Consider the following 94261-nt stretch of genomic DNA (forward strand, 5'->3'; position numbering starts at 1 on the left):
CAACGACGCCACTCTGCAATCGGAGGCCATCCCCCAATCAGCAGACTGTCACCAACCTCTTAGCCCGGTACAGCTAGCCGCCGGTGTGAGGCGCATTGCGGCCGCGGTTAGAACGTCGCTTTCAGCGACGGCAGCACCAGCGCCGCCACACCGCGCGCGGTGGCCTTGAGCATGTCGAAGAAGTCGAAGTAGTCCCGCCACAACGTGATTCGCCCGTTCTGGACCTCGAACACGCCGCACACCCAGAACTGCAACCGCAACGGGCCGAAGATCAGCGCGTCGGTGCGTTCGGTGAGCACCGCGCCGCCGTCGGCCGCGATGCGGTGGATCTTCACCTCGAAAGCGGCGCGGCCCTCCATCTGGCGAAACAGCTTGATGGCCCTGGCGCGGCCGTGGATGGTGGGCAGGCCCACGTTTTCGTAGACGAGATTGTCGGCCAGCGCGGCGTCCGCGGCGTCGTAATCCGCCTCTTGCAGCGCGTTCAGGAATCCTTCGACCGTACGGGTGTTCGCAACGGTTGTCCCAGTCAACTCGGTCATCTTGCCAGCGTAGGCGCGTGGCCGCGGCGCGCTGTGGCAGGGTAAGCACGATGCGTGTCGCCGTGGTCGCCGGGCCCGATCCCGGGCATTCGTTCCCGGCGATTGCCCTGTGCCAACGCTTTGCCGAAGCCGGCGACCAGCCCACGCTTTTCACCGGCGAAGAATGGCTCGACACCGCGCGCGGCGTCGGCATCGAGGCCGCCGCGCTGGACGGGCTGGTGGCCACCGACGACGACGTCGACGCCGGCGCCAGAATTCACCGGCGGGCGGCACGGATGGCCGTGCTCAACCTGCCCGCGCTGCGCGACCTGGCGCCCGACCTGGTGGTGTCCGACGTGATCACGGCCGGCGGCGGCATGGCCGCCGAACTGTTGGGCATCCCGTGGATCGAACTCAACCCGCATCCGCTGTACCTGCCGTCGAAAGGATTGCCGCCGATAGGCAGTGGGCTGGCGCCGGGCACCGGCATCCGGGGCCGGCTGCGCGATGCCACGATGCGCGCGCTGACGGCGCGATCCTGGCGAGCCGGGCTGCAACAGCGCGCGAATTCCCGCGTCGAGATCGGACTGCCGGCGCGCGATCCCGGGCCGTTGCGACGGCTGGTCGCGACGCTGCCGGCGCTGGAAGTTCCGCGCCCGGACTGGCCGGCCGAGGCAATCGTGGTCGGGCCGTTGCACTTCGAACCGACCGACCGGATCCTCGAGGTCCCGGCCGGCTCCGGGCCGGTGGTGGTCGTTGCGCCGTCGACCGCGTTGATCGGGACCGAAGGTCTCGCCGAAGTCGCGCTGGGGTGCCTGACGCCGGGGCAGACATTGCCGGCGGGATCGCGCCTGCTGGTGTCGCGCTTGGACGGGCCGGAACTGACGGTGCCGCCGTGGGCGGCGGTCGGGCTGGGACGTCAGGACGAGCTGTTGGCGCACGCCGATGTGGTGATCTGCGGCGGCGGCCACGGCATGGTGGCCAAGACGCTGCTGGCCGGCGTGCCGCTGGTGGTGGTGCCCGGCGGTGGCGACCAGTGGGAGATCGCCAACCGGGTGCTGCGCCAGGGCAGCGCGCGGCTGATCCGCCCGTTGACCGCCGACGCGCTGGCTGCCGCGGTCAACGAGGTGCTGTCGTCGCCCCGTTACCGGGCGGCGGCGCACAAGGCGGCCGCCGGCATCGCCGAGGTCGCCGATCCGGTCCGGGTGTGCCGTGACGCGCTCGCGGTGGCCGGATGATCCGCTGCGCGCCGCCCCGGCCGCCGTACGATGCTTCGGCGGGAGGCACCCGATGAGAATCGTCACGACAATCGCCGCCGGCGCCCTGCTGGCGGGCTCGCTGGCCGGCGCGGCCGTCGCGCACGCCGACAGTCCCGAGGAACAGCAGGCGTGCCAGTTGATGGACGATCCGGCCGCCGCTGCGCAGGGACTCGCACCGGCCGAATACGCCTTCATGCAATTGCGCGCCACCATGTCGGCCCAGCGCGCGCGCGACGTCATGTCCATTGCGGCTCAGGAGGACTGCCCCAACCACATCATCGACCTGCCGGCCAGCTGGAGGTAGGCGGCTTTCGCGCTCAGGTGTCCGATCCATGCGGGCTGGGTATGTTGACTGGCGTGCGGCTAACGGAGTTTCACGAGCGGGTGGTGCTGCGCTTCGGCACCACCTACGGGTCGTCGGTCCTGGTGGATCACGTGCTGACCGGCTTCGGCGGACGCACGGCCGCCCAAGCCATCGAGGCGGGGATCGAACCCCGCGACATCTGGCGGGCGTTGTGCGTCGACTTCGACGTGCCGCAGGAACAGTGGTGATCGCGGCGCGTTATTCGTATGCCGGATACGCGTTCTGCCGCAGCACGGTGGCGAGGTGCACGGCGTTGCGGACCGCATTGCGGGTGGCGGACGCGACGGCTTCCGGGACGTCGTCGAGGTCGGTGTAGTCCGTGCCCTGCATGGCCTCGCCATTCCAATAGCTGCAGCCCTGCGCGGCGATGGAGAATCCAATGTCGTTGAGCGCCTGAAACAGATCGGCGACGATCTTGTGTGCGCCGTCCTCGTTGCCGACGACCGCGGCCAGGGCCACTTTGCCCACCATCGCCGGCCGTCCCGCGTCGTCGGTGTCGGAGAGCTCGGCGTCCAGGCGTTCCAGGACGCGCTGCGCCACGCTGGACATGTGACCGACCCAGGTAGGCGTCGACACGATGACGATGTCCGCGGGCTTGATCTTGTCCAACAGCGCCGGCCACTCGTCACCGGCCCCCATGTCCGCTTCGACGCCGGGCAGCAGCGCCAAGTCCACGCAGCGCACCTTCTCGCCCTCGACGCCGGCACCACGCAGCTGATCGAGCAACTGGTCGGCGAGCAGGTCGCTGCTGGACGGCGCCGGGCTCTTCTTCAACGAGCAGACCAATGCGATGGCGCGCAGGGATGGCGTTGCGGCTGAGGACATGGTGGCCAGATACCCGCCGACGGGGCAACGTCAAACGACCCCGAAAGGCCCTACCGCTGCGTCCGGTGCAGCACGCAGTCGCCGCACAGCGAACTCCCGGGCAATCGATAGAAAAGGCAGCAGCTGCGGCGTCTGAAGCCCAGCTGCGGGCCTGTGATGACACCGGATCCGGCCAGCACGCCGGTGTCCAACAGCGACTGGGTCGTCTCGACGATCGCGCAGCGCAGGTCGGGCCGCGCCGACAGCAGGGCCCGTGCGGCTCCCACCAGCGCGGAGGCGATGTTGCCCGCGAGCAGGGCGGGCGCCAAGTTGACCGGCAGGCCGGCGGCGAGCGGTCGCAGGTGCTCGCCCACCACCGTGCGATACAGCGTGTCCGGTGCGGGCGAGGTGATGGGTTTCCCGACGGGTTTGGGCAGTCGTAGCTGTGCACCGCCGTCGGCGCGGTGCAGGTCGTCGAGGTCGGGGATGACGCCGTGGCCGATCGCGCACGCGAGCACGGGTGACCACAGCCGGGTGGCGTGGGAGAGGTGAACCAGTGACGCGCCGATCCGCAGGTCGGTCGTGTGGTAGCGGGCGACGGTGGCGTCGATCAGGTCGGCGCAGCCGTCGGCGTAGGACTGCCCGACCGGATGCCAGCCCGCCGCGTCCCCACCCACGGTCAGAGCGAAAAACCCTCCGTAGGAAGCTGTTTGGGCCAGCGCGGCGGAGATGTCCATCGCTTCGTGACCGCCTCTCGGGAGATCCGCCCCGGTTGTCGTGAGGACGCGTCGGCCCGTTCGGTAGCCGATGCTGCCACACGCGATGGGGGAACCGGCGTGTCGAACTTGAATCGAACACCTGTTCGGCTAGTGTGGGGAATGTTCGGCCAGTCAACTTGTCGGTGGCCTTCCCTAGTGTCACCGACAACCGACCGATACCGGTCAGACGAACACCGACTATAGGAGAGGCACCATGGCGCAAGCCCCCGACCGCGAGAAGGCTCTCGAACTGGCGATGGCCCAGATCGAAAAGAGCTACGGCAAAGGCTCGGTGATGCGTCTCGGCGACGAGACGCGTCAGCCGATCTCGATCATCCCGACCGGATCCATCGCACTGGACGTGGCCCTGGGCATCGGCGGGCTGCCCCGCGGCCGGGTCGTGGAGATCTACGGCCCGGAATCCTCGGGTAAGACCACCGTCGCCCTGCACGCGGTGGCCAACGCCCAGGCCGCCGGCGGCGTCGCCGCCTTCATCGACGCCGAGCACGCCCTGGACCCCGACTACGCCAAGAAGCTCGGCGTGGACACCGATTCCCTGCTGGTCAGCCAGCCCGACACGGGGGAGCAGGCCCTCGAGATCGCCGACATGCTGATCCGCTCCGGCGCCCTGGACATCCTGGTCATCGACTCGGTGGCCGCGCTGGTGCCGCGCGCCGAGCTCGAAGGCGAGATGGGTGACAGCCACGTCGGACTGCAGGCCCGGCTGATGAGCCAGGCGCTGCGGAAAATGACTGGCGCGCTGAACAATTCGGGCACCACTGCGATCTTCATCAACCAGCTGCGCGAGAAGATCGGCGTGATGTTCGGCAGTCCCGAAACCACTACGGGTGGAAAGGCTTTGAAGTTCTACGCGTCGGTGCGCATGGACGTACGCCGGATCGAGACGCTCAAGGACGGCACCAACGCGGTCGGTAACCGCACCCGGGTCAAGATTGTCAAGAACAAGGTGGCGCCACCCTTCAAGCAGGCCGAGTTCGACATCCTCTACGGCCATGGGATCAGCCGGGAAGGCTCGCTGATCGATATGGGCGTGGAGCAGGGCTTCATCCGCAAGTCCGGTTCCTGGTTCACCTATGAGGGTGAGCAGCTCGGCCAGGGCAAGGAGAACGCCCGAGTGTTCTTGATGGAGAACGACGAAGTCGCCAACGAGGTCGAGAAGAAGATCAAGGAAAAGCTCGGCATTGGCGCAGTCGTTACCGATGACGAAGTCCTGCCCGCCCCCGTCGACTTCTGAGCCCTCCCGCGAGGAGCAGGCGCGGACCCTGTGCCTGCGCCTGCTCACCGCGAGAGCGCGCACCCGGGCCGAGCTACACGGCCGGCTGGCCAAACGGGGCTATCCCGACGACGTCAGCGAGCGGGTGCTCGACCGGTTAGCCTCCGTCGGTTTGATCGACGACACCGACTTCGCCCAGCAGTGGGTGCAGTCCCGCCGGGCCCACGCCGGGAAAAGCAAGCGGGCCTTGGCCGCCGAGCTGCGCACCAAGGGTGTCGACAACGACGTGATCACCTCGGCGCTGGCCGGGATCGACGCCGGCGCTGAGCGGGACCGGGCGGAGCAGTTGGTCCGGTCCAAGCTGCGTCGCGAGACGCTGACCGACGACGATGCGCGGGTGACCCGCCGGCTGGTGGGAATGCTGGCACGCCGTGGTTACAGCCAGAACATGGCGTGCGAGGTCGTTTTCGCCGAGCTGGCCGCCGAGCGGGAGCGCCGCCGGGTCTAGCCCGGTGACGTGCGGTTTCTCGCGTGCCGACCGGCCGCCGTACCATGGCCCCGTGACTTCGATGGTGGCGCAGGACGCCGGGGCCGCTGATGCGGCCGCCGGCACCGCGTCCGCGCGCACCTATCAAGTCCGCACCTACGGCTGCCAGATGAACGTCCACGACTCGGAGCGGTTGGCGGGCCTGCTGGAAGCGGCCGGATACCAGCGGGCGGCCCAGGGCACCGACGCCGACGTGGTGGTGTTCAACACCTGCGCCGTCCGGGAGAACGCCGACAACAAGCTGTACGGCAACCTCAGCCATCTGGCTCCGCGCAAGCGCGGTAATCCCGAGATGCAGATCGCCGTCGGCGGCTGCCTGGCCCAAAAAGACCGGGACGCGTTGCTGCGCAAGGCGCCCTGGGTCGACGTCATCTTCGGCACCCATAACATCGGATCGCTACCCACGTTGCTGGAGCGGGCGCGGCACAACAAGGTCGCCCAGGTGGAAATCGCCGAGGCGTTGCAGGAGTTCCCGTCGTCGCTGCCCAGCGCGCGCGAATCCGCCTATGCCGCTTGGGTTTCCATTTCGGTCGGGTGCAACAACAGCTGCACGTTCTGCATCGTTCCGTCGCTGCGGGGCAAAGAGGTCGACCGCAGTCCCGACGACGTCCTCGCCGAGGTCAGGTCACTGGTGGCCGACGGCGTGCTCGAGGTCACGCTGCTGGGCCAGAACGTCAACGCCTACGGGGTGTCCTTCGCCGACCCGGGCCTGCCCCGCGACCGCGGCGCCTTCGCCGGCCTGCTGCGGGCCTGCGGCGACATCGACGGGCTGGAACGGGTGCGGTTCACCTCGCCGCATCCGGCCGAATTCACCGACGACGTCATCGAGGCTATGGCGCAGACGCCGAATGTCTGCCCGGCCCTGCACATGCCGCTGCAGTCCGGATCCGACCGGGTGCTGCGCGCGATGCGGCGGTCGTACCGCGCCGAGCGCTACCTCGGCATCATCGACCGCGTCCGGGGCGCCATGCCGCACGCCGCCATCACCACCGATCTGATCGTCGGCTTCCCCGGTGAGACCGAAGAGGACTTCGCCGCCACGCTGGACGTGGTGCGACAGGCCCGGTTCTCGGCCGCGTTCACCTTCCAGTACTCCAAGCGACCCGGCACCCCGGCCGCCGACCTCGACGGGCAGCTACCGAAAGCCGTTGTGCAGGAACGTTATGACCGCCTCGTCGCATTGCAGGAGGCGATCTCGCTGCAGGGCAATCAGGCCCTGATAGGCCAGACCGTCGAATTGCTGGTCGCCACCGGCGAAGGCCGCAAGGACAGCCGTACCGCGCGGATGACCGGACGGGCCCGCGACGGCCGGCTGGTGCACTTTGCCGTTCACGACGCCGTCGACACCCTCGCCGCCACCCCGGTGCGGCCCGGCGACATCATCACCACGGTGGTCACCGGGGCGGCACCGCACCACCTCATCGCCGACGCGGGCGTTCTCACCCATCGTCGGACCCGCGCGGGTGATGCGCAGGCCGCCGGGCGGCGCCCGCGCGGTACCGGTCTTGGCATGCCCGCCGTCGGGCCGCCCGTCGGCCCGGCCGAACCCCTTGGATGTGCACGGTGAAAAAAGAGACGAACAACGACGACATCCAGCTCGGCGCCCTGCGGACCGAGATCGAGGCCGCCGAACGCCGGGTGGCACGCGGAATCGACCCCGGCCCCCGGGCGTTCTTGGTGTCGATCCTGGTGTTCGTGCTGCTGGCGTCGTTCATCCTTCCGCACACCGGCGACGTGCGCGGCTGGGACGTGCTGTTCGGCAGCCACGACGCCGGCGCGGCCGCGGTCGCCCTGCCGTCGCGGGTGTTCGCCTGGCTGGCGCTGGTGTTCGGTGTGGGATTCTCGATGCTGGCGTTGGTGACGCGGCGCTGGGCACTGGCCTGGGTTGCGTTGGCGGGTACGGCCATTGCGGGCGCCGCGGGCATGCTGGCGATCTGGTCGCGTCAGACCGTCTCCGCGGGGCACCCGGGGCCGGGCTGGGGCCTGATCGTCGCCTGGCTCACCGTGCTCGTGCTCATCTACCACTGGGCCCGCGTGGTCTGGTCGCGCACCATCGTGCAACTCGCCGCCGAGCAGCAGCGGCGCCGCGTCGCGGCGGCGCAACAGTCGATCACGCTCCTGGACGGTGTGGACAACCCGGCCACGCCCGCCGCCGCGGAGACCCGCGACGAACCCGGTGCCACTAAAGAGCCCTGACGGACGTCAGGGCTTGCGGGTCAGGGCCTCGACGGCCGCCTGCGCCCACTGCCGCCACTGCTCGGCGTTGGCCTTAGCCTCTTCGGCTTCCTTGGTGCGGCCCGCCGCAGCGGCCTTCTGAGCCTGCTGTTCGTATTGCTCGGCGCGGGCCTGGAACTGCTCGGCCCGAGCCTGCGCCTGCGGGTCAGACCAGCCCACGTCGCCGGCGTCGCGCACCTTCTTCTCGACCGCGCGCAGCCGCCGCTCCAACTCGGCGGACCGCTCGCGCGGGACTTTGCCGATGGCGTCCCACTTCTCGGTGATCGAGCGCAAAGCCGCACGGGCGGCGTCGTGGTTGCTGGTGTCCAGCTTCTCCGCCTCGGCCAGCAGCGCCTCTTTGGCCGTCGCATTGGCGCGGAACTCCGCGTCCTTTTCCGCCGTCACGGCGTTGCGCGCGCTGAAGAACACGTCCTGGGCGGCCTTGAAACGCCGCCACAGGGCGTCGTCGACCTCCCGGGTCGCCCGCCCGGCGGCCTTCCACTCGGTGAGCAGCTTGCGGAATTCGGCACTGGTCGCGGCCCAGTCGGTCGAGCCGGACAGCGCTTCGGCCCGCTCGCACAGCTGTTCCTTGGCCTGGCGGATGCCTACGCGTTCCCGGTCCAACTCGGCGAAGTGGGATCCCCGCCGCCGGTTGAAGGTCTCCCGGGCCGCGGAATAGCGCTTCCACAACGCGTCGTCGACCTTGCGGTCCACACCACTGATCGTTTTCCACTCGTCGAGGATCGCGCGGAACCGGTCGCCCGCGGCCTTCCATTGCGTCGAGTTGGCGGCCAACTCCTCGGCCTCGGTGGCCAGCGCCTCCTTGCGGGCGGTCTGGGCGGCCCGATGCTCCTCGCGCCGGGAGCGTTCCGCGGCGACAGTCGCCTCGGCATGCTCGGCGATGCTGGCCAACCGGCCCGCCAGCGCGTCGATATCGCCCAGCACGGCTGCCGTCGGCAGCGTTTCGGCCAGTTCGGCCGCGTGCGCCTTGATCTTGCGGGCGTCGCCGCTCCCGGAGGCCAGGCGCTCCTCCATCAGGGTGACCTCGGTGGCCAGGTCATCGAAGCGCCGGCCGAAGTGGGCGAACGCCGCTTCGCGGTCGCCGGCCTGCCAGGAGCCGATGATGCGCTCGCCGGCGGCGCTGATCAGCCATACCGTGCCGTCGTCGTCCACCCGCCCGAACTGGTGTGGATTGCTGGGCGGCGGCATCACCAGCGGGTGAGCGGTGGTGGGCCGCGGGGTCGGCCGGGGACCGGGACGCGGTCCCGGACGCGGCGCGGGCCGAGCTGAATCGTCGCGAGGCTCGTCAGACGTCATGCGCTCGTCACTACCCTTTCGCAACCCTTCCGCGCGGTCCATGTCCCGCGCGCCTGCCGCGCGTAGCGGCACCGTCTTCTGCGTCTGCCGGATGCCCAAGAGCGGGTTCCGCCAACAGCTGCTTAACGATATTCAAGCAGCTTGCTCTGCCACGCGCCGCCACCTTGCCATTCCCAACCGGCGGGCGGTCGCGCGCCACCGCCGCCGCGTCCAGGCGGGCGAGTACCGTCCTGCTATTGCCTCACCGGGTCGTCGGGATTCGCCGAATCCTGGTGAGCGTGGTCTTCGGCCAATCGCGGGTTTGCACGCCGGTGGGAGGGCACCATCGCCAAGGTGGATATCGCGGCGTTGCTGTTCGCGTTGCCGGTCTATGCCTGGCTGACCAAACACCGGCTGAGCCGCCGAGACTGGGCCTGGGGCGCTGCTGCGCGCCCCGGAACTGTATTGCTGGTTGCTGGTCGCGGTGCTGGGGACGATCCTCCAGCAGTCGGCGTTTCGCGCCAGCGCGCTGACCGCGTCATTGCCGACCATGACGGTGGCCGAGCCGCTGGTCGCTTCGGTGCTGGGAGTAACCGTGCTCGGTGAGGCCCTCGCCGGCCGTGTTCGCCCTGGTGGCCGCGGTGGTCGTGGTCATCGTCGCGACCACCGCCCTGGCCCGGGACGAAGCCGCATCCATGAACGCGGCAGACGACGCGACGGTCGGTCACAGCGATATTGTGACGCTGATCGCATCGAGTGCGGCGGGTGAGGCCTGAAAACCGCTGGCAGCGAACGGGCTTAGCCATCGCTCACGGCCACCTGTGTAGTTCTCTTAGAGTTATCCCACGCGTTGCATAGATTGCTGAAGTAATAGTTGAGCGGTTACCTGCGGCGCAGTGGACAACGTGTGGAACGTCATGAATTTGTAGTTGAACTGAACGCAAATTGTGCGTGTATTTGCCCGCGCCTCGGGGAACGCTGGGTCGGACGGTCGTGAGGCGGAGGGGTCGATAATGTCGAAAGTTGATGTCGCGGCGTTACTCGCTTTGTGCGCGGCACTGGCTTCTGCGGTCGGCGATGTGATCCGTCAGCGCTCCGCGCACGAGATCACCGACAAGCAGGTCGGCCACCTGGAACTGTTCCGCATGTCGCTCCGGGACACCAAGTGGTGGCTGGGCGGCCTGGCCGCGATCACCAACTACAGCCTGCAGGCCGCCGCGCTGGCCTGGGGCTCGGTGGTGCTGGTGACCGCGCTGCAGGTGACCGCGCTGCTGTTCGCGCTGCCCATCTACGCGCGGCTCGCCCGCCACCGGATCAAGCCCCGCGAGTGGATGTGGGCCCTCATCTTGGCCGCCGCGCTGGCGGTCGTCGTCATCGTCGGCGACCCGGCTGCCGGTAAGCAGCGTGCGCCGCTGCAAACTTGGATCATCGTGGCCCTGGTCATGGTGCCGCTGCTGGTGGCCTGTGTGGTGGCGGCGCGACTGTGGGCGGGCAGCCCGTTCGCGGCCATGCTGCTGGCGGTGGTGGCGGGCTCCTCGCTGGCGCTGTTCGCGGTGCTGACCAAGGGCGTCGTCGAGATGTCCGAGCACGGCCCGATGCGGGTGCTCACTTCGCCGGAATTCGTGCCCTGGCTCCTGGTGGCCCTGACGGGGATGATCTTCCAGCAGTCGGCGTTCCGCGCCGGCTCGCTGACCGCGTCGCTGCCGACGATGACGGTGGCCAAGCCGGTGGTCGCCGGCCTCCTCGGGGTCTTGGTGCTGGACGAGACGCTGAACGCCAACGGCCCCAAGGCGTTCGTGCTGATCGGCGCGGTGGCGGTGGTCATCGTCGCGACCATCGCACTGGCCCGCGGCGAGGCCGCCAGCATGAATCAGTCCGAACATGGGTCGGGTGATGTCCCGCGGGAAGAACCGCGGCGCGCCGTCACCGAAGATCACGACTTCGGTCCCTTCGGTGACCGTCTGGCGGTGGCCGACACCTCTGGCTGGTGACGCCCGCGCGCGGATGGCGCCGGGCAAATCGAACTAGTGGCCGGCCGCCGGCGCGGTCACGTTAGTTTGGTGGCGTGCTGAGCGCGATCGCGATCGTCCCGTCGGCGCCTCTCCTTGTTCCCGAACTCGCCGGAGCGGCCGCCGCCGAGGTCGCCGACCTGGCCGCGGCAACCGTTGCGGCGGCGGCACTGTTGCCCGAGCGTTGGGTGGTGATCGGGACGGGGCCCGACGACGACGTGCTGGGCCCCGATGTGGTGGGCACCTTCGCGGGTTTCGGCGTGGACGTCCGCGTCCGGCTCGCGCCGCGAACCGGCAGCGAGGACGCGACACCGGTCGCACTCCCGGTTTGCGCATTGCTGGCCGCCTGGGTGCGCGGCCAGGCGCAGCCGCAAGCCAGCGCACAGGTCCGGATCTACCGCGCCGACCACGACGCCGACACCGCCGTGAGCTTCGGCAAACAACTGCGCGCCGAGATCGATCGGCTGCCCGAGCCGGTCGGGGTGCTGGTCGTGGCCGACGGCGCGAACACGCTGACACCGGCCGCCCCCGGCGGATACGACCCGGACAACGCCGGCGCTCAAGAGGCCCTGGATGACGCGCTGGCCAGCGGCGACGTTGCCGCGCTGCGCCGCCTGCCGCACCAGATCCTGGGGCGCGTCGCCTTTGAGGTGTTGGCCGGCCTGGCCGAGCCCGGAACCCGGTCGGCCAAGGAGCTGTACCGCGGAGCGCCCTACGGGGTGGGATACTTCGCCGGCGCCTGGCAGCTGTGACGGCCGCCGTGCGCCCCCTGGCGATCGTCGGCCCCACGGGCACCGGCAAGTCGCAGTTGGCCCTCGACTTTGCAGAACGGGTCGAGCGGCTCGGCGTCCGCGCCGAGATCGTCAACGCCGACGCGATGCAGCTCTATCGCGGCATGGACATCGGCACCGCCAAGCTGCCCGTGGAGGCCCGCCGCGGCATCCCGCATCACCAGCTCGATGTCCTCGACGTCACGGAAACCGCGACCGTGGCCCGCTATCAGGGCGCCGCCGCTGCCGACGTCGAGGCGATCGCGGCCCGTGGTGCGCTGCCGATCATCGTGGGCGGCTCGATGCTCTACATCCAGTCGCTGCTCGACGAGTGGTCGTTTCCCGCCACCGATCCCGCGGTGCGTGCCCGCTGGGAGCGACGCCTGGCCGAGGTCGGCGTGGCCGAACTGCACGCCGAGCTGGCCCGTCGCGATCCCGCCGCGGCCGCTTCGATCCTGCCCACCGATGCGCGGCGCACGGTGCGGGCCTTGGAGGTGGTCGAGCTGACCGGCCGGCCGTTCGCCGCCTCCGCGCCGCAGATCGGCGCGCCGAGGTGGGACACCGCCATCGTCGGGCTGGACTGCGACACAACGATTCTTGACGGGCGGCTGGCCCGGCGCACCGACGCGATGTTCGACCAGGGGCTGATCGGCGAGGTGATCGCGCTGCTGGATAAGGGCTTGCGCGAGGGGGTCACCGCGTCGCGCGCGCTGGGGTACGCGCAGGTGCTCGCGGCGCTCGATGCCGGCGGCGGGGCGGAACGACTGCGGGAGGCGCGCGAGCAGACCTTTGTGGGCACCCGGCGCTACGTGCGGCGCCAGCGGTCCTGGTTTCGCCGGGATCACCGGGTGCAGTGGCTCGATGTCGGTGCAGCGACCTCCGCGCAGCGCGCCCTCGTCATCGACGCCGCCGTGCGGGCCTGGCGCCACGTATCCTGAGCTGGTGATCCGCCCTGACGACGACGATGCCGGTGCAGCCGGGACCGGGGAGTGGCACACATGATCTTCGCGAAGGGCCACGGCACCCAGAACGACTTCGTGGTGCTGCCGGACCCGCGGGCCCAGCTGAGCCTGACCGCTGCGCGGGTGGCCGCGCTCTGCGACCGGCGCCGCGGGCTGGGCGCCGACGGGGTGCTGCGCGTCACCACCGCCGGTGCGGTGCTGTCGGCCGGCGTGATCGACCGGGTTCCCGACGGTGTGGTCGCCGACGACTGGTACATGGACTACCGCAACGCCGACGGATCCGTGGCCCAGATGTGCGGCAACGGCGTGCGCGTCTTCGCGCACTACTTGCGCGCCAGTGGCATGGAAACCCGCGACGATTTCGTGGTCGGGTCGCTGGCCGGTCCCCGGCCCGTCACCGTGCACAGTGTCGATGCGACCACCGCCGATATCAGCGTCGACATGGGCAAGGCCAACACGCTGGGCAGCGGGGGTTCCGCCTTTGAAGCGACGGTCGGGGGCAGGCGGTTGTCCGGCCTGGCGGTCGACGTCGGCAACCCTCACCTGGCCTGTGTCGATCCACACCTGACCGCCGAGGCGTTGGCGGCGCTGGACGTGGCCGCTCCGGTGAGCTTCGATGCCGCCCAATTCCCGGACGGGGTCAATGTCGAGATCCTCACCGCACCTGCCGATGGGGCGGTGCACATGCGGGTCCACGAGCGGGGAGTCGGTGAAACACGCTCGTGCGGTACCGGAACGGTCGCGGCCGCGGTCGCCGCGCTGGCCAGTGCCGGTGCGGCCACCGGAACCTTGACCGTTCGGGTGCCCGGCGGCGAGGTCGTCGTCACCATCACCGACGCCACCAGCTTCCTGCGAGGACCGTCCGTACTGGTAGCCCAAGGAGAACTCAGCGAGGAATGGTGGCGCGAACAGCAGCGTTAAATCAGGTGCACGTCACCGTTTTCGCGTGCATCATCTTGTATTGCCTATGACAGAATCTGAATTTCGCGATCACGCTCCGAGATTTCCGGAGCCCAGCACGGGCGAACTCGCCCTCGAAGATCGGTCGGCGCTGCGCCGCGTCGCCGGCCTGTCGACCGAACTCACCGACGTCTCCGAGGTCGAATACCGCCAGCTTCGGCTCGAGCGGGTCGTCCTGGTCGGCGTGTGGACCGACGGCACGGCCGCTGACAGTGAGGCCAGCATGGCCGAGCTCGCCGCACTGGCCGAGACGGCCGGCTCCGAGGTGCTCGAAGGGCTGATCCAGCGCCGCGACAAGCCCGACCCGTCGACCTACATCGGCTCGGGTAAAGCTGCCGAACTGCGGGACGTGGTGCTGGCGACCGGAGCCGACACCGTCATCTGCGACGGCGAGCTGTCCCCGGCGCAGCTGACCGCGCTGGAAAAGGCCGTGAAGGTCAAGGTCATCGACCGCACCGCGCTGATCCTCGACATCTTCGCCCAGCACGCCACCAGCCGGGAGGGCAAGGCGCAGGTCGCGCTGGCCCAGATGGAATACATGCTGCCGCGGCTGCGCGGCTGGGGTGAATCGATGTCGCGGCAGGCCGGTGGCCGTGCCGGCGGCAGCGGGGGAGGCGTGGGCCTGCGCGGTCCCGGTGAAACCAAGATCGAGACCGACCGGCGGCGCATCCGCGAACGGATGGCCAAGCTGCGCCGCGAGATCAAGGACATGAAGCAGGTCCGCGACACCCAGCGCAGCCGGCGGGTGCACAGCGACCTGCCCTCGATCGCGATCGTCGGCTACACCAACGCCGGCAAGTCGAGCCTGCTCAACGCGCTGACCGGGGCGGGGGTGTTGGTACAGGACGCGTTGTTCGCCACCCTGGAACCCACCACCCGACGCGCCGAGTTCGACGACGGCCGGCCGTTTGTGCTCACCGACACCGTCGGGTTCGTCCGGCATCTGCCCACCCAACTGGTCGAGGCGTTCCGCTCCACGCTGGAAGAGGTCGTCGACGCCGACCTGTTGGTGCACGTCGTCGACGGCTCCGACGTCAACCCCGTGGCACAGATCAACGCGGTCCGCCAGGTGGTCTCCGAGGTCGTCGCCGACTACGGCGCCGACCACGATGGCGACGCGCCACAGGAGCTGGTGGTGGTCAACAAGGTCGACGCCGCAAGCGATTTAGCGCTGGCCAAGCTTCGTCATGTCCTGCCCGACGCCATGTTCGTGTCCGCGCGCACCGGCGACGGTATCGCCGCGCTGCGGCGCCGGATCGCCGAGCTCGCCGTTCCCGCCGACACCGCCGTGGACGTGGTGATCCCGTACCACCGCGGCGACCTGGTGGCCCGGCTGCACGCCGACGGGCGCGTCCAGCAGGAAGAGCACAGCGCGGAGGGCACCCGGATCAGGGCCCGGGTCCCGGTGGCCTTGGCCGGGCGGCTGCGCGAGTTCTCGGCTCACTGAGTCCGCTTTGCCCCGCTAACCGGACGATCCGTGCGGCGCAGACCCGGCGTCAGGCGACCCCGCCAGTGGCCTACCAACCGTCCGGTTGGTATATGTTGGGCTGCAGAAATCCCAGTCGCCGGAGGTCTTCCCATGAGCAGCGCCGTCAAATACCAGCGCACTCTTTTCGAGTCAGAGCACGACCTGTTCCGTGAGTCCTACCGGGGCTTCCTCGAGCGCCACGTCGCGCCGTACCACGACGAGTGGGAGAAGGCGAAGATCGTCGACCGCGGCGTATGGCTCGAGGCCGGCAAGCAAGGCTTCCTCGGAATGGCGGTGCCGGAGGAATACGGCGGCGGCGGCAACCCCGATTTCCGGTACAACACGATCATCACCGAGGAGACCACCGCGGGCCGCTACAGCGGCATCGGTTTCGGCCTGCACAACGACATCGTGGCCCCCTACCTGTTGGCCCTGGCCACCGAGGAGCAGAAGCAGCGCTGGTTGCCGAAATTCTGCACCGGAGAGCTGATTACGGCGATCGCGATGACCGAGCCGGGAACCGGCAGCGACCTGCAGGGCATCAAGACCCGTGCGGTCAAGCAGGGCGACCACTACGTGCTCAACGGGTCAAAGACGTTCATCACCAACGGAATCAATTCCGACCTGGTGATTGTGGTCGCCCAGACCGACCCGGAAAAGGGCGCGCAGGGCTTTTCGCTCCTCGCCGTCGAGCGCGGCATGGAAGGCTTCGAGCGCGGCCGGCATTTGGACAAGATCGGGCTGGACGCCCAGGACACGGCCGAGCTGTCGTTCACCGACGTCAAGGTGCCGGCCGAAAACCTGCTGGGCCAAGAGGGCATGGGATTCATCTACCTGATGCAGAACCTGCCGCAGGAACGGATCTCGATCGCCATCATGGCGGCCGCGGCCATGGAGCAGGTGCTCGATCAGACCCTGCAATACACCAAGGAGCGCAAGGCATTTGGCAAGCCGATCGGCAGCTTCCAGAACACCCGTTTCGTGCTCGCCGAGCTGGCGACGGAGGCAACCGTGGTCCGCATGATGGTCGACGAGTTCGTCCGCCTGCACCTGGACCACAAGCTGACGGCCGAACAGGCCGCGATGGCCAAGTGGTACTGCACCGAAAAGCAGGTGCACCTGATCGACCGCTGCCTGCAACTACACGGCGGCTACGGCTACATGCGTGAATATCCCGTTGCCCGTGCTTATCTGGATGCGCGGGTGCAAACCATCTACGGCGGCACGACCGAGATCATGAAGGAAATCATCGGCCGCAGCCTCGGCGTATAGCGTTTCGTTTGCTGGATAGCGGTCCGCGTCCGCGAACACCGGCGGGCGATAACGGCGCAGAAAGGTTCGAACAAACGCACGGCGCGACGAACATGCGTCACCTCCGCGTGCACGGCCCTATTGCTGGTGAGCACCGAACTGACCAATGCGCGTGATTGTTCCGTTGCCTCGGGGTAAAGCCCGAATGCGCCCATAGCTCACGTACCGTCGGCGCATGTGTTTCGGCTGTGCCGACCGCGCCATCACGCGTAGTCAGGCCCGCGATCGTGCCGCCGGCGACGGCTCGTGTGCCTTGCGCAACCGCGACCGGCGCAATTGCGCTGTGCGAGTCGGCAGTCCGGCGGCGTTACTCGTTCCCACGTTCCCGCCGCCTTTCTGTGCGATATCCGCAACACCGCGCGAACGGCGGCGCGGTCGGTCGCGATTGGGCCATGGGCAGGCATCATTTCGACATCGGTGTGGTATCCGTTTTTGTAGAATTCGTGATTTGACTTCGCATTTCTTGTTGGCTGGAGCAAAGTTGTGCGAGCCCGGCGATGAGCCTGGTCGTGCGCGGGTCCATTTCCCGCGCAGGTACGGCCCGCTCGCCGGTTATGCAGGTAAGGGCATAGCCGCAGATAGAGCCATATCCGCCGGCTGGGAGGCTTGGTGAAGGTGCAGAGAGGTCACATGCGCAAGCTGATCGGAAGCACGCTGGTCAGCTTGACGACCACAGCACTGGCCGCGGTATTGCTGGCGCCCACTGCGGTGGCGAGTCCGATCGGCGACGCCGAAGCCGCGATCATGGCCGCATGGGACAAGGCCGGCGGTGACACCTCACCACTGGGCGCCCGCAAGGGCGATGTGTACCCCGTCGGGGACGGCTTTGCCCTGGATTTCGACGGCGGCAAGATGTTCTTCACCCCGGCCACCGGGGCGAAATTCGCCTACGGGCCCGTGCTGGACAAGTACGAGTCGCTCGGTGGGCCGGCCGGCAGCGATCTGGGGTTCCCGGCCATCAACGAAGTGCCGGGCCTGGCCGGTCCGGACAGCCGGGTAATCACCTTCTCGGCCAGCGACAAGCCGGTAATTTTCTGGACGCCCGAGCACGGCCCGTACGTGGTGCGCGGCGCCCTCAACGCCGCCTGGGACAAGCTGGGCAGTTCGGGCGGGGTTCTCGGTGTGCCGGTGGGCGACGAGACCTACAGCGGCGAGGTGTCCTCGCAGAAATTCAGCGGCGGCCAGGTCTCGTGGAACCGGCAGACGAAGCAGTTCACCACCGAACCCCCGGCGCTGGCCGACCAGTTGAAGGGATTACAGGTCGCGATCGATCCCACCGCGGCGATCAACACGGCCTGGCGCGCGGCCGGCGGACCCACTGGACCCTTGGGCGCCAAGCAGGGCGGGCAATATCCCGTCGGCGGTGACGGAATCGCCCAGAACTTCGCGGGCGGCAAGGTCTTCTTCACCCCGGCCACCGGCGCGAACGCCGTCGAGAGCGACATTCTGGCGAAGTACGAGGCGCTGGGCGGACCGATCGGCAGCGATCTGGGATTCCCCACCACCAACGAAACCGACGGCGGCATAGGGTCTTCCAGCCGGATATGCACCTTCTCCGCCGCCGACAAGCCGGTCATCTTCTGGACGTCCGACCACGGCGCGTTCGTCGTGCGCGGGGCGATGAAGGCCGCGTGGGACAAGCTGCGCGCTCCCGCCGGCAAACTCGGAGCGCCGGTCGGCGACCAGGCGGTGAACGGTGACGTGATTTCGCAGCCGTTCACCGGCGGCAAGGTCTCGTGGAACCGGGCGAAGAACACGTTCAGCACGGAACCGTCCAATCTGGCGCCGTTGCTGTCCGGCCTGCAGGTGTCGGGTCAGAACCAGCCGAGCAATTCGGCCATGCCGTCGCATGCCAAGAAGTTCACCTGGCACTGGTGGTGGCTGATGGCCGCCATTCCGGTGCTGGTGCTGCTCGTGCTGTTGGTGTGGGTGCTGTTCGTCTGGCGCCGGCGCCGGCCCGGGCACGAGGACGCCGCGGGTTATGCGCCCGATCAAGGCGGGGACTTCGGCTACGACGCCGATGGGAGCTGGGGACCGGATGATCCGGACCTCGACGCCGAGTCGTTCGGTCTCGCCGCTCCGGAACAGGCACCGGACGCCGGGCGCGTCAGCTGGCAACGTCAGGTTCCGGCCGAGCGCGAATACGGGTTCGAGGAGGAAGATCCCGACGCCATCGACACCGACTCCATCCCGGTCGTCTCCGAGGAGATGCTGGCCGAGGCGGACTATCCCGATGCCGGAGCCGACTACACCGACTACACCGACGCCGTTCCCGAGGTTGCCGAGTCCGAGACGGCGGACGACGCCGCCTACGTCGACGCCGAGGACCCCGATGCCGGTTATTCCGAGCAGGGATATGCGGACGACGAATATCCCGACGTCGCCGTTCCCGGCACCGCGCCGGACAGCGACGACGCGACCGGCGCCCTGGAAACCGCCGAGCCGGAGGACGAATACCTTGACCTGGCAACCCCGGAGCCGGATGTCGAGTCTGAAGCGGACACCACGGCGGAAGCCGACGCCGTGGTCGCCGGTGCGGTTGCGGCCGGGTCGCCGGCGCGAAGCGGTCGGCACGCCGCCGCGGACGCCGAGGACGGCTCGGAAAACGGTCTGGCGGGCCCGGAGGGACGGCCCACGATCCACCTGCCGCTCGACGACCCATACCAGGCGCCCGACGGATACCCGATCAAGGCCAGCGCTCGGTACGGCCTGTATTACACGCCGGGCAGCGACCTGTATCAGGACACGCTGGCCGAAATCTGGTTGTCGAGCGAAGAAGTCGCTCAGGCCAACGGGTTCACCAGGGCCGACTGACTGGGCGTGCTTTCGCGTCAGACCTTGCGGATGACCGTGACGACCTTGCCCAGCACGCTCGCGTCGTTACCGGGGATGGGATCGAACGCCGGGTTGTGCGGCATCAGCCACACCTGACCGCCGGCGCGTTTGAACGTCTTGACGGTGGCTTCGCCGTCGATCATGGCCGCGACGATGTCGCCGTTGTCGGCGACGTTCTGCTGACGCACCACCACCCAGTCGCCGTCGCAGATCGCGGCCTCGACCATCGAGTCACCGACCACCTTGAGCAGGAAAAGCGTGCCCTCGCCGACCAATTCGCGTGGCAGGGGGAAGACATCTTCGACGGCCTCTTCGGCCAGGATGGGTCCGCCGGCCGCGATGCGCCCGAGCACCGGAACGAACGTGGGTTCCGGCAGCGCATCCGAGCCGGCCACCTCTGTGGCGGGCACCGCCACGTCGTCGTCGGAACCACGGACATCGACCGCTCGCGGGCGGTTCGGGTCGCGGCGCAGGTATCCCTTGCGCTCCAGGGTGCGCAGCTGGTGCGCCACCGATGACGTCGACGTCAGCCCGACGGCGTCGCCGATCTCCCGGATGCTCGGCGGGTAGCCGCGGCTGGTGACCGAGGCGCGGATGACGTTCAAAATGGTGCGCTGCCGTTCGGTCAGCGCGGAATTCACGGAGTGCAGCCGACCGCCGGGACCGGCCGATGAACTGTCGTTGCTGTCGCCCATGGAACTGAATGTAGCCGCACCGCGAACAAGAATCAAACATGTGTTCGACTGGCGTGTCGTCCCGTTCGGATCGGCCGCGAAAAAGGCGCGGAGTCGGGTGAATCACAAATGTGTAACTCTTACAGATATCGGGTATTTGTGCCTCGTGACAGTGGTAGAGGCCGACGAACTTGTCGGTGGTGTGATCTAGCGTTTGCTCGTGCGACACGCTTCGCTCAAATGTTCGGGTTTCGAACACACAGGCGATTAGAGTCGAACACACGAGCGAGAGCTAGTTGACCGGAGGAACGAAGATGACAGTCATCCACACGCCTGCGCCGCGTAACAGCAGTCTTCGGCGCCCGATCAACGGACCCGTCCAGGGCCCTCGGTATGGACGCGACGTCCTGACGCGGTCCCGCAGACCGGCGCCCCCGCGACCGGCGGGCGCGGCGACGCGCTACTACGGCACCGGAGTGGCAAGGTCTGTCGCCCCGCACCGCAGGCGCTGCACCACCTGGGCGTCGACCCTCGGCTTGGCTCTGGCGGCCGGGGCGATCACGCTGTGGCTGGGTCTCGTCGCGAACGTCGGCCAGGCGCTCAACGGTGACTCCACGAATTCCGCGGCTCACGTTCCCGACCGGCTGGCCGTCGTCCGCGTCGATGCTGGGGAGTCCCTTCAGGACTTCGCCCACCGGGTGGCGCCCGACGCGCCGACCACCCAGGTCGCCGACCGCATCCGCGAACTCAACGATCTGCACTCACCCACCCTGATGGCGGGCCAAACGCTCATCGCTCCGATCGAATGACAACCGTTGTGCGAACGCGACTCCGTTAGCCGCGCAGGTCAGCGCGCGGGTACGCTCAAAGTCCTGCGGTAGTTGTCGGCACGGCGAAGGAGCGGTCATGCACTGTCCGTTCTGCCGTCATCCCGATTCACGGGTGATCGACTCGCGCGAAACCGATGAAGGGCAGGCCATCCGGCGACGCCGATCCTGTCCCGAGTGCGGACGACGCTTCACCACCGTGGAGACCGCGGTCATGGCGGTGGTCAAGCGCAGTGGCGTCACCGAGCCGTTCAGCAGGGAGAAGGTCATCAGCGGCGTCCGCCGGGCCTGTCAGGGGCGGCAGGTCGATGACGATGCGCTGAATCTGCTGGCCCAGCAGGTCGAAGACACCGTGCGCGCCGCAGGCTCACCCGAGATCCCCAGTCACGAGGTCGGTCTGGCCATTCTGGGGCCGTTGCGCGACCTCGACGAGGTGGCCTACCTGCGGTTCGCCTCCGTGTATCGCTCTTTTGAGTCCGCCGACGATTTCGAGCGCGAGATCCAGACGCTGCGTGAGCACCGGGGAGTGGCAACGCCGGGCTGACGGAACTTCGCGCATGATGTCCGCCTAGGCTCGGTTTCATGCCCACTGACTTGCATCCCGACCTTGCGGCCCTGGCCCCGCTCCTTGGGACCTGGTCCGGCCAGGGCGCGGGAAAGTACCCGACGATCCCGCCCTTCGACTATCTCGAAGAAGTCGTGTTCTCCCACGTCGGTAAACCGTTTCTGGCCTACGGGCAGAAAACCAGGGCGGCGGCCGACGGCAAGCCGTTGCACGCCGAAACCGGATACCTTCGGGTACCGCAGCCGGGTGACGTCGAACTGGTTCTGGCGCACCCCAGCGGCATCACCGAAATCGAGGTCGGCACCTATTCGGTCACCGGTGGCCTCATCGAAATGCAGATGTCCACCAAGTCCGTCGGGTTGACTCCCAGCGCCAAAGAGGTGACGGCGCTTGGCCGTTCCTTCCGCATCGACGGCGACGAGCTTTCCTACACCGTGCAGATGGGTGCGGTCGGGCAACCCCTGCAGGACCACCTCGCCGCGGTGCTGCACCGGCAGCGCTGAGCTACTCGCGATGGCTGGGGGCGTCAGTCCAGGTGTCGCACACCGTCATTGACGACCCGCCCGGCCACCCCGACCCAGCCTTCGGCGCTCCACGTCGTTTCGATGACGGAGCCCTTGCCCTGGGTGATCCGCAGGCTCTGGCTCAGGTAATCGGTGATCCGCATCGCCGCCGAACCGGTTGCCTCGTCCTCGACCACACCGAGGTTGGCGGCGAACATGCGCACCCGCAGCGACCCGGTCGCCCGGTCGGTCCAGGCCCATAGGTAGTGCGCGGTGTCGTCGGGAAAATCCGCCGGGTCGGCGGCGAGAACCTCGGCGGCCGAGGCGAGTTCGTGTAGGGCGAAGTCGGGCGCCCAGTCGGCGCGGGCATTGATGCTGGCGCGGTGCTCGTCGTAGCCCACCTGCACGATCCCGGCGGGCACCCGCAGCGTGTTGATCGGCGAACCCTTCTCGCGCAGCCACCAGGTGGCCCCGATGGTGGGATGGCCGGCGAAGGGCAGTTCGGTTCGCGGCGTGTAGATGGTGGCGTGCGCGGTGGCGGAGCCCGTGCCCGGAAGGTCAACGAAAACCGTCTCGCTGTAGCCCAATTGGGTTGCCAGTCGCTGTCGGTCCGCGAGCTCGACCCGGCCGGCCTCCACCACGCCCAGTGGATTACCGAAATTGCCGTCCGAATCGGTGAATACCCGCAACACCGTCACGTCGATCCCCATGGCCCGACTGTACGGCGCGGGACCCGGCCGCAGCGATCACGGTGATCAGGTGGCGCTGCGTTCGTCGGAACCCATGGCGTTCAGCACGGCGACGCGAGTGCGAGTGGGGCCCGAGACAGCCTGCTCGCCGCCGCCGGTGCGGAGCAAGCCTCGAAGGTTGGCCTGGTCGTATTCGGCGGGCTCGGTGGAATCGATGAAGCGCTCGACGACGTCGATGAATCGGGCCGGGTCGTCGTGAAAGGGGAAGTGACCGGAGCCCTCGAAGATTTCGAGGCGGGAGCCGGGCATCGCGGCGTGCGCCATCCGTGCGTGACGGACCGGAACCACCACATCCTTTGTGCCCCAGACAATCTGCACCGGGATGGCTTCGGTCAAATAACATCGGTCGAGCATGGTGACGATCTGTCCGCGCCAATCCACCACCGCCCGCAGCGTCCGGCTGAACGCCGCAGACGCCGTCGGTTCGGGCAGATCGTCGAGGATCCGCAGCACGTTGGGCAGATCTCGGCCCAGGCCGCTGCTGCCCAGCGCGATGCCCAGGACGCGTCCCATGAGCTGAACCGCCGGCAACACCAGCGGCAGCCGCAGCACGGCGATCGCTTCACTGCCCATCGGCAGCGAAGCGCACCGCAAGACGAAGTTGACGTCCTTGGTCACACCGCCGGCGCCGACCAGGATCAACCGTTCCACCAAATGCGGGAATTGGTAGGCGAATTGCATGGCAACGCCGCCGCCCAGCGAGTGGCCGATGATGGTGACGCGCTCGAGGTCGAGCACGCTGAGCAGGTCACGCATCCCGTTCGCATACGCCGCAATGGAGTAGTCCGCGCGCGGCTTGTCGGATCGCCCGTGGCCCAGCAGATCCGGGGCGATCACCGTGAAACGCTGGGCGAGCTTGGCCTGCACGGTGTTCCACGTGGTGGAGTTGTCGCCGATGCCGTGGATCAGCAGGATCGCCGGCCCGGAGCCGGCGATGCGGTAGGCCCGCTTGTAACCGTGGATGGTGCGGAATTCGAGTTTGGGTGCGGTGACTTCACGCACCGGGCGGAGCGTGGGATTGCGCTTCCGCTCGGTCATATCGCCAACCTTGGTGTCGGGCCGGGCTAAGGGCGGTCTGGCTAGGGGTGCTTGCTACGTGGGTCAGGCATGATCGTCGTCGTCGAACTTCTTCTCCGCCTGCTGGGCCAGGAATCGCTCGAACTCCGCGCCTAGCTCGTCGCCGCTAGGCAGATCCTCGTCGCGAGCTAGTAACGATCTGTTCTCCTGAGCGTCGATGAACGCATCGTACTGGCGCTCGAGCGCGGCCACCACTTGAGCGACCTCTGCGCTCGCCTCGACCTGCTCGTCGATCTTGGCCCGAATCACTTCGGCCGCTTCGGCCAACGCGGTCACGGGCAGCTCGAGTGACGCGGTCTTGGCGACCTGCTCGAGCAACGCCTGGGCGGCGGCCGGGTAGTCGGTCTGCGTGAGGTAGTGCGGGACGTGCACGGTGTAGCCGACGACCTCATGGCCGTGCTGGCCCATCCGGTATTCCAGCAAGTTGGACGCGCTGCCGGGAACCTGGATTTCCGAGATCCAGGGCTGGAAGTTGGCGATCAACTCCGGGTTGTTCGAGTGTGCGGTCATGGTGGTCGGCCGGGTGTGCGGAACCGCCATCGGGACGGTGCCCAGGCCGATGGTCTGGCGCACGCCGAGGCGCTCGGCCAGCAGTCGCACCGCGGTGATGAAGCGCTCCCACTTGAGATCCGGTTCCATGCCGGCCAGCAACAGGAACGGCGTGCCGATCGCGTCACGCATCGCGTACAGGCTCAGTTCGGGATCCTCGTAGTGGGTGAAGTGATCGGTTTTGAACGTCATCAGTGGCCGACGCGAGCGGTAGTCCAGCAATTCGTCGATCGCGAAGGACGCGACCAGCTCGGTGTCCAGCACCGCCTTGAGATGTGCGGCCGCCAGCTTGATGGCATGTCCGGCGTCGGAAAAGCCTTCCAGAGCATGCACCAGCACGGGGCCGCGTCCGTCGGACGTCGACAACTGCGGCGCCGGCAGCTCGAGCTCGTACATGCCAGCCTGCCCTGGCTGGTACTGATCACCTGGGTCTTGATGGTGAGCCATGGGGATCGCCTCCTCTCGGGGGTCTATCCAGGGTGCCCTACCCAGTGTCCCCCGAATCAGGCGGCACCCACATTCATCAGCGAACTCTGCGTCACGCTGGTAGCTGAAACGTGATAATTCCCACGCGTAATCCGGCAAGAACATCTCCGGGGTCACCGGCGTGTGCGCCAGCAAACCCGTGGCGCACCGCGATGTATGGAAGTCGGCTTGCCGCCCGCCGGTCAGGCATGATGAAGGCGATGCGCATTCGGATCCTGATGCTCTGCTCGGTGGTGGGGGTGGCGACGTCGCTGGCGTCGTGTCACCGTCCCGTCGAGCATGTCTCGGGTGCTCCGGTTTCCGCCCCGCGGGTCGGCGGTCCGGTGCAGCGGCTCAGCCAGCCCGAGCAGAAGGCCGTCGCGGGTCCGGTGGAGCCGGATCGGCGCATCGGGGCGATCTTTATCGACGGCGGCCCCCTGCACGTGTGCACCGGTTCGGTGGTGCACTCGACGGGCGGCAACCTCATAATGACCGCCGCGCACTGCCTGGCCGGGGCCTCGCTGATCACCTTCGTTCCCGGATTCGCCGGGGATGCCGCACCCGGACCCGCCGATGTGTGGAAGGCCGACGCGGTCTACCTCGATCCACGCTGGATGGCCAGCAAGGACCCGCATGCCGACTACGCGGTCGCGCGGGTCAGCAACGACGCCGGCGCTCCCGTCGAGTCGCGCGTCGGCCTCGCGCTGACGTTGGGTGTGACACCTCCACCGGGCAGCCGCGTCACCGTGCTGGGGTATCCCGCCGGCGTGGGCGGCTCGCCGATCGGATGTCAGGCCAGCACGTCGGTCACTGACACCGGCTTTCCCGCCTTGGCCTGCGAAGGGCTGGTGGACGGCACCAGTGGCGCACCCTGGGTCAGCGGCACCACGCTCATCGGTGTGATCGGTGGTCTCGAGCGGGGTGGATGCGCCGCGAACATGTCGTATTCGGCGCCGTTCGACGCGCAAACCGCGGAGTTACTGACCCGCGCCGAGGCGGGCGGGCCCGGCGACCCGATCCCCAACGACCTCCAAGACGCCTGTTAGTGGCGATCGCCAGCGCGGCGGAGCCGGGCGCAGCGGGTCGCCACCATCACAGTTAGTGGCGATCGCCAGCGCGGCGGAGCCGGGCGCAGCGGGTCGCCACCATCACAGTTAGTGGCGGAACGCGTTGAGCGCCCGGACTTTGTTCATCACGTCAAGCGCCGCCACCTTGTAGGCCTCGGAGAACGTGGGGTAGTTGAACACCGCGTCCACCAGGTACTCCACCGTGCCGCCGCAGCCCATCACGGCCTGCCCGATGTGCACCATCTCGGTGGCGCTGGTCCCGAAGATGTGCACGCCGAGCACCTTGAGGTCCTCGGTGGACACCAGGAGCTTGAGCATTCCGTAGGAGTCGCCGGCGATCTGGCCGCGGGCCAGCTCCCGGTACCTGGCCACCCCGACCTCGTAGGGAACCGAGCTCTTCGTCAGCTCCACCTCGGTGGCACCGACGTAGGAGACCTCGGGGATGGAGTAGATGCCGATCGGTTGCAGCTCGGTGATGCCGCCGCACGCTTCCCCGAACGCGTGGTAGGCGGCCAGCCGGCCCTGCTCCATCGAGGTCGCGGCCAAGGCGGGGAAGCCGATCACGTCGCCGACGGCATAGATGTGCGGCACCTTGGTCGCGAAATTGTGGTCGACAAAGATCCGCCCGCGGTTGTCGGCCTCCAGCTCGGCGTTGTGCAGATCGAGGTGATCGGTCTGGCCCTGTCGCCCGGCCGAATACATCACCGTCTCGGCGGGAATCTGCTTGCCGCTGGCCAGGGTGGTGACGGTGCCCGCCGACCCGACGTCGACCGCGGTCACCTCCTCACCGAACCGGAACGTCACCGCCAAGTCGCGCAGGTGGAACTTCAGCGCCTCGACGACTTCGGGGTCGCAGAAGTCGAGCATGTCATCGCGCTTCTCCACGACGGTGACCTTGGTGCCCAGTGCGGCGAACATCGAGGCGTATTCGATGCCGATGACACCGGCGCCGACCACCACCATCGAGGCGGGCAGCGACTTGAGGTCGAGAATCCCGTCGGAGTCGAGCACCCGGTGTTCGTCGAACTCGACGCCGGAGGGCCGAGCCGGCCTGGTGCCGGAGGCGATGACGACGTATTTGCCACTGATGGTTATCTTTTCGCGCCGCGACGGGTCTTCGACCTCGATGGTGTGCGGGTCGACGAAACGGCCGTGGCCGATCAGCAGGTCGATGCGGTTGCGCATCAGCTGATTGCGCACCACGTCGACTTCCTTGCCGATCACGTGCTGGGTGCGGGCCAGCAGATCGGCCGGGGTGATCTTCTCCTTCACCCGGTAGCTCGCGCCGTAGAGTTCGCGCTGGCTCATACCGGTGAGGTAGAGGACCGCCTCGCGCAACGTCTTTGACGGGATGGTGCCGGTCTGGACGCACACACCGCCCAGCATTTGGCCGCGTTCGACGACGGCGACCGACTTACCAAGCTTGGCCGAGGCGATGGCGGCCTTCTGCCCGCCGGGCCCAGACCCGATGACCACCATGTCGTACTCTTGCGGCGAACTCATGGCCTAAACAGTAGGGCAGCACAACGCACAGTGCTGGGTTCATCCACAGGTCCGCTGCCACGATCGCGCACGTGCGCACCGGTTGACGGTGGCGGCCGTCAGCGTTGTGTTCATGACGACGCATCGAGAAGACTTTGAACTTTCGCGCCCCGGCGCACTCATCGCCGCGCTGCCGGCCGTTCTCGGCTTCGTTCCCGAAAATTCATTGATATTGGTGTCTTTGGGTGACGGGGAACTCGGGTCGGTGATGCGTGTCGACCTCTCCGACGAGCTTGTCGATCGGGTGGGGCACCTGGCGGAGGTCGCCGCCGCGGCGGCGCCGGAGGCGGTGATCGCGGTGATCGTCGACGCGGACGGGGCCTACTGTCCAAGCTGTAATGAGGAATACCGGCAGCTGTCGGTGGCGCTCGCAGAAGCTTTGTCGCAGCACAACATTGAGCTATGGGCCACTCACGTGGTGGACCAGGTGGCCCTCGGTGGGCGCTGGCATTGCGCCGAGGGCTGCGGGTCGAGCGGCGTCGTCGCAGACCCCGCGGCCTCCCCACTGGCCGCCGCGGCGGTGCTGGAAGGCAGGCGGCTCTATCCACGGCGCGCCGACCTGCAGGCGGTCATCGCGCCCGACGACGCGGCGCGCAGCGCCGCGCTGGCCGGCGCGGTCAGGCAGCAGGCCGCCCGGCGCAGGGCGGCGCATCGTGCGCATCCGATTCGCTGCACCCGCGGCGACGTGGAGACGGCGATGGACGCCGCCGCCCGGGTCGCGGCCGGGGAATCGTTGTCCGACGCGGAGGTGGCGACGCTGGGTTGTGCGCTGAGCGACGCGCAGGTGCGCGACATCCTGTATGCCCTTGCGGTCGGGGAGAGCGCCGGCGAGGTCGAGACGCTGTGGGCGCAGCTGGCGCGCACGTTGCCCCCGCCGTGGCGGATCGAGGCGCTGGTCCTGCTCGCGTTCAGCGCGTACGCCCGCGGCGACGGACCGCTCGCCGGGGTGTCGCTGCAGGAGGCGCTGCGTTGTGAACCCGACCATCGCATGGCGGGCATGCTGGACACCGCTTTGCAGTCGGGTCTGCGGCCCGAGGACATCCGGGACCTGGCGCTGACCGGCTATCGGCTGGCCAAGCGGTTCGGCGTGCAACTACCGCCGCGACGACCGTTCGGCCGCAGGGCGGGATAGGTGGGCAAGAAAGCCCCGGATCAGACCTTTTCGACCTTGACCGCGTGCGCCATCTCGTGCGGCAGGGTGACGTTCTCGTGGCCCGGAATGACGATGGTCACCCCGGCGGAGCCGGTCTCGACGGTGACGCGCGCGTTGGGCACGACGCCGGCGTCCTTCAGGCGCGAGATCAGGTCGATGTCGCCCTGGACGTGTTCGGTCAACTGGCGCACCACCACGGCCACCGGCGCGCCGGCGGGCAACTCCGTCAGCCGGACCAGGGGGCCGTCCTCGGACCAGGACTCGGGGCCCACACCCAGGTCCAGAAGCCCGGGGATCGGGTTGCCGAAGGGCGAGGTGGTCGGGTTGTTGAGCACCTTCATCAACCGCCGCTCGACGTCCTCGCTCATCACGTGCTCCCAGCGGCACGCCTCGGCGTGGACCTCTTCCCAGGGCAACCCGATGACGTCGACCAGCAATCGTTCCGCGAGGCGATGCTTGCGCATCACCGAAACGGCCAGCGCCCGGCCCTTGTCGGTGAGCTCGAGGTGGCGGTCGCCGGCCACGTGGAGTAAACCGTCCCGCTCCATGCGCGACACGGTTTGGCTGACAGTCGGCCCGCTCTGATCGAGGCGCTCGGCGATTCGGGCACGCAGCGGCGTCACGCCCTCTTCTTCGAGGTCGTAGATGGTCCGCAGGTACATCTCGGTGGTGTCAACCAGGTCGTTCATTCAGCACCCTCCGTCGACGCTGAGTCTACTTGCCCAGCTGCGCGAATGGTTGTAACGCCTCCCAGGCAAGCAGTATGCCCGCCGCTGACGCGGCGGGCATACCGTCTGCTACCTAGCTTGAGTGAGGTGTTAGCTCGCGTACGACCGTAGCCTGTCGGCGCGTTCCCCGTTGCGGAGTTTGGACATTACGTCCCGCTCGATTTGGCGGACCCGCTCGCGGGACAGGCCGAACAGCTTGCCGATCTGGTCCAGGGTGCGCGGCTGGCCGTCGTCCAGGCCGAACCGCAACCGGATCACCTGGTGCTCACGTTCGTCCAGGGTGGCCAGCACGCTGCGGATGTCGGTGTGCAGCAGTTCGGAGATCACCGCGTTCTCGGCCGACATCGCTTCGGCGTCCTCGATGAAGTCGCCCAGGGGTGCCTCTTCCTCGGAGCCGACGGGCATGTCCAGGCTTACCGGGTCGCGGCTGTGCTCCAGCAGGTCGTTGATCTTTTCGACCGGGATGCCGGACTCGGCGGCCAGTTCCTCGTCGGTGGCCTCGCGTCCCAGGTTCTGGTGCATCTCGCGCTTGATCCGCGCCAGCTTGTTGACCTGCTCCACGAGATGAACCGGCAGCCGGATGGTGCGGCTCTGGTCGGCCATGCCGCGGGTGATGGCCTGACGGATCCACCACGTGGCGTAGGTCGAGAACTTGAATCCCTTTGTGTAGTCGAACTTTTCCATCGCGCGGATCAGTCCGAGGTTGCCCTCCTGGATCAGGTCCAGCAACGGCATGCCGCGACCCGTGTACCGCTTGGCCAGCGACACCACCAGACGCAGGTTCGCCTCCAGCAGGTGGCGACGCGCCGCCTGACCATCGCGCACCACGGCCTCTAGATCGCGTTTACGGTTCTCCCCGAGGCGCTTACGCGTTCCAAGCAGGTGTTCGGCATACAGCCCGGCCTCGATGCGCTTCGCCAGTTCGACTTCGCCGGCCGCATTGAGCAGGGCCGTCTTACCGATCCCGTTCAGATATACGCGCACCAGATCCGCTGCGGGGCTTTGAGCATCCAGATCGCCGTCAAATCTGCTCGTGCTGGCGTTCGCCATAGCGACCTCCCGTTCGGCTTTGTTCTGTCATGGAGTTCAACGACAGATCAGCTCTGAGAGTTCCCGGCGATTCCTCATCTCACACGTGTTGACGTGCACAAATGTGCCGCAGACCTGAGAATGTCCTGAGAAGCGGGCGGTGGCGGCACCCGCGGCGGAAACGACCGCTAGCCGTGATCGATTCCGTCCCGCGCGCCCGAAGGCCACTCCGGCTGCGGGTGTCGCGGAGGCTCGAGCGCCGGGTGTTCGGCCCGGGGGAACAGGGGAGTGTGCTGGCGGGCACTGTCGAATCGGCGCGGCTCGTCGGCACTGCGCGGCGGCCGATCGTTGGCGATCAGCACGGCCATCCAGGGCAGCGGGATTGAGGCCGCCAAGATCGCCAGGGAGATCAGTCCGTTGTGCCACGCGCCGTAGGCGACCGCGGCCAGGATGAGCGCCGGAATCCGGAATGCCATCAAGGTGAGGTACTTACGGACCCGCGCACGATGTTGCTCCTCGTAGGAGGTCGCGGCGGCGGTGATAAGCACTGGGCGGCCTTTGTTGCCGTCAAAGTCATCGAATTTGCCGTCGAACCCCGGGTCGGAGCCGTGCTTCATTTCTCCACTGTCCCACAACCGGCCGATTCCGGCTCGGACCGGTTTCAGCGCCCGCGGGCAGTGCACAATGTCAGGTATGCAGACCCAAACGATCGAACGCACCGAGACCGACGAACGCGTCGACGACGGGACCGGCAGCGACACCCCGAAGTACTTCCATTACGTCAAGAAGGACAAGATCGCCGAGAGCGCGGTGATGGGCAACCACGTCGTCGCGTTGTGCGGCGAGGTATTTCCGGTCACCAAGGCGGCCAAGCCGGGCTCACCGGTCTGCCCGGACTGCAAGCAGATCTACGACCGGATGAAGAAGGGCTGATCAGCCGGGCGGCTCCGCCGGCGCGACGTCGCGTTGTTGCGTCGCGGGATTCGCGATCGGGCTGGCGAGAGTCTCCACCGTCCGCTTCAAGGCGGGCGAACGCGTGAACAGCCATTTGCGCAGCCGGTGGGCGTGGGTCCGGGGTGCGGGGAATTCCTCCTGGACGGCGGCGTTGAGTTCGGCGCCGAGCATGATCGCGAAACCGCCGAAGAACGCGAACAACAGGAACGCGATGGGCGTGGAGAGCGCGCCGTAGGTGTAGCCGGTGCTTGTGATCCACCTCAGATAGAACCGCAGGCCGAGCGTCGCGGTGACGAACACCGTGGTCGCCAGCATTGCGCCCAGGATCAGCCGGTGCGACGGCAACGGTTCGGGCAGTGCGACCCGGTACAGGATCATCACCCCGATCGTCAGACCGACAATCAGCGCCGGGTAGTAGCCGTAGCCCAGGACGTTGGACAGGCCCAGCGGGATGTGTTCGACCACCTTGCGCGGGCCCACCGCCACCAGCGGCGCCGTCGCCACCACGAAGACCAGCATCACCACGTAGAGGAACAGCGCGAACAGGCGCTGGCGCACCGGGTGGCGCAGCGGAGTTTGGTCATGCGCCTCGACCACGGAGTCGACGAACGCCGAGATGGCCGACGACCCCGCCCACAACGAGATGATGAACCCCAGCGACACCACCTCGCCGCGGGCGTTGTTGGCGATGTCGCGGACGGTCGGCTCGATGATCTCGTTGACCACGCTGGGGGAGAACACGCTGTGTGCCGTCGAGATCAGCTGCCGCAGGATGCTCGGCAGCATGTCCGGGCCGAACAGCGGCGCCACGTAGGCCAGCGTGCCCAGTATCCCCAGCAGCAACGGCGGCAGTGATAACGCCGACCAAAAACCAGCCTGAGCCGACTCCGAGAAAATCGAGTCGTCCCAACTCTTGGAAAGAGTCCTCAGGGTGATTCGCCAAATGTGGTGGCGCGACGGTTTTGCGACCTGCTCGCTCATACCCGTCCAGCATTACCGAAGATCGCTCGCACCGCCCACATTGGCGATGGGCGAGTTCGTCCGCGGGCTAGCTTTCGCTGGTCTCCAGCACGGCGGCCAGCTCGGTGAGCTTCGCCTCGTGCTCGTTGGCGTGATGCTGGCAGAAGAGAAGCTCTAGTCCGGAAGGCAGCGTGGCTCGTACACGGGCCGCCGCACCGCAGCGATCGCAGCGGTCGGCCCGGGTCAGTTCTGGACTCGTCAGAGTTGCGTTCATGGCTTCTCCGTTCTCGTGTATTCACTTTCTCAGACGTATGACGTTTTCGCCTTGTTCCCCGATCGTTATCGGGTGTGTCGTTTCTCACGGCCTGGTCAACTTTGGTTTAAGCGGTCTTTAGGGTGTCGGATTGTGACCCTCGCTCCTGACCTCCTGGTGCACCTGTGCGGAACCCAGCAGTGGGCGCAGGCCCGCCGGCGGGGCGGCATCCACCCGGACGCCGCCGGCGGTGGCGACTTCATCCATCTGTCGACACCCGAGCAGGTGCACCTGCCGGCCAACCGGCTCTACCGGGGTCGCCGCGACCTGGTGCTGCTCCACATCGACCCGGCCCGGCTTGCCGCCCCGGTGCGATGGGAGCCGGGGGTACCCACCGATCCGGAGTCGATGTTGTTCCCGCATCTGTACGGTGTGCTGCCGGTGGCCGCTGTGGTCGGGGTCACCGCCTACCCGCCGGCCGACGACGGCTCCTTCCCGCCGATCGCCGGTGACGGTGCCGGGGAGTCGACGTAGGCGTCGGCTTCGATCTCCACCAGCAACTCGGGGGCGATCAGCGCCGAGACTTCGACCATGGTGGCCGCGGGACGTATCGCACCGAAGACCTGCTCGTGCACCGCTGCAACCTCGCGCCAGCGCGAGATGTCGGTGACGTAGATGCGGGTGCGCACCACGTCGGTGAGCGCGGCGCCCGCTTGGTGCAACGCAATCTCGATGCGGCGCAGGGCATCTCGTGTCTGCGCGGCGATATCGCCGGCGGGCCCGGAGCCGGTTGTTCCGGCCACCGCCACATGCGGACCGACCCGCACCGCGCGCGAGTAACCGACCGCCGACTCGAAGGCGGATTCGCCAGAGACCACTTTGCGGTTGGTTGACATGCGGCCACGATAGTCGCCGCGGCGGACCTGGTGCTGAGATCATCGCGAAAAAGCTTGTAAGGCAAGCGATTCAATTGCGACGGATGCGGAAAACGAGTATTGCGACGAGGCAGAGTCCGAGCACCAACTCGCACCAGAAGAAGGACAGGTAATCGGTGAGCGCACCGACGGCCGGTGCGTTGGGCATCGAGTTGCGGACTGCCGAAAACGAGAACAGAAGAACACCGAGGAATGAGATCAATGTGCCGTCGATCGGCCTATCGCTGCGAATCTGGTTCGCTGTGAGCAGCACCGACAGGATCGTCAACGCCCACATAAGCAATACGATGAATACCGCGAAGATCCATGTGGAAGGCGCGCGTCCCACGCTGATCGATAGGTCATTGCCTTCGTTCAGTTCCCGAGGCGGGTTGCCAATGCTGATGCTGTAGCCGTGCACCGACCCGCCGGCGATCAGCACCGTGGGGACGGGGGAACCGTCTGCGGCCAGGATGCGCACACTAAAAAGCGCGGTATATCTATCGAATGGGTACTGGCTGACGTCGTCGCCGGACGCGAGCGCGACGGGCAGCGTTTGCGATGTCATCAGCCCGCCCGCAGTGAACGATTGGTCAACCAAACCCGCGCCGCCGACTGCGACGACTCGCGCGTTCTTGGCCAGGAAGACCCCGTCCTGTGCGAAGCGTCCCCTCGGCTCGAATTCGAGCCCGACCACCAACTGGTCATCGGCTGGAGTGATTTTTTGGATGTCGGCATGGATGCGGATGCCGTCGCTTAGGTTTCTATCGCCATTTACACCCGACGCGTGGCCAGCCTGCTCGAACGACACGGCGGTGATGGTCAAGACGGCCAGGAACACGGTTGCTGCCAGCAGTAGCAGCGGACGTCGGCGATGCGGTACCGAAATCGGTTTGACGTCTGTGTCGACAGCCATGGCCACACCGTAAACGAGTGAACCCGAGCGGGAGTGCCGACGATTGAACGACGGCTGAACAGCTCGGAACTAGTCGAGGTAGTCGCGCAGCACCTGGGAGCGGCTGGGATGGCGCAGCTTCGACATCGTCTTGGACTCGATCTGGCGGATGCGCTCACGGGTCACGCCGTAAACCTGCCCGATCTCGTCCAGGGTGCGGGGCTGGCCGTCGGTGAGCCCGAAACGTAGCCGTACTACGCCCGCCTCGCGCTCCGACAGCGTCTCCAGCACCGACTGCAGCTGGTCTTGCAGCAGCGTGAACGACACGGCGTCCACGGCCACCACGGCCTCGCTGTCCTCGATGAAATCGCCCAGCTGGCTGTCGCCCTCGTCGCCGATCGTCTGGTCCAGCGAGATCGGCTCGCGGGCGTATTGCTGGATCTCCAGCACCTTTTCGGGCGTGATGTCCATTTCCTTGGCCAGCTCCTCAGGCGTGGGCTCGCGGCCCAGGTCCTGCAGCAGCTCGCGCTGGATACGACCCAGCTTGTTGATGACCTCGACCATGTGCACCGGGATACGGATGGTGCGTGCCTGGTCGGCCATGGCGCGGGTGATGGCCTGACGGATCCACCACGTCGCGTACGTGGAGAACTTGTAACCCTTGGTGTAGTCGAACTTCTCGACCGCGCGGATCAGACCCAGGTTTCCTTCCTGGATCAGGTCGAGGAAGGCCATGCCCCGGCCCGTGTATCGCTTGGCCAGCGACACCACCAGCCGCAGGTTGGCTTCCAGCAGATGGTTCTTCGCGCGGTCGCCGTCGCGGCAGATCCACACCATGTCGCGGCGCTGGGCGGCGGGCAGTTTGTCGCCGCGCTCGGTCAGCTCGGTCATCAGCTGCGTGGCGTACAGCCCGGCCTCGATCCGCTTGGCCAGCTCAACCTCTTCCTCGGCGTTGAGCAGCGCGACCTTACCGATCTGCTTGAGGTAGGCGCGAACCGAGTCGGCGGAGGCCGTCAGCTCCGCGTCCTTGCGGGCCTGCCGCAACGCCTCGGACTCGTCTTCGTCCCACACGAAATCGCCGGAGGCCTTGTCCTTTTCGCTGGGCTCGGCGATATCCTCGTCGTCCTCTGCCGCGGGCGCGGCGGCCTTGACGGGCTTGGCCACGACCTCTTCCTCGCCCTCGACCCCGACCACCTCGGTGTCACCCTCGGCCTCGCCGGGCTCTTCGCCGTCGGACGCTACGTCCTCCTCGAGGTCGTCGAGGCTCAGGTCGGTGTCGATGTCGAGGTCTTCGCCGGGCTCAACCTCGAGGTCGGGTTCGCTGTCCAGATCCTCGACGGCTCCGTCGGAATCCAGAACCTCGGGATCCGCCGGCCCACCCTTGGCGGCTTTGGTTCCGCGCGCCGATGGCGCCTTGGCGCCGGCGCCCTTGGCCGCTGCGCGGGCCTTCTTGGGATCGGCGGCCGTGTCGGCCTCGGACGTGGACGGTGATGCTGTCTTGGCGGCCCGCTTCGCGGGCGCCGAGCCGTTGGCAGCCTTGGCCGCCGGTCGCTTCGCGGGGGACGACGGAGACTTCGTGGCGGTGCGTTTCACCGGCCCATCCGTTGCCGGGCTTGCTTTCGTCGCTGCCACTTACACCCCTTCGTTTGGGCTCACTCTCGGTGGGTAATGGGCATGGTTAACCGAAAGTGTCTGCTATGTCGATGTCGGCGTTGGTATCAGCGTGAGTAGTTGCACGCTATCGGTTGGGCGTTCGCCGAAGACCATTGTAACGACAGTGCGGGGTCCTACGGCTCTGCCGGGCAAAATCAGTGAGTCACGTCCGAGGTGGCGGCCATGGCCGCGCCGACGATCCCGGCGGTGTTGAGCAGGGCCGCGGCCACCACCGGGGTGCGGTTTGTCAGCAGCGGCACCCATTTGTCGGCCTTGCGGCTGATGCCGCCCCCCGCGATGAACAGATCCGGCCACACCGCGTTCTCGATGCTCACCAGCACCTTGGTCACCTGCTTGGCCCACTTTTCGTAGGACCAGTCGTTCTTCTCCTTCACCGAGGACGCCGCCCGCTGCTCGGCCTCCTTGCCGCCGACCTCGAGATGGCCGAACTCGGTGTTGGGGATCAGCGTTCCGTTGTGGATCACCGCGGAGCCGATCCCGGTGCCGAAAGTCAGCAACACCACCAGCCCCGACTGGCCCTTGCCCGCGCCGTAATGCTCCTCGGCCAGCCCGGCCGCGTCGGCGTCATTGAGGACGATGACGTCCTGACCGTCCAGCTCGGCGCTGATGATGTCGCGCGCGTTGCTGCCGATCCACGCCTTGTCCACGTTGGCCGCCGTCTGTACGACGCCGTGCGTCACGACGCCGGGATAGGTCACTCCCAGCGGGCCGGTCCACCCGAAGGCGTTGACCACCTCGGCGATGGTCTTGGCGACCGCCGAGGGCGTCGCGGGCTGGGGGGTCAGCAGCTTGACCCGCTCGCCGACCAACTGCCCGGTGTCCATGTCGACGATGCCGCCCTTGATGCCACTGCCGCCGACGTCGATGCCGAATCCGCGACGCCGTGGCCCGCCGTCGCCGGCGGCGGTGCCGGGCGTATCCGTGGTCGAGGCGGTGCTGGTCATCGAATCTCCTCGGCGTGACTGAGCTGTCCGCTCACCTTAACGCCGCGACGGTGCGGCCCGCGGCGCCTGCGCGACGGTGGCGACTGTGATCCGATAGACCGGTGACCCCTTCCGATGACGAGCTCGTCCGGCTGCGCTCGGTCGCCGAAACCTTGGCCGCTGACGCCGCCGCATTCGTGAGGCGTCGGCGGGCAGAGGTTTTCGGCACCGACGCGGGCAGTGACGACAGCGGCGCGGTGCGATCGAAGAGCACCCCGACCGATCCGGTGACCGTGGTCGACACCGAAACGGAACGGCTGTTGCGCGACCGATTGGCCGAATTACGGCCTGGGGACCCAATTCTCGGCGAGGAAGGCGGCGGGCCTGCCGATCCGGCGGGCACGCCGGCCGGATCGGTCACCTGGGTGCTCGATCCCATCGACGGCACAGTGAATTTCGTCTACGGCATCCCCGCCTATGCCGTGTCCGTCGGTGCACAGGTCAACGGCGAATCGGTGGCCGGGGCGGTCGCCGACGTCGTCGGAAACCGGGTGTACTCGGCGGCCCTCGGCCTGGGTGCGCATGTCACCGACGACGAAGGGACGCATCCGTTGCAGAGCGCCGCCGTCGACGATTTGTCGATGGCGTTGCTGGGCACCGGTTTCGGCTATTCGCGGCAGCGCCGCGCGGCGCAGGCGGCGCTGCTGGCACGCATGCTGCCGGTGGTCCGCGACGTTCGTCGCATCGGCTCGGCGGCACTGGATCTGTGCATGGTCGCCTCGGGCCGGCTCGACGCCTTTTACGAGCACGGCCTGCAGGTGTGGGATCGCGCCGCGGGTGCGCTGATCGCCGCGGAGGCCGGGGCCCGGGTGGTGCTGCCCGCACCCGGCGTGGCCGGGGCGGGCCTGGCGCTGGCCGCCGCGCCCGGAATCGCCGACGAACTTTTGGCCGTCCTGGAGCGCTTCAACGGCCTGGACCCGATCCTGGATTGACCGCCCGCGTCAGCAGCTGCTGGCGTGAATCTTGGCCAGCAAGGTGGGGTCCGAGGGCTCGGTGGCGCCGGGGCGCAGGGTGGCGAGCACGGCGTCGATGTCGTCGTTGTGCGCCAACGCGTTGAAGTCGGTCCCCAGGGACAGGTCGACGGAGTCGTCGGCGCGGTTGTCGTTGAACAGTTCGGTGCACGGCGCCACCAGCCACACGGCGGCCGCGGTGGCCTGCCCGGCGGTGCCGAAACGGATTTGACCCTGACAGGTGAGTCTGGTGCCCGCGTAGAGGGGGTCGTTGGCGGCGGTCGGTTGCGCGAAGCCGAGGTCTTTCATGGCCCCGGCCACGTCGCCGGCCTGGCCGCCCCGGCCGCTGGCGTTGAGGACGCGAACTTTGGTGTCCGCGAGTTTGGCGGGTGTGACGTCCATCATGGCGCTGCGCGACACCTGCTCACCCAGCTGGGCCGGTGCCGACCCGGTCGACTGCGGCGGGGGATTGCACACCACGGCCTCGTGCACTTTGGCGGGTCGCGTCAGCGCCACCGTCCAGATCCCGCCGGTAACCACTGCGAGAAGAATCACCACGACGATCGCGGGCCGGGGGTTGCGCCGCCGAAAGGGCCGACCGTGCTTGTCAAAAGCTGTACCCTCGGTGATTTGCGTGACCACAGCTGCACTCTAAACCCACTGTTCAGAGACGAGCGCAAGGGTAAAAATGGCGGTGTGATGTAAATCACACCTTAATGGACCGCGATACGGGCACGAATCGTTTGGTGGATGCGTTCGACGCTGGTACAAAGCGATGCTTGGATAACGAGGGCATGTGAGGGGACAGGGCAATGCCTACCGACTATGACGCTCCACGGCGTACCGAGACCGACGACGTTTCGGAGGACTCGCTGGAGGAGCTCAAAGCGCGACGGAACGAGGCGGCTTCGGCCGTCGTCGATGTCGACGAATCTGAATCCGCTGAGAACTTTGAACTGCCCGGTGCCGACCTGTCTGGTGAAGAACTGTCGGTGCGCGTGGTTCCGAAGCAGGCCGACGAGTTCACCTGTTCGAGCTGCTTCCTGGTGCAACACCGCAGCCGCCTGGCCAGCGAGAAGAACGGCGTGATGATCTGTACCGACTGCGCGGCCTGATAGCTGCGCTCACCGTGTCAGGGCCGACAGCACCCGTTCGGGGTGACGGCAGCTCACCAGCCAGTACGGCGTCGGATCGTCCGGGTCGTCGAGTACCGCCAGGATCATCGGCCCCACCCATGCCCTATGTAGGACGTACGCCGCCGGGTCGAGCTGGCGGCCCAGCGCGGCGGACTTGGCCGACGGCGCTATCTGCGCGGACCGGGCGATCACGGTGACCGGCAGATGTGCCTGTCCGGCCCACAGCTGCACGTCGCCCGGCACCGATGGGTCGGCGGTGACCCGGATCTCGATGCGGCCCAGCCACACCAGCGCCGCGGCCGCCACCGCGAACAGCGTTGCGTACGGCCACCAGGACGATTGGCGGGTGACGCCCATGTTGAACTCGAACGCGATGATGCCCGCCAGCGCGAAGGCCGGTGGCCACCACCACCACGGAACCCACAATCGTTCGCGATACCGCACGTTGTGCGGCGCGACGCGCGTATCGGACACGCAGTCAAGGGTAGTCTGTGGCCCCGTGTCGACCAGTCTGGCCATCGTCCGCCTTGACCCCGATCTTCCGCTGCCCGGCCGCGCCCACGAAGGCGACGCCGGCATCGATCTCTACAGCGCGGAAGACGTCAAACTGGAACCCGGGCGACGCGCCCTGGTGCGAACGGGGGTCGCGGTCGCCATCCCGTTCGGCATGGTCGGCTTGGTGCATCCACGGTCGGGACTGGCTGCGCGAGTTGGACTTTCGATCGTCAACAGTCCGGGTACGATCGACGCGGGCTATCGCGGCGAGATCAAGGTTGCGCTGATCAACCTGGACCCGACCGAGCCGATCGTGGTGCACCGCGGCGATCGCATCGCCCAGTTGTTGGTGCAGCGAGTCGAATTGATGGAGTTGGTCGAGGTGTCGTCGTTCGACGAGGCCGGGCTGGCCGAAACCTCCCGTGGCGATGGTGGTCACGGTTCCTCCGGCGGACATGCGAGTTTGTGATGCGCCGGCGACGATGCAGAGCAAGGCGATGAGAAGGAGCGGCGCTGATGGCTGCATTCGGTAAACGCACACCCAAAGACGACGACGCCTCCGGCGCCGGCACGCCGACGGCGGGCGACGTCGCGGCCCGCGATGCCGACGAGCAGGCCCCCGAAGATCTCGAGGGCCCGTTCGACATCGAGGACTTCGACGACCCGGCGGTGGCGGAACTGGCCCGGCTCGACCTGGGCTCGGTGCTCATTCCCATGCCTGAGGCCGGTCAGTTGCAGGTCGAGCTGACCGAAACCGGTGTGCCGAGCGCGGTCTGGGTCGTCACCCCCAACGGTCGGTTCACCATCGCCGCCTATGCCGCGCCCAAGACGGGCGGCCTGTGGCGTGAAGTGGCCGGCGAACTCGCCGAGTCGCTGCGCAACGACTCGGCCCAGGTCAGCATCAAGGACGGCCCGTGGGGTCGCGAGGTGGTGGGCACCGCCACCGGCGTGGTGCGCTTCATCGGCGTCGACGGCTATCGCTGGATGATCCGCTGCGTCATCAACGGTGCGCACGAGACGATGGAAGCCCTGGAGCAGGAGGCGCGAGCTGCCTTGGCGGACACGGTGGTTCGGCGCGGCGAGACACCGCTTCCGGTGCGGACGCCGCTGACCGTGCAGCTGCCCGAGCCGATGGCCCAGCAGCTGCGCGAAGCCGCCGCCGCGCAACAGGCCGCGCAGCAGGGCGAGGCCCAGCAGGCCGAGGGGCCACAGGAACCGTCCAACGAGCCGGCCGCGCGCCGCAGCGTCGACGGGTCGGCCATGCAGCAGCTGCGCACCACCACGGGCGGCTGACCGGCTACAGGTCGGCCAGCGCGCTCAGGCAGGCCGCACCCAGGGCCGCGGGATCCGCCCCGATCTGATCCAGCGTCACCGTCCGCAGTGCCGCGCGGGGTGCGGCAGCGACCCAGTCGATCCCGGCCTGCAACGGGTGGATCGGATCGTCGACCGCGGATGCCACGCCCAGCGGCGCGGCGAGCCCGGACAGCTCGTCACAGCTCGGCGCGACGTAGGCGGCGGCTTCTTCCATGGCATCGGGCAGATGTGGCCATTGGGCGCCCCATGACCGGGTCAGCTCGTCGGCCAGCCAGGGCGGGCTCGATGCCCGCATCTGGGTCGTGGTCACCGCCAGCCCGTCGGCGCGCAGTTGTGACGCCGAATACCGCGCCGCCAGGGCCGCGGGCGCTGTCCCGGGCGCGCCCGCCCACGCCGGCAGTGCGGCCAGCACCGCGACGGTCCGGTCGGGATGGGCCAACGCCCAGGCGGCCGCCACCGCGGCGCCGATCGAGACGCCGCCCACAGCGATCGGCCCCTCGCGCGCCGCGCCGTCCAGCGCCGCCAGGTAGCCCTCGATCAGCCGGTCGGGGCGCGGCGCCGGGGTCTTCAGCAACGCGCCGGCCGCGGCTAAGGGGCGGGAAAACGCCCGGTGAACATAGTCGTCGTCGGAGCCGGTTCCGGGCAACAACACCGTCGTGACACCGCTGAGATCGACCACCACCTCTTGATAGTGCCCCGCCGTTCACGGGCCCTCCAACACGACGTTTGAGTCGGTTGGCGCTGGGGAACCAAGAGGTCTACGGTGTCCGTTGGCATATATGGAAGCGTCGAGGCTTATCAGCATTGTCAGGAGTGGCCATGGGGGCCCAAGGGTATCTGCGCCGGCTCACCCGTCGGTTGACGGAGGATCCGGAGCAACTCGACTCGGAGGAACTATCCGACGAGGTCGCAAGCACCGGAGCGCAACGCGCGATTGATTGCCAGCGTGGCCAGGAGGTCACGATGGTGGGCACGCTGCGCAGCGTCGAGTGCAACGGGAGGGCCTGCGCCGGCGGAGTACGCGCCGAATTGTTCGACGGCAGCGACACCGTCACGCTCGTATGGCTGGGACAACGCCGCATTCCGGGTATCGACTCGGGCCGCACTCTGCGAGTGCGTGGACGCCTCGGCAAGCTGGAGAACGGAACCAAGGCGATCTACAACCCGCACTACGAAATTCAGCGGTGACCGATCCCGAAGATGCGCGGGTGACCCCGCGGGAGTCGGGCTCGTCGGAACAAATGACCACTAACCGCATCAACCCGGAACGTCTGCTGGCACAGGCAGGCGGGATCAGCGGTGTCATCTACTCGTCGCTGCCGGTGGTGGTCTTCGTCATCGTGTCGAGCGTGTCGGGACTGGTCCCCGCGATCGTGGCCGCGCTGGGGGTGGCCGCACTGGTCATGGTGTGGCGGCTCGTTCGGCGCGAATCACCGCAGCCGGCGTTCTCCGGCTTTTTCGGTGTCGCGCTGTGCGCGCTGATCGCCTATGTGTTGGGCGAGTCCAAGGGTTACTTCCTGCTGGGCATCTGGATGTCGTTGGTGTGGGCGGTGGTTGTCGCGGCGTCGGTGCTGATCCGCCGGCCACTGGTCGGCTACGCGTGGGGCTGGGCCACCGGCCGCGGTGATGGCTGGCGCCGGGTACCGCGGGCCGTGTATGCGTTCGACGTCGCATCGCTGGGTTGGGTGCTGGTGTTCGCCGCGCGGTTCGTGGTTCAAGGGCTGCTGTATGACGCCGATCGGACCGGTTGGCTGGCGACGGCGCGGATCGGGATGGGCTGGCCGCTTACCGCGCTCGCCGCGTTGGCCACGTATGCGGCGATCAAGTCGGCGCAACGGGCCATGGCCGCCGCCGATGCCCCCACGGTGGAAATGGAACCCGGCGCCGTCACCGACTGATCAGTCGGCGCCCGGACTGTGGCTACCCAGTAGCAGCTTCTGCAGATCCTCTTCCGCCTCGGCGATGGCGACGAACAACAGCTCGTCGCCGCCTTCCAGTGGCTCGTCCTCCTCGGGCACGATCACTCGCGGGCCGCGCAGGATCGTCACCAGCGAGGTGTTCCGCGGCAGCTGCAGCTTGCGCACCGGCTTGCCGCCCCACGGCGTGTCGTCGGGCAGGGTGATCTCGACGAGGTTGGCCTGGCCCTTGCGGAATTCCATCAGGCGCACCAGATCGCCGACGGCGACGGCCTCTTCGATGAGTGAGGCCAGCATGCGCGGCGTCGACACCGCGACGTCGACCCCCCACGCGTCGGTGAACAGCCATTCGTTGCGGGGATCGTTGACGCGGGCCACCACCCGCGGCACCGCGAATTCCGTTTTGGCCAAGAGGCTTAGCACGACGTTGGCCTTGTCATCGCCGGTCGCGGCCACTACCACGTCGAACTCCTGCAGGTGCACCGACTCCAGCAGGCTCAGTTCGCAGGCGTCGCCCAGCCGCCAGTGCGCGGCCGGGATGGCGTCGACGTCGACGTGATCGGGGTTGCGTTCGATCAGCGTCACATCGTGGCCATTGCCGATGAGTTCCCGGGTGACCGAGCGGCCGACCGCGCCGGCGCCGGCAACAGCTACCTTCATGTGCGCCGCTCCTCGTACCCGGCCCGCACAGGCGAGCCGGCTCCTTCGTCGTCGGCGGTCTTCATGGGCGCCGTCTCCTCAAAAAACCAGTCGCTCGAATTCATCACAGGTCTTCACTGGGTGGTAGCGCGGCGATGGCCACCGCCTCGGCGGCGCGGCCGGAGATCGCGGCGACATAGACCTGGTCGCCGGCCTGGATCACCGATTTGGGCTCCGGCAGCACGCCGGCGCCGAAACGGATCAGAAACGCGACCCGGGCTCCGGTGGCCTGCTCGAGGTCGGTGACCCGATGCCCGATCCAGTCCTCGTGCAAGACGACCTCGGACACGGCGACGGTGCCGGTCGGATCACGCCACTTGGCCGTCTCCGTCTCGCGCAGCAACGCGTTGAGCAGGCGGTCGGTGGTCCAGGGCACGGTCGCGATGGTGGGAATGCCCAGACGCTCGTACACCTCGGCGCGCTTGGCGTCGTAGATGCGGGCCACCACCCGCTTGACGCCGAATGTCTCCCGCGCCAGCCGCGCGGAGATGATGTTGGAGTTGTCGCCGGACGACACCGCGGCGAACGCGTCCGCTTCCTCGATACGGGCCCTCAGCAGTACATCTCGGTCGAATCCCTGCCCCAGCACCCGCTCGCCGGCGTATTCGGGGCTGAGCCGGTTGAAGGCGGTGCTGTCACGGTCGATGACCGCGACGTCGTGACCGATGCGGGAGAGCCCGTCGGCGACCGATGAACCGACCCGGCCGCAGCCCATCACCACTACTCGCAACTTGAGGTCCTCTCGGCCGTGTCAACCGGCAACCCACGTCGGCCAGCCGTTTCGGTCGGCGAACATTCTCCTACGAACGCTACCGCCAAACCCGTCTGGGCTTACTCTTGGCTCTCGTGTCCAAACTTTCAACCGCCACCCGTCGGTTGCTTATCGGTCGGCCGTTTCGCAGCGACCGGTTGAGTCACACGCTGCTACCCAAGCGGATCGCCTTGCCGGTGTTCGCCTCCGACGCGCTGTCCTCGGTTGCGTATGCACCCGAGGAGGTCTTCCTGATGCTCTCGGTGGCCGGGGTGACGGCGTACGCGCTGACGCCGTGGATCGGGCTCGCGGTGGCCGCGGTGATGCTGGTGGTGGTGGCCAGCTACCGCCAGAACGTCCATGCCTACCCGTCCGGCGGCGGCGACTACGAGGTGGTCACCACCAATCTCGGCGACACCGCCGGCCTGGTGGTAGCCAGTGCGCTGATGGTGGATTACGTTCTGACCGTTGCGGTTTCGACGGCGTCGGCGATGGCGAACATCGGCTCGGCGATCCCGGTCGTGGCCGAGCACAAGGTGTTCTTCTGTGTGGTGTCCATCCTGGTGGTGATGGCGCTGAACTTGCGCGGGGTACGCGAGTCCGGGCTGGCCTTCGCCATCCCGACCTATGCGTTCATCGTCGGTGTCCTCGTCATGATCGGCTGGGGTCTGTTCCGCATCTTCGTGTTGGGCAATCCGCTGCGGGCCGAGTCGGCCGGTTTCCAGATGCACGCCGAGCACGGCCAGGTCGTCGGTTTCGCCTTGGCGTTCTTGGTGGCGCGGTCGTTTTCCTCGGGGTGTGCGGCGCTGACGGGTGTCGAGGCGATCAGCAACGGGGTGCCGGCCTTTCAGAAACCCAAGTCGCGCAACGCGGCGACCACCCTGCTGATGCTGGGCGGCATCGCGGTGACCCTGCTGATGGGCATCATCGTGCTGGCCGAGAAGATCGGGGTTCAGCTCGTCGAGGATCCCGCGACGCAGCTGGGCGGGGCGCCGAAGGGCTACTACCAGAAGACCCTGGTCACCCAGCTGGCGCAAACGGTGTTCGGCAGCTTCCACATCGGGTTCCTGCTGATCGCCACGGTGACCGCGCTCATCCTGGTGCTGGCGGCCAACACCGCGTTCAACGGCTTCCCGGTGCTCGGCTCGATCCTGGCGCAGCACAGCTACCTGCCGCGCCAATTGCACACCCGCGGAGACCGATTGGCGTTCTCCAACGGAATCCTGTTCCTATCCGGGGCGGCGCTGCTGGCGATCATCGCGTTCCGCGGTGAGGTCACCGCCTTGATTCAGCTGTACATCGTCGGGGTGTTCATTTCGTTCACGCTGAGTCAGATCGGCATGGTCCGGCACTGGACCCGGTTGCTGCGCACCGAAACCGATCCTCGGGTGCGGCGCAAGATGATGCGCTCGCGGGTGGTCAACACGGTCGGATTGCTGTCCACCGGCACGGTGCTGTTGGTGGTGCTGGTGACCAAGTTCGCAGCCGGGGCGTGGATTGCCCTGTTCGCGATGAGCGTGCTGTTCGGAATCATGAAAATGATTCACCGGCACTACAACACCGTGAACCGCGAATTGGAGGAGCAGGCCGCCGCCCAGGATGACGTGGTGCTGCCCAGCCGCAATCACGCCGTGGTGCTGGTGTCGAAACTGCACCTGCCGACCCTGCGTGCCCTGGCGTACGCCAGGGCGACCCGGCCCGATGTCCTCGAGGCGATAACGGTCAGCGTCGATGATGGGGAAACCCGCGAGCTGGTGCACAAGTGGGAAGAAAGCGATATCAGCGTCCCGCTCAAGGTCATCGCCTCGCCCTACCGCGAAGTCACCCGTCCCGTCTTGGAGTACGTCAAACGGGCCAGGGAAGAGTCGCCGCGAACTGTGGTGACGGTGTTCATCCCCGAGTACGTGGTGGGCCACTGGTGGGAGCAGGTGTTGCACAACCAGAGCGCTCTTCGGCTCAAGGGAAGGCTGCTGTTCATGCCGGGCGTCATGGTGACTTCGGTTCCGTGGCAATTGAGTTCGTCGGAACGGCGGAAAACCTTGCAGCCGCATGTGGCACCGGGTGACGCTCGTCGGGGAATCTTCGATTGACCCGCGAATCGACCCGCGCACCGCGCGCGGCGGCGCCCCCGGTGGGGGAGCTGACCTTGACTACCGGGGCCCCGGCCAACGGCGGCAGCTGCGTCGCGCATCACGAAGGGCGCGTCGTGTTCGTCCGGTATGCGCTGCCCGGCGAGCGGGTGCGGGTGCGGGTCACCGCGGATCGCGGATCCTATTGGCACGCAGAGGTTATCGAGGTCATCGACGCGGCGCCCGGCCGCGTCGCGTCGCTGTGCCCCATCGCCGGGGTGGACGGTGCCGGGTGTTGCGACCTGGCGTTCGCCGTCCCGGAGGTGGCCCGCGCGCTCAAGGCCGAGGTCGTGGCCAATCAGCTCGAGCGCCTCGGCGGGCATCGCTGGAACGGTGAGGCCGAGCCGCTGGCGGATTCCGCGCCGACGGGGTGGCGCACTCGCGTTCGGCTCGACGTGGGCCCCGACCGTCGTCCCGGCCTTCACCGCTACCACAGCGAGGATTTGGTCACCGACTTGCGCTGTGCGCAGCTGCCGGCCGGCATGCTCGACGGGATTTCCGACATCGAGTGGCCCCCGGCGGCCCAGCTGCACGTGGCCCTCGACGACGACGGCGTGCGCCACGTGGTGCGCACGCTGCGGCAGGGCAGACACACCGCGACCAAGGTGATCCAGGGCCGCTACGAGGCGGTGCAGCGGGTTGCGGGGCGCAGCTGGCAGGTGCCCGTGACCGCCTTCTGGCAGGCGCACCGCGACGCCGCGGGCGTGTACAGCGGTCTGGTCGCCGACTGGGCGCAGCTCGGAACCGGCATGCGAGCGTGGGACTTGTACGGCGGCGCAGGGGTTTTCGCCGCGGTGCTCGGCGATGCCGTCGGGCCCTCCGGGCGGGTGTTGAGCGTCGACACCTCGCGCGGGTCAACCCGGGCCGCGCGGGCCGCGCTGGCCGATCTGACCCAGGTGCAGATCGTCACCGACTCGGTGCGTCGCGTGTTGGCGACGCAACGGGAGCGCGCCGATGTGGCCGTGCTGGATCCGCCACGTGCGGGGGCCGGACGCGAGGTCATCGATCTGCTCACCGCCGCCGAGGTCCCGCGGGTAGTGCACATCGGTTGTGAGGCAGCCTCTTTCGCACGCGACATCGGGATCTACCGCGCGCATGGTTACACCGTCGAGAACATCAACGTGTTCGACGCGTTCCCGCTGACCCATCACGCCGAATGCGTTGCGCTGCTGACCCGTTGAAAAACCGCGCCTAGGCGAACACGAAATATCGCAACCACAGGTAGAGCGCAGACAGCGCGGCCGAGATCGCGGTGACCACCATGCCTTTGCGGGTGAATTCCCAGAAGGAGATGGGACTGTCAGCGCGCCGGGCGATTCCGAGGATGACGACGTTGGCACTTGCTCCGACGGCGGTGAGGTTGCCGCCGAAGTCGGTGCCCAACGCCAGGGCCCACCACAACACGCCCGGGTTGACGTGGTCGTTCAGGGCCGGAATCAAATCGGCGACGATCGGTGCCATTGTCGCGGCATAGGGAACATTGTTGACGATCCCACTGACCAGTAGCGACGCCGCGAGAATCACCATCGTTGCGACCAAGGTGTTGCCGGCGGTGGCGGTGACCGCCACGTGCGCGAGCTGTTTGACGACACCCGTCTTCACCAGGGCACCGACCATGATGAACAGACCCGCAAAGAACAGCAGGGTGTCCCACTCGACACTGGACAGGTAATCGGAATGGTCCAGCTTGGACACCACGACCAGGATGCCGGCGCCCAACAGCGCCACCACCGAGGGATCCATATGCAGGGGCGAGTGGGCGACGAACGCCGCAAACACCGCCACCAGGACCGCGCCGCACGTGATCAGCAGCCGGGGATCGCGGATCGCCTCGCGCTCTTCCAACGACATGACGTCGGCGACGCGTTCGGGGTCGACGGTGAAGGCACCGGGAAACAGGCGGGGCAGCAACAGGATCAAGACGACCATCACGATGGCCACGATGGGCGCCAGATGGATCAGGAAGTCGTTGAAGGACAGTCCGCCCTTGCTGGCGATGATGATGTTGGGTGGGTCGCCGACCAATGTCGCCGTGCCGCCGATGTTCGACGCGAAGGCCTCGGCCATCAAAAACGGCGCCGCGTTGATCGCCAGACGGTCACACACCAACAGCGTCACCGGCGCGATGAGCAGTACCGTCGTGACGTTGTCCAGCAGTGCCGACGCGACCGCGGTAACCGCCACCAACAGGATCATGACTCGCAGTGGGGAGCCACGGGCGCGTTTGGCCGACCAGATCGCGACGTACTCGAACACACCGGTCTGGCGCAGCACGCTGACGATGATCATCATGCCGAAGAGCAAAAAGATGACATCCCAGTCGATTCCGGTGTTTTGGGAGTAGAAGATGTCTTCGGATCTGATGATGGGCAACAAGACGACGATCGCGGCGCCCGTCAGCGCCACCAACGTCTTGTTGATGCGGTCGCTGGCTATCAGGACATAGGCGACCAGAAACACGACAGTCGCGATGACGCTCATAGCTCGACCCGCGGCCGCAGACCTTTGATCGCAAAATTGTTTGAAATCAAGGCCTCAGCGCCGCCCCGAGCACGCGCGACGCGGTGATCACTCCAATGAGCTTGCGGTCCTTGACCACCGCGACCAGCGGGCTGCGCAGTCGGGCCATCAGCGCCGCCACTTCGATGATGGTGTCGTCGGCTTTGGCCGGCGGTATGTTCACCAGGTGGTCGGGCAGCACGTCGCGGACCTTTTTGCCGCTTAACTTCTCCGCGCAGCGGTCCGCCATCGATTCGTCGAGGACGCCGGCCAGTGAGGGATCGTCCTGTACGTAGCGGGGCACGATGAATCGGACCACCTGGGAAGCGGGGAGCACCGCGTAGGGACTCCCGGAGGGGTCGGTGACCAACAGGCCGGGCAACCGATGCTCAGCGAGCATCCGCGCCGCGGCCAGCGCCTCCGTATCAACGCTGACTACTGGAAAATCCTCGGCGATCTGCTCGGCACGCATGGTGTGACGATACGACCGCGCATCGAGCGTGGCGTGATCGACGTCAGGGCTCATGGCAGCACTCCGGGGTAGGGGACAACTCGGAACTCGTTGCCGACCAGGCTTCCCGGCTCACCGCGACTGAGGTTACCAAAGGGGCGACCGCGGCGAGGGTGACGAATTCCCAACTTCGCCAACCGTGCCATCCGGCGACCGCTGCGTAGACTGACTGGATGCTGGAACAGATCCGCGGGCCCGCAGATCTGCAGTACCTTTCCCAACATCAGCTTCGCGATCTGGCCGCCGAGATTCGCGAGTTCCTGATACACAAGGTCGCTGCCACTGGGGGACACCTGGGGCCCAATCTGGGTGTGGTCGAGTTGACGCTCGCTCTGCACCGGGTGTTCGACTCGCCCCACGATCCGATCATCTTCGACACCGGGCATCAGGCCTACGTCCACAAGATGCTGACGGGCCGTTCGCACGAGTTCGAGAGCCTGCGCAAGAAGGGCGGGCTGTCCGGGTACCCGTCGCGCGCCGAGAGCGAGCACGACTGGGTGGAGTCCAGCCATGCCAGCGCGTCGTTGTCCTACGCCGACGGGCTGGCCAAGGCCTTCGAGCTGAGCGGGCACCGCAACCGTCACGTGGTCGCGGTCATCGGCGACGGCGCGCTCACCGGCGGCATGTGCTGGGAGGCGCTGAACAACATCGCCGCCTCCGGTCGCCCGGTCATCATCGTGGTCAATGACAACGGCCGCAGCTATGCCCCGACGATCGGCGGCGTCGCCGACCATCTCGCCACGCTGCGGCTGCAGCCGGCCTACGAGCAGGCCCTGGAGCGGGGCCGCGACGCGCTGCGCGCGCTGCCGCTGGTCGGCAAGATCGCCTACCGCGTCATGCACAGCGTGAAGGCCGGCATCAAGGATTCGTTGTCACCCCAGCTGTTGTTCACCGATCTGGGGCTGAAGTACGTGGGTCCGGTCGACGGTCACGACGAACGCGCGGTGGAGGCCGCGCTGCGGCACGCCCGCGGCTTCGGGCGGCCGGTGATCGTGCACGTGGTGACCCGCAAGGGGATGGGCTACGCCCCGGCCGAGGACGACGAAGCCGAGCAGATGCATTCCTGCGGCATCATCGACCCGGTCACCGGCCAGGCGACCAAGGTCGCCGGACCGGGCTGGACGGCGACGTTCTCCGACGCGCTCATCGCCTATGCCAGGAAGCGCCGCGACATCGTGGCCATCACCGCGGCCATGCCCGGCCCGACCGGGCTGACCCCGTTCGGGCAGCAGTTCCCGGACCGCCTGTTCGACGTCGGCATCGCCGAGCAACACGCGATGACGTCGGCGGCCGGGCTGGCCATGGGCGGCATGCACCCGGTGGTGGCCATCTATTCGACGTTCCTCAACCGGGCATTCGACCAGATCATGATGGATGTGGCGCTGCACAAGTTGCCCGTCACCATGGTGCTGGACCGGGCGGGGATCACCGGTTCGGACGGCGCCAGCCACAACGGCATGTGGGACCTGTCGATGCTGGGCATCGTGCCCGGCATGCGGGTGGCCGCACCCCGGGATGCCACCCGGTTGCGCGAGGAACTCGGTGAGGCGCTCGACGTCGACGACGGTCCGACCGCGCTGCGCTTCCCCAAGGGCGACGTGGGTGAGGACATCCCGGCGATCGAGCGTCGCGGATCGGGCATCGCGGGTGTCGATGTGCTCGCGCTTCCGGCCGGCGGATGCAACCACGACGTGCTGCTGATCGGCGTCGGCGCGTTCGCGCCGATGGTGCTGGCGGTGGCCAAGCGGCTACAGGACCAGGGGATCGGCGTCACGGTCATCGACCCGCGCTGGGTGCTGCCGGTATCGCAGAACGTCCTGGAACTGGCGGAGCAGCACAAACTCGTCGTCACGTGCGAGGACAACGGTGTCAACGGCGGGGTGGGCTCGGCGGTGTCAGCCGCCCTGCGCCGCGCCGAGATCGACGTTCCGTGCCGCGACGTCGGACTGCCGCAGCGGTTTTACGAGCAGGCCTCCCGCGGTGAGTTGCTGTCGGATCTGGCGCTGACCGATCAGGACGTGGCCCGCCGCATCACCGGTTGGGTCGCCGCGCTGGGCAGCGGTGTTGCCGAGGCGGAGATCCGCGAGCACCTCGACTAGTCCCACTACTCCTCAGTCGGCTGCGGGCGGCGCCTGCAGCGCCCGGGCCAGAGCCGGGTCCACCAATTCTCGCTGCCACGGCCGGGCCTGCCCGGCGCGCAGGAAATTCTCGACGGCGTCGAACGGATCGGGCGCGGGCGCCCAGTCCCAGCACAACCGTCGCACCAGGTCCGGCGAGACCAGATTCTCGGTGGGGACGTGCACCCGTTCGGAGACCTCGGACAGCGCCGAGCGCGCGGCCTCCAACCGCGCGGCGGCCTCCGGTTTGCGCCTGCTCCAGCGCGCTGGCGGCGGCGGACCGTTCGGCGGTTCGCTGTCGGTGGGCGGGTTCTTGTTCTTCCGTGCCTCGTCCAGCGCCGCCAGCCACGTCGCAGCGCTGCGCCGCTGATTGCGCCCACCGAACACGGGCAACGCGACGAGTTCCTCGACGGTCGTCGGATTGGCCAGGGCGGCATCGATGATGGCCGAGTCGGGCAGGATGCGGCGCGGCGCGATGTCGCGGCGCTGCGCGATCCGGTCGCGCGTCAACCACAACTCGCGGACCGCGGCCAGGCCACGCTGATCGCGCACCCGATGGATGCCCGACGTTCGCCGCCACCGGTCCCGGCGCGCGGCGGCGCCCGGATCTTTCGAACCCGTGTCGCGCAGGTAGTCGAATTCCTGTGTGGCCCAATCGCTTTTGCCCTGCCCGGCCAGGACGTCGGCGATCGCCGCGCGCAGCTCGATGAGCAGTTCCACATCCAGTGCGGCGTAGTTGAGCCATTCACCGGGCAAGGGCCGCTTGGACCAGTCGGCGGCGCCGTGCCCCTTGGCCAGCCCGAAACCCAGCAGCCGCTCGACCATGGTGGCCAGGTTCACCCGTTCGAACCCGGCCAGCCGTCCGGCGAGTTCGGTGTCATACAGCGCCGGCGGCCGCATGCCCACCTCCGCCAAACAGGGCAGGTCCTGATCGGCGGAGTGCAGGATCCATTCGTCGTTGCTCAGCACCTCGGCCACCGGCCGCAGGGCCTCGAGCGGGTCGGCGCCGTGGCTCACCGGATCGATGAGCACGGTGCCGGAACCGGCCCGCCGGATCTGAATGAGGTAGGCCCGGTTGGAGTAGCGGAAACCGGACGCCCGTTCGGCGTCCACCGCGAAGGGCCCGTGGCCGCGGTCCAGTCGCGTGGCGGCCGCCTCGATGTCGTGGACGCTCACCGAGATCGGCGGGACGCCTTCGGTCGGTTGCGGCAGCGGGGTGGGCGCGGGGTCGGTGCCTGCGTCGCCGGGCACGCTGCTGCCCGGCCCGTCGGCCGACGGTTCGCCCATGCTAGGCGCGTGACCGTGAGCTCAGGTCGGTGACTCCTGCGGGGGGTAGGCCCGCGGCGTGCTCCAGTACCTCGCAGAACGCCTCGACGTGACCGCCGACCGCAGGCGAGGTCGCGGTCCACGACGCGCGCAGCTCGAGCTGGTGGGCGCGCGGCGGCCCGGAGATGTCTCCGTAGCGCACCGATGTGGTGGCGGTGACGGTGCCGCCCAGGGCGACTACTTGCTCCATACGTGACTCCAGTGCCTCGACTAGCCAGCTCCACGCTACTTCGGGCAGCAGCGGGTCAACGGCCTCACTGGGGTCAAGGTCGGCCTGGATGTAGGCGACCATGCGGATGGTGCCGTCCCACGCGTCGGCCCCCTCGGGGTCATACAGCAGGATCAACCGTCCGAAGGCGTCGCCCTCGGACCGTTCTGGAATGATTTCGGCGTCGGGATGTTTGACCTCGGCGCCCAGGGCGTAGCTGTGTGGGGCCAAGCGTTGCGGCGGCCGGATGGGACCCAACTCGATCTCCGGCCGCACGACGACGGCGTTCATCGCCGCTGCCGCCTCGCGGAATGGGGCCGGTTCGGATGAGGTCACTTGGCGCCGCTCCTGTTCATCCCGACCGTTCTGCGTCGTCACGGCACGGGTCACAGGGATCGACGGTAGACCCACAGCCCGACACGCCGCGACAGGCGCGCCGCGTTTCAAACCGGCCGCGACCAAGCCGTTACCAGGCCTTCACCAAAGCTATATGTGCAGCTCAGGGCGTCAGTGGGTGAAACGCGCCTGGCGTTTCTCGCGGTGCGCGGCCAGGCCTTCCTGCACGTCGGGGCCGCTGAAGCTGAGGAATTCCAGACCCACCGAGGTCTCGAAGGTGGGGCCCATCATGCGGTACCAGTGGTTGAGGCTGCGCTTGGTCCAGCGGATGGCGTTCTGCGCGCCCTGCGCCAGGTTCCCGGCGATGCGGGTGGCGGTGGAGAGTACGTCGTCGTCGTCGACGCAGGTGGACACCAGGCCGATCCGCTCGGCTTCCTCACCCAGCAGCGTCTCGCAGGTCAGCAGGTAGTACTTGGCTTTGGCCATGCCGACCAGCAACGGCCAGCAGATGGCGGCGTGGTCGCCGGCCGCCACACCGAGCTTGGTGTGCCCGTCGATCAGCTTCGCGGTCCGGCCCGCCACCGAGATGTCGGCGAGCAGGGCCACCACCAGACCCGCGCCCACCGCCGGCCCACGGATCGCCGACACGACGGGCGTGTCGCAGTCGATCATGTTGTGCACCAGATCGCGGGCTTCGCGCATGATGCGGATCCGGCCCTCGTAGTCGTTGATGGTCTCGTCGATCAGGTCGAAGCTGCCGCCGGAGGAAAAGGCCTTGCCTTCACCGCGGACCAGGACGGCGCGCACGGCGGGATCGCGGTCGATCACCGGCCAGATGTCGGCGAGGTCCCGGTGCATCTGCGGCCCGACGGAGTTCAGCCCCGGGGAGTCGAGCACCAGCGTCAGCACGCCGTTCTCACCGACCTCGCAGCGAAGGCTGGGGAACTCGTCGTAACTCACTGGGGGATGACTCACCGGCATGACCGAGCTCCTGACGTTCAAACGGTTGCGGTCGTTGATAGTACGCAGCGGGGTTCGGTGTTCGGCGGTCATGGCAGCATTGAGGCTGATGAGTACTCGCCGCGACCTTCCCGAGTCGCCGTATCTGGCGGCCGTGAGCGGCCGCAAACCCAACCGGGTGCCGGTGTGGTTCATGCGGCAGGCCGGTCGCTCGCTGCCCGAATACCGGGCGCTGCGAGCCCAGACCGACATGCTGTCGGCCTGCTTCGACGCCGAGTTGGTCTGCGAGATCACCCTGCAGCCGGTGCGCCGCCACGACGTCGACGCGGCGATCTTGTTCTCCGACATCGTGGTGCCGCTGCTCGGTGCGGGCATCGACCTGGACATCGTCGCCGGGATCGGACCGGTGATCGAGTCGCCGGTGCGCACCGCCGCCGATGTGCAGGCCATCAAACCCCTTGAGCGGCAACGTGTTCAGCCGGTTTTCGATGCGGTGTCGCTGCTGGTGTCCGCCCTCGGCGACGTGCCGTTGATCGGCTTCGCGGGCGCTCCGTTCACGTTGGCGTCCTATCTGATCGAGGGCGGCCCCAGTCGCCACCATGCGCGCACCAAGGCGATGATGCTGGCCGAGCCGGACACCTGGCATGCGCTGATGGAGAAGTTGACCGACATCACCGTGGGCTTCTTGCGGGTGCAGCTGGAGGCCGGCGTGGACGCCGTTCAGGTGTTCGACTCGTGGGCCGGGGCGCTGTCCCTGGCGAATTACCGCACCTACGTGCAGCCGCACAGCACCCGGGTTTTCGCCGCACTGGCCGACTACGGCGTGCCGATGACCCACTTCGGGGTGGGCACCGCCGAACTGCTGGGTGCGATGTCGTCCGTCGGCGCGAACGTGGTGGGCGTGGATTGGCGGACCTCCCTGATCGAGGCGACCGGCCGCGTGCAACCCGGCACGACGTTGCAGGGCAACCTCGATCCGGTGGTGGCGCTGGCCGGCTGGCCGGTGGTGGAACGCGCGGCACGCGCTGTGGTCGACGACGGCCGGCGCGCGATCGACGCCGGTGCCGCCGGTCACGTCTTCAATCTCGGCCACGGCGTGTTGCCCGAAACCGACCCCGGTGTGCTGACCGACCTGGTGTCACTGGTCCACTCCCTATGAATTCCCGCTCGTATTGCGTTGTGGGAGGCGGGGTTTCGGGTCTGACGGCGGCCTATCGGCTCCGCCTGGCCGCCGGTGACGACGCGGCGATCACGCTGTTCGACCCGGCAGACAAGCTCGGCGGCGTTCTGCGCACCGAACTGGTCGCCGGGGTGCCGATGGATTTGGGCGCCGAGGCTTTCGTGCTGCGCCGCCCCGAGATGCCGGCGCTGCTGGCTGAGCTGAATCTGTCTGAGCGCCAGCGAGTTTCGACGGGAGCGCGCCCACTGATCTATAGCGGGCAGGAATTGCGTGCACTACCGACAGGCACCGTCGTCGGGATCCCGTCGTCGGCGGCATCCGTGGCGGGGCTGGTCGATGAGGCCACGCTCGCGCGCATCGAGGCCGAACCCACCCGCCCGCTGGTGTGGCAGGCGGGCAGCGATCCGGCGGTGGCCGACCTGGTGGGCGAGCGGTTCGGCGCCCAGGTGGTGTCGCGGTCGGTGGATCCGCTGCTGAGCGGGGTCTATGCGGGCTCGGCGGCCACCATCGGCCTGCGCGCCGCCGCGCCGACGGTGGCGGCGGCGCTGGACCGCGGCGCCATCAGCCTGACCGACGCCGTCGGGCAGGCACTGCCGCCGGCCACCGGCGCGCCGGTGTTCGGGGCGCTCGAGGGTGGCTACCAGGTGTTGATCGACGAGCTTGTCGCGCGTGGTCACCCGCGCTGGGTGCGCGCGGCGGTGTCGCGGCTCGAGTCCGCCGACGCGGGCTGGACGGTGTTCGACGACACCGGGACTCGCTGGGCCGCCGACGCGGTGATCCTGGCCGTCCCGGCGGGGCAGTGTTCCCGCCTGCTGGCCGAGATCGCCCCACGCAGCGTCGCCGCCACCGGGCGCATCACCAGCGCATCGTCGGTGGTGATGGCGCTGGCCGTGCCGGGTGATACCCCGTTTCCCGAGTGTTCGGGCGTGCTGGTGGCCACGGGTGAGCGGTTGCGGGCCAAGGCAGTCACGCTGTCCTCCAGAAAATGGGGGCGCAGGCGGGGTGTCCGCGGGGACGCGCAGCTGCTGCGGCTGTCGTTCGGGCGGTTCGGCGATCGCGTGGCGGCCGACACGTGCGACGACGAGCTGCTGACCTGGGCGGTGGGTGACCTGGCCACCGTATTCGGGTTGACCGTCGACCCCGTCGACGTGCGCATACAGCGCTGGATCGACGCGATGCCGCAGTACGGACCGGGACATGCCGATCTGGTCGCCGAGGTGCGCGCGGGCCTGCCTCCGACGCTCGCCGCGGCGGGCGGCTATCTCGACGGCATCGGTGTGCCGGCCTGCGTCGGTGCCGCCGGCCGCGCGGTCGAGCGTGTGATGAGGGCCATCGGAGACTTGGACGCGCAAGTGGCACGATAGGTTTCATGGCCAAGCTCGACTACGACTCGCTCAACTCCCAGATCCGCTACCTGATGTTTTCGGTTTTCTCCGTCGAGCCGGGTGAACTGGGCGAACAGCGCGATGACGTCGTCGATGAAGCGTCGACGTTCTTCAAACAACAGGAGGAACGCGGCGTCGTGGTGCGCGGCCTCTACGACGTCGCGGGTCTGCGGGCCGACGCCGACTTCATGATCTGGACCCACGCCGAACGCGTCGAAGCGCTACAGGCCACCTACGCCGATTTCCGGCGCACCACGGCGCTGGGTCGGGTCAGTGCGCCGGTGTGGAGCAGCGTGGCGTTGCATCGGCCGGCCGAGTTCAACAAGAGCCACATCCCGGCGTTCCTGGCCGGCGAGGAACCCGGCGCCTACATCTGCGTGTATCCCTTTGTGCGGTCGTATGAGTGGTACCTGCTGCCCGACGAGGAGCGCCGCCGCATGCTCGCCGAGCACGGCATGGCCGCGCGCGAATACAAGGACGTCCGCGCCAACACGGTTCCTGCGTTCGCGCTCGGTGACTACGAGTGGATCCTGGCTTTCGAGGCTACCGAGCTGCACCGCATCGTCGACCTGATGCGCGAACTGCGTGCCACCGACGCCCGCCGGCACACCCGCGAGGAGACGCCGTTCTTCACCGGCCCCCGGGTGCCCGTCGAGCAGCTGGTGAATGCCCTGCCATGACAACCGCGCCGGCGACGATATGGCGGGTAGCGCCAAAAATGACGGAGAGGAGTGGCGCCAAATGACGACGTTCGATCCGACCGATCCCACCCGATTCGAGGAGATGTACCGCGACGAGCGGACATCACACGGCCTGCCGGCCGCCACACCATGGGACATCGGCGGCCCGCAGCCGGTGGTCCAGCAGCTCGTCGCGCTGGGCGCGATCAAGGGTGAGGTGCTCGACCCCGGCACCGGCCCCGGCCACCACGCCATCTACTACGCGTCCAAGGGGTATTCGGCGACCGGCATCGACGGGTCGGCGGGCGCCATCGAGCGCGCCCGGGCGAACGCGGAAAAGGCCGGGGTGTCGGTCAATTTCGAGCTGGCCGACGCCACCAAGCTGGACGGGTTCGACGGCCGGTTCGACACGGTGGTCGACTGCGCCTTCTACCACACCTTCAGCACCGAGGCGGAGCTGCGCAGTTCCTATGTGCGGGCGCTGCACCGCGCTACCAAGCCGCGCGCGGCTGTACATGTTCGAGTTCGGCGAACACAACATCAATGGCTTCAAGATGCTGCGGTCGTTGTCCGAGAAGGACTTTCGCGACGTGCTTCCGGACGGTGGTTGGGAGATCACCTATTTGGGCACGACCACCTATCGAGTCAACGTCAGCGTCGAGTCCATCGAGGCGATGGCCAAGCGCAACCCCGACATGGCCGATCAGGCGGAGAAGTTACTGGAGCGCTTCCGGGTGATCGAGCCGTGGCTGGAGGGCGATCGCGCGTACGCCCCGTTCTGGGAAGTGCACGCCACCCGGGTGGACTGACCGCCGGGCGCCCCGACCGCCGTGGATGCCCCGCCCGTCCCAGTTGTCACCAGCGGAGGGGAGTGGGTTTTTGCCCGCCTTTGAGCGACAACTCGGGCGGGACGCTGACAGTGTGCTCGGTTGTCGCTGGTTTGTCGCTCAGAGGCGGGCAATCAGCATGCCGCTTGGGCGCGGGACGCCTGAGGCGGATGGGGAACAGCCCGCCGGCTATCCCCCCGCCGGCACCAGCCGCAGCGAGACCGAGTTGATGCAGTAGCGCTGATCCGTCGGCGTCGGATAGCCCTCACCGGCGAACACGTGGCCCAGGTGGCTGTGGCAGTTCGCGCACAGCACCTCGGTGCGCGTCGTGCCCATGGAATGGTCGGGCCGCAGGATCACCGCGTCGGAGTTCGCCGGGTCGAAGAACGACGGCCAACCGCAATGCGACTCGAATTTCTCTGTGCTGCGGAACAATTCGGTACCACAGGCCCGGCACTGGTACACGCCTTCGGTTTTGGTGTCGGTGTATTCACCGGTGAAGGGCCGCTCGGTGCCGGCTTGGCGCAGCACGTGGAACTCTTCCGGGGAAAGTTTCTTGCGCCACTCGTCGTCGCTCAGTTGCACCTTGGGCCGCGAAACGTCGGGGGAGGTCATGCATCCACGCTAACCCTAAAGGCGGCGACCCGCCGCGTCCGGCTCCGCCGCGTTAGCGGGCTCCGCCGCGCTAGCGGTCACCGCACGCTTGCGCTCGGCCGTCAGCCACGCGGGGTCGATGCCCTCATCGAGCCGGTTCTCGGCCCTGGCATCCAGGTAACGGAAGAGCAGCACGGTGAAGGCGACGATCAGCAGCAGCGACCAGCCGTAGGTGATCTTGAGGTAGTGCAGCGCGCGGCCATATCTCATGTACTTGTAAATCAGCCAGTCGTCCAGCGTCATGAAGCCATAGATCCCGAGCCAGGCCGGCCAGTTGCGGATCAGCGAGTTCTGCAGCACCACGGTCATCAGGAACGGGAACAGCATCATCGAGTAGTAGCCCTGGGCCAGCGGGAGCACCAGCCAGGAACAGATCAGCAGCACGCCCGAGGAGCTGGTGAACCAGAACAACGGGTCCCGCGTGCGGTAGTAGCGGTACAGCAGCCATAGCGCGCCGATCGTGAGCAGGACGAAGAGTATTCGCATGAACACGATCAGCCAGGTGGGCAGGCCGAAGTACACGCCGTTGCCCTCGATGGAGCTGTTGAAGTAATCCCGGGTGCCCCCGATGTACGGCAGCGTCTTGGTGAAGAACTCCGTCGGGTGGCTGACCAGCGGCCAGGCGGCAATGTTGATCACCACGGGCACGACGAGCGCGGGTATCAGCGTGCGCCACTGCCGGTTGAGCAGTGGCAACAGCAGTAGCGGACCCAGCACGGGTTTGAGCGTGAGGGTGAGGCCGATCGCCAGGCCGGCCCACCACTGCCGGCTGACCCTCCCGTCGAGCAACCAGCGCAGGAACAGCACCTCGGCCAGCAGTACGCAACCGTTGATGTTGGTGAATACCAGCGTGCTGGTGACGCTTTCGGTGCAGAACATGGCCAGCAGCAGGGCGGGCGCGGCCACCGAGGCCATCGTGAACTTGAACAGCCGCAGCAGCAGATACCAGGCGATCAGGATCGCCACGGTGTTGATCAGGATGAACAGATACCGCGACTGCGTAAAAGGCAGGTACCCGAACGGTGCCATCAGCAGCGTGCCGCCCGGCGGGTACAGATAGTGCGGGTCGACGTAGTCGAAGTGCTCGTTGTAGATGTCCCACCCGTGCCGGAAGTTGAGGACCGCGCGGTACACCGGCTTGAAATCGTCGGTGATGTTGCCGTTCAGGGTGAGCACGATGCTGCGGTGCAGTACCGAGAAGATGGCCAGCGGCCACAACGCCATCCGCAGCACGGTCGCGACGCTCGGTGCGCCGGTGCGGGGACGAAAGGCGGCCAAGGTCCAATCACGCAGGCCGGTTCGGGTCGATTCAGCTGCCGTCACCAGCGCACCGTACACCGGCGCGCGCGACAGCCGGAAAGCAGCGTCAGGCCGGGCAGTAGGTGTCGGTGTTCGGCAATTTGCCGCTGGTGAGGTAGCCGATCAGCGGCGGTACGGCGCAGCCCGAGAAGATGCTGGCGCCGTGGCCGATGCCCTGCCACATCACCCGCTTGCTGGCCGCGTTGGCGTTGATGATGCTGGCCGCGGTCGCCGCGACGCCGTCGGTACCGACGATCGGGTCGTTCTGCACACCGAGCAACAGCACGTCGACTTTGAGGGTCTTGGGTGTGGGGGGCGGCGAGCCGGTGGGCCAGTGCACGCACTTGACCATGTTGAGCGCGGCGACGGTGCCGAAGTCGGGGTAGAGCTTGCCCCAGGCGACGACGAGTTCACGCACCCGGTCCGGGGTGGGGCGGCTGACCGCGTCGCTGCAGACGTTGACGAACTGGCCGTCGGAGTCCTGGATGGCGTTGGCGTGGTTGATCAGGTTGTTCAGCGCGTTGGTGTCGCCGGAGCGCGCCCCCGCCAGCGCGCTGGCCAGGTTGGTGGTGGCGTTGACGCGGCCGCCGGCGGGATAGCCGAGGGCGACGGTGATGGCGTTGGCCACCTGCGCCACCGACGCGCCCCCGGGCCCCTTGCCGGCGCGGGCGTCGGCCAGCAGGGCGCTGACGGCGCCCTTCGGGTCGGCACCCAGCGCGCAGCTCACCGCGATGCACTGGGCGGCGAAGGCGTCGAGGGCCGCCTGCTGTCCCTTGACTTGTTGCTCGGCGGCGGCTTCGGCGTTGACGCCCAACGCAACTGGTGAGTCGAGGATCAACCGGGCCACCTTGTCGGGCCGTGATCCGGCGTAGGCCAGCGCCACCTGCGCGCCGTTGCCGATGCCGATCAGCGCCAGGCTGGGCACGTCCCACAGGGTGCGCAGCCGCTCGATGTCGGAGGCGGCGTGTGCGTCGTCGTAGGAGGACGCGTTCGGACCGATCCCGACGGCGTCGCCGCAGTTGGTGGTGGCGGTGTTGGAGACCTCGGACAGGTTGGCCACCGGGTCGTCGCCGGTCTGGAATTGCGACTGGTCGCGCATCTGTTGGCGGTCGGATTTGTCCCGGCAGTCGATGGGGCTGGACATGCCGATGCCGCGGCGGTCGACGGAGACGATGGGGTGGGTGGCGAGCACGTCGGCGCCCGCGCGCGACAGCCAGACCGGCAATTGCGCCGAGGACGGCAGATCGGAGCCGGTGGTGAAGATCAGCGGCCCCGCATCCTTGGGTGTCTGGTTCGAACGGGCCCGCACCACTCCGATGCTCAGGGTGCCGCCCCCGCCGTTGGCCGGGTCCAGGTCGGCGTCGTAGTTCGCGCAATCCAACTGGACGCCGCCGGCGGCGGGAACCGCCGCGTCGGCGAACACCCGCGAGGTGCAGTCGTGCCACGCCAGGTCGTTCTTGGGTGCGGCGATCGGTGGTGGCCCGCTGGGCGCCGGCTTCGAGGTCGCCGCGCCCTGCGGTCGCGCACCGGAATCGGTGGCGAACCGCGGATCGGCGGCCAGGCCCGGGACGCAGCCGGCCAGCAACGCGGTAACCGCAACCAGGATCGTGGCGCACGTGTACGGCCGACTCATGCCGACCACAGTAGCTAGGCCTTGACGTAGCGGGTGTAAAGGTAGCCGGCGTCGTCGGTCAGGACGTGGGCACACCGCATCCGGGTGAGCAGTTGCGCTGGGCCGGCCGCGATGCGTGGTGCCTGGCCGCCGACGAGGTAGGGCGCGATCGTCAAGCACAACTCGTCGAGCATGTCGCGGCCGATCAGCGAGTCCAGCAGCGTCGGCCCGCCCTCGGTAAGGATGCGGCGCATGCCACGCGCGCCGAGGGCCGCCAATAGGGCGGCCTCGTCGACCTTCTCGGGATCGCCGCCGCCGGAGCAGTCGAGCACCTCGCACAGGCCGCTGAGCGCGCGGCGCGTCTGCTCGGCCGCCGTGGTGCAGGTGAGCACCAGTGGCGGCACCTCGGTGTGGGTGAACACCGCCATGTCCCGGTTGAGGTGGCCCGAGGCGGTCACGATCGCCAGTTGCGGGACTTCGCTTTGTCCGCGGGCTCCCCGATGCTGACGCTGGGCGACGTTGAGCTGCGCGCCGGAGTAACCCTCGATCCGCACGGTGCCCGCGCCGACCACGATGACGTCGGCGAGCTCACGCAGCAGGTTGAAGACGAACCGGTCGCCCGGGCCGCCCATCGCGCCGCTGCTGCCCCCCGAGGTGGCCCCACCGTCGACGCTGGTGATGAAGTTCGCCCGTACCCAGGTCCCGTCGCGTTCGGGGTATCCGTAGAGCCGGGGCAGGTCGCCGTCGCCGAGTCCGCGTACCGATGCGAGCAGCGACAGGGGCGTCTCTGAAGTCGCGGAACTCGCACGGACGCCGGAGTCGGGCATGGGTCTGATTGCAGCACGCCGCTACAGTTCCTGCATGCACGGGTCCACCTCCGCGGGCGCTTCGGGCGGCGTGGCTCACCTGGTGGATCGGCACCCGACGGTGTCGCCGGAGCGGCTCATCGCCCAACTGAGACCGCCGCCGACCTTCGCCGACGTGAGTTTCGCGACGTATCAGCCCGATCCGGCGGAGCCGACGCAGGCTGCAGCACTGGTGGCGTGTCAGGACTTCTGCCGGCAGGCCGTCGAGCGCCGCGCGGGACGGCGAAAGCTGTTGGGCCGCCGCGTGGTTTCCCCCGGTACCGGGTTGTACTTGGACGGCGGATTCGGCGTGGGTAAGACGCACCTGCTGGCGTCGGCCTACTACGCGCTGCCCGGTGACGGACCGGGCGGGTCACCGGATGGTCCGGCTCCCAAGGCGTTCGCGACGTTCGGTGAGCTGACCCAGCTGGCCGGGGTGTTCGGCTTCGTCGAATGCATCGATCTGCTGGCCAACTACACGGCGGTCTGCATCGACGAATTCGAACTCGACGACCCGGGCAACACCACGCTGATCGCGCGGCTGCTCTCGTCGCTGGTCGAGCGCGGGGTGTCGGTGGCCGCGACCTCCAACACGTTGCCCGAGCAGCTTGGCGAAGGCCGCTTTGCGGCACAGGATTTCCTGCGCGAGATCAACACGCTGGCAAGCATTTTCACGACAGTGCGGATCGAGGGGCCCGACTACCGGCACCGCGGTCTGCCGCCGGCGCCGCAGCCGCTGTCGGACGACGAGGTGGCCGCGCGCGCTGCGCAGGTCGACGGCGCGACGCTCGACGACTTCGATGCGCTGTGTGCGCATCTGGCCACCATGCACCCGTCGCGGTACCTGACGCTGATCGAGGGGGTGAGCGCGGTGTTTTTGACCGGCGTGCACGGCATCGACGACCAGAACGTCGCGCTGCGACTGGTGTCGCTGACCGATCGGCTCTATGACGCGGGCATTCCGGTGGTGGCCTCGGGTACCAAGCTGGACACCATTTTCAGCGAGGAGATGCTGGCCGGGGGATACCGAAAGAAGTACCTACGGGCCACTTCCCGGCTCTTGGCGTTGACCGCCGCGGCTAACCCAGCTCGCGGATCATGACATAGTCGCTTTCGACATCGGTGCCCAGCTGAAACGTCCTGGTGCCGGTGATCGCGAATCCGCTCTTGAGGTAAAAGCGTTGTGCGCGTTGGTTTGCCCGGTTCACACCCAGCCACACGCGGTGAACGCCCCAGTCGGCGGCGACGGCCAGCGCGCGTTGCATCAGCGCCGCCGCGGCCCCGCTGGAGTGGCGGTCGGACAGGACATACATTTTCGACAGCTCGGCGGTGTCGTCAACGGAGTCGCCGCGAACCAGCATGGCGTAACCGACGATCCGGCCGTCGTGGCGTGCGAGGACAATGGCGCGATCCGGATCGCCGAGATACTCGGCGAACCGGTTGGCCGACAGGTTGGCGTCGACGAAGGCCGCGATGTTCTCCGCGGTCACCGAGGGCGGACATGCCAACGGAAAGGTCTGTGCCGCAACGGCCGCCAGTTCTGCGGCGTCACCGGTGTTCGCCGGCGCGATCTGCAACGTTGCGGTCAGAGGTTCCACTGCGCGAGGTGATAGCCCGTCTTCTTGTCCAGCAGGACGACGGTGGAGACGGGATCGCGGTAGGCGTCCCAATACACGCCACCGCGCACGATGGCCCCGTTCGGCGCGTTGACGAGCACGTTGTCCAGCGCGTCGGGCGCATCGGAGGCCCGCGGCTTGTACGCGTCGGCGTTCGGAGTCACCCCGTTGAAACTGAAGATGGTCGCCATGACATACGGGTTGGGCACCCGGATCGCGCGAATGGTCACGTCGGCACGGTCGACGGTGCTGCCCGGAAAGCCCTTATAGGTGCCTTCGCGCGTGTAGCCGAATCCCGGCGGCGGGTCACAGGGCGCCACGCCGCTCACAGTGACGTCGGCGATGAACGTGCCGGTGTCCACCCGCAGCGTGTCACCGATGTGGCCGATCGGCGCGTCACCTGCCCACGCGCGCGGAGCCGGAACCGCGGCGACATCGACGGCGGTGACGCCGGCAACGGCAACCACCAACGCTGACACGACCATGAGCCAGCGGTGGATCGTCGCCATGTCGTGCCTCCTTGACGCCGTTGCAGGGGACCCTCGCATGATCGCACACGCGGTAGTGCCGCAGGGAGGGTCGGCCACACTGGTCAGCCGTCTCCGCCGGCCTTCTTGCCCTCGGCGAGGGATTGCAGCGCCGTCACCAGATCCGCCTCGACCCGGTCTTTGTCGACGCCGCATCGGTGCAGCGGCCCGTCCCCGCCTTCCAGCTCCAGCAGCGCCAGCAGTTGGTGCTCGGTGCCGACGTAGTTGTGGCCGAGCCGGAGTGCCTCGCGCACGGTCAGTTCGAGCGCTTTGCGTGCCGGCCCGCTGAACGGAATGAGCTGCGGCGGTTCGGCATCCACGCGCAGCGCGGCGATCGAGGCGGCCGCGGCGGCGCGTAGCGCCCCGGTGTCGACGTTCTGTAGGTGCAGCAACACCGTCGCCAGGGCGGCCGCATCGCTGAGCACGCCGAGCAGCAGATGGTCCGGTGTGATCTCGCTGTTGCCGGCTTCGTGCGCGGCGTTCTGGGCCGCCACCACCGCGCCCCGCGCCCGCGGGGTGAAGCGCGCGAACCCTTGTTCGGGATCCAGCGTGGCGGGCTCCGCGCGCGGGACGAAGCGCTTCTGGGCGGCCTGTTTGGTGACTCCCATGCTCTTGCCGATGTCGGTCCAGGACGCTCCGGAACGGCGGGCCTGGTCCACGAAGTGGCCGATCAAATGGTCGGCGACCTCGCCCAGGTGTTCGGCGGCCAGGACGGCGTCGGCGAGCTGATCCAGCACGTCGGGGCGTGTCGTCTTGATGGCGTTGATCAGTTCGTCGAGGCGGATCGGGTAGGCGATGCGGACGGGCTCGGACATGTCGTCAACGATAGGTTGACGCGCGACGATGTGTCAACCGTGGGTTGACGACGACATCTGAGAAGGTGCGGGCTATTGACCCCTCTGGGAGAATTCGTCAGTCATGAAGCCACTGCTCACGCTGTGCGGACTGGCCGTTGCGATCGGCCTGGCCGCGCCGGCGCACGCCGACAGCACCGACGACGCGTTCATCGCGTCTCTGCAGGCGGCCGGCATCACCTATTCCGACCCCGGCAAGGCCGTCGGCGCCGGCAGGTGGGTGTGCGACACGGTCGGCCAGGGCACACCCATGCCCGACGTCGTCAAGACGTTGCTATCCAAGAACTCCGCGCTGAACGAGGACAAGGCCAATCAGTTCGCGGCCATCGCCGCCAACACGTACTGCCCAAGCGCCATCACCACGAGCACCCCGAATGCCTCGTAGCACTCGGGATGCCAATCGCCGGCAGGTTTGCGACAATCGCTGCGTTATGCGATTTCTCCTGGGGTTGACCAGCCTCGCAACCATGATCGTCCTGGCCGTGCCGGCGCACGCGGACATCGACAACGACCAGGACTTCCTCAAAGACCTCCGCGACGCCGGCATCACCTATCAGGACGGCGGCAACGCGATCACCATCGGCAAGTCGGTGTGCGAGCTGCTCGATGACGGACAGTCCGACGCGAAGATCGTGACCGACCTTCGCAACCAGAATCCGGCCTTCCAGGGCGCCGCGGCGGCAAAATTCACCTACCTCTCGGCGGCCCACTACTGCCCGAAGTACATCACCGGCGACGACCGCGGTCCGAAGCCGGACGGCGCCGTCGGCAACTGAGCCATCTCCGGGCGCAATAGGCTGATGCCCGTGCGCGTCGATCCCGGCCGGCTGACATGGGGCGCGGCAATTCAGACTTGGCATTTCGACCTAGGCTGCGCGGTCGTCGTCGCGGTGCTCGCCATCGGGTACGCCTTCTGCTACCGGCGCGGCCGCGAGGCCGAGCGCCCGGGCCGCGCCGCGAACGCCGCCTGCTTCGGTGCGGGCATGCTGGTGTGGGTACTGGCCACGATCAGCGCGATCGGTGCCTACGCCTACGTCCTGTTCTGGGTGCGTGCGCTGCAGGTGGTGCTGCTGCTCTACGTCGTGCCGTTCTTCATCGCGCAGGCCAAGCCGGTCACCGTCGTTCGCGACGCACTCGGACCGGCCGGCCGCGACCGGATCGACCGGTTGTTGGCGGGCCGGTTCGCGCGCGTGCTCGTTCATCCGGCGACCACGTCGGTGGCGATGCTTGCTACGCCGTGGTTGCTGTATCTGACGCCCTGGTACACCGCGGCCCTGCAGAACGAATGGATCGGTGCGCCGACGCGAATCCTATTGGTGGTGTTGGGATTCGGCTACTTTTATGCCCGGCTGCAAGAAGATCCCGTTCCGCGCAGGTACCCGCAGTCGATTTCGCTGCTGATCACCGTCGCCGAGGCGCTCGGCGACGGTGTGCTGGGATTGGTCATCTGGCAGGGCTCGTTGATCGGCGCGGCGTATTACGCAGCGCTGCAACGGTCTTGGGGCCCCGACCCGCGGCTCGACCAAACGATCGGTGCCGGCGTGTTGTGGATCCTCGGGGATCTGGTCGGCTGGCCGTTCGTGCTGCTGCTGATGCGCGCGCTGTCCCGCGACGAGAAGGCGCACGCGGTGGCCGTCGACGCCGAGTTGGACGAGACCGAATCGGCCGAGGCGCAAGGCGCCGAGACTGAAGGTGCCGGGCCGTCGCGATTGTGGTGGGAGAACGATCCTCAACTGCGTGAGCGATTCCGTCGACCTTGACAGCTTTGGAACCACTGCGTGCCCGCTGAGACGTAGACGCCGGCCGGTACCACATTACGAATTGCGGTGCAGCGACCGTGTGGTGCAGACCGCGCGGGATTTGGAAGTTAACACGAATTTCGCCCAATGCCTTAAGCGTTCCGCTATGTTGCGCGAGACGCCGGCGATTGCCGACCGCATCCATAGGAGCAGAGTGCATGAAGGTATCGGTCGGGGCAGTCGGCTTGGTGGTGAGCACCCTGGTGGTTGGTGTGGCGGTGACGGGGTGCGGAAGCAAAAAGTCGTCAAGCCCATCAACGTCAACGTCAACGTCATCGTCGAGCTCTGCAGCGTCGTCGCCCACGACACCGACATCCAGTGGTGCTGCCCAGCCTTCCGACTACAGCGGTCTGCTCATCAAGCCCAGCGACATCGTCGTGCCGGGTGACACTTTCGCTCTGATGCAGACGCTGCCGGTACAAACCCCGGGGGGCGTCGAAGGCGTGTTCACGAATCAGAACGGCTCTCGCAAAATCGACGACACCATCTATGTCTATCCCGACGTCGGCGCCGCGGGACAGGCGCTCGACATGAACGCGAAGATCATCACGGACCCTGACATGGGGGTGAAGGGGACGCCCTCATCAGCGGACGTGGGCGGTGGCGGCACCATGGCGGTGGGAACCTCCGGTGACGGATCCAAGGCGAAGGCGATGGTGATATTCACCGAGGGTAAGGTCTTGACTGTCCTCGAGTTCGAGAGCCCGCCGAGCGATCCGCTGGCGCCGGACTTCGTCTTCGATGTCGCGCGCAAGCAGGATGCGGCCATCAAGAGCGGACTGGCTGCGTGAACGCCCTGGGGCGGTCAGGCCCGCGGTGAGAGCGCGGCTCGCCGCAGGCGCGGCGTCGCTCGGTGCGACCGGATTGTTGGGTTGGGGCGCCGCCCGGGCGATAGCCGCGCGGATCGAACGGAACTCGGACCCATTTCCCCGCGAACGGCTGATCGCCGAACCTCAAGGTGAGGAAGTCCCGATTACCCGCCCCGACGGGACGGTGCTGCGCGTGTTGGTAGCGGGTCAGGGGCCGCCCGTGATCCTGGTCCACGGCTACACCGCTCGAGTCATCGAGTGGAACCTCGTGTGGGATGAGTTGCAGGCGCGGGGGTTTCGCGTCATCGCGTTCGATCAGCGCGGTCACGGACGTTCCACCCTCGGTTCGGACGGGATAGGGTCCGGGCCCATGGCGGCCGACCTGGCAGCGGTCCTGCGGCACTTCGACGTTGACGACGGCGTGCTCGTCGGACACTCGATGGGCGGATTCGTCACCATCCGCGCCGTCCTCGACCACGCCGAGCTGGCGCAGCGGCTGCGCGGACTGGTGCTGTTCGCCACCTGGGCTGGCCGCATCCTGGACGGGGCACCGCAGAACCGACTGCAGATTCCGCTGCTAGAACACGGCATCCTGCAACGGCTGGTGCGCAACAAAACCATTGCGATGCTGTTCGGCGCCGCGCAATGCGGGAGGCGCCCGTCACCGGTGATGATCTCGGTGTTCATGGAGTTCTTCAACCAGCACCTGGACGAACACGGGCCGTTGCTCCCGATCGTGCGCGCCTTCTCCGACGAAGACCGCTACCCGCGGCTGGGCGAGATCACGGTGCCGACGGTGGTGATGGTCGGCACCGCGGATCGCACGACGCCGGTGAGCCATTCGCACCGGCTCGCCGACGGCGTTGCGGGTGCACGGTTGGTCAGCGTTCCCGACGCGGGGCACCTGCTGAATTGGGAAGCCCCCGACGACTTGGTCAAGGTCGTCGAATCGTTTCCGGCACAACGCGAATCATTGGGATGACGCGCGCGCCGTCCAGGTGAAGCTCTGCATCTCCGGGATCTGTGGCGTCAGGGCCGCGGCGACGCTGCGACCGATCTGGTCCGAGGCCGCCAGCGCAGTGTCGGCGTGCAGGAACCCCTCCACCTCGACGCGCAGGGTCCGCCCGGTCCACCTGGCCCGGGCGTGCGCATGCGTCACACCGGGGACCGAGGCGGCGACGGCCTCGGCGGTGGTGATGATGTCGGGGTCGACGCCGTCGAGCAGGCGATGCGCGATATCGGCGGTCACCTCCCAGCCGACGTGGCAGATGAATCCGGTGACGACGATCCCGGCGACCGCGTCGGCCCAGCCCCAACCCAGTGCCACGCCGATCAGCCCGAGCACCGCGCCGCCCGACGACAGCGCGTCGAGCCAGGAATGCTTGGCGTCGGCGACCATGGTCGCCGATCGAATTCGCCTGCCCACCACCAGTTTGTAGCGGGCCACCAGTTGATTGCCCACCACGCCCACGAGGGCTGCGGCGATGCCCCAGCCCACATGAGTCGTGCCGCCGTGACGAAGCAATTTGGTGATGCTCTCGAAACCGGCGACGACGGCGCTGCCCCAGATCACCAGGGCCACCCCGATACCGGCGAGGTCTTCGGCGCGTTCGTAGCCGTAGGGATACCGCTCGGTGGGAACCTTGCGCGAGGCACGGAAGCCGATGAACACCAGGGCGCTGGTGGAGACGTCCGACAGGTTGTGCAGCGCATCGCCCAGCAGGGCTACCGAGCCGGACAGCAGCGCGATGACCAATTCGACCAGGCCGGTCAGCGCCAGTCCGACGGCGCTGACGGCGACGGCGCGGTTGGCCTGCCGACGCTCGCCGGCGTCATCTGCCGCGGTGTCGAGGGGAAAACTTGCCGCCGGGTCGCGGACTCCGTTGATCACGTGCATACCGCCAGCATGCCCGACTCGGCGGCGACGCCCAAGCCCACGCTTACGGGCGGATGCGTTCGTACACCGTCACCCGGTCGCGTTGGCCCCACCACAGCACCGGCTGGCGGGAATCGACTTCGCACCACTGTGTCTCGAGGATCTGGTGCATGTGGGCATCACCCGTGCCGCCGCCGCGGCCGTCGCCGATGTAGATCAGACGATTTCCCGTGTAAGACATCAGTATTCGCGCGCCGACATCCTGATCATGGGGCGGCCAGGAAAGGAAAAGTGTTCGCTGCGGGTGTAGGGCGGCCGCCGCGGCGCAATCCTTCGCGACGATCTCGGCGTACAAGTCCCCGGCGTGCCAGCCGTTGGTGAGCAGGTCGGTGCCCGGGTTCAGGTCGTAGCAGACGACATCGACGCCCAGCTGGGTCAGCAGGTACGCCCAGTAACCCGTGCCCGCGATGGGATCGACGAGCCCGCCTTCGACGTGGCCGGCCACGAACTCCACGGTCTCTGGGTCGGGAACGGTCCAGCAGTACCGCCGGACCAGCAATTGCCGGTTCGGCGAGCGGGCCATGTTCTCTTCGACCGTGCGGTCCAGGCTGAAATAGCCGACCACCGCGTTGCCGCCGACGCTGTCGGTCTCAACGCAGTCTTTGACGGCGTCCCAGTAGGGGTTGTCGATGGTCACCGCCTGTGGTCCCGCCGTAGCACCCGCTCGTGCGCGCGGACCTTCTACTTGTCCTGCGCCGGAGCGGACGGGCCGTCACGCCAGGGGCGGGGGCTCTTCGGCAGAATCATGAACGCCACGGGGAGGCGGACCAACGCGTCGCGGCCGGCGACCTCGAGGAACACGATCTCCATCTCCAGGCGGTTCAGAGGCCGCGTTTCCATCATGAACCGCGTCCGCAAGTAGCGGGGGGTCCTCAGCCACTCGACCAAATTCATGACCGCGACTCTACGCCTCTCGCGGATATACCTGCTTTGCATAGCATTTCAGGTCAATCGATGCCGTCAGCGGTGAATTCGGAGGTCAGCTCATGCCGATGCGAATGTTTTTCACCTGCAGGAACTCGTAGAGGCCTTCGACGCCGCCGGTGCGGCCGAACCCGCTGTGCTTGTATCCCCCGTAGGGGCCCTGAGGTTCGATGTCGCTGTGCCTGTTCACCCATACCGAACCGGCCTGCAGCTCACGCGCAATCCGGTGTGCACGTTCCAGGTTGGTGGTCGCCACGAAGGCATTGAGTCCGTAGCGGGAATCGTTGGCGATCCTGACCGCCTCGGCCTCGTCGCCGAAGGGGATGACGGAAGTCACCGGGCCGAAGGTTTCGGTCTGTGCCAGCGACGAACGGTTGTCGACGTTGCTGAAGATCGTCGGCTCGATGAAATAGCCGGATGCCAGCTCGCCACCCAGTCGCCGCCCGCCGGTGACCAAGTCACCGGCCTTCTCGTTCACCGCCTGGTCGATCACCCCCAGGATGCGGTCGGAGGCCGCTTCGGTGATGACGGGGCCGAGCATCACGTCGGGTTGCAGTGGGTCACCGATCTTCGCCGCCTGCACGGTCGCCACGAGTTTCTCCACGAAACTGACGTATACCGAGGCCTCGACAAGGATCCGCGAGGCGCAGGCGCAACTTTGGCCGGCCTGGGTGATGGGGCCTTGGTGAGCCGCGATGACCGCGGCCATATCGAGGTCGGCGTCGGCGAACACGAGATAGGCTGATTTGCCGCCCAATTCGGCCGTCACCGGGGTGAGATTGTGCGATGCGGCTTGCAGCACCTTCTGCGCGGTCGCTTGGCCGCCGGTGAAGTGGATCTTGCCGACCCGGGGGTGACGCACCAGCGCGTCACCGCCTTGTGGTCCGGCCGGCAACACGTTCACCAGTCCCGGCGGCAGGCCCGCTTCGATGCAGAGTTCACCAAAACGCAAGGGCGCCAACGACGCGAGCTCCGAGGGTTTGAAAATGACCGCGTTTCCCGCCGCCAGCGCGGGCGCCACTGCCGCGCCGGCGACCACCAGCGGCCCGTTCCACGGGGCGATGACACCGACGACGCCGTACGGTTCGCGTTCGACGAGGTTGACGTCGAACGCACCGGCGACGGGAGTGCTCGCGCCGTGCGTCTTGTCGGCATAACCGGCGTAGTAGCGCAGGAAACGCTCGGTCAGTACGGAGTTGCCGGCCACCGCGACCGGGACGCCGTAATCGTGCACATTGAGCTCGGTCAGCTCCGCGAAGTGCTCGCGCACCACATCGGCCAGCGCGAACAGCAGATCCCGACGGCGATCGACGGGATAGGAAATCCACTCCCGGTGCGCGTCGTAGGCGCTGTCGACGGCCCTGTCGACCTCACACTCACCCGCCATCGGGATGGTCGCGTTCAGCCGGCCGGTGCCGGGGTAGATGTGCTGGTAGGTGCCACCCGATGCTGCGGTGATCCGTTCTCCGCCAATGAGTAACGCACCCGAGAGCGGTGGTGAGGTCGCGGTGGCCGTCATGCCGAGTTTTCCTCCGTTACCAGCCGACGGGCGCGTGATCGGCCTGGTTCTCCGCCGTCACCCGTTGTTTCTGTTCTGTGATCACCTGGTTGAGGTAGTCCGCCTTGGCGCACCCGTAGTACGCCGCGAACTGCAGCGCCAGTTCGTCCATCTCCTCGAACGACACGTCGCCACTCTTGAGCGCCGCGTAAACGTGGGACATGATCGGAATCTCGGCATCCTGGAACGCGACGCAGGCGACGGTGATCAGTCGGCGTTCCTTCATCCCCAGGCCGGGGCGCAACCACATCTCGCCGAAGACGAAGTTCAAAATGCCCGCACCCGAGTACGGGTTGTCGCGCATCGGCGCGAACGGCAGGCAGTTGATCTCCTTGAATGATTCCTCGCCCCCTTGCAGCCGCTGCTCAGGGTCGCTGGCGGTGACCAGCGGCAGCAACGGTTCCGGGGCGGCGGGCACCTCACCGCGCGCCTCGGTGATCTTGGCCCATTGCAGGTCCACCGCGATGTTGAACCGGGACGCCTTCGGCCAGCCCGCGTAGACGGCGAAATGCAAGACCGTTTCCCGCATTTCGGTGATGGTGAGGTCACCGCTGTTGAGTGCGGCGTAGACGTGCTGCTCGAGGGGGGTCTGCGCGTCGGCGGCCGCGACACAGGCCAGGGTGACGAAGCGTCGATCGCGGCGGCTGAGCCCCGGTCGCGACCAGACCTCGCCGAAGACGAAGTCGATCAGCCCGCCCGCATATGGGCTGTCGCCCTCGGGCGGGTCGATCGTCATCACCTCGGCGAAGGTGCGCACCCCGCGGTCATGTCGCGCACCGTCGCTCATCGGAGCCTTATCGGATGGTGACACCGGCGTCGACTTTCAGTTCGAGTCCCGTGACATACCGGGATTCATCGGACATGAGGTAGAGCACCGCGTTACTCACGTCGGAGGCTTCGATCAGCGGCGCGGGGAGCGCGTTGAGAAACAGGGGCACCAGGTCGGGCCGCTGCTCGGCGATCAGGGTGTGCATGCTCGGCGGTGCCATTCCGGTGGCCACGCCGGTGGGGTGCACGGTGTTGACCCGAATGTTCTGTGCAGCAAGCTCATTGGCCAGCGCCAGGGTCATCCCCACGATGCCGTGCTTGGAAGCCGTGTAGGGGACATGCAGCGGAGTGCCCTTGATGCCGGCCGATGAGCTGATGTTGACCAGGCTCCCACCGCCCTGGGCGACCAGGTGGGGGAGTGCGGCCGCGCACGTGTTCCACGCGCCGATGAGGTTGACGTCGAGGACCAGCCGCCACTGCTCGGCGGTGGTGGTGTCCCAGGTGCCGACGGTGAGCACGCCGGCGTTGGCGACGGCGCCGTCGAGTCCGCCGAGTTCGTCGACGGCCGCGTCGACCGCCGATTTCATCGCGGCCTCGTCGCGCACGTCGACGACTTTCGGAACTGCCCGACGGCCGTGTTTCTCGACCAGTTGCGCAGTCTCGTTCAGGTCGTCTTCGGTGGCCAGGGGATATTCCAAACCCTCTGGGGTGGAGCAGATGTCGACCAGGATGCAGTCGGCACCCTCTTCGGCCAGCCGCACCGCGTGCGAGCGTCCCATGCCGCGTGCGGCCCCGGTGATCAAGACCCGTTTGCCCGTGACCCGGCCCGTCGTGTTGTTCGTCGTCATTGGCGTATCAAACCTTGTTGCAGAAGCCCGCGTCGACGGGGAAGGTCACGCCGGTGACGTACTTCGCCTCGTCGGAGACCAGGTAGGCGATGGCGGCGCTGACGTCTTCGGGTTCGATCATTCCGACAGGCATCGGGTTCTGCAGATGGGGTCCCGCGCCGGGATTCTTCTCCAGGAATTCGGTCATGTCGTCATTGGTCGCCATCATCGTGTTCACCGCGGTGGGGTGCACGGTGTTCACCCGAATGCTCAGCGGTGCAAGGGCATTGGCTAGGGTACGCATCAGTCCGACGATCCCGTGTTTGGACGCCGCGTAGCCCAGGCCGCCGCCTTGCAGGCCACCGAAGCCCTTGATGCCGGCCGTCGAGCTGGTGAAGATGATGACCCCGCCGCGGTTACCGGACAGCAGATGCGGCACGGCCGCCCACGCCGTGTGATAGGCCCCGTCGAGGTTGACGCTGGTGACCGCGCGCCACTGCGCCAGCTCCTCCTCAATGCTCAACTGGCGAAACGCCAACGGCGCTATCCCGGCGTTGGCCAACACGATGTCGAGGCGCCCGAAATGCTGGACGCCGGCGTCCATCGCGGACTTCACTTGCACGAAGTCGCGCACATCGGCGACCGTGCCCAGCATCTTGCCGCCGGCCGCTTCGACCAGCTCCACCGTCTGGTCCAGTTCCTCGTGGGAGGCCATCGGATAGCCATTGGCGGGGATGTCGGCGCAGATGTCGATGCCGATGATGTTGGCGCCCTCCCGCGCGAGCCGCACCGCGTGGCTGCGACCCTGGCCGCGGGCCACCCCGGTGATGAAGGCGACTTTGCCATCTATTGAACCCACGGCGCTGTTCCTCGATTCTTGTTCATCAGCCCAGATCAGGGCAGAGTAACGCCGTTACTCACCTGCGCACAGTAACATGGTTACTGTGAAGTCAAAAGGGGCCGAACTGGATGCGGCGACCGGGGACGGCGCCCCCGGCCGGCGGGCGGATCCGATCCTGGACATCGTGGTCGAGATGCTCGATAGCGAGGGCTACGAGGCAGTTCAGCTGCGCGAGGTGGCGCGGCGGGCACGCGTGTCCCTGGCGACCATCTATAAGCGGTATCGCACCCGCGACGAACTTATCGTCGCGGCCCTGGACGGCTGGATGGACGCCAATCGCTATGCGCGCCTGCCCTCGCTGATCGACGATCTACCCGGCGAGTCAATCTATGTAGACCTGATGCACGTGATGAGGACCATCTTCGAGCCGTGGGAAGGGCATCCATTGATGCTGCGCTCCTACTTCCAGGCGCGATCGGGGCCCGGCGGAAAGCGTCTCATTCAGCGCGGTGTCGATGCCGTCGTCCCCGTCGCCAAAGCCGTTCTGGCGCAAGCGGAGCCGGGATTCGCCAAAGACCTCGAGCTCATCCTCACCGGCGTCGTCTACGGACTTCTTACCCGATTCGCTCAGGGGGAGATCCACGTCACCGACATCGTGCCGGGTATCGAGCGCACCGTGTTCTGGCTGACCACGGCATATGAGAATGGTTCGGCCGGCGCAGCGCAGGGCTGAGGCGACGTCCCACGCCTGTCAACGGGCCGAAAATCCAATTATTCAACCTCTCATAAGCCGCTTTTTCCCGGCTGTCCCTATTGTTCGTCTTCATGCCGCCATGGGTCGACGGCATCGTGAACGCTCAGAAGAAAGGAAGCGCATGATGCTCTCACCTCGCCGGCTGGCCGCATTGGCCATCCCCGTTATGGCGGGCGCGGCTCTCATTGCCAGCGCCGCGGTTGCCACCGCCGACCCCCTCGATGACGCGTACCTGGCTCAACTGCGCACCGCCGGCTTCAGTTGGCCGCCCGACCATGACGCCGCGCTCACCGGGATGGGGCGCCTGATTTGCGACGACATCGGGTGGGGTTGGAAGTATGACCAGATTGCCCAGAGCATTCACCAAACGTTGGATTCGAGGAACGTGACGTTCGGGGACGTCGGATCGATGGTGAGTCTCGCGCATTCGACCTATTGCCCACTCCAGCAATGCTGGGGCACGCACTGCTGAGTGATACGAATCCCTTGTGCTGCAGTAATTGCAGTCACATAAGCGGGGGTGGCACCAGCCAGCCAAGCGAGGGGTCGACATCGTCTTTGTATTGCGGGCAGTACGTGGCTACCGACAGGCCGATGAAGTAGCCGGACTGTCTCGGCGACAGGCCGGTTTGCTTCGTCAGCTGGATCGCCAGCATCGATACGTTCGGGTTGGTATCGATGCTCGTGCACACCGTGTGGGCTATTGCTATCGCATTATCGTTGTCGGGCATGGTGATTCCGCCCCTGGATAGGCCGGCGATGAAGGCATCGTCGGTGTCGTCCGCGCAGGCCGGCGCTGGGCAGGCAAGCGCGGCAGCGGACAGGACAATCGCGCAGACGGCCGGCCGCTTCCCAACCTTCATCGGACTCATAGCCTCCCCTCTGTGCGCGGGCCAATCGGCGTGCGGTCAAGGATGACTTCAATGAACGATAGTCGACATCGCGGTGTCCTTCTTGCCGCGGAGCTGGTGCGTCGATACCGAATCTCAGGACGAGCAGTGGGTGGCCTTGATCCGCCCGTTGGGTGAACCCAGCTTGGCCAGCGCATCCGACGTGGATGCGGTGCTGTCGGGGCCCGAACCGCCTTGGAACCGGCCGGAGACGCGGTCGAACGCCACCGATGCGCAGCCGTTGCGCGTGCCGGCCACCACTTCACAGACATCACCGGCTTCGGCGGTGCAGTGCGCGAGTGCGAGTTGATTTGCCTGGTCCTGACTGCCGCCGGTGCCCCAGCCGGCGGCGCGTCCGCTGCCGACGGACACGGCCAGGGCAACGAAGTCATCCTCGGCGGAGGCTGTCGGCGCCGGCAGCGCGACGATCGCGCAACCAACCGCAACGACGACGGCAATGATTGACCGCACCGGCCCGCTCCTTTGCATGCTAGGGATTGTCCTCCGGGTCTTCAGCCAGGTAGGTGACGTCGTACCACCGCGTGGATGGTGCGGCGTCGTAGGCCTCGGTCACGGTTGCCTGCTCCAGGCGGACGTCAGTCAGGTGCGGATTGTCCACGCGGATGCGGTCTTCGAGCTCGGCATGCAGTGCATCGCCGTCCAGGGTGATGTCCGCGAGTGCCTTGCCCGTGTACCTCGTCCAACTCACGCCACACATTGTGCTCCGGGCGACGGGCCACGTGACAATTCGGCCGCGGGGGTATATTGCAACCCGCCGCTGGGCCGCGCAAAATTCTCAGGTCAGCCGATTGATGATCTGGAAAGTCCGGGCGACCGCGTGAGTAAGTCCCGCGAAGGGTGCTTTCAGGCCGGGAGACTCATTACCGGCCGTGAAGGAGGGCGATGAATCGCCAAAGTGTCTGCGGCATCGGCAATTCGCTGGTGCTGATGGGTTGAGCGTGACCCTTAAACGTGTCGACGAATTGAAGCCCGGAGACAGGATCCGCATGAAGGTCGGGCACGCTACCGTCGTTGCGACCGAACCCCTTGACGACGACCGCACCCTGCTGACCTTCACCTACGGGACGAAGGGCGCCGCCGACAGCGCTGTCACCGTGGATGTTCTCGACGATGACGAGTGGGGTTGGTAAGGCGCGGAGCACGTGAGCCGGCGAACCCGCTTCAGCGGGATTCGGTTTATCGCCCGGGACCTTGTCGGGCGGCGGTTCGGCATATGACTATTGAAGGGGTACGGAACCCGGAGGGGGAAAGATGACTCCACACCGTCTGAAATGCTTCGTCGGTTTATCCGCCGCGCCGCTGGCAATTGCGGTGTCGCTTCCCCCGACGGCCTTCGCCGACAATCCGTCCTGGAATGGTCAATACGCGATCACCTTCATGGTTGGTCCAAAGGCCGGGACCAGCATGGCGGTCGGCAATCCGGAGGTGCAGCACACCGAAACCTATGGGTTGCGCTCGAACTGTACGAACGGAAAGTGCGTCGCCACGATCATCAGTGGCCCTCCGCCCACCAACCCGACCGTTCCCCAGCCGGTTCAGTTCACCTGGGATGGAAAGTCCTGGTCGCAGGTCAACGACTTTCAATGGGACTGCATGATGCCCGACACCACGATCCAATGGAATCCGGCCCGAGCCGAGGTGCACTACACGCCCCAACCCGACGGGACGCTTGCCGGCGTCATGCACACCGACATCTTGAGCGGTGCGTGCCAAGGCACGATCGACATGGATATGACGGCCGAGCGTGTGTGAGTCAGCTACGCCCGAACGATAAATACTCAGGTTCACGGTTGCGGCGGCGCTGGCGGTGGCGCCGGCGGGTTATCCCAACTCCCCGGCGTGCCAGCGGGGACCTGCACTCCGAGCCAGTTGCACGGCATCATCGACCGCCACGCGATGAACGCGCACTGCTGCTCGGGTGTCAACGGGCTGGGACCCGCGCACGGCGGCGCTCCGGGCGCACCACATACCGGGTCGGCCGACGCTGGCGGCGCGCAGACCTATGCAGCAGCCGCGAACATCAACGCGATGGCGGTAATGATCGTGGTGACGAGACGTCGGGTGGGGTGCATCGGCGTGGCCGTGGGGAAGTGCTGTATACAGCCCTTCTCAGGTGTGGACCTTCCAGCCCGCTAACGGGGTCGGTGCCGCCGGGGCATCGGGATCGCTGAACTCGATGTAAACGTCGCCTTGGTTGATGGTGCCGTCATAGGCGATAAACCCGTGGGCGGTTTGGCCGTTGGTGACGCTGCCCGAGCGCAGGGGTGGCGTCTTGTTGATCTTCTGGTAGTCGACCATGGACGAGCCGCCCTGGACTTCCCGGTTCGGGTCTTGCCTCCACGGAGAAGAGGCCGCGGTTACGGAGGCCTGGCTGTAGTTGAAGGGCGCGTTGGACTTGCCGGCGATGGTCAGTTCGATGACGTTGCAACCCCGGCCGCCGGAGCAACCGGACGAGACCCAGGTCGCGCTGTTGAGCGTGACGTCGGCGGTCGCGGTGCTGTACTCCGTGACATGAATACTGGTACCGGCTTTTCCGGTTGGGAAAGGTGACTGTTGGGGTGACGGGTCGGCGGCGCCGTGGGGCGCAGCCAGACACGCTGTTAACGCCAGCGTCGCTGCGAGAGCGCTCATGCCAAGAGGTCTGGTCACTGCGCGAAGATAGCGCATGGGGGAGTTCGCGGCGAATTCGCGACGCGACGCACCGTTTTCCAGAATGCGAGAACCAATGAAAAGCATTGGTGTATAACGTATTTCAGAAAATGGGCAAGTGCTTGACGGTGATTTGGCCGGGGTGTTTGCGCTAGTGCGGCAAGTTGGCCAGATAACACCGCACTCGGGTGGCGGCGTCGTCCGGCTTGACCCCCATATTGATCAATCTTTGAACGACTTGGTCCGAGGGCACGGCAGAACCGATGTCGTTATCGATCACATGAAGGCTGGGAAACCAATTCTCTGCGGCTACTCCCGGTGGTGGGGGCTTCGCATCGCCCCCTATGCACTGAACGTAACCATTGACGCCAGTGTCAGCGTGAGCCGACGGCGCACCCATCGGCACAGCAATGGCGATGCCGACCGTCGCAGCGGCGTAGATGAGACGCATGCGGGCATTATTCCGTGTTCGCCCGATTTAACCAATGACCAATCTGAAGAAGCCACCGCGAACCAGGCTCTCGACGGTGCATGACGGTCCGGCTGGTACCCCGGGCGGCGGACCGACTCCACTCGATTTTCACTCCAACGAGCCGCCGGCGGCCTTACACTGCATGAGAAATGAGCGCCTATCAGACCGTCGTGGTCGGCACCGATGGCTCGGACTCGTCGCTGCGTGCGGTGGGGCGCGCAGCCGCGATCGCCGCGGATCACGGCGCGAAATTGATTGTTGCGACGGCGCATCTCGCCGTCCCCGAGGAACGCGGCCGCTACGCCATCCCGCCCGGGAGCGACCACGGTCAGGACTACCGGACGGTGGGCCAGGCCCCCTTTTACGCGATCCTGCGGGACGCCACGGAGCGGGCGCACCAAGCCGGAGCCAAGAACGTGGAGGAGAAGTCGATCGTCGGTGCTCCCATCAACGCGCTGGTGCAGCTTGCCGAGGACGTCCGTGCCGACCTGCTGGTCGTCGGCAACGTCGGACTCAACAGCGTCGCCGGCCGGTTGCTGGGATCGGTCCCATCCGCCGTATCCCGCCGGGCCAAGACCGACGTGTTGATCGTCCACACCAGCGACTGAGGCATCGTCACGGATCGGATCGACTCGCCCCTTGCCAACGGGATTGTTCGGCTGGACCCGATCATGCCGAAGCTACGTTTGGCCGGGCATGGGGCGCAAAGTCATCCGTGAGCGGCGTCGGCCGCGGCAATCAACGCCCGGCCCAGCTTCCGGGCTTCGGCTGGCGCGATGATCGGGGTATCGGGACAGTCAATGACGACGTGGCACTCAGCGTGCCCGTCAACGTATTGCCGCCCGACGACGGAGACCACGATATCGGCCCCTGGCAGCCCATGGCCGGCGTGGTTGATACTCCACTCCGGGCCGTCGAACACCCTGAAGGCTGCCCCGACGTTGACCCATTCGTCGACCACGGTTGCCCCGGCCGGCGGTGCGAGGTTGGATTTCATGACTAGATCGTTTCCGCGATCCCGGGCGCGGGCACGAGTAGTGCACTACTCCACTTGTGCTGACACGGTCAACGTATCGCTAGAAGTGGCTCCCACGGTCGCAATGAAAGCGGACGACTTGGGATCGAGCCCAAGAACGTGACACGTAGCTGAAGAGGTCGGGCCTGTTCTACCCAAAAAGCTCAAGGGCCAGTAGCCTAGACATGCGTAAAACAGTGCCGCTACCACGAATCGGGCCAATGATGCTACGTCGAATCCTCGCCGCCCTCGTCATCGTCGTCGCCGGCTCCATGGCACCGGCTTGCACGTGCTCGCCAGATCCGATAATCACCGCCTGCACCTAGGGACTGACCACCTAGTCGCGTAGAACCCGACCATGGCGGTCGTTTTGACCCAGCTGGTCGCTGCTCGTGCGACCAGCGCAGGTGATCAGCAGCCGACGAAGGAGCCGCCCGCGGGGCACGTGGGGATGCTCACGATAGGTACGCAGCTCACCGACGTCGTTGAGACGGCGAACGCGAGCAGCAGCGCAAACAAAACCTTCTTTCCCCTGGTCATAGTCTGCAGAGCGTACGCCCGCCCGGAGATCCCCCGCGGCGCTTTCCGCAGCAACAGCGGAAAAACCCCGAGCAGCCGCGAGGCTATGGGAAACGCGTGGGCATCCCCACCGAAAAGCCGAACTTTCTGAGCGGTACGAGAAGGCGCGTTCTGTGCCGAACAAGTTGAAGCTGAGCGCTGAGGTTCGCTTGCTCGAGCAGGCGGTGGCTCGGTTGGTCCGACAGGTGAATCCGGACGTCCCGGAGCGTGAGAGTCCCCGGACACGTCGGGCTCGGCGGGCTGCACATGCGCGACGGGATCGCGATGGCTCGAGTCAGGGGAGGCTCGCTCCTTTGCATTGCTCAGGAGAAGAAATTTAGCGTCGAGATCGCTTCCTGCGCGGCGGAATCGGTCTAATACGGTCTGGTAAAAATACGGCTGCGGAGCCGCTTGCCGCCATCATGCCGGTTGCGGTGTGGCGATCTCAGCTCACTTTGGCTTTGTCGGATCGCGACCACGAACAGGATCCGTCAGCGTCGCGAGTACGGCTGCCGTTTGAGTGAGGAGTGCGATCCGTGCCTGTATCGCCGGATGACCGCGTCGTTCCGGCTGGCGAGGGGTGAGCTGAGTGACCACCTACGATGCTGGTGATGCGAGATTGACCCGTTGTCTTGCGCAACAACTAGCTTCCAGGTGGACTTTGGCGAATCACCTTGGGAACCGGTAGGCCATCTTGACGTAGGTCACCGGGAAAGCATGGTGACGTTGCGACGATGGTCGGTGGATAGTCGGCGGGATATGCCGCCTTGATTTGTATGTGGTATCCGTCTGGGAGGTAACCGAATTGGTTCGGCTTTTCAAATCCGTCGCGCTCCATCACCGTGATACCCCAGCTTCGCCAAACCTGTCCGGCGTGCGCGACGAGATCTGCGGACTTCGTTCCGGCGGGCCCGATCACCTTGGCGAACAACGAGAATTCGGTGGGGCCGGGGCCGGGCCCAGTGTAGTTGTCGTCGCACCCGAGGTTGCTGCCGCCGATGGTGTCGCTGGTGTCGAGGACGGTGCCTGGCGGTAACCCGTCGACTGTTTTCTGTAGGTACCGAAGCACCGAGTCCTGGGCCTCTTGTTGGCTTCTCGGGATCTTCGGTGACGGCGCAACGGGTGTGGGTTCCATGGGGCCTCCTGGGATGATTGTCGCGCCGGACGGGGCTGATGACCCCGGCCCTGGGTGCTTGGTTGATGTGGTCGATGAGCACGCGGCAAGGACACCCGCTGTCAACAGAACAGCGAACGCGTGGAGTAATTCGCGAGTTTTTATCTTCGTCATCATTCTGGTGTCATTTCGGTGGTGTCACATCGGTGCGTCCGGCGATAATGCGCCCCATGTTATCGAGCGCGGGGTTCCCACTGTCCCAATAGCTGCTGTGTGCTGCTACCGAGGGAAGCCCGAAGGGCCAGCTGGGTCCGGGTGCTGCCTCGAACGTCGTAGCGCCGAAATCTGCTCCGGTCGGGTCTGGGCCGAGTGTCCATCCGGTTGCGACGCTGATGATGTCGTGTTGTGCTCGCGTCGCGTACACGTGGGCGCCGGGGTCGAGGTTGAGGTCGCTGGCGTGTCCGGTGAGCACGCCGGGACTGCCTACCGCGACGACATTGTTGGCGTCGAGGTGGTGACCGCCCAGCGCCGCTGCCCCGACCTCAGTCGAGCCGTAGCTATGCCCGATGACCGTGTTGATCGATGGCCCGCCAGTCAACGCGTCGTTGTGAGACGCGCGCAATCCGGCTTGGAAGTCGTCTAATGCGCCAGCTCCGTTGTGGGCGTAGCTGGTTGACGCCGCTTCACCGAGATTCATCGGGCGGTCATAACCCATCCAGGTCGTCACCGACACGTCGCCGGGCGCAAGCCTGCCGTCGGCGTCCCTCGCGGCCTGATACATCCGCAGAGATTTGTCTTGGCTGCCGCTGAACCGTGTCGTATCCTGACCCGTTCCGGGCACGAATGTGGCGTCGCGATTGGCGGTATCGGGATTGTTGATGGAGATCGCAGCGTGGCCTTTGTCGTCAATGATCCCGAGATACTTGGGCGGATTGCGTGGGTCAACCTTTCCCCCTGGCGCAACTTGGCTTGGCGGCGCCCCCAGTGACTTCGTCACATCCGCATACCCATCGCGTGCCCGATTGGCGGCGTCCCATTGCCGTCGCCAGTCCAGAAACTCGTTCGTCTTGGTGAAAGGCGTCCTTCCATTGGCCCAATCGGGGTGCTCGGCGCGCAGGCGGTCCAAATCCGCTTGATTGGCTTGTTGCAGCTCAGGAAGGTGGATCCGGTTGTAATGGTCGCGGTCAGTGAACGGCATGCCCCCGTGGTTACCGATAAAATGATCGCGGTCGTATTCCGCGTCTTTTTGCTCTTGGGTGAGCGAGTTCCATACTTGCCCAAACTTGTTGGGGTCGTCCGGCAGCGGGGGTGCGGGCGACAGTGGGCCGTCTTGCGCCCTGATACCTGCGGGGTCGTATCCGTCACTCTTTAGGGTTCCCAGCGCGTTCTGCAGCGTGTTCGAGTAGCCATCACGTGTTGCTTGCAGCTGGCCGAGCGCGGCCTTCGTGTCGCGAATGGCGTCGTCTTCGAGTGAGTTGATGTAGGCGTTGAGCGCATCTCGGTCGGCCGCGCTGAGGTTGGGATGCTCGTTTTCTAGCTCGACGGCCTCGGCAATCATGTCGTCGAGCCCCTTCAGCTGCGCTTCCAGCGTGCCGATCTGGCCGGCCGCGGTCCTCTGTGCCTCGGCCAATGATGCGGCGATGTTTTCCAGGTCCGCACCGATTTTGGGCAGTTGCACGGACTGCGCCCCAAGGGATTTCGTCACCCGCTGCACTTCAGCGGAGTCGTTGATCGGATGATCGCCGTCCTGATGATTCCAGGCAGCGTCGAAGCGGGAGCGGGCTTGGGCGAACGTTGTGTCGGCTTCAGCAGTGGAGCGGCCCGCGGCATGAAATGCATTCGCCAGGCTGGAAATCTGCGCCGGGCTGCCCGCCTGCAAACTTCGATTGATCACCCACGGGTCACCGCCGGCGAAGGCGAGCAACGCCGGGATGCTTATGTACTTGAGCTGCATCGCGCCACCAGCTGTCCGCGGCTGCCGATCCGCGTTCGACCAGCCTCAACAGACATCGCCACCCCTTCTGAGCTGGTGCAACCCTACTACCGCTCATGTGGCCGTCAATTCACAGACAAGGTCGCGGAATGACCCGAACACGTTGGGCGGCATCGACGACATCTTCGGCATCCGCCTCGTTGTCAGCACCCGGGTTTCCCAAGGCCATGCAGCCGTTCTGAACTCCAAGATTGCGGTGAACATCGTCCGCCGCTGTGACTTAGAGATTATGGCAAATCCCCACGCTGGCAGTATGTTTCAGTGCAACCAGATCCACTACCGCGCTGAGATCCGTTCGCGCTCGGCATAATCTATCCCGCGGCGATCTGCCTGGTGGATCTGACGGACGCGGCCTAGTAAGACTCTTGGCATGCCTGGCGTCAACCACCCGCACGGGATGACCCTCCCTCGTTGGCATGGGTGCATGACGTGGCCACGACGGTGAGTAACCCACCCGAGCCACACCCGCGCCAAGCGCGCCGACACCACGTCAGACCAAATACCCGTCGGGAACCGTACTTGCGGATTGGTGATTGTATGACCGGCCAGCAAACAACGGAGCGCTACGGCGTGTCGCGGTATGCACAGTCAATCGTTCTGAGACCGTTGAACCGCTACTCGCGACGGAACGCAAGGAGGAGGCGACCTTGACCCCGACTCTCATTTTCTTGGTGTCGGTTCTCGGCGCCACGTTGGTACTCGGGATCTTGGCGATCATGTTCTCCGCAAAGCAGTTTCGCCCTGAAGCGACCTTAGCGGGTGTGTTGACAGTGGTTACCATCGGGGGCTGGGTCTGGCGGATGCCACAGGGGTGGTACACGATCTCGCAAATCGCTTGGCGCTACGGGTTAAAGACTCGTCAGGTCCGGGAGGTTGCGAAGAACCTCGGTATCATGGCCTTCAACCGTGGTGCGCTGGTCCCGCCCTCGCAGCGGAAGAAGATGCGTCCGGAACTGATGCGTCTAAAGAAGCAGAAGGCGGTCCGCGAATCCAGCGCAGCGAAGGACATCCGGTTGGTTTACGAATCTTCAGACGCGCACTCCGGTTTCCTGGAGGAGGCGGACCTCATGCAGTTCTCTGGTGAGGAGTTATTGCGGCATCTACATCCGAGCGTCACCGATCACGTCGCAGGCGTCCAGGACGAGGCGGGCTGACAAAACACGGGCGCTATGCAAACCGCAGCGAAAGACCACCCGGACGACCAGCCGTCCGGGTGGTATCAAGCCGGCTACGTGGGACCCGACGACCGGTTGTACAAGGCTCCCGAGACATTCGCGGCCGGGATCGACGCCGAAGGGTGGTTGACCGATCGCCGCCGCAAGAGCTTGCTGTGTCAATCGACGCTGCGTTAGCGGGTCTCATCGGCGCTCTTGCGGGAGCGGCTGTCGGAGTCAGGCATCCCGCCGACCGTGAAAGGCACCGTTGACTGGTGCCGCGACCGAGGAGTGGCCCTTCCGAGTAATTCCGAAATCCACATTTTCAACCGAGAGCCGGACGGGTTCGGGGCTTATCAATTTGGTTATCGAGATCGACGGTAGCGGAAGCTGGCTTCGGCGAAAAGCCTTGGCGCGCAACGTGTTCCAGTGTATCGAATACACACCACTCTCACTGGTGCGCGGGGGTCACTTCGGTCAGCCTGGCGTGATCTGCGAGCATGAGCCGGCCCCGCCGCACTATCGTCGACCGAGGCACCTGCTGGAAGCCTTGGAGGCAGGCCGCCCAGTGGTCGTGCCGAACACGGTCCTACATGGCCATTCACTGCGGCACTTCAGTGTGCCGTGGAAGCCGACGCAGGTGCGCTACGTGCGGGTGTGGCCCGATGACGTGGTGACCCCAGCAGGCATTCCGCGCGGTGATCGCGTCCGGCGGCGGGAACCCCACTAAACCTGGACCCGAAAGCCGCGGATCATCCACAACGATCGTCGACCCGGGGTGGCACGCTAGCAATACGCCCCCACGTTGGCGCGCTAAACCGCTACGCAAACGCCGCGCGGGTGTGGGTAAAAGGCTTGGGTCTGCGGGACGTGGTCTCGCGATGCGCGGTATTGCTTCTTGGGTCCGCGGTCGGCGCTGGCCATGATTTAGGGTTGGCGAAGTCGTCGTGCCGTCTCGACGACCTCAGGAAAGTTTCGGCGCGATGTGACGATAGCGTCAAGGTCCGGTTGTGCTGCCGCCATCTCGCCGGCTCCGATGTGCCACTGAGCACGCTTGAGTCTGGCAGCCATCTTCTGTTCGACGGCGATGTCATGAGTCGCCAGGATGGTCTCGATGTCGGTGTAAGCACCGGCGTTGTCGCCGAGCTGGCGCCGCGCGTCTGCCCGACGGGTTAATGCGATGTATCGCCGGTTGTATGTAGTGTCGTCAAGTGCTAGGACTGCCGATCGGTCGGCGATTGCGCCTCTTACGTCATCAGCGTCGAAAAGCACGTCCGCGCGGTTGTTGAGAGCGCAGGCGCGGGCCTCATCTGAGGCGGTGGTCGAGTCGATGACGGCAGTAAAGTCGGCGACCGCATCTTGCGATCGATCGAGCTGAAGGAAACTGATGCCTCGGTTGTTTAGGATGGAGCCGTATTCCGGCCAAGCAGGATCGCAGTGCGTGAGTGCGTCTGTGTAAAGTTCGCATGCCCGCTGTGTGTTGTTTTCTCTCAGGACAAGATTCGCGTGCGAGTAGCGCGCACTGGTCAAGAGTCGAGCAGTAGCGTCTTGCCCCTCGGCATGTTGGACAGCCTGAAGTCGTTCGAAGACCCAATTGACTGCCTCATGGTTACTGCGCCCGAGCAGCGCAATTATTGACACCCCAAGCTCGATACTGATGAGGGGCGACTCATCGTAAATAGTCGCCTCCAATAGGTCGATGAGCCGCGGATGCTCAGTATGGTCGGCCGCTGCGCGTGCCAAGAAGCCCTGGTAGGCATCAGGTTTCGCGAGACAGGCGTAGTGCAACAGCGACATTGACGCATGCCGCGCCGTCTCAGACGCGCCAAGCTGATCGAGGACAAGAAGCTCCCCGAGGATGTCAGGTCGGACGCCATCGAGAAGATCGTCCAGACTTACCGAACCAAGACTCCGAAACACGTTTGGTAGCAGACCATTTGGAATCTCCGAGACTTGTGCAAGTTCGGCATATTCCTCTACGCTCAGTCCTCCCAGAACAGTCGCAAATATCTGGACATTTCGCACAAGCGGTACCAGCGAGGGGTCTTCAAGGCGTAAGTTCAACCCGGTTTGCGAACGGTCAAGCAATCGCCGAATCGCCTCGTCGCGGCCGCCGCTTGCCCCGTGAGCGTCGAGCCAATCCATAGTCGCTATCTGAATGAACAGAGGGCCGCCGCCAGGGTCCATGCTCTGCGCTTTGTCCGCAATATCCTCAATTTGGGTTGTCGTAAGGTCTTGGTGCCCGAGCTCACTCGCGGTGATTTTGATCAGTTCCCGAGCATCGTCACGGCTGACGCCGCCAAGTTCATGGGGAAATGCATACATTGTGGCTGCTACTTGCGATGACTCGGACATGCGGTGATGCCGCTGCACCGTTTCCCACCAAAGTCCCGCCGCTTGACGCTCGAGAATCAGAACCCGAACTTTCGAACCTGTCTTCCGCCGGCTAAAGCGGACGAGTACCTCCGACAACCAGGTGCTGCGCTCTGACGCATAATCGACGATAAGTAGCGTTGGCCGCATAGTTACCACATCGTCAAGTTCAGATTCGTACTCCTCGCCGAGGAAACCAGCGTGCCAGGCAGGTGATGCCAACCTGCAAAGCTCAACTGCAAGGCGGCTCTTGCCGATGCCGGCGGGCCCGGTCCAGAGCCACCACGAAAACGGCATCTCGGCATCGAGGAATGCATTCAGCTCGTTGAGTTCATCAGCGCGGCCGACACATTGGACGCGCGTGTTCGCGAACGACAGGAGTGAATCGAGCGCGTCTGTGGTGGGGATGGCTAAATCAAGCGGCACGCTGAGCGAACCCAAGCCGGCAGTTACCATGTGCCTGGCGCGTTCCTCGGCCTCGGCTTTCCACTGCCGCAGAACCACTTCGTTATACCGAGTGCGGTCGTCGTCGACCAGTTTCGCATCGTCTTGACACAGCCAGATACCGTTCTCGACTGATGACCGTTGTTGCCGTGTCAGCTGGGAATCATATCTCGGGCCTCTTGGGGAGGCTGCCGTGATGTGTGCGGCGACGCCCTTATTCAGGACCCCGTCTGGCAGCTCTGCCGGACCAGACGTGAGCGCGCGACAGTCGGGGTTGCTGCACCGAAACCCCACCCGTCGAGCGAGGATGTCCTTCACCTTCTTGGGGAAGTCGTCCCTCATGCCGGACCCGTACCACTGTGATTGACGGTCAAAATCGTCAGTTCTCCCCGTTCGCGCTGTCGAACAGCGAAAACGCTACGCCTGGATTGGGCTTCCGAATAGGGAGTGTGTGACTCGGGTCGCCCCCGGAGAGTAGGGGCGACCCGATCGGTAGCTTGGACGCCGGGTAGGACGATCCGTTCCCAAAGTCCTCTACATGACGATTGGAGTTGTGCTGGCGAGCAATGCGGTCGTGGTGTTGATCGCGGCTGCCGACCGCTCAGGCGTTAGCGACATACCACGGTGCGCAGCATCATTGCGCGGATTGGTGACAACCTCTTGGAAGCCCTCGGGCAGCGTGCCGCCAATGCCGGTGTAAAGCCGGTGTAGACCGCCCAAAGTGCGCCAGCGCCGCGCTGGCTATCTTGGCAACTGGGCGGCAAAAGGCGGCGGCTATTCCGATGGGGGGAGTTCCCAGCCGAGTTCCCTGACGTGCTGCTCGGTGTTGGCGAGAAAAAACCTGAATCGACCGAACTGCAGGACTCGCTCGCGGAGTACTTCAGGCTCGACACCTACGCGAAGCAGCAAAAGGATACGGAGCAACCATGCGGTGGTGTTGGCGACGACCAGCCAATTTAGGGCGCGTGTCTCAATCGGTATGTCGTCGTCCTTGGTCAAGTGATGCGCTAAAGCATTGCGTGCCTTCGTTATTCGCCGAGGCAACCCTGGTGTGAATTCAGCTACTTCGGGTATGACACTGGTCACCTCAGCGACGATTGCATCGGCACGTTGCAGAAAGCTCACATCGCGGTAAAAGTCCGCCGCTTGCTCAACCCGACTCGGGTCGAGTCCTTCGACCGCCGCTTGAGCAGCCGCGGCCTTGCGGGCGGCTTGCAATACGCGCTTCAAAGCGCACTTAGCGACACCCGGGAACTTCGCCTGCTCATAACCAGGCAGCCGGCGGTGAAACCCCTCAATCAGCGGGGCGAACGCGAGAACACTCATCTGGACCGAGCCAGAAGATGGGCGCGCCACAACCCAGGAAAGACCATCAAGTCGGCTGTGCAGTGCGACCCACTTACTGAACCGTTCGACGGTCAATTCATTGCGCAACAGTAGCGGTTCGTGAACTGGTCCCGCCGGTTCCGCGCAGAATGCCGCCCCGTAAACCTGCAACCACGGACTGGCCGAATTGATGCGTACTTGCGTCTCGCGCGCGACTCGACCCTCATCTGGATCCGGATAGATCGCTAGCTGCAGCAGTGCCAAACAGCCAGACACCACCCGAATCTCCATTTGCCGCAGCGTTATCGGAGTCGAGGACTTATACACCAGCCAATTGCCGTCGTCGGACGCCTCGACGGTCAAGGTGGATGCATCGTCGTCTACCGTGCTCGAATCGCCATCATCCAAGTGCGCCAACCAATATGGGTTGTCCAACCGGAACCGCACACTGCTATATAGCTGATCGTTGGGCACTTGGGCGCCGACCACGGCGGCCGTACCGCGGTAACGTGGCCTGGACCCAGATCCACCGTAGTTCTGGGAGCCGATTATTGTCACTGCCTCGCCGGAATCGAGCTGGCCGTGCACAGTGATCGCGCGGAACGACGCGACAGACCGCTTGGCTTCCGCCGAGTGCGAAATCGTCGTCACATTCCTGGATGGGTCATGTCTGACCGAGACCCGCGGGTCAGGCACCAGATTGTCGGTAAGAGTCACTTCCGGCTTCTCGCCCAGCTCGGCCGCGAAACGGCCGCGCACGCGATGGTCGGGTTCGTCAGCCTTCCAGAAATCGCCGCCGGCGCTCAGTGCCTCAGCCATATCTCCCTCGCTATCGCTCGAACACCCAAGAAAAGCGAGGGACTGCGGGCTCGGAGTGTGTACAAGTCTGGAACTTTCAGATGTAGACGCGTCGCCGGCAGTTTCCGACAGAAATCATTTGGTCCTGGGGCGGCGCAGGGTTCGCACCTAATCAGGCTGGTAAAGCGGCTTGGCGAACTTCTCCGCGAGAGCGTCTAGCTCGTTCTGCTCCTCGATGCGCTTCTGCCGTTGCGCTTCAGCACGTTCTTGGTTCGCGGTTTCCCTCGCCGCCGCTGTTTCCTGGGACGCTTCGTATCTGTTGTTCGTATCCGCGATAATCTCGTCGAGCTTGGCGATCGTGTCACCAATTCCATCCTTGGAGGAGGATACGTAGCCGCTGTAATTGGCGCCCGACGGTCCGGATGTGTCTATTTGACCCGAAATGTCGCGTCCGGGACCGACCTTCTCATGGAAGAGCGCGAACCACTTCCCGGGTGGCTTGGGGGCGACTTCGAAGCCGATATTGATGTTCTTCTCGCTAGGAGTCGAGGTCTTCGAGAGCTTTGGTGTGCCGACCCTCCTGACGCGCACCCAATTCTTAGCCATGTGAGTCCTTCGATTCGAGCGTGATTGGTGTACCCATATTTAGCATGAGCCGGTCGCTTCGAATCCGGAGCGCGCACAGACGTCGAGGTCGCAGGACCGTATCGGTGGCCGGCGGCCGGGGGCGGAACGGGGTCGCTCAAAGCCCCGTGATTACCTACTCGCTGTCGCGCAGGTGTATCGACGTTCCCTCTGCGATCGCAAGTAGATCGCCGGCGAGTAAGTATGTCTGCAACACGCAGGTGTGGGCTTCTTCGAGCGTGGGTTTGGCGTGCACTCCCTTACTCGCCAGGGCATCTAGCGCACCCAGGCGATTACCGAGGTCGCCGATGACGGCCTGGAGTACTGCGCCACTTTTGTGCTTGCCGATGTTGTCCTGCACGAACTTCAGGAGGCGATTCTTATAAGCGTCGTCGGTCATTTTGCGAGGAACGCCGTCTGTTCCGACGATCTCTTCGTTGGTCGCTGGGTACAGCGAGTCGGCCAATGATTTGATCATTCGTCTGCACGACGTGAGGGCGTGTGAGATGGCCTCGTCATCGTTGGACGACACACGCTCTTGTGCCGCTACGAAGTTCACCGCTGCCTCGGGCGCGTATTTAGATAGGAGCGAGTTGATGCGGCCATAGACCTGGTCGAAGAACTTCGAGTCGGCTCGACCGCTCTCCAACTCTTCTTCGGTTGCAACGAGGTAATCGTGGACTGCTTGGCGGATCTTGGCTAGCACATTCTTCAATCCACCGATCTGCGGGATCAACTTCGCCTGGTACGCGTCGCGATCGCGCGGCGGTAATGAGTTCAGCTCGGCGTACGTTCGCTCAATCTGCGCGAGCGTCGTTTCTACCTGCTCCACAGAGCTGGCGTGCAGTGTGCCCTCATATGTGCGCGAGGCTTCCCACCGTGTCGCTTGACGGACGTACTCGCGCGATCCTTCGTCCTCGCCAAGGAGTGCAATAAGTTTTCCGCGCAGGTCGTTGAGGCGATCGGTGTCGGCCGGTAGGGAGTTTCTGTGGGCCCCTGCGACATCGGCTTGCTGAATCGTGAACCACACCTGAGCGGCGAAGTCGTGGCGCAGGACCGAGATGCGGTGCCCCTGGCGAACCAGAGCGGCTACGGATTCAGTAGCTTCAAACTCGTCGAGTGCTCGGTCGGTCAGCTCCCGAACCCGCTCGATGCCCATCACCACCGCGACAGCCTACTTCGCGCGATGGTCACGGTTCACTCAGGTGATCAGCGTCGGCGGCCGTTTCGAAACGGGGGGAGAGTCTGCGGCCAGCGCCCCGCAACGGTACCGATGGCCACCTCACAACCTGACGAAACGAGCGAGATCGTCAAGCTCGCGGAACCACTGGTGACAGACCGAACATGTGGGCGCGTACCCCTGCTGGGCCCTTTCCACTACGATGAGCAGCCATCGCCGAAGGTGGTCGTCGCACAGCAGCTTGTGGCCGCACGGCTGGTGCCGAATCGCGAGCCACTCAGCTGGCCTGTCGCATTCCACCGTCTGGTCGGTCTGGCAGCGAAGCGGCTCCTCGGCCGCGGACTCGAGTTCGTAAAAGTCGGATTGAGTCGTCGTCGGGGGCATGGCTAGCTACCTCTCTGGTGAAGTGCTAGCGCCGTAATCGACTGGCCCATATCTGGCCCATGCGGTCGTGTACGGATCTGCGAAACCCTACTTGACCTGGTATCGAGCTGGTGCGCGATACTGGGATTGAACCAGTGACCTCTTCCGTGTCAGGGAAGCGCTCTCCCGCTGAGCTAATCGCGCCGGGAAACCAAAAGCTTGGAGGTGGAGACGGGAATCGAACCCGTGTGCACGGCTTTGCAGGCCGTTGCCTCACCACTCGGCCACTCCACCGTTGGGGTCCACGCCACTTGCACCTTCGAGCGGATGACGGGATTCGAACCCGCGACCCTCACCTTGGCAAGGTGATGCGCTACCAACTGCGCTACATCCGCGCGCCTCGGACGAGATCGTCGCCCGGTGCGAAGCACGACGATAGTCCACGTGAGCGGGCACATACAAATTTCTTGGTACGAGCCGTGTCCAGGCTATCGCGTCGACCAACCGCACTGTGCGGCCGGTATTGTCGGGGCTGGCGCGTGCTAGTCTTCGACGTCGTTCGCCGTCTCGGCGCCGGTCCCGTGGCTCAGTGGGAGAGCGTCCGCTTCACACGCGGAAGGTCGCTGGTTCGATCCCAGCCGGGACCACAGTTCAATGCAGGTCAATGAATGGTTGGCCTCGCCCCTGGCATTCGCGCGTCGCCCACGTCTCGCGCTGCAATGCAGTGGCCTCTGCCGTAGCCTTTTCTGCAGGTCGCGCTCGCTCACTACGGGCTCCGAGTTGCGGAGGGGATCATGTTGACTCTCGTCTCCCGCATCCTCCTTCCGACGCTGGTGACCGGATTGATCGCGGCGCTGATTTCAGCGGCCGGTGCCTCACCCGTGACCCCGGCGGCATGCAACAAAATCACGGCCAAGTGGTCGTCGGTGTGGATCTTCATGCCGGACTGCCCCCCGTCGGCCGCTCCGCCGCCCGCACCGTCCCGGCCGGCCCAGGCGCCGAACCCGACGGATCCGGAACCACCGGGATGAGAGCCCGAACTCTTGCCTGATCGCACCGGCTAAGCCACCATGAACTGCATGAGTAAGGTAACCCTAACTACCCAGCTGCCGATTTCGGCCCAGACGGCGTCCGCGTTGGCGCGCAAGCCCGAGCTGATGCGCCACGTGCTGAGCCCGGTGCTGCGGGTTTACCGCCTCGACGTCCCCGAACAGATCGAGGTCGGTACCCGGGGATCGGCGCGGTTCTGGTGGTTCGGCGTGATCCCGGCGTGGACGCACCACCTCACCATCAAGCGACTCGAGCCGACCGCGATCTGTTCGGGGACGTCGAGGCGGCAAACCCGCAGCACCGGGCTCAGCACGTGTCGCATCAC

At 66.5% G+C, this 94261-nt stretch carries 101 protein-coding genes, 4 tRNA genes and 4 pseudogenes; 52 read left to right on the forward strand and 57 right to left on the reverse strand.

The annotated features are described in order from the left end of the window. Window positions 1-107: 107 nt before the first annotated feature. Complete coding sequence (locus A5782_RS23245; protein WP_067104499.1) at window positions 108-539, reverse strand: limonene-1,2-epoxide hydrolase; 432 nt, start codon at window positions 537-539, stop codon at window positions 108-110. A gap of 50 nt (window positions 540-589) precedes the next feature. On the opposite strand from A5782_RS23245, the gene A5782_RS23250 reads away from it, so the two are divergent. The 3 genes from A5782_RS23250 to A5782_RS23260 are packed head-to-tail and all read left to right on the forward strand — an operon-like array spanning window position 590 to window position 2329. Beyond that, window positions 590-1756 carry a glycosyltransferase gene (locus tag A5782_RS23250; protein ID WP_067104501.1) on the forward strand — a complete coding sequence of 389 codons (1167 nt, stop codon included), beginning with the start codon at window positions 590-592 and terminating at the stop codon, window positions 1754-1756. Between the two features lie 52 nt (window positions 1757-1808). Next, a complete protein-coding gene (locus A5782_RS23255) occupies window positions 1809-2081 on the forward strand; it encodes a hypothetical protein (RefSeq protein WP_067104671.1) in 273 nt (90 codons plus the stop codon). A 41-nt stretch (window positions 2082-2122) separates the two neighbouring features. Further along, complete coding sequence (locus tag A5782_RS23260; protein ID WP_067104503.1) at window positions 2123-2329, forward strand: DUF3046 domain-containing protein; 207 nt, start codon at window positions 2123-2125, stop codon at window positions 2327-2329. Between the two features lie 10 nt (window positions 2330-2339). On the opposite strand, the gene A5782_RS23265 is transcribed toward A5782_RS23260, so the two are convergent. Continuing rightward, window positions 2340-2966, reverse strand: a complete 627-nt coding sequence (locus A5782_RS23265) for a flavodoxin family protein (RefSeq protein WP_067104505.1) — start codon at window positions 2964-2966, stop codon at window positions 2340-2342. Window positions 2967-3016: 50 nt separating this feature from the next. Further along, entirely contained in the window at window positions 3017-3682 is a 666-nt protein-coding gene (locus A5782_RS23270; protein ID WP_067104507.1) for a (2Fe-2S)-binding protein, read from the reverse strand. Between the two features lie 235 nt (window positions 3683-3917). Between A5782_RS23270 and recA the strand changes: the two genes are divergently transcribed. The 4 genes from recA (at window position 3918) to A5782_RS23290 (ending at window position 7680) form a co-directional block, all read left to right on the forward strand. Further along, complete coding sequence (recA, locus tag A5782_RS23275) at window positions 3918-4958, forward strand: recombinase RecA (RefSeq protein ID WP_067104510.1); 1041 nt, start codon at window positions 3918-3920, stop codon at window positions 4956-4958. Beyond that, entirely contained in the window at window positions 4924-5445 is a 522-nt protein-coding gene (gene recX / locus A5782_RS23280) for a recombination regulator RecX (protein WP_067104512.1), read from the forward strand. The genes recA and recX overlap by 35 nt, the downstream gene beginning before the upstream one ends. A gap of 61 nt (window positions 5446-5506) precedes the next feature. Further along, on the forward strand, window positions 5507-7051 hold the full coding sequence (miaB, locus tag A5782_RS23285; RefSeq protein ID WP_231986764.1) for a tRNA (N6-isopentenyl adenosine(37)-C2)-methylthiotransferase MiaB: 1545 nt from the start codon (window positions 5507-5509) through the stop codon (window positions 7049-7051). Beyond that, entirely contained in the window at window positions 7039-7680 is a 642-nt protein-coding gene (locus tag A5782_RS23290; RefSeq protein WP_067104516.1) for a hypothetical protein, read from the forward strand. Before miaB ends, A5782_RS23290 begins: the two co-directional genes overlap by 13 nt. A gap of 6 nt (window positions 7681-7686) precedes the next feature. Here the strand turns inward: A5782_RS23290 and A5782_RS23295 are convergent, their stop codons facing one another. After that, window positions 7687-9015, reverse strand: coding sequence for a DUF349 domain-containing protein (locus tag A5782_RS23295; RefSeq protein WP_067104673.1), 1329 nt, complete (start codon window positions 9013-9015; stop codon window positions 7687-7689). Window positions 9016-9424: 409 nt separating this feature from the next. Between A5782_RS23295 and A5782_RS26330 the strand changes: the two are divergent. The 8 genes and pseudogenes from A5782_RS26330 to A5782_RS23330 all read left to right on the forward strand — a co-directional run. Then, a pseudogene (locus A5782_RS26330) lies at window positions 9425-9770 on the forward strand (DMT family transporter); the annotation flags it as partial. A 237-nt stretch (window positions 9771-10007) separates the two neighbouring features. After that, window positions 10008-10985 carry a DMT family transporter gene (locus A5782_RS23300; RefSeq protein ID WP_067104518.1) on the forward strand — a complete coding sequence of 326 codons (978 nt, stop codon included), beginning with the start codon at window positions 10008-10010 and terminating at the stop codon, window positions 10983-10985. A 74-nt stretch (window positions 10986-11059) separates the two neighbouring features. After that, window positions 11060-11755 carry a hypothetical protein gene (locus A5782_RS23305; protein WP_067104520.1) on the forward strand — a complete coding sequence of 232 codons (696 nt, stop codon included), beginning with the start codon at window positions 11060-11062 and terminating at the stop codon, window positions 11753-11755. Between the two features lie 8 nt (window positions 11756-11763). Continuing rightward, a complete protein-coding gene (miaA, locus tag A5782_RS23310) occupies window positions 11764-12711 on the forward strand; it encodes a tRNA (adenosine(37)-N6)-dimethylallyltransferase MiaA (protein WP_067104675.1) in 948 nt (315 codons plus the stop codon). A 60-nt stretch (window positions 12712-12771) separates the two neighbouring features. Further along, window positions 12772-13656, forward strand: coding sequence for a diaminopimelate epimerase (dapF, locus tag A5782_RS23315; RefSeq protein WP_067104522.1), 885 nt, complete (start codon window positions 12772-12774; stop codon window positions 13654-13656). Between the two features lie 46 nt (window positions 13657-13702). Continuing rightward, a complete protein-coding gene (gene hflX, locus A5782_RS23320) occupies window positions 13703-15142 on the forward strand; it encodes a GTPase HflX (RefSeq protein WP_067104524.1) in 1440 nt (479 codons plus the stop codon). A 132-nt stretch (window positions 15143-15274) separates the two neighbouring features. After that, entirely contained in the window at window positions 15275-16435 is a 1161-nt protein-coding gene (locus A5782_RS23325) for an acyl-CoA dehydrogenase family protein (protein WP_067104525.1), read from the forward strand. A 669-nt stretch (window positions 16436-17104) separates the two neighbouring features. Continuing rightward, entirely contained in the window at window positions 17105-19288 is a 2184-nt protein-coding gene (locus A5782_RS23330) for an LGFP repeat-containing protein (protein WP_067104526.1), read from the forward strand. A gap of 17 nt (window positions 19289-19305) precedes the next feature. Here the strand turns inward: A5782_RS23330 and lexA are convergent, their stop codons facing one another. Beyond that, a complete protein-coding gene (gene lexA / locus A5782_RS23335; protein WP_067104528.1) occupies window positions 19306-20004 on the reverse strand; it encodes a transcriptional repressor LexA in 699 nt (232 codons plus the stop codon). A 293-nt stretch (window positions 20005-20297) separates the two neighbouring features. Between lexA and A5782_RS23340 the strand changes: the two genes are divergently transcribed. From A5782_RS23340 to A5782_RS23350, 3 genes are all read left to right on the forward strand, one after another. Then, entirely contained in the window at window positions 20298-20792 is a 495-nt protein-coding gene (locus tag A5782_RS23340; protein ID WP_067104530.1) for a LysM peptidoglycan-binding domain-containing protein, read from the forward strand. Between the two features lie 97 nt (window positions 20793-20889). After that, window positions 20890-21354 carry a transcriptional regulator NrdR gene (gene nrdR / locus A5782_RS23345; protein WP_067104532.1) on the forward strand — a complete coding sequence of 155 codons (465 nt, stop codon included), beginning with the start codon at window positions 20890-20892 and terminating at the stop codon, window positions 21352-21354. Between the two features lie 38 nt (window positions 21355-21392). After that, window positions 21393-21878, forward strand: coding sequence for a peroxynitrite isomerase (locus tag A5782_RS23350; RefSeq protein WP_067104535.1), 486 nt, complete (start codon window positions 21393-21395; stop codon window positions 21876-21878). 23 nt (window positions 21879-21901) lie between these two features. Here A5782_RS23350 and A5782_RS23355 read toward each other — a convergent pair whose 3' ends face one another. From A5782_RS23355 to A5782_RS23365, 3 genes are all read right to left on the reverse strand, one after another. Next, window positions 21902-22588 (reverse strand): PhzF family phenazine biosynthesis protein, encoded by a 687-nt coding sequence (locus tag A5782_RS23355; RefSeq protein WP_067104536.1) that lies wholly within the window; start codon window positions 22586-22588, stop codon window positions 21902-21904. 45 nt (window positions 22589-22633) lie between these two features. Further along, window positions 22634-23665, reverse strand: a complete 1032-nt coding sequence (locus A5782_RS23360; RefSeq protein ID WP_067104538.1) for an alpha/beta fold hydrolase — start codon at window positions 23663-23665, stop codon at window positions 22634-22636. A gap of 63 nt (window positions 23666-23728) precedes the next feature. After that, window positions 23729-24700 carry a proteasome assembly chaperone family protein gene (locus tag A5782_RS23365; RefSeq protein WP_067104540.1) on the reverse strand — a complete coding sequence of 324 codons (972 nt, stop codon included), beginning with the start codon at window positions 24698-24700 and terminating at the stop codon, window positions 23729-23731. A gap of 227 nt (window positions 24701-24927) precedes the next feature. On the opposite strand from A5782_RS23365, the gene A5782_RS23370 reads away from it, so the two are divergent. Beyond that, entirely contained in the window at window positions 24928-25764 is an 837-nt protein-coding gene (locus A5782_RS23370) for a serine protease (RefSeq protein ID WP_067104542.1), read from the forward strand. A gap of 108 nt (window positions 25765-25872) precedes the next feature. Here the strand turns inward: A5782_RS23370 and sthA are convergent, their stop codons facing one another. Beyond that, window positions 25873-27288: a Si-specific NAD(P)(+) transhydrogenase gene (sthA, locus tag A5782_RS23375; RefSeq protein ID WP_067104544.1), complete on the reverse strand. Its 1416-nt coding sequence runs from the start codon at window positions 27286-27288 to the stop codon at window positions 25873-25875. A gap of 112 nt (window positions 27289-27400) precedes the next feature. Here sthA and A5782_RS23380 point away from each other — a divergent pair, with 112 nt between their 5' ends. Next, window positions 27401-28459, forward strand: a complete 1059-nt coding sequence (locus tag A5782_RS23380; protein ID WP_067104677.1) for a DUF4192 domain-containing protein — start codon at window positions 27401-27403, stop codon at window positions 28457-28459. Between the two features lie 20 nt (window positions 28460-28479). Here A5782_RS23380 and A5782_RS23385 read toward each other — a convergent pair whose 3' ends face one another. The 3 genes from A5782_RS23385 to A5782_RS23395 all read right to left on the reverse strand — a co-directional run bounded on the left by A5782_RS23385 (window position 28480) and on the right by A5782_RS23395 (window position 30872). Next, a complete protein-coding gene (locus A5782_RS23385; RefSeq protein ID WP_067104546.1) occupies window positions 28480-29169 on the reverse strand; it encodes a metal-dependent transcriptional regulator in 690 nt (229 codons plus the stop codon). Between the two features lie 129 nt (window positions 29170-29298). After that, window positions 29299-30258 (reverse strand): sigma-70 family RNA polymerase sigma factor SigB, encoded by a 960-nt coding sequence (gene sigB / locus A5782_RS23390; RefSeq protein ID WP_067104548.1) that lies wholly within the window; start codon window positions 30256-30258, stop codon window positions 29299-29301. Between the two features lie 167 nt (window positions 30259-30425). Then, a complete protein-coding gene (locus tag A5782_RS23395) occupies window positions 30426-30872 on the reverse strand; it encodes a DUF3099 domain-containing protein (RefSeq protein ID WP_156624088.1) in 447 nt (148 codons plus the stop codon). A 58-nt stretch (window positions 30873-30930) separates the two neighbouring features. Here A5782_RS23395 and A5782_RS23400 point away from each other — a divergent pair, with 58 nt between their 5' ends. Beyond that, on the forward strand, window positions 30931-31170 hold the full coding sequence (locus A5782_RS23400; RefSeq protein ID WP_064879665.1) for a DUF3039 domain-containing protein: 240 nt from the start codon (window positions 30931-30933) through the stop codon (window positions 31168-31170). Here A5782_RS23400 and A5782_RS23405 read toward each other — a convergent pair whose 3' ends face one another. Both A5782_RS23405 and A5782_RS25840 read right to left on the reverse strand, forming a co-directional pair. Then, a complete protein-coding gene (locus A5782_RS23405; protein ID WP_067104551.1) occupies window positions 31171-32172 on the reverse strand; it encodes a YihY/virulence factor BrkB family protein in 1002 nt (333 codons plus the stop codon). Between the two features lie 67 nt (window positions 32173-32239). After that, complete coding sequence (locus A5782_RS25840) at window positions 32240-32425, reverse strand: hypothetical protein (RefSeq protein ID WP_082943065.1); 186 nt, start codon at window positions 32423-32425, stop codon at window positions 32240-32242. A 129-nt stretch (window positions 32426-32554) separates the two neighbouring features. On the opposite strand from A5782_RS25840, the gene A5782_RS23410 reads away from it, so the two are divergent. Further along, window positions 32555-32938, forward strand: a complete 384-nt coding sequence (locus tag A5782_RS23410; RefSeq protein WP_369815673.1) for a DUF952 domain-containing protein — start codon at window positions 32555-32557, stop codon at window positions 32936-32938. Here A5782_RS23410 and A5782_RS23415 read toward each other — a convergent pair. The 4 genes from A5782_RS23415 to ppgK all read right to left on the reverse strand — a co-directional run bounded on the left by A5782_RS23415 (window position 32872) and on the right by ppgK (window position 36831). After that, window positions 32872-33300, reverse strand: coding sequence for a RidA family protein (locus A5782_RS23415; RefSeq protein WP_067104555.1), 429 nt, complete (start codon window positions 33298-33300; stop codon window positions 32872-32874). The genes A5782_RS23410 and A5782_RS23415 overlap by 67 nt on opposite strands. A 70-nt stretch (window positions 33301-33370) precedes the next feature. Further along, window positions 33371-34234, reverse strand: a complete 864-nt coding sequence (locus A5782_RS23420) for a DUF4436 family protein (protein ID WP_156624078.1) — start codon at window positions 34232-34234, stop codon at window positions 33371-33373. 69 nt (window positions 34235-34303) lie between these two features. Beyond that, on the reverse strand, window positions 34304-35845 hold the full coding sequence (locus A5782_RS23425; RefSeq protein ID WP_156624079.1) for an RNA polymerase sigma factor: 1542 nt from the start codon (window positions 35843-35845) through the stop codon (window positions 34304-34306). A gap of 176 nt (window positions 35846-36021) precedes the next feature. Next, window positions 36022-36831 carry a polyphosphate--glucose phosphotransferase gene (gene ppgK, locus A5782_RS23430; RefSeq protein ID WP_067104561.1) on the reverse strand — a complete coding sequence of 270 codons (810 nt, stop codon included), beginning with the start codon at window positions 36829-36831 and terminating at the stop codon, window positions 36022-36024. A 101-nt stretch (window positions 36832-36932) separates the two neighbouring features. Here ppgK and A5782_RS23435 point away from each other — a divergent pair, with 101 nt between their 5' ends. Beyond that, complete coding sequence (locus A5782_RS23435; protein WP_067104563.1) at window positions 36933-37802, forward strand: inositol monophosphatase family protein; 870 nt, start codon at window positions 36933-36935, stop codon at window positions 37800-37802. A 9-nt stretch (window positions 37803-37811) separates the two neighbouring features. Here the strand turns inward: A5782_RS23435 and cei are convergent, their stop codons facing one another. Then, window positions 37812-38462 (reverse strand): envelope integrity protein Cei, encoded by a 651-nt coding sequence (gene cei / locus A5782_RS23440; protein WP_067104565.1) that lies wholly within the window; start codon window positions 38460-38462, stop codon window positions 37812-37814. 170 nt (window positions 38463-38632) lie between these two features. Here cei and A5782_RS23445 point away from each other — a divergent pair, with 170 nt between their 5' ends. Then, window positions 38633-38935 (forward strand): DUF4193 domain-containing protein, encoded by a 303-nt coding sequence (locus tag A5782_RS23445; RefSeq protein WP_008258544.1) that lies wholly within the window; start codon window positions 38633-38635, stop codon window positions 38933-38935. 9 nt (window positions 38936-38944) lie between these two features. Here the strand turns inward: A5782_RS23445 and A5782_RS23450 are convergent, their stop codons facing one another. Further along, window positions 38945-39430: a DUF3093 domain-containing protein gene (locus A5782_RS23450; protein WP_067104567.1), complete on the reverse strand. Its 486-nt coding sequence runs from the start codon at window positions 39428-39430 to the stop codon at window positions 38945-38947. Between the two features lie 25 nt (window positions 39431-39455). Between A5782_RS23450 and dut the strand changes: the two genes are divergently transcribed. Then, entirely contained in the window at window positions 39456-39920 is a 465-nt protein-coding gene (gene dut, locus A5782_RS23455; RefSeq protein ID WP_067104569.1) for a dUTP diphosphatase, read from the forward strand. Between the two features lie 47 nt (window positions 39921-39967). Beyond that, window positions 39968-40744 (forward strand): DUF3710 domain-containing protein, encoded by a 777-nt coding sequence (locus A5782_RS23460; protein ID WP_067104571.1) that lies wholly within the window; start codon window positions 39968-39970, stop codon window positions 40742-40744. Between the two features lie 4 nt (window positions 40745-40748). On the opposite strand, the gene A5782_RS23465 is transcribed toward A5782_RS23460, so the two are convergent. Then, window positions 40749-41447 carry a hypothetical protein gene (locus tag A5782_RS23465; protein ID WP_067104573.1) on the reverse strand — a complete coding sequence of 233 codons (699 nt, stop codon included), beginning with the start codon at window positions 41445-41447 and terminating at the stop codon, window positions 40749-40751. 137 nt (window positions 41448-41584) lie between these two features. Here A5782_RS23465 and A5782_RS23470 point away from each other — a divergent pair, with 137 nt between their 5' ends. Continuing rightward, window positions 41585-41953 carry an OB-fold nucleic acid binding domain-containing protein gene (locus tag A5782_RS23470; protein ID WP_064951783.1) on the forward strand — a complete coding sequence of 123 codons (369 nt, stop codon included), beginning with the start codon at window positions 41585-41587 and terminating at the stop codon, window positions 41951-41953. 53 nt (window positions 41954-42006) lie between these two features. Next, window positions 42007-42663 (forward strand): DUF3159 domain-containing protein, encoded by a 657-nt coding sequence (locus tag A5782_RS23475; protein WP_067104681.1) that lies wholly within the window; start codon window positions 42007-42009, stop codon window positions 42661-42663. On the opposite strand, the gene A5782_RS23480 is transcribed toward A5782_RS23475, so the two are convergent. Both A5782_RS23480 and A5782_RS23485 read right to left on the reverse strand, forming a co-directional pair. Continuing rightward, on the reverse strand, window positions 42664-43341 hold the full coding sequence (locus tag A5782_RS23480) for a TrkA family potassium uptake protein (RefSeq protein ID WP_067104575.1): 678 nt from the start codon (window positions 43339-43341) through the stop codon (window positions 42664-42666). A 103-nt stretch (window positions 43342-43444) separates the two neighbouring features. After that, window positions 43445-44110 carry a TrkA family potassium uptake protein gene (locus A5782_RS23485; RefSeq protein ID WP_120312186.1) on the reverse strand — a complete coding sequence of 222 codons (666 nt, stop codon included), beginning with the start codon at window positions 44108-44110 and terminating at the stop codon, window positions 43445-43447. A gap of 116 nt (window positions 44111-44226) precedes the next feature. Between A5782_RS23485 and A5782_RS23490 the strand changes: the two genes are divergently transcribed. Next, window positions 44227-46221 (forward strand): APC family permease, encoded by a 1995-nt coding sequence (locus tag A5782_RS23490; protein ID WP_067104577.1) that lies wholly within the window; start codon window positions 44227-44229, stop codon window positions 46219-46221. A 41-nt stretch (window positions 46222-46262) separates the two neighbouring features. Further along, the gene (locus tag A5782_RS23495) at window positions 46263-47441 is read left to right on the forward strand and encodes a class I SAM-dependent RNA methyltransferase (RefSeq protein ID WP_067104579.1); all 1179 of its coding nucleotides are present in this window, start codon (window positions 46263-46265) and stop codon (window positions 47439-47441) included. A gap of 10 nt (window positions 47442-47451) precedes the next feature. On the opposite strand, the gene A5782_RS23500 is transcribed toward A5782_RS23495, so the two are convergent. Together A5782_RS23500 and A5782_RS23505 are read right to left on the reverse strand one after the other, a co-directional pair. Further along, entirely contained in the window at window positions 47452-48741 is a 1290-nt protein-coding gene (locus A5782_RS23500) for an SLC13 family permease (RefSeq protein WP_067104581.1), read from the reverse strand. Window positions 48742-48787: 46 nt separating this feature from the next. Further along, window positions 48788-49231 (reverse strand): CBS domain-containing protein, encoded by a 444-nt coding sequence (locus tag A5782_RS23505; protein ID WP_067104682.1) that lies wholly within the window; start codon window positions 49229-49231, stop codon window positions 48788-48790. Between the two features lie 212 nt (window positions 49232-49443). Here A5782_RS23505 and dxs point away from each other — a divergent pair, with 212 nt between their 5' ends. Continuing rightward, window positions 49444-51369, forward strand: coding sequence for a 1-deoxy-D-xylulose-5-phosphate synthase (gene dxs / locus A5782_RS23510; protein ID WP_067104583.1), 1926 nt, complete (start codon window positions 49444-49446; stop codon window positions 51367-51369). Between the two features lie 12 nt (window positions 51370-51381). On the opposite strand, the gene A5782_RS23515 is transcribed toward dxs, so the two are convergent. The 3 genes and pseudogenes from A5782_RS23515 to A5782_RS23525 form a co-directional block, all read right to left on the reverse strand. Beyond that, window positions 51382-52674 carry a ribonuclease D gene (locus A5782_RS23515; RefSeq protein WP_067104585.1) on the reverse strand — a complete coding sequence of 431 codons (1293 nt, stop codon included), beginning with the start codon at window positions 52672-52674 and terminating at the stop codon, window positions 51382-51384. A 1-nt stretch (window position 52675) separates the two neighbouring features. Next, a pseudogene (locus tag A5782_RS23520) lies at window positions 52676-53342 on the reverse strand (DUF3000 domain-containing protein). Between the two features lie 86 nt (window positions 53343-53428). After that, window positions 53429-54238 (reverse strand): enoyl-CoA hydratase/isomerase family protein, encoded by an 810-nt coding sequence (locus A5782_RS23525; protein WP_067104686.1) that lies wholly within the window; start codon window positions 54236-54238, stop codon window positions 53429-53431. Window positions 54239-54326: 88 nt separating this feature from the next. Here A5782_RS23525 and hemE point away from each other — a divergent pair, with 88 nt between their 5' ends. The 4 genes and pseudogenes from hemE to A5782_RS23545 all read left to right on the forward strand — a co-directional run bounded on the left by hemE (window position 54327) and on the right by A5782_RS23545 (window position 58271). Then, window positions 54327-55376, forward strand: coding sequence for a uroporphyrinogen decarboxylase (gene hemE / locus A5782_RS23530; protein WP_067104588.1), 1050 nt, complete (start codon window positions 54327-54329; stop codon window positions 55374-55376). Beyond that, complete coding sequence (locus A5782_RS23535) at window positions 55373-56761, forward strand: protoporphyrinogen oxidase (RefSeq protein ID WP_067104590.1); 1389 nt, start codon at window positions 55373-55375, stop codon at window positions 56759-56761. The genes hemE and A5782_RS23535 overlap by 4 nt, the downstream gene beginning before the upstream one ends. Before the next feature lie 5 nt (window positions 56762-56766). Next, a complete protein-coding gene (hemQ, locus tag A5782_RS23540; protein ID WP_067104592.1) occupies window positions 56767-57462 on the forward strand; it encodes a hydrogen peroxide-dependent heme synthase in 696 nt (231 codons plus the stop codon). Between the two features lie 61 nt (window positions 57463-57523). Continuing rightward, window positions 57524-58271, forward strand: a pseudogene (locus A5782_RS23545) (class I SAM-dependent methyltransferase). Window positions 58272-58478: 207 nt separating this feature from the next. On the opposite strand, the gene msrB reads toward A5782_RS23545, so the two are convergent. Genes msrB through A5782_RS23565 form a run of 4 tightly spaced genes read right to left on the reverse strand, consistent with a single transcriptional unit; the run spans window position 58479 to window position 62681 of the window. Then, a complete protein-coding gene (gene msrB, locus A5782_RS23550; protein WP_067104594.1) occupies window positions 58479-58904 on the reverse strand; it encodes a peptide-methionine (R)-S-oxide reductase MsrB in 426 nt (141 codons plus the stop codon). Window positions 58905-58919: 15 nt separating this feature from the next. Further along, window positions 58920-60281 (reverse strand): arabinofuranan 3-O-arabinosyltransferase, encoded by a 1362-nt coding sequence (gene aftC / locus A5782_RS23555; RefSeq protein ID WP_067104595.1) that lies wholly within the window; start codon window positions 60279-60281, stop codon window positions 58920-58922. A gap of 28 nt (window positions 60282-60309) precedes the next feature. Beyond that, the gene (locus tag A5782_RS23560; protein ID WP_067104597.1) at window positions 60310-61875 is read right to left on the reverse strand and encodes an alpha/beta fold hydrolase; all 1566 of its coding nucleotides are present in this window, start codon (window positions 61873-61875) and stop codon (window positions 60310-60312) included. 14 nt (window positions 61876-61889) lie between these two features. Next, window positions 61890-62681: a pyrimidine reductase family protein gene (locus tag A5782_RS23565; protein ID WP_067104600.1), complete on the reverse strand. Its 792-nt coding sequence runs from the start codon at window positions 62679-62681 to the stop codon at window positions 61890-61892. On the opposite strand from A5782_RS23565, the gene zapE reads away from it, so the two are divergent. Continuing rightward, entirely contained in the window at window positions 62680-63801 is a 1122-nt protein-coding gene (zapE, locus tag A5782_RS23570) for a cell division protein ZapE (RefSeq protein ID WP_156624081.1), read from the forward strand. The genes A5782_RS23565 and zapE overlap by 2 nt on opposite strands. Here the strand turns inward: zapE and A5782_RS23575 are convergent. From A5782_RS23575 to A5782_RS23585, 3 genes are all read right to left on the reverse strand, one after another. After that, window positions 63779-64297 (reverse strand): GNAT family N-acetyltransferase, encoded by a 519-nt coding sequence (locus A5782_RS23575; protein WP_067104604.1) that lies wholly within the window; start codon window positions 64295-64297, stop codon window positions 63779-63781. The genes zapE and A5782_RS23575 overlap by 23 nt on opposite strands. Continuing rightward, window positions 64285-64824 carry a hypothetical protein gene (locus A5782_RS23580; protein ID WP_067104606.1) on the reverse strand — a complete coding sequence of 180 codons (540 nt, stop codon included), beginning with the start codon at window positions 64822-64824 and terminating at the stop codon, window positions 64285-64287. Before A5782_RS23580 ends, A5782_RS23575 begins: the two co-directional genes overlap by 13 nt. An 83-nt stretch (window positions 64825-64907) precedes the next feature. Further along, window positions 64908-65657, reverse strand: coding sequence for a Clp protease N-terminal domain-containing protein (locus tag A5782_RS23585; RefSeq protein WP_067104608.1), 750 nt, complete (start codon window positions 65655-65657; stop codon window positions 64908-64910). Between the two features lie 103 nt (window positions 65658-65760). Between A5782_RS23585 and A5782_RS23590 the strand changes: the two genes are divergently transcribed. The 6 genes from A5782_RS23590 to A5782_RS23610 all read left to right on the forward strand — a co-directional run bounded on the left by A5782_RS23590 (window position 65761) and on the right by A5782_RS23610 (window position 69286). Next, window positions 65761-66081 carry a DUF732 domain-containing protein gene (locus tag A5782_RS23590; RefSeq protein WP_067104610.1) on the forward strand — a complete coding sequence of 107 codons (321 nt, stop codon included), beginning with the start codon at window positions 65761-65763 and terminating at the stop codon, window positions 66079-66081. A 46-nt stretch (window positions 66082-66127) separates the two neighbouring features. Continuing rightward, window positions 66128-66472, forward strand: a complete 345-nt coding sequence (locus A5782_RS23595; protein WP_067104612.1) for a DUF732 domain-containing protein — start codon at window positions 66128-66130, stop codon at window positions 66470-66472. A 30-nt stretch (window positions 66473-66502) separates the two neighbouring features. Then, the gene (locus tag A5782_RS23600; RefSeq protein ID WP_082943071.1) at window positions 66503-67456 is read left to right on the forward strand and encodes a cytochrome c oxidase assembly protein; all 954 of its coding nucleotides are present in this window, start codon (window positions 66503-66505) and stop codon (window positions 67454-67456) included. A 265-nt stretch (window positions 67457-67721) separates the two neighbouring features. Continuing rightward, a complete protein-coding gene (locus A5782_RS26340; RefSeq protein ID WP_156624082.1) occupies window positions 67722-67883 on the forward strand; it encodes a hypothetical protein in 162 nt (53 codons plus the stop codon). A gap of 13 nt (window positions 67884-67896) precedes the next feature. Then, the gene (locus A5782_RS23605; protein ID WP_156624083.1) at window positions 67897-68286 is read left to right on the forward strand and encodes a hypothetical protein; all 390 of its coding nucleotides are present in this window, start codon (window positions 67897-67899) and stop codon (window positions 68284-68286) included. A 25-nt stretch (window positions 68287-68311) separates the two neighbouring features. Continuing rightward, window positions 68312-69286 (forward strand): alpha/beta fold hydrolase, encoded by a 975-nt coding sequence (locus tag A5782_RS23610; protein WP_067104618.1) that lies wholly within the window; start codon window positions 68312-68314, stop codon window positions 69284-69286. Here the strand turns inward: A5782_RS23610 and A5782_RS23615 are convergent. The 7 genes from A5782_RS23615 to A5782_RS23645 all read right to left on the reverse strand — a co-directional run bounded on the left by A5782_RS23615 (window position 69275) and on the right by A5782_RS23645 (window position 75176). Continuing rightward, window positions 69275-70201, reverse strand: a complete 927-nt coding sequence (locus A5782_RS23615) for a cation diffusion facilitator family transporter (RefSeq protein WP_067104620.1) — start codon at window positions 70199-70201, stop codon at window positions 69275-69277. The genes A5782_RS23610 and A5782_RS23615 overlap by 12 nt on opposite strands. Before the next feature lie 43 nt (window positions 70202-70244). Beyond that, complete coding sequence (locus tag A5782_RS23620; RefSeq protein ID WP_067104622.1) at window positions 70245-70877, reverse strand: hypothetical protein; 633 nt, start codon at window positions 70875-70877, stop codon at window positions 70245-70247. A 44-nt stretch (window positions 70878-70921) separates the two neighbouring features. Then, window positions 70922-71134 (reverse strand): hypothetical protein, encoded by a 213-nt coding sequence (locus A5782_RS23625; RefSeq protein ID WP_067104688.1) that lies wholly within the window; start codon window positions 71132-71134, stop codon window positions 70922-70924. 85 nt (window positions 71135-71219) lie between these two features. After that, window positions 71220-72683, reverse strand: a complete 1464-nt coding sequence (locus A5782_RS23630; protein ID WP_067104624.1) for an aldehyde dehydrogenase — start codon at window positions 72681-72683, stop codon at window positions 71220-71222. A 16-nt stretch (window positions 72684-72699) separates the two neighbouring features. Further along, window positions 72700-73509, reverse strand: a complete 810-nt coding sequence (locus A5782_RS23635) for a carboxymuconolactone decarboxylase family protein (protein ID WP_067104626.1) — start codon at window positions 73507-73509, stop codon at window positions 72700-72702. Between the two features lie 7 nt (window positions 73510-73516). Further along, a complete protein-coding gene (locus A5782_RS23640; protein WP_067104628.1) occupies window positions 73517-74338 on the reverse strand; it encodes a mycofactocin-coupled SDR family oxidoreductase in 822 nt (273 codons plus the stop codon). 7 nt (window positions 74339-74345) lie between these two features. Then, window positions 74346-75176, reverse strand: coding sequence for a mycofactocin-coupled SDR family oxidoreductase (locus A5782_RS23645; protein WP_067104630.1), 831 nt, complete (start codon window positions 75174-75176; stop codon window positions 74346-74348). Window positions 75177-75252: 76 nt separating this feature from the next. Between A5782_RS23645 and A5782_RS23650 the strand changes: the two genes are divergently transcribed. Beyond that, the gene (locus A5782_RS23650; RefSeq protein ID WP_067104632.1) at window positions 75253-75891 is read left to right on the forward strand and encodes a TetR family transcriptional regulator; all 639 of its coding nucleotides are present in this window, start codon (window positions 75253-75255) and stop codon (window positions 75889-75891) included. A gap of 142 nt (window positions 75892-76033) precedes the next feature. Next, on the forward strand, window positions 76034-76384 hold the full coding sequence (locus A5782_RS23655; RefSeq protein WP_369815672.1) for a DUF732 domain-containing protein: 351 nt from the start codon (window positions 76034-76036) through the stop codon (window positions 76382-76384). Window positions 76385-76418: 34 nt separating this feature from the next. Here the strand turns inward: A5782_RS23655 and A5782_RS23660 are convergent, their stop codons facing one another. From A5782_RS23660 to A5782_RS23670, 3 genes are all read right to left on the reverse strand, one after another. Then, window positions 76419-76784 carry a DUF732 domain-containing protein gene (locus tag A5782_RS23660; RefSeq protein WP_067104634.1) on the reverse strand — a complete coding sequence of 122 codons (366 nt, stop codon included), beginning with the start codon at window positions 76782-76784 and terminating at the stop codon, window positions 76419-76421. Between the two features lie 114 nt (window positions 76785-76898). Next, entirely contained in the window at window positions 76899-77273 is a 375-nt protein-coding gene (locus A5782_RS23665; protein ID WP_067104693.1) for a DUF4189 domain-containing protein, read from the reverse strand. 19 nt (window positions 77274-77292) lie between these two features. Then, window positions 77293-77511 carry a hypothetical protein gene (locus tag A5782_RS23670; protein ID WP_067104636.1) on the reverse strand — a complete coding sequence of 73 codons (219 nt, stop codon included), beginning with the start codon at window positions 77509-77511 and terminating at the stop codon, window positions 77293-77295. Between the two features lie 250 nt (window positions 77512-77761). Here A5782_RS23670 and A5782_RS26345 point away from each other — a divergent pair, with 250 nt between their 5' ends. Both A5782_RS26345 and A5782_RS23675 read left to right on the forward strand, forming a co-directional pair. Next, window positions 77762-77953 carry a hypothetical protein gene (locus tag A5782_RS26345; protein ID WP_156624084.1) on the forward strand — a complete coding sequence of 64 codons (192 nt, stop codon included), beginning with the start codon at window positions 77762-77764 and terminating at the stop codon, window positions 77951-77953. Between the two features lie 121 nt (window positions 77954-78074). Then, window positions 78075-78575 carry a hypothetical protein gene (locus A5782_RS23675; RefSeq protein WP_067104638.1) on the forward strand — a complete coding sequence of 167 codons (501 nt, stop codon included), beginning with the start codon at window positions 78075-78077 and terminating at the stop codon, window positions 78573-78575. A 357-nt stretch (window positions 78576-78932) separates the two neighbouring features. On the opposite strand, the gene A5782_RS23680 is transcribed toward A5782_RS23675, so the two are convergent. Together A5782_RS23680 and A5782_RS27365 are read right to left on the reverse strand one after the other, a co-directional pair. Continuing rightward, window positions 78933-79454 carry a hypothetical protein gene (locus A5782_RS23680; RefSeq protein ID WP_067104639.1) on the reverse strand — a complete coding sequence of 174 codons (522 nt, stop codon included), beginning with the start codon at window positions 79452-79454 and terminating at the stop codon, window positions 78933-78935. Window positions 79455-79623: 169 nt separating this feature from the next. Next, a complete protein-coding gene (locus A5782_RS27365; RefSeq protein WP_067104641.1) occupies window positions 79624-79923 on the reverse strand; it encodes a hypothetical protein in 300 nt (99 codons plus the stop codon). 170 nt (window positions 79924-80093) lie between these two features. Between A5782_RS27365 and A5782_RS23690 the strand changes: the two genes are divergently transcribed. Beyond that, window positions 80094-80552, forward strand: coding sequence for a universal stress protein (locus tag A5782_RS23690; protein ID WP_067104643.1), 459 nt, complete (start codon window positions 80094-80096; stop codon window positions 80550-80552). Window positions 80553-80653: 101 nt separating this feature from the next. Here A5782_RS23690 and A5782_RS23695 read toward each other — a convergent pair whose 3' ends face one another. From A5782_RS23695 to A5782_RS23710, 3 genes are all read right to left on the reverse strand, one after another. After that, window positions 80654-80941, reverse strand: coding sequence for a hypothetical protein (locus tag A5782_RS23695; RefSeq protein ID WP_067104645.1), 288 nt, complete (start codon window positions 80939-80941; stop codon window positions 80654-80656). Between the two features lie 1219 nt (window positions 80942-82160). Continuing rightward, window positions 82161-82652 carry a hypothetical protein gene (locus A5782_RS25855; protein WP_082943068.1) on the reverse strand — a complete coding sequence of 164 codons (492 nt, stop codon included), beginning with the start codon at window positions 82650-82652 and terminating at the stop codon, window positions 82161-82163. Between the two features lie 163 nt (window positions 82653-82815). Then, window positions 82816-84585, reverse strand: a complete 1770-nt coding sequence (locus A5782_RS23710) for an alpha/beta hydrolase (protein WP_067104649.1) — start codon at window positions 84583-84585, stop codon at window positions 82816-82818. A 686-nt stretch (window positions 84586-85271) separates the two neighbouring features. Between A5782_RS23710 and A5782_RS26590 the strand changes: the two genes are divergently transcribed. Both A5782_RS26590 and A5782_RS23725 read left to right on the forward strand, forming a co-directional pair. Further along, entirely contained in the window at window positions 85272-85778 is a 507-nt protein-coding gene (locus tag A5782_RS26590; protein WP_067104653.1) for a formate dehydrogenase, read from the forward strand. Window positions 85779-85793: 15 nt separating this feature from the next. Beyond that, window positions 85794-85976: a hypothetical protein gene (locus A5782_RS23725; protein WP_067104655.1), complete on the forward strand. Its 183-nt coding sequence runs from the start codon at window positions 85794-85796 to the stop codon at window positions 85974-85976. Window positions 85977-86705: 729 nt separating this feature from the next. Here the strand turns inward: A5782_RS23725 and A5782_RS23735 are convergent. The 7 genes from A5782_RS23735 to A5782_RS23770 all read right to left on the reverse strand — a co-directional run bounded on the left by A5782_RS23735 (window position 86706) and on the right by A5782_RS23770 (window position 93281). Next, window positions 86706-88655, reverse strand: a complete 1950-nt coding sequence (locus A5782_RS23735) for a hypothetical protein (RefSeq protein WP_156624086.1) — start codon at window positions 88653-88655, stop codon at window positions 86706-86708. 714 nt (window positions 88656-89369) lie between these two features. Then, on the reverse strand, window positions 89370-90740 hold the full coding sequence (locus A5782_RS23740) for a HEPN domain-containing protein (protein WP_067104661.1): 1371 nt from the start codon (window positions 90738-90740) through the stop codon (window positions 89370-89372). A 147-nt stretch (window positions 90741-90887) separates the two neighbouring features. Continuing rightward, the gene (locus tag A5782_RS23745) at window positions 90888-91325 is read right to left on the reverse strand and encodes a hypothetical protein (protein WP_067104663.1); all 438 of its coding nucleotides are present in this window, start codon (window positions 91323-91325) and stop codon (window positions 90888-90890) included. Window positions 91326-91479: 154 nt separating this feature from the next. After that, window positions 91480-92508 (reverse strand): hypothetical protein, encoded by a 1029-nt coding sequence (locus A5782_RS23750; RefSeq protein WP_067104665.1) that lies wholly within the window; start codon window positions 92506-92508, stop codon window positions 91480-91482. 507 nt (window positions 92509-93015) lie between these two features. Then, window positions 93016-93090, reverse strand: a tRNA-Val gene (locus A5782_RS23760). Between the two features lie 16 nt (window positions 93091-93106). After that, window positions 93107-93180 (reverse strand) — tRNA-Cys (locus tag A5782_RS23765). A gap of 28 nt (window positions 93181-93208) precedes the next feature. Beyond that, window positions 93209-93281: transfer RNA gene (locus tag A5782_RS23770), tRNA-Gly, on the reverse strand. A 180-nt stretch (window positions 93282-93461) separates the two neighbouring features. Between A5782_RS23770 and A5782_RS23775 the strand changes: the two genes are divergently transcribed. From A5782_RS23775 to A5782_RS23785, 3 genes and pseudogenes are all read left to right on the forward strand, one after another. Continuing rightward, window positions 93462-93533: transfer RNA gene (locus tag A5782_RS23775), tRNA-Val, on the forward strand. A gap of 147 nt (window positions 93534-93680) precedes the next feature. Next, the gene (locus tag A5782_RS23780; protein ID WP_156624087.1) at window positions 93681-93917 is read left to right on the forward strand and encodes a hypothetical protein; all 237 of its coding nucleotides are present in this window, start codon (window positions 93681-93683) and stop codon (window positions 93915-93917) included. 39 nt (window positions 93918-93956) lie between these two features. Further along, window positions 93957-94261, forward strand: a pseudogene (locus tag A5782_RS23785) (hypothetical protein); the annotation flags it as partial.

The sequence above is a fragment of the Mycobacterium sp. 852002-40037_SCH5390672 genome, assembly GCF_001665875.1.
In the GTDB taxonomy this organism is placed as follows: domain Bacteria; phylum Actinomycetota; class Actinomycetes; order Mycobacteriales; family Mycobacteriaceae; genus Mycobacterium.

Bases quoted from the DNA above. Each gene is read 5' to 3' on its own strand.
- A5782_RS23605 (WP_156624083.1), top strand. From the start codon at position 67,897: ATGCAGACGCTGCCGGTACAAACCCCGGGGGGCGTCGAAGGCGTGTTC.
- A5782_RS23690 (WP_067104643.1), top strand. From the start codon at position 80,094: ATGAGCGCCTATCAGACCGTCGTGGTCGGCACCGATGGCTCGGACTCG.
- A5782_RS23725 (WP_067104655.1), top strand. From the start codon at position 85,794: ATGCAAACCGCAGCGAAAGACCACCCGGACGACCAGCCGTCCGGGTGG.
- A5782_RS23745 (WP_067104663.1), bottom strand. From the start codon at position 91,325: ATGGCTAAGAATTGGGTGCGCGTCAGGAGGGTCGGCACACCAAAGCTC.
- A5782_RS23565 (WP_067104600.1), bottom strand. From the start codon at position 62,681: ATGCCCGACTCCGGCGTCCGTGCGAGTTCCGCGACTTCAGAGACGCCC.
- A5782_RS25840 (WP_082943065.1), bottom strand. From the start codon at position 32,425: ATGAACGCAACTCTGACGAGTCCAGAACTGACCCGGGCCGACCGCTGC.
- A5782_RS23640 (WP_067104628.1), bottom strand. From the start codon at position 74,338: ATGACGACGAACAACACGACGGGCCGGGTCACGGGCAAACGGGTCTTG.
- A5782_RS23415 (WP_067104555.1), bottom strand. From the start codon at position 33,300: ATGTCAACCAACCGCAAAGTGGTCTCTGGCGAATCCGCCTTCGAGTCG.
- ppgK (WP_067104561.1), bottom strand. From the start codon at position 36,831: ATGACCAGCACCGCCTCGACCACGGATACGCCCGGCACCGCCGCCGGC.
- A5782_RS23695 (WP_067104645.1), bottom strand. From the start codon at position 80,941: ATGAAATCCAACCTCGCACCGCCGGCCGGGGCAACCGTGGTCGACGAA.
- lexA (WP_067104528.1), bottom strand. From the start codon at position 20,004: ATGGGCGACAGCAACGACAGTTCATCGGCCGGTCCCGGCGGTCGGCTG.
- A5782_RS23265 (WP_067104505.1), bottom strand. From the start codon at position 2,966: ATGTCCTCAGCCGCAACGCCATCCCTGCGCGCCATCGCATTGGTCTGC.
- A5782_RS23635 (WP_067104626.1), bottom strand. From the start codon at position 73,509: ATGAGCGACGGTGCGCGACATGACCGCGGGGTGCGCACCTTCGCCGAG.
- A5782_RS23260 (WP_067104503.1), top strand. From the start codon at position 2,123: ATGTTGACTGGCGTGCGGCTAACGGAGTTTCACGAGCGGGTGGTGCTG.
- A5782_RS23360 (WP_067104538.1), bottom strand. From the start codon at position 23,665: ATGACCGAGCGGAAGCGCAATCCCACGCTCCGCCCGGTGCGTGAAGTC.
- A5782_RS23460 (WP_067104571.1), top strand. From the start codon at position 39,968: ATGGCTGCATTCGGTAAACGCACACCCAAAGACGACGACGCCTCCGGC.
- A5782_RS23340 (WP_067104530.1), top strand. From the start codon at position 20,298: ATGACAGTCATCCACACGCCTGCGCCGCGTAACAGCAGTCTTCGGCGC.
- sthA (WP_067104544.1), bottom strand. From the start codon at position 27,288: ATGAGTTCGCCGCAAGAGTACGACATGGTGGTCATCGGGTCTGGGCCC.
- A5782_RS23300 (WP_067104518.1), top strand. From the start codon at position 10,008: ATGTCGAAAGTTGATGTCGCGGCGTTACTCGCTTTGTGCGCGGCACTG.
- A5782_RS23350 (WP_067104535.1), top strand. From the start codon at position 21,393: ATGCCCACTGACTTGCATCCCGACCTTGCGGCCCTGGCCCCGCTCCTT.
- dapF (WP_067104522.1), top strand. From the start codon at position 12,772: ATGATCTTCGCGAAGGGCCACGGCACCCAGAACGACTTCGTGGTGCTG.
- A5782_RS23480 (WP_067104575.1), bottom strand. From the start codon at position 43,341: ATGAAGGTAGCTGTTGCCGGCGCCGGCGCGGTCGGCCGCTCGGTCACC.
- nrdR (WP_067104532.1), top strand. From the start codon at position 20,890: ATGCACTGTCCGTTCTGCCGTCATCCCGATTCACGGGTGATCGACTCG.
- hemQ (WP_067104592.1), top strand. From the start codon at position 56,767: ATGGCCAAGCTCGACTACGACTCGCTCAACTCCCAGATCCGCTACCTG.
- A5782_RS23405 (WP_067104551.1), bottom strand. From the start codon at position 32,172: ATGAGCGAGCAGGTCGCAAAACCGTCGCGCCACCACATTTGGCGAATC.
- A5782_RS23420 (WP_156624078.1), bottom strand. From the start codon at position 34,234: ATGGCTGTCGACACAGACGTCAAACCGATTTCGGTACCGCATCGCCGA.
- A5782_RS23595 (WP_067104612.1), top strand. From the start codon at position 66,128: ATGCGATTTCTCCTGGGGTTGACCAGCCTCGCAACCATGATCGTCCTG.
- A5782_RS23650 (WP_067104632.1), top strand. From the start codon at position 75,253: ATGGTTACTGTGAAGTCAAAAGGGGCCGAACTGGATGCGGCGACCGGG.
- A5782_RS23270 (WP_067104507.1), bottom strand. From the start codon at position 3,682: ATGGACATCTCCGCCGCGCTGGCCCAAACAGCTTCCTACGGAGGGTTT.
- A5782_RS23710 (WP_067104649.1), bottom strand. From the start codon at position 84,585: ATGCAGCTCAAGTACATAAGCATCCCGGCGTTGCTCGCCTTCGCCGGC.
- A5782_RS27365 (WP_067104641.1), bottom strand. From the start codon at position 79,923: ATGCGTCTCATCTACGCCGCTGCGACGGTCGGCATCGCCATTGCTGTG.
- A5782_RS23470 (WP_064951783.1), top strand. From the start codon at position 41,585: ATGGGGGCCCAAGGGTATCTGCGCCGGCTCACCCGTCGGTTGACGGAG.
- A5782_RS23585 (WP_067104608.1), bottom strand. From the start codon at position 65,657: ATGTCCGAGCCCGTCCGCATCGCCTACCCGATCCGCCTCGACGAACTG.
- sigB (WP_067104548.1), bottom strand. From the start codon at position 30,258: ATGGCGAACGCCAGCACGAGCAGATTTGACGGCGATCTGGATGCTCAA.
- hemE (WP_067104588.1), top strand. From the start codon at position 54,327: ATGAGTACTCGCCGCGACCTTCCCGAGTCGCCGTATCTGGCGGCCGTG.
- A5782_RS23615 (WP_067104620.1), bottom strand. From the start codon at position 70,201: ATGCACGTGATCAACGGAGTCCGCGACCCGGCGGCAAGTTTTCCCCTC.
- A5782_RS23780 (WP_156624087.1), top strand. From the start codon at position 93,681: ATGTTGACTCTCGTCTCCCGCATCCTCCTTCCGACGCTGGTGACCGGA.
- recX (WP_067104512.1), top strand. From the start codon at position 4,924: ATGACGAAGTCCTGCCCGCCCCCGTCGACTTCTGAGCCCTCCCGCGAG.
- A5782_RS23255 (WP_067104671.1), top strand. From the start codon at position 1,809: ATGAGAATCGTCACGACAATCGCCGCCGGCGCCCTGCTGGCGGGCTCG.
- A5782_RS23325 (WP_067104525.1), top strand. From the start codon at position 15,275: ATGAGCAGCGCCGTCAAATACCAGCGCACTCTTTTCGAGTCAGAGCAC.
- A5782_RS23535 (WP_067104590.1), top strand. From the start codon at position 55,373: ATGAATTCCCGCTCGTATTGCGTTGTGGGAGGCGGGGTTTCGGGTCTG.
- A5782_RS23625 (WP_067104688.1), bottom strand. From the start codon at position 71,134: ATGAATTTGGTCGAGTGGCTGAGGACCCCCCGCTACTTGCGGACGCGG.
- A5782_RS23500 (WP_067104581.1), bottom strand. From the start codon at position 48,741: ATGAGCGTCATCGCGACTGTCGTGTTTCTGGTCGCCTATGTCCTGATA.
- A5782_RS23740 (WP_067104661.1), bottom strand. From the start codon at position 90,740: ATGGCTGAGGCACTGAGCGCCGGCGGCGATTTCTGGAAGGCTGACGAA.
- A5782_RS23365 (WP_067104540.1), bottom strand. From the start codon at position 24,700: ATGGCTCACCATCAAGACCCAGGTGATCAGTACCAGCCAGGGCAGGCT.
- A5782_RS23295 (WP_067104673.1), bottom strand. From the start codon at position 9,015: ATGACGTCTGACGAGCCTCGCGACGATTCAGCTCGGCCCGCGCCGCGT.
- msrB (WP_067104594.1), bottom strand. From the start codon at position 58,904: ATGACCTCCCCCGACGTTTCGCGGCCCAAGGTGCAACTGAGCGACGAC.
- A5782_RS23290 (WP_067104516.1), top strand. From the start codon at position 7,039: ATGTGCACGGTGAAAAAAGAGACGAACAACGACGACATCCAGCTCGGC.
- A5782_RS23560 (WP_067104597.1), bottom strand. From the start codon at position 61,875: ATGAGTCGGCCGTACACGTGCGCCACGATCCTGGTTGCGGTTACCGCG.
- A5782_RS23355 (WP_067104536.1), bottom strand. From the start codon at position 22,588: ATGGGGATCGACGTGACGGTGTTGCGGGTATTCACCGATTCGGACGGC.
- A5782_RS23475 (WP_067104681.1), top strand. From the start codon at position 42,007: ATGACCACTAACCGCATCAACCCGGAACGTCTGCTGGCACAGGCAGGC.
- recA (WP_067104510.1), top strand. From the start codon at position 3,918: ATGGCGCAAGCCCCCGACCGCGAGAAGGCTCTCGAACTGGCGATGGCC.
- A5782_RS23655 (WP_369815672.1), top strand. From the start codon at position 76,034: ATGATGCTCTCACCTCGCCGGCTGGCCGCATTGGCCATCCCCGTTATG.
- hflX (WP_067104524.1), top strand. From the start codon at position 13,703: ATGACAGAATCTGAATTTCGCGATCACGCTCCGAGATTTCCGGAGCCC.
- A5782_RS23245 (WP_067104499.1), bottom strand. From the start codon at position 539: ATGACCGAGTTGACTGGGACAACCGTTGCGAACACCCGTACGGTCGAA.
- dxs (WP_067104583.1), top strand. From the start codon at position 49,444: ATGCTGGAACAGATCCGCGGGCCCGCAGATCTGCAGTACCTTTCCCAA.
- A5782_RS23630 (WP_067104624.1), bottom strand. From the start codon at position 72,683: ATGACGGCCACCGCGACCTCACCACCGCTCTCGGGTGCGTTACTCATT.
- A5782_RS23660 (WP_067104634.1), bottom strand. From the start codon at position 76,784: ATGAGTCCGATGAAGGTTGGGAAGCGGCCGGCCGTCTGCGCGATTGTC.
- A5782_RS23590 (WP_067104610.1), top strand. From the start codon at position 65,761: ATGAAGCCACTGCTCACGCTGTGCGGACTGGCCGTTGCGATCGGCCTG.
- A5782_RS23370 (WP_067104542.1), top strand. From the start codon at position 24,928: ATGATGAAGGCGATGCGCATTCGGATCCTGATGCTCTGCTCGGTGGTG.
- A5782_RS23250 (WP_067104501.1), top strand. From the start codon at position 590: ATGCGTGTCGCCGTGGTCGCCGGGCCCGATCCCGGGCATTCGTTCCCG.
- miaB (WP_231986764.1), top strand. From the start codon at position 5,507: ATGGTGGCGCAGGACGCCGGGGCCGCTGATGCGGCCGCCGGCACCGCG.
- A5782_RS23675 (WP_067104638.1), top strand. From the start codon at position 78,075: ATGACTCCACACCGTCTGAAATGCTTCGTCGGTTTATCCGCCGCGCCG.
- A5782_RS23525 (WP_067104686.1), bottom strand. From the start codon at position 54,238: ATGCCGGTGAGTCATCCCCCAGTGAGTTACGACGAGTTCCCCAGCCTT.
- A5782_RS23445 (WP_008258544.1), top strand. From the start codon at position 38,633: ATGCCTACCGACTATGACGCTCCACGGCGTACCGAGACCGACGACGTT.
- A5782_RS23380 (WP_067104677.1), top strand. From the start codon at position 27,401: ATGACGACGCATCGAGAAGACTTTGAACTTTCGCGCCCCGGCGCACTC.
- A5782_RS25855 (WP_082943068.1), bottom strand. From the start codon at position 82,652: ATGGAACCCACACCCGTTGCGCCGTCACCGAAGATCCCGAGAAGCCAA.
- A5782_RS23505 (WP_067104682.1), bottom strand. From the start codon at position 49,231: ATGCGTGCCGAGCAGATCGCCGAGGATTTTCCAGTAGTCAGCGTTGAT.
- A5782_RS23580 (WP_067104606.1), bottom strand. From the start codon at position 64,824: ATGGCGACGATCCACCGCTGGCTCATGGTCGTGTCAGCGTTGGTGGTT.
- A5782_RS23330 (WP_067104526.1), top strand. From the start codon at position 17,105: ATGCGCAAGCTGATCGGAAGCACGCTGGTCAGCTTGACGACCACAGCA.
- A5782_RS23385 (WP_067104546.1), bottom strand. From the start codon at position 29,169: ATGAACGACCTGGTTGACACCACCGAGATGTACCTGCGGACCATCTAC.
- A5782_RS23400 (WP_064879665.1), top strand. From the start codon at position 30,931: ATGCAGACCCAAACGATCGAACGCACCGAGACCGACGAACGCGTCGAC.
- A5782_RS23680 (WP_067104639.1), bottom strand. From the start codon at position 79,454: ATGAGCGCTCTCGCAGCGACGCTGGCGTTAACAGCGTGTCTGGCTGCG.
- A5782_RS23515 (WP_067104585.1), bottom strand. From the start codon at position 52,674: ATGGGCGAACCGTCGGCCGACGGGCCGGGCAGCAGCGTGCCCGGCGAC.
- zapE (WP_156624081.1), top strand. From the start codon at position 62,680: ATGGGTCTGATTGCAGCACGCCGCTACAGTTCCTGCATGCACGGGTCC.